This is a genomic window from Actinoplanes sichuanensis, assembly GCF_033097365.1.
GTDB classification, from domain to species: Bacteria; Actinomycetota; Actinomycetes; order Mycobacteriales; family Micromonosporaceae; genus Actinoplanes; species Actinoplanes sichuanensis.
In genome coordinates this window covers 5,068,491-5,181,958 of sequence record NZ_AP028461.1, presented here as the reverse complement: position 1 = coordinate 5,181,958, position 113,468 = coordinate 5,068,491, and the positions used below count along the sequence as shown (strand labels likewise).

General features: G+C 70.4%; 106 protein-coding genes and 1 pseudogene (2 of these 107 cut by a window edge). 57 read left to right on the top strand and 50 right to left on the bottom strand.

Annotation, left to right across the window (positions count from 1 at the left end):
• The 3 genes in view from Q0Z83_RS23855 to Q0Z83_RS23845 are tightly spaced (each overlapping or abutting the next) and all read right to left on the bottom strand, a layout consistent with a single transcriptional unit that may run on beyond the window.
• Positions 1-214, bottom strand: the 5' end (the start) of a protein-coding gene (locus Q0Z83_RS23855; RefSeq protein WP_317796199.1) for a hypothetical protein. It extends 854 nt beyond the left edge of the window; only the first 214 of its 1,068 coding nucleotides appear in the window; the start codon lies at positions 212-214; its stop codon lies beyond the left edge, outside the window.
• Positions 211-918 (bottom strand): TIGR03943 family putative permease subunit, encoded by a 708-nt coding sequence (locus Q0Z83_RS23850; protein WP_317796198.1) that lies wholly within the window; start codon positions 916-918, stop codon positions 211-213. The genes Q0Z83_RS23855 and Q0Z83_RS23850 overlap by 4 nt, the downstream gene beginning before the upstream one ends.
• On the bottom strand, positions 915-1,895 hold the full coding sequence (locus tag Q0Z83_RS23845; RefSeq protein WP_317796197.1) for a permease: 981 nt from the start codon (positions 1,893-1,895) through the stop codon (positions 915-917). The genes Q0Z83_RS23850 and Q0Z83_RS23845 overlap by 4 nt, the downstream gene beginning before the upstream one ends.
• 298 nt (positions 1,896-2,193) lie before the next feature.
• Here Q0Z83_RS23845 and Q0Z83_RS23840 point away from each other — a divergent pair, with 298 nt between their 5' ends.
• The 9 genes from Q0Z83_RS23840 (at position 2,194) to Q0Z83_RS23800 (ending at position 10,692) form a co-directional block, all read left to right on the top strand.
• Positions 2,194-3,648: a type III PLP-dependent enzyme domain-containing protein gene (locus Q0Z83_RS23840; protein ID WP_317796196.1), complete on the top strand. Its 1,455-nt coding sequence runs from the start codon at positions 2,194-2,196 to the stop codon at positions 3,646-3,648.
• The gene (locus tag Q0Z83_RS23835; RefSeq protein WP_317796195.1) at positions 3,645-4,964 is read left to right on the top strand and encodes a pyridoxal-phosphate dependent enzyme; all 1,320 of its coding nucleotides are present in this window, start codon (positions 3,645-3,647) and stop codon (positions 4,962-4,964) included. Before Q0Z83_RS23840 ends, Q0Z83_RS23835 begins: the two co-directional genes overlap by 4 nt.
• Before the next feature lie 2 nt (positions 4,965-4,966).
• The gene (locus Q0Z83_RS23830; protein WP_317796194.1) at positions 4,967-6,151 is read left to right on the top strand and encodes an aminotransferase class V-fold PLP-dependent enzyme; all 1,185 of its coding nucleotides are present in this window, start codon (positions 4,967-4,969) and stop codon (positions 6,149-6,151) included.
• 43 nt (positions 6,152-6,194) lie between these two features.
• Positions 6,195-6,926 carry a class I SAM-dependent methyltransferase gene (locus Q0Z83_RS23825; RefSeq protein ID WP_317796193.1) on the top strand — a complete coding sequence of 244 codons (732 nt, stop codon included), beginning with the start codon at positions 6,195-6,197 and terminating at the stop codon, positions 6,924-6,926.
• Positions 6,927-6,992: 66 nt separating this feature from the next.
• On the top strand, positions 6,993-7,958 hold the full coding sequence (locus Q0Z83_RS23820) for a metal ABC transporter substrate-binding protein (protein WP_317796192.1): 966 nt from the start codon (positions 6,993-6,995) through the stop codon (positions 7,956-7,958).
• Position 7,959: 1 nt separating this feature from the next.
• Positions 7,960-8,715, top strand: a complete 756-nt coding sequence (locus Q0Z83_RS23815) for a metal ABC transporter ATP-binding protein (RefSeq protein ID WP_317796191.1) — start codon at positions 7,960-7,962, stop codon at positions 8,713-8,715.
• The gene (locus tag Q0Z83_RS23810) at positions 8,712-9,563 is read left to right on the top strand and encodes a metal ABC transporter permease (protein WP_317796190.1); all 852 of its coding nucleotides are present in this window, start codon (positions 8,712-8,714) and stop codon (positions 9,561-9,563) included. Before Q0Z83_RS23815 ends, Q0Z83_RS23810 begins: the two co-directional genes overlap by 4 nt.
• Positions 9,560-10,378: a metal ABC transporter permease gene (locus Q0Z83_RS23805; RefSeq protein WP_317796189.1), complete on the top strand. Its 819-nt coding sequence runs from the start codon at positions 9,560-9,562 to the stop codon at positions 10,376-10,378. The genes Q0Z83_RS23810 and Q0Z83_RS23805 overlap by 4 nt, the downstream gene beginning before the upstream one ends.
• Positions 10,375-10,692 (top strand): ArsR/SmtB family transcription factor, encoded by a 318-nt coding sequence (locus tag Q0Z83_RS23800; RefSeq protein WP_317796188.1) that lies wholly within the window; start codon positions 10,375-10,377, stop codon positions 10,690-10,692. The genes Q0Z83_RS23805 and Q0Z83_RS23800 overlap by 4 nt, the downstream gene beginning before the upstream one ends.
• 74 nt (positions 10,693-10,766) lie before the next feature.
• On the opposite strand, the gene Q0Z83_RS23795 is transcribed toward Q0Z83_RS23800, so the two are convergent.
• Positions 10,767-11,327: a DM13 domain-containing protein gene (locus tag Q0Z83_RS23795; protein WP_317796187.1), complete on the bottom strand. Its 561-nt coding sequence runs from the start codon at positions 11,325-11,327 to the stop codon at positions 10,767-10,769.
• Positions 11,328-11,439: 112 nt separating this feature from the next.
• Here Q0Z83_RS23795 and Q0Z83_RS23790 point away from each other — a divergent pair, with 112 nt between their 5' ends.
• The 5 genes from Q0Z83_RS23790 to Q0Z83_RS23770 all read left to right on the top strand — a co-directional run bounded on the left by Q0Z83_RS23790 (position 11,440) and on the right by Q0Z83_RS23770 (position 19,147).
• Positions 11,440-12,930 carry a DUF3375 domain-containing protein gene (locus tag Q0Z83_RS23790; protein WP_317796186.1) on the top strand — a complete coding sequence of 497 codons (1,491 nt, stop codon included), beginning with the start codon at positions 11,440-11,442 and terminating at the stop codon, positions 12,928-12,930.
• The gene (locus Q0Z83_RS23785) at positions 12,923-13,582 is read left to right on the top strand and encodes a DUF4194 domain-containing protein (protein WP_317796185.1); all 660 of its coding nucleotides are present in this window, start codon (positions 12,923-12,925) and stop codon (positions 13,580-13,582) included. The genes Q0Z83_RS23790 and Q0Z83_RS23785 overlap by 8 nt, the downstream gene beginning before the upstream one ends.
• A gap of 2 nt (positions 13,583-13,584) precedes the next feature.
• Positions 13,585-16,923, top strand: a complete 3,339-nt coding sequence (locus Q0Z83_RS23780; protein WP_317797123.1) for an ATP-binding protein — start codon at positions 13,585-13,587, stop codon at positions 16,921-16,923.
• Positions 16,920-18,119 (top strand): Wadjet anti-phage system protein JetD domain-containing protein, encoded by a 1,200-nt coding sequence (locus Q0Z83_RS23775; protein WP_317796184.1) that lies wholly within the window; start codon positions 16,920-16,922, stop codon positions 18,117-18,119. Before Q0Z83_RS23780 ends, Q0Z83_RS23775 begins: the two co-directional genes overlap by 4 nt.
• A 62-nt stretch (positions 18,120-18,181) precedes the next feature.
• Positions 18,182-19,147 carry an NAD(P)-dependent alcohol dehydrogenase gene (locus Q0Z83_RS23770; RefSeq protein ID WP_317796183.1) on the top strand — a complete coding sequence of 322 codons (966 nt, stop codon included), beginning with the start codon at positions 18,182-18,184 and terminating at the stop codon, positions 19,145-19,147.
• On the opposite strand, the gene Q0Z83_RS23765 is transcribed toward Q0Z83_RS23770, so the two are convergent.
• Positions 19,128-20,003 (bottom strand): SDR family oxidoreductase, encoded by an 876-nt coding sequence (locus Q0Z83_RS23765; RefSeq protein WP_317796182.1) that lies wholly within the window; start codon positions 20,001-20,003, stop codon positions 19,128-19,130. The two genes, Q0Z83_RS23770 and Q0Z83_RS23765, sit on opposite strands and share 20 nt — an antisense overlap.
• Before the next feature lie 86 nt (positions 20,004-20,089).
• Between Q0Z83_RS23765 and Q0Z83_RS23760 the strand changes: the two genes are divergently transcribed.
• Complete coding sequence (locus tag Q0Z83_RS23760) at positions 20,090-20,788, top strand: TetR/AcrR family transcriptional regulator (RefSeq protein ID WP_317796181.1); 699 nt, start codon at positions 20,090-20,092, stop codon at positions 20,786-20,788.
• A gap of 60 nt (positions 20,789-20,848) precedes the next feature.
• Here Q0Z83_RS23760 and Q0Z83_RS23755 read toward each other — a convergent pair whose 3' ends face one another.
• Positions 20,849-23,557 (bottom strand): exo-rhamnogalacturonan lyase family protein, encoded by a 2,709-nt coding sequence (locus Q0Z83_RS23755; protein WP_317796180.1) that lies wholly within the window; start codon positions 23,555-23,557, stop codon positions 20,849-20,851.
• 96 nt (positions 23,558-23,653) lie between these two features.
• On the opposite strand from Q0Z83_RS23755, the gene Q0Z83_RS23750 reads away from it, so the two are divergent.
• From Q0Z83_RS23750 to Q0Z83_RS23735, 4 genes are all read left to right on the top strand, one after another.
• Positions 23,654-25,342, top strand: a complete 1,689-nt coding sequence (locus tag Q0Z83_RS23750) for a DUF2264 domain-containing protein (protein ID WP_317796179.1) — start codon at positions 23,654-23,656, stop codon at positions 25,340-25,342.
• 35 nt (positions 25,343-25,377) lie between these two features.
• Entirely contained in the window at positions 25,378-26,442 is a 1,065-nt protein-coding gene (locus tag Q0Z83_RS23745) for a LacI family DNA-binding transcriptional regulator (protein ID WP_317796178.1), read from the top strand.
• 401 nt (positions 26,443-26,843) lie between these two features.
• Entirely contained in the window at positions 26,844-29,915 is a 3,072-nt protein-coding gene (locus Q0Z83_RS23740; RefSeq protein ID WP_317796177.1) for a CHAT domain-containing protein, read from the top strand.
• A 1-nt stretch (position 29,916) separates the two neighbouring features.
• On the top strand, positions 29,917-30,651 hold the full coding sequence (locus Q0Z83_RS23735) for a hypothetical protein (RefSeq protein WP_317796176.1): 735 nt from the start codon (positions 29,917-29,919) through the stop codon (positions 30,649-30,651).
• Between the two features lie 16 nt (positions 30,652-30,667).
• Here Q0Z83_RS23735 and Q0Z83_RS23730 read toward each other — a convergent pair whose 3' ends face one another.
• The 4 genes from Q0Z83_RS23730 to Q0Z83_RS23715 are packed head-to-tail and all read right to left on the bottom strand — an operon-like array spanning position 30,668 to position 34,772.
• Positions 30,668-31,225 carry a hypothetical protein gene (locus tag Q0Z83_RS23730; RefSeq protein ID WP_317796175.1) on the bottom strand — a complete coding sequence of 186 codons (558 nt, stop codon included), beginning with the start codon at positions 31,223-31,225 and terminating at the stop codon, positions 30,668-30,670.
• Positions 31,226-31,280: 55 nt separating this feature from the next.
• Positions 31,281-32,903 (bottom strand): extracellular solute-binding protein, encoded by a 1,623-nt coding sequence (locus Q0Z83_RS23725; RefSeq protein ID WP_317796174.1) that lies wholly within the window; start codon positions 32,901-32,903, stop codon positions 31,281-31,283.
• Between the two features lie 10 nt (positions 32,904-32,913).
• A complete protein-coding gene (locus Q0Z83_RS23720) occupies positions 32,914-33,798 on the bottom strand; it encodes a carbohydrate ABC transporter permease (protein ID WP_317796173.1) in 885 nt (294 codons plus the stop codon).
• Positions 33,795-34,772: an ABC transporter permease gene (locus tag Q0Z83_RS23715; RefSeq protein ID WP_317796172.1), complete on the bottom strand. Its 978-nt coding sequence runs from the start codon at positions 34,770-34,772 to the stop codon at positions 33,795-33,797. The genes Q0Z83_RS23720 and Q0Z83_RS23715 overlap by 4 nt, the downstream gene beginning before the upstream one ends.
• 195 nt (positions 34,773-34,967) lie before the next feature.
• Here Q0Z83_RS23715 and Q0Z83_RS23710 point away from each other — a divergent pair, with 195 nt between their 5' ends.
• The 5 genes from Q0Z83_RS23710 to Q0Z83_RS23690 all read left to right on the top strand — a co-directional run bounded on the left by Q0Z83_RS23710 (position 34,968) and on the right by Q0Z83_RS23690 (position 39,893).
• Positions 34,968-35,975 (top strand): hydroxyacid dehydrogenase, encoded by a 1,008-nt coding sequence (locus Q0Z83_RS23710; protein WP_317796171.1) that lies wholly within the window; start codon positions 34,968-34,970, stop codon positions 35,973-35,975.
• A 267-nt stretch (positions 35,976-36,242) separates the two neighbouring features.
• Positions 36,243-36,881, top strand: a complete 639-nt coding sequence (locus Q0Z83_RS23705) for an alpha/beta hydrolase (RefSeq protein ID WP_317796170.1) — start codon at positions 36,243-36,245, stop codon at positions 36,879-36,881.
• A 176-nt stretch (positions 36,882-37,057) separates the two neighbouring features.
• Positions 37,058-38,854, top strand: a complete 1,797-nt coding sequence (locus Q0Z83_RS23700; protein WP_317796169.1) for a rhamnogalacturonan lyase family protein — start codon at positions 37,058-37,060, stop codon at positions 38,852-38,854.
• Positions 38,851-39,375, top strand: a complete 525-nt coding sequence (locus Q0Z83_RS23695; RefSeq protein ID WP_317796168.1) for a TIM-barrel domain-containing protein — start codon at positions 38,851-38,853, stop codon at positions 39,373-39,375. The genes Q0Z83_RS23700 and Q0Z83_RS23695 overlap by 4 nt, the downstream gene beginning before the upstream one ends.
• 8 nt (positions 39,376-39,383) lie before the next feature.
• Positions 39,384-39,893 carry an alpha-amylase family protein gene (locus tag Q0Z83_RS23690; RefSeq protein WP_317797122.1) on the top strand — a complete coding sequence of 170 codons (510 nt, stop codon included), beginning with the start codon at positions 39,384-39,386 and terminating at the stop codon, positions 39,891-39,893.
• On the opposite strand, the gene Q0Z83_RS23685 is transcribed toward Q0Z83_RS23690, so the two are convergent.
• Genes Q0Z83_RS23685 through Q0Z83_RS23670 form a run of 4 tightly spaced genes read right to left on the bottom strand, consistent with a single transcriptional unit; the run spans position 39,890 to position 45,970 of the window.
• Complete coding sequence (locus Q0Z83_RS23685; RefSeq protein WP_317796167.1) at positions 39,890-41,404, bottom strand: FAD-dependent oxidoreductase; 1,515 nt, start codon at positions 41,402-41,404, stop codon at positions 39,890-39,892. The two genes, Q0Z83_RS23690 and Q0Z83_RS23685, sit on opposite strands and share 4 nt — an antisense overlap.
• The gene (locus Q0Z83_RS23680; RefSeq protein WP_317796166.1) at positions 41,401-42,639 is read right to left on the bottom strand and encodes an MFS transporter; all 1,239 of its coding nucleotides are present in this window, start codon (positions 42,637-42,639) and stop codon (positions 41,401-41,403) included. The genes Q0Z83_RS23685 and Q0Z83_RS23680 overlap by 4 nt, the downstream gene beginning before the upstream one ends.
• A 5-nt stretch (positions 42,640-42,644) precedes the next feature.
• Positions 42,645-43,409: an alpha/beta fold hydrolase gene (locus Q0Z83_RS23675; RefSeq protein WP_317796165.1), complete on the bottom strand. Its 765-nt coding sequence runs from the start codon at positions 43,407-43,409 to the stop codon at positions 42,645-42,647.
• 11 nt (positions 43,410-43,420) lie between these two features.
• The gene (locus Q0Z83_RS23670; RefSeq protein ID WP_317796164.1) at positions 43,421-45,970 is read right to left on the bottom strand and encodes a 2Fe-2S iron-sulfur cluster-binding protein; all 2,550 of its coding nucleotides are present in this window, start codon (positions 45,968-45,970) and stop codon (positions 43,421-43,423) included.
• Positions 45,971-46,105: 135 nt separating this feature from the next.
• Here Q0Z83_RS23670 and Q0Z83_RS23665 point away from each other — a divergent pair, with 135 nt between their 5' ends.
• Together Q0Z83_RS23665 and Q0Z83_RS23660 are read left to right on the top strand one after the other, a co-directional pair.
• A complete protein-coding gene (locus Q0Z83_RS23665) occupies positions 46,106-46,813 on the top strand; it encodes an alpha/beta fold hydrolase (protein WP_317796163.1) in 708 nt (235 codons plus the stop codon).
• A complete protein-coding gene (locus tag Q0Z83_RS23660; RefSeq protein ID WP_317796162.1) occupies positions 46,800-47,009 on the top strand; it encodes a 2TM domain-containing protein in 210 nt (69 codons plus the stop codon). The genes Q0Z83_RS23665 and Q0Z83_RS23660 overlap by 14 nt, the downstream gene beginning before the upstream one ends.
• On the opposite strand, the gene Q0Z83_RS23655 is transcribed toward Q0Z83_RS23660, so the two are convergent.
• Both Q0Z83_RS23655 and Q0Z83_RS23650 read right to left on the bottom strand, forming a co-directional pair.
• Positions 46,996-48,180 carry an aminotransferase-like domain-containing protein gene (locus tag Q0Z83_RS23655; RefSeq protein WP_317796161.1) on the bottom strand — a complete coding sequence of 395 codons (1,185 nt, stop codon included), beginning with the start codon at positions 48,178-48,180 and terminating at the stop codon, positions 46,996-46,998. The two genes, Q0Z83_RS23660 and Q0Z83_RS23655, sit on opposite strands and share 14 nt — an antisense overlap.
• Positions 48,177-51,245, bottom strand: coding sequence for an ATP-binding protein (locus Q0Z83_RS23650; protein WP_317796160.1), 3,069 nt, complete (start codon positions 51,243-51,245; stop codon positions 48,177-48,179). The genes Q0Z83_RS23655 and Q0Z83_RS23650 overlap by 4 nt, the downstream gene beginning before the upstream one ends.
• 92 nt (positions 51,246-51,337) lie before the next feature.
• Here Q0Z83_RS23650 and Q0Z83_RS23645 point away from each other — a divergent pair, with 92 nt between their 5' ends.
• Entirely contained in the window at positions 51,338-52,684 is a 1,347-nt protein-coding gene (locus Q0Z83_RS23645) for an MFS transporter (RefSeq protein WP_317796159.1), read from the top strand.
• Here the strand turns inward: Q0Z83_RS23645 and Q0Z83_RS23640 are convergent.
• From Q0Z83_RS23640 to Q0Z83_RS23630, 3 genes are all read right to left on the bottom strand, one after another.
• Positions 52,662-52,913, bottom strand: coding sequence for a hypothetical protein (locus Q0Z83_RS23640; RefSeq protein WP_317796158.1), 252 nt, complete (start codon positions 52,911-52,913; stop codon positions 52,662-52,664). The two genes, Q0Z83_RS23645 and Q0Z83_RS23640, sit on opposite strands and share 23 nt — an antisense overlap.
• 120 nt (positions 52,914-53,033) lie before the next feature.
• Entirely contained in the window at positions 53,034-53,426 is a 393-nt protein-coding gene (locus Q0Z83_RS23635) for an ATP-binding protein (protein WP_317796157.1), read from the bottom strand.
• A 96-nt stretch (positions 53,427-53,522) separates the two neighbouring features.
• Positions 53,523-54,764 carry an MBL fold metallo-hydrolase gene (locus Q0Z83_RS23630; protein ID WP_317796156.1) on the bottom strand — a complete coding sequence of 414 codons (1,242 nt, stop codon included), beginning with the start codon at positions 54,762-54,764 and terminating at the stop codon, positions 53,523-53,525.
• Between the two features lie 70 nt (positions 54,765-54,834).
• On the opposite strand from Q0Z83_RS23630, the gene Q0Z83_RS23625 reads away from it, so the two are divergent.
• Positions 54,835-55,359, top strand: a complete 525-nt coding sequence (locus Q0Z83_RS23625) for a TetR/AcrR family transcriptional regulator (RefSeq protein ID WP_317796155.1) — start codon at positions 54,835-54,837, stop codon at positions 55,357-55,359.
• Between the two features lie 9 nt (positions 55,360-55,368).
• Here the strand turns inward: Q0Z83_RS23625 and Q0Z83_RS23620 are convergent, their stop codons facing one another.
• Positions 55,369-56,211, bottom strand: coding sequence for a helix-turn-helix transcriptional regulator (locus tag Q0Z83_RS23620; RefSeq protein WP_317796154.1), 843 nt, complete (start codon positions 56,209-56,211; stop codon positions 55,369-55,371).
• A gap of 101 nt (positions 56,212-56,312) precedes the next feature.
• Here Q0Z83_RS23620 and Q0Z83_RS23615 point away from each other — a divergent pair, with 101 nt between their 5' ends.
• Together Q0Z83_RS23615 and Q0Z83_RS23610 are read left to right on the top strand one after the other, a co-directional pair.
• Entirely contained in the window at positions 56,313-57,065 is a 753-nt protein-coding gene (locus tag Q0Z83_RS23615; RefSeq protein ID WP_317796153.1) for an SDR family oxidoreductase, read from the top strand.
• Between the two features lie 138 nt (positions 57,066-57,203).
• Positions 57,204-57,911: an SDR family NAD(P)-dependent oxidoreductase gene (locus Q0Z83_RS23610; RefSeq protein WP_317796152.1), complete on the top strand. Its 708-nt coding sequence runs from the start codon at positions 57,204-57,206 to the stop codon at positions 57,909-57,911.
• Positions 57,912-57,954: 43 nt separating this feature from the next.
• Here Q0Z83_RS23610 and Q0Z83_RS23605 read toward each other — a convergent pair whose 3' ends face one another.
• Positions 57,955-58,323: a YybH family protein gene (locus Q0Z83_RS23605; protein ID WP_317796151.1), complete on the bottom strand. Its 369-nt coding sequence runs from the start codon at positions 58,321-58,323 to the stop codon at positions 57,955-57,957.
• A gap of 147 nt (positions 58,324-58,470) precedes the next feature.
• On the opposite strand from Q0Z83_RS23605, the gene Q0Z83_RS23600 reads away from it, so the two are divergent.
• The gene (locus Q0Z83_RS23600) at positions 58,471-59,010 is read left to right on the top strand and encodes a TetR/AcrR family transcriptional regulator (protein WP_317796150.1); all 540 of its coding nucleotides are present in this window, start codon (positions 58,471-58,473) and stop codon (positions 59,008-59,010) included.
• Here the strand turns inward: Q0Z83_RS23600 and Q0Z83_RS23595 are convergent.
• Together Q0Z83_RS23595 and Q0Z83_RS23590 are read right to left on the bottom strand one after the other, a co-directional pair.
• Positions 58,996-59,928, bottom strand: coding sequence for a LysR family transcriptional regulator (locus Q0Z83_RS23595; protein ID WP_317796149.1), 933 nt, complete (start codon positions 59,926-59,928; stop codon positions 58,996-58,998). The genes Q0Z83_RS23600 and Q0Z83_RS23595 overlap by 15 nt on opposite strands.
• An 82-nt stretch (positions 59,929-60,010) precedes the next feature.
• On the bottom strand, positions 60,011-60,442 hold the full coding sequence (locus Q0Z83_RS23590) for a peptidase inhibitor family I36 protein (RefSeq protein ID WP_317796148.1): 432 nt from the start codon (positions 60,440-60,442) through the stop codon (positions 60,011-60,013).
• A gap of 178 nt (positions 60,443-60,620) precedes the next feature.
• On the opposite strand from Q0Z83_RS23590, the gene Q0Z83_RS23585 reads away from it, so the two are divergent.
• Entirely contained in the window at positions 60,621-61,478 is an 858-nt protein-coding gene (locus tag Q0Z83_RS23585; RefSeq protein WP_317796147.1) for an alpha/beta hydrolase, read from the top strand.
• On the opposite strand, the gene Q0Z83_RS23580 is transcribed toward Q0Z83_RS23585, so the two are convergent.
• Positions 61,426-64,341, bottom strand: a complete 2,916-nt coding sequence (locus Q0Z83_RS23580; protein ID WP_317796146.1) for a BTAD domain-containing putative transcriptional regulator — start codon at positions 64,339-64,341, stop codon at positions 61,426-61,428. The genes Q0Z83_RS23585 and Q0Z83_RS23580 overlap by 53 nt on opposite strands.
• Before the next feature lie 101 nt (positions 64,342-64,442).
• On the opposite strand from Q0Z83_RS23580, the gene Q0Z83_RS23575 reads away from it, so the two are divergent.
• The 4 genes from Q0Z83_RS23575 to Q0Z83_RS23560 are packed head-to-tail and all read left to right on the top strand — an operon-like array spanning position 64,443 to position 67,256.
• Entirely contained in the window at positions 64,443-65,090 is a 648-nt protein-coding gene (locus tag Q0Z83_RS23575) for a hypothetical protein (RefSeq protein ID WP_317796145.1), read from the top strand.
• Positions 65,091-65,122: 32 nt separating this feature from the next.
• Entirely contained in the window at positions 65,123-65,806 is a 684-nt protein-coding gene (locus tag Q0Z83_RS23570) for a hypothetical protein (protein ID WP_317796144.1), read from the top strand.
• Positions 65,803-66,138 carry a transcriptional regulator gene (locus Q0Z83_RS23565; RefSeq protein WP_317796143.1) on the top strand — a complete coding sequence of 112 codons (336 nt, stop codon included), beginning with the start codon at positions 65,803-65,805 and terminating at the stop codon, positions 66,136-66,138. Before Q0Z83_RS23570 ends, Q0Z83_RS23565 begins: the two co-directional genes overlap by 4 nt.
• Positions 66,135-67,256 carry an alpha/beta hydrolase family protein gene (locus Q0Z83_RS23560; protein WP_317796142.1) on the top strand — a complete coding sequence of 374 codons (1,122 nt, stop codon included), beginning with the start codon at positions 66,135-66,137 and terminating at the stop codon, positions 67,254-67,256. The genes Q0Z83_RS23565 and Q0Z83_RS23560 overlap by 4 nt, the downstream gene beginning before the upstream one ends.
• Positions 67,257-67,261: 5 nt before the next feature.
• Here the strand turns inward: Q0Z83_RS23560 and Q0Z83_RS23555 are convergent, their stop codons facing one another.
• Positions 67,262-67,609 (bottom strand): hypothetical protein, encoded by a 348-nt coding sequence (locus Q0Z83_RS23555; protein WP_317796141.1) that lies wholly within the window; start codon positions 67,607-67,609, stop codon positions 67,262-67,264.
• Between the two features lie 152 nt (positions 67,610-67,761).
• Between Q0Z83_RS23555 and msrA the strand changes: the two genes are divergently transcribed.
• From msrA to Q0Z83_RS23540, 3 genes are all read left to right on the top strand, one after another.
• Complete coding sequence (msrA, locus tag Q0Z83_RS23550; protein ID WP_317796140.1) at positions 67,762-68,265, top strand: peptide-methionine (S)-S-oxide reductase MsrA; 504 nt, start codon at positions 67,762-67,764, stop codon at positions 68,263-68,265.
• Between the two features lie 55 nt (positions 68,266-68,320).
• A complete protein-coding gene (locus Q0Z83_RS23545; protein WP_317796139.1) occupies positions 68,321-69,172 on the top strand; it encodes a helix-turn-helix domain-containing protein in 852 nt (283 codons plus the stop codon).
• Between the two features lie 142 nt (positions 69,173-69,314).
• A complete protein-coding gene (locus Q0Z83_RS23540) occupies positions 69,315-70,262 on the top strand; it encodes an SMP-30/gluconolactonase/LRE family protein (protein ID WP_317796138.1) in 948 nt (315 codons plus the stop codon).
• Here the strand turns inward: Q0Z83_RS23540 and Q0Z83_RS23535 are convergent.
• Together Q0Z83_RS23535 and Q0Z83_RS23530 are read right to left on the bottom strand one after the other, a co-directional pair.
• A complete protein-coding gene (locus Q0Z83_RS23535) occupies positions 70,259-71,113 on the bottom strand; it encodes a dioxygenase family protein (RefSeq protein ID WP_317796137.1) in 855 nt (284 codons plus the stop codon). The genes Q0Z83_RS23540 and Q0Z83_RS23535 overlap by 4 nt on opposite strands.
• Before the next feature lie 309 nt (positions 71,114-71,422).
• A complete protein-coding gene (locus tag Q0Z83_RS23530; RefSeq protein ID WP_317796136.1) occupies positions 71,423-73,057 on the bottom strand; it encodes a cellulose binding domain-containing protein in 1,635 nt (544 codons plus the stop codon).
• 142 nt (positions 73,058-73,199) lie between these two features.
• Between Q0Z83_RS23530 and Q0Z83_RS23525 the strand changes: the two genes are divergently transcribed.
• Positions 73,200-73,766 carry a hypothetical protein gene (locus Q0Z83_RS23525; RefSeq protein WP_317796135.1) on the top strand — a complete coding sequence of 189 codons (567 nt, stop codon included), beginning with the start codon at positions 73,200-73,202 and terminating at the stop codon, positions 73,764-73,766.
• 7 nt (positions 73,767-73,773) lie between these two features.
• Here the strand turns inward: Q0Z83_RS23525 and Q0Z83_RS23520 are convergent, their stop codons facing one another.
• From Q0Z83_RS23520 to Q0Z83_RS23495, 6 genes are all read right to left on the bottom strand, one after another.
• Positions 73,774-73,950, bottom strand: coding sequence for a hypothetical protein (locus Q0Z83_RS23520; RefSeq protein WP_317796134.1), 177 nt, complete (start codon positions 73,948-73,950; stop codon positions 73,774-73,776).
• A 218-nt stretch (positions 73,951-74,168) separates the two neighbouring features.
• Positions 74,169-75,071: a homocysteine S-methyltransferase gene (gene mmuM, locus Q0Z83_RS23515; RefSeq protein ID WP_317796133.1), complete on the bottom strand. Its 903-nt coding sequence runs from the start codon at positions 75,069-75,071 to the stop codon at positions 74,169-74,171.
• A 2-nt stretch (positions 75,072-75,073) separates the two neighbouring features.
• Positions 75,074-75,823 (bottom strand): maleylpyruvate isomerase family mycothiol-dependent enzyme, encoded by a 750-nt coding sequence (locus Q0Z83_RS23510; RefSeq protein ID WP_317796132.1) that lies wholly within the window; start codon positions 75,821-75,823, stop codon positions 75,074-75,076.
• Between the two features lie 36 nt (positions 75,824-75,859).
• Complete coding sequence (locus Q0Z83_RS23505; RefSeq protein ID WP_317796131.1) at positions 75,860-76,906, bottom strand: magnesium and cobalt transport protein CorA; 1,047 nt, start codon at positions 76,904-76,906, stop codon at positions 75,860-75,862.
• A 156-nt stretch (positions 76,907-77,062) separates the two neighbouring features.
• Positions 77,063-77,275, bottom strand: coding sequence for a DUF397 domain-containing protein (locus tag Q0Z83_RS23500; RefSeq protein ID WP_317796130.1), 213 nt, complete (start codon positions 77,273-77,275; stop codon positions 77,063-77,065).
• A complete protein-coding gene (locus Q0Z83_RS23495) occupies positions 77,265-78,155 on the bottom strand; it encodes a helix-turn-helix domain-containing protein (protein ID WP_317796129.1) in 891 nt (296 codons plus the stop codon). Before Q0Z83_RS23495 ends, Q0Z83_RS23500 begins: the two co-directional genes overlap by 11 nt.
• Before the next feature lie 344 nt (positions 78,156-78,499).
• Here Q0Z83_RS23495 and Q0Z83_RS23490 point away from each other — a divergent pair, with 344 nt between their 5' ends.
• The 7 genes from Q0Z83_RS23490 to Q0Z83_RS23460 all read left to right on the top strand — a co-directional run bounded on the left by Q0Z83_RS23490 (position 78,500) and on the right by Q0Z83_RS23460 (position 84,339).
• A complete protein-coding gene (locus Q0Z83_RS23490; protein ID WP_317796128.1) occupies positions 78,500-78,739 on the top strand; it encodes a hypothetical protein in 240 nt (79 codons plus the stop codon).
• 191 nt (positions 78,740-78,930) lie between these two features.
• A complete protein-coding gene (locus Q0Z83_RS23485; protein WP_317796127.1) occupies positions 78,931-79,152 on the top strand; it encodes a hypothetical protein in 222 nt (73 codons plus the stop codon).
• A 94-nt stretch (positions 79,153-79,246) separates the two neighbouring features.
• Positions 79,247-80,125 (top strand): ABC transporter ATP-binding protein, encoded by an 879-nt coding sequence (locus Q0Z83_RS23480; protein WP_317796126.1) that lies wholly within the window; start codon positions 79,247-79,249, stop codon positions 80,123-80,125.
• Positions 80,122-80,892 carry an ABC-2 transporter permease gene (locus tag Q0Z83_RS23475; protein WP_317796125.1) on the top strand — a complete coding sequence of 257 codons (771 nt, stop codon included), beginning with the start codon at positions 80,122-80,124 and terminating at the stop codon, positions 80,890-80,892. Before Q0Z83_RS23480 ends, Q0Z83_RS23475 begins: the two co-directional genes overlap by 4 nt.
• A 44-nt stretch (positions 80,893-80,936) precedes the next feature.
• Entirely contained in the window at positions 80,937-82,106 is a 1,170-nt protein-coding gene (locus tag Q0Z83_RS23470) for a sensor histidine kinase (RefSeq protein ID WP_317796124.1), read from the top strand.
• Positions 82,103-82,768 (top strand): response regulator, encoded by a 666-nt coding sequence (locus tag Q0Z83_RS23465; RefSeq protein ID WP_317796123.1) that lies wholly within the window; start codon positions 82,103-82,105, stop codon positions 82,766-82,768. Before Q0Z83_RS23470 ends, Q0Z83_RS23465 begins: the two co-directional genes overlap by 4 nt.
• Before the next feature lie 59 nt (positions 82,769-82,827).
• Positions 82,828-84,339, top strand: coding sequence for an FG-GAP repeat domain-containing protein (locus tag Q0Z83_RS23460; protein ID WP_317796122.1), 1,512 nt, complete (start codon positions 82,828-82,830; stop codon positions 84,337-84,339).
• A 10-nt stretch (positions 84,340-84,349) separates the two neighbouring features.
• Here Q0Z83_RS23460 and Q0Z83_RS23455 read toward each other — a convergent pair whose 3' ends face one another.
• The 6 genes and pseudogenes from Q0Z83_RS23455 to Q0Z83_RS23430 all read right to left on the bottom strand — a co-directional run bounded on the left by Q0Z83_RS23455 (position 84,350) and on the right by Q0Z83_RS23430 (position 90,076).
• On the bottom strand, positions 84,350-85,612 hold the full coding sequence (locus tag Q0Z83_RS23455) for a M20 metallopeptidase family protein (RefSeq protein ID WP_317796121.1): 1,263 nt from the start codon (positions 85,610-85,612) through the stop codon (positions 84,350-84,352).
• Positions 85,613-85,726: 114 nt separating this feature from the next.
• A complete protein-coding gene (locus Q0Z83_RS23450; protein ID WP_317796120.1) occupies positions 85,727-87,151 on the bottom strand; it encodes a WGR domain-containing protein in 1,425 nt (474 codons plus the stop codon).
• Between the two features lie 65 nt (positions 87,152-87,216).
• A complete protein-coding gene (locus Q0Z83_RS23445; protein ID WP_317796119.1) occupies positions 87,217-88,404 on the bottom strand; it encodes a hypothetical protein in 1,188 nt (395 codons plus the stop codon).
• 242 nt (positions 88,405-88,646) lie between these two features.
• A pseudogene (locus Q0Z83_RS23440) lies at positions 88,647-89,054 on the bottom strand (BTAD domain-containing putative transcriptional regulator); the annotation flags it as partial.
• A gap of 1 nt (position 89,055) precedes the next feature.
• A complete protein-coding gene (locus Q0Z83_RS23435) occupies positions 89,056-89,355 on the bottom strand; it encodes a hypothetical protein (protein WP_317796118.1) in 300 nt (99 codons plus the stop codon).
• 19 nt (positions 89,356-89,374) lie between these two features.
• Complete coding sequence (locus tag Q0Z83_RS23430) at positions 89,375-90,076, bottom strand: GntR family transcriptional regulator (RefSeq protein WP_317796117.1); 702 nt, start codon at positions 90,074-90,076, stop codon at positions 89,375-89,377.
• 141 nt (positions 90,077-90,217) lie between these two features.
• Here Q0Z83_RS23430 and Q0Z83_RS23425 point away from each other — a divergent pair, with 141 nt between their 5' ends.
• Positions 90,218-91,561 (top strand): RICIN domain-containing protein, encoded by a 1,344-nt coding sequence (locus Q0Z83_RS23425; RefSeq protein WP_317796116.1) that lies wholly within the window; start codon positions 90,218-90,220, stop codon positions 91,559-91,561.
• 69 nt (positions 91,562-91,630) lie between these two features.
• Here Q0Z83_RS23425 and Q0Z83_RS23420 read toward each other — a convergent pair whose 3' ends face one another.
• Positions 91,631-92,113 (bottom strand): hypothetical protein, encoded by a 483-nt coding sequence (locus Q0Z83_RS23420; RefSeq protein ID WP_317796115.1) that lies wholly within the window; start codon positions 92,111-92,113, stop codon positions 91,631-91,633.
• 195 nt (positions 92,114-92,308) lie between these two features.
• Between Q0Z83_RS23420 and Q0Z83_RS23415 the strand changes: the two genes are divergently transcribed.
• The 3 genes from Q0Z83_RS23415 (at position 92,309) to Q0Z83_RS23405 (ending at position 97,565) form a co-directional block, all read left to right on the top strand.
• On the top strand, positions 92,309-95,824 hold the full coding sequence (locus Q0Z83_RS23415) for an ALF repeat-containing protein (RefSeq protein ID WP_317796114.1): 3,516 nt from the start codon (positions 92,309-92,311) through the stop codon (positions 95,822-95,824).
• A gap of 85 nt (positions 95,825-95,909) precedes the next feature.
• On the top strand, positions 95,910-96,665 hold the full coding sequence (locus Q0Z83_RS23410) for a hypothetical protein (RefSeq protein WP_317797121.1): 756 nt from the start codon (positions 95,910-95,912) through the stop codon (positions 96,663-96,665).
• Positions 96,666-96,719: 54 nt separating this feature from the next.
• Positions 96,720-97,565 (top strand): hypothetical protein, encoded by an 846-nt coding sequence (locus Q0Z83_RS23405; protein WP_317796113.1) that lies wholly within the window; start codon positions 96,720-96,722, stop codon positions 97,563-97,565.
• Here the strand turns inward: Q0Z83_RS23405 and Q0Z83_RS23400 are convergent.
• The 3 genes from Q0Z83_RS23400 to Q0Z83_RS23390 all read right to left on the bottom strand — a co-directional run bounded on the left by Q0Z83_RS23400 (position 97,506) and on the right by Q0Z83_RS23390 (position 99,726).
• A complete protein-coding gene (locus tag Q0Z83_RS23400) occupies positions 97,506-97,844 on the bottom strand; it encodes a DUF6223 family protein (RefSeq protein ID WP_317796112.1) in 339 nt (112 codons plus the stop codon). The genes Q0Z83_RS23405 and Q0Z83_RS23400 overlap by 60 nt on opposite strands.
• 138 nt (positions 97,845-97,982) lie before the next feature.
• Entirely contained in the window at positions 97,983-98,522 is a 540-nt protein-coding gene (locus tag Q0Z83_RS23395; protein WP_317796111.1) for a hypothetical protein, read from the bottom strand.
• Between the two features lie 100 nt (positions 98,523-98,622).
• On the bottom strand, positions 98,623-99,726 hold the full coding sequence (locus Q0Z83_RS23390; RefSeq protein ID WP_317796110.1) for a DNA alkylation repair protein: 1,104 nt from the start codon (positions 99,724-99,726) through the stop codon (positions 98,623-98,625).
• Between the two features lie 177 nt (positions 99,727-99,903).
• Here Q0Z83_RS23390 and Q0Z83_RS23385 point away from each other — a divergent pair, with 177 nt between their 5' ends.
• Positions 99,904-102,576, top strand: coding sequence for a carbohydrate-binding protein (locus tag Q0Z83_RS23385; RefSeq protein WP_317796109.1), 2,673 nt, complete (start codon positions 99,904-99,906; stop codon positions 102,574-102,576).
• Here the strand turns inward: Q0Z83_RS23385 and Q0Z83_RS23380 are convergent.
• The 3 genes from Q0Z83_RS23380 to Q0Z83_RS23370 are packed head-to-tail and all read right to left on the bottom strand — an operon-like array spanning position 102,542 to position 104,917.
• Complete coding sequence (locus Q0Z83_RS23380; RefSeq protein WP_317796108.1) at positions 102,542-103,384, bottom strand: MerR family transcriptional regulator; 843 nt, start codon at positions 103,382-103,384, stop codon at positions 102,542-102,544. The genes Q0Z83_RS23385 and Q0Z83_RS23380 overlap by 35 nt on opposite strands.
• Positions 103,385-103,403: 19 nt before the next feature.
• Complete coding sequence (locus Q0Z83_RS23375) at positions 103,404-104,153, bottom strand: ABC transporter permease (protein WP_317796107.1); 750 nt, start codon at positions 104,151-104,153, stop codon at positions 103,404-103,406.
• On the bottom strand, positions 104,150-104,917 hold the full coding sequence (locus Q0Z83_RS23370) for an ABC transporter ATP-binding protein (RefSeq protein WP_317796106.1): 768 nt from the start codon (positions 104,915-104,917) through the stop codon (positions 104,150-104,152). The genes Q0Z83_RS23375 and Q0Z83_RS23370 overlap by 4 nt, the downstream gene beginning before the upstream one ends.
• A 360-nt stretch (positions 104,918-105,277) precedes the next feature.
• Here Q0Z83_RS23370 and Q0Z83_RS55900 point away from each other — a divergent pair, with 360 nt between their 5' ends.
• Complete coding sequence (locus Q0Z83_RS55900; protein ID WP_378078675.1) at positions 105,278-105,484, top strand: DUF397 domain-containing protein; 207 nt, start codon at positions 105,278-105,280, stop codon at positions 105,482-105,484.
• On the opposite strand, the gene Q0Z83_RS23365 is transcribed toward Q0Z83_RS55900, so the two are convergent.
• Positions 105,464-106,174, bottom strand: coding sequence for a DUF6082 family protein (locus tag Q0Z83_RS23365; protein WP_317796105.1), 711 nt, complete (start codon positions 106,172-106,174; stop codon positions 105,464-105,466). The two genes, Q0Z83_RS55900 and Q0Z83_RS23365, sit on opposite strands and share 21 nt — an antisense overlap.
• A gap of 472 nt (positions 106,175-106,646) precedes the next feature.
• Here Q0Z83_RS23365 and Q0Z83_RS23360 point away from each other — a divergent pair, with 472 nt between their 5' ends.
• Together Q0Z83_RS23360 and Q0Z83_RS23355 are read left to right on the top strand one after the other, a co-directional pair.
• Positions 106,647-107,180 carry a hypothetical protein gene (locus tag Q0Z83_RS23360; protein ID WP_317796104.1) on the top strand — a complete coding sequence of 178 codons (534 nt, stop codon included), beginning with the start codon at positions 106,647-106,649 and terminating at the stop codon, positions 107,178-107,180.
• Positions 107,181-107,183: 3 nt separating this feature from the next.
• The gene (locus Q0Z83_RS23355) at positions 107,184-108,407 is read left to right on the top strand and encodes a hypothetical protein (RefSeq protein ID WP_317796103.1); all 1,224 of its coding nucleotides are present in this window, start codon (positions 107,184-107,186) and stop codon (positions 108,405-108,407) included.
• A 136-nt stretch (positions 108,408-108,543) separates the two neighbouring features.
• Here the strand turns inward: Q0Z83_RS23355 and Q0Z83_RS23350 are convergent, their stop codons facing one another.
• From Q0Z83_RS23350 to Q0Z83_RS23340, 3 genes are all read right to left on the bottom strand, one after another.
• The gene (locus Q0Z83_RS23350) at positions 108,544-110,154 is read right to left on the bottom strand and encodes an alpha/beta-hydrolase family protein (protein ID WP_317796102.1); all 1,611 of its coding nucleotides are present in this window, start codon (positions 110,152-110,154) and stop codon (positions 108,544-108,546) included.
• Positions 110,155-110,157: 3 nt separating this feature from the next.
• Entirely contained in the window at positions 110,158-110,880 is a 723-nt protein-coding gene (locus tag Q0Z83_RS23345; RefSeq protein WP_317796101.1) for a class I SAM-dependent methyltransferase, read from the bottom strand.
• Positions 110,881-111,024: 144 nt separating this feature from the next.
• Positions 111,025-111,678 (bottom strand): response regulator transcription factor, encoded by a 654-nt coding sequence (locus Q0Z83_RS23340; RefSeq protein ID WP_317797120.1) that lies wholly within the window; start codon positions 111,676-111,678, stop codon positions 111,025-111,027.
• Positions 111,679-111,741: 63 nt separating this feature from the next.
• Between Q0Z83_RS23340 and Q0Z83_RS23335 the strand changes: the two genes are divergently transcribed.
• Positions 111,742-112,965, top strand: coding sequence for a sensor histidine kinase (locus Q0Z83_RS23335; RefSeq protein WP_317796100.1), 1,224 nt, complete (start codon positions 111,742-111,744; stop codon positions 112,963-112,965).
• A gap of 67 nt (positions 112,966-113,032) precedes the next feature.
• A protein-coding gene (locus tag Q0Z83_RS23330) for a phosphotransferase family protein (protein WP_317796099.1) crosses the window boundary here: on the top strand, positions 113,033-113,468 show its 5' portion. The gene runs 398 nt beyond the window's last position; only the first 436 of its 834 coding nucleotides appear in the window; it begins with the start codon at positions 113,033-113,035; its stop codon lies off the right edge, out of view.

Here is a 113,468-nt window from a genome sequence, read left to right as displayed (position 1 = left end):
TCGCGGTGTCGAGGAACAGCAGGGGCCGCAGCGGTAGGTCGGCGAAGGTGGCCGACTCCGCGGCGGGCCAGGCCGTCGCGGCGGTGATCCGCACGGTGCCGGTCGACGGCGCGGGTGCCGGCGCGGGTTCGGGCGGGCTGCCGCGGAAGACGAGGGCGCCGACCGCGCCGAGCGCGACGACGACGGCGACGGTGCTCTTGATCGAGGTCCTCATTCGTACGGCCGCCGGGGTGCCGTGGTCTGCTGCCAGCTCGTCACCCTCAGGTAGGGCACCTCGGCCTGGTTGACCGGATCCTTCTCGACCCGGCTGCTGTAGACGCCGACGGCGTGGATCCAGGTGTCCACCGGCGCGTCGACCGGGACGTCACCGTCGAGTCCGATTTTGATCGGGCGGCCGTCGGCGGCGCAACAGGCCACGGTCATCCGGGTCAGCATCGGCCGCCCGTCCGGGCCGGGGCTGATGAACCCGGTGAGCCGCAGTTCCCGGCCGTCGAGGGTGCGGCCCTGGTCGAAGACGGCCCGGGTGGCGTACTCCATCAGGCTCAGCGGCACCGGGTCACCCGGGGGCAGCGGTGCGAACTCCGACTCGACCTGCGCGGCGGCCAGCGCGGTGCCGGACTGGCCGGCGGCGTACGAGCCGAGCGCCGGCGGCGCGATCAGCAGAACGCCGAGCGCCGGGACGATCAGCAGCCAGCCGACCTGCGGCTCGTGGTGGACGTGCCGGTCCGTTGCGGAGTCGCCGGGCCGCATCTCGTAGTAGAGGGTCATCGCGGCCGCGGCCAGCAGCAACACACCCGCCGCGATGAGGAACGGCTGCAGGCTCTCCTTGACGTACCGCAGGTACACATCGGTGAGACTGGCCTTGAGGATCGCCCCGCCGAACAGCACCATCACGATCGCCTGGGCCCGCCGGTTCACCAGATCACCGTCCCCACGCCGACGCCGACCAGCACCGCGGTGACGAACGTGGCGGGCGCGAACCGGGCCGCGAACCGCCGGCCGAACACGCCGGTCTGCATCGCGATCAGTTTCAGGTCGACCATCGGGCCCACCACCAGGAACACCAGCCGGGAGGTCAACGAGAACTGGGACAGTGAGGCGGCCACGAACGCGTCGGCCTCGCTGCAGATCGACAGCAGCACGGCCAGCGTGGCCAGCGCCGCCACCGACAGGACCGGGTGGGCGGCCAGGGTCTGCAGCCACGACTCGGGCACCACCACGTTGATGGTCGCGGCGGCGGCCGCACCGATGACGAGGAAGCCACCGGCGTGCATGACGTCGTGCCGGCACGACGCCCAGAACGCCCGGGCCCGGGAGGCGTCGTCCAGGCCGGACCGGTGCGGCAGGCGGATCCATTCGCTGCGGCCCAGGCGCAGCCACAGCCAGCCCATCGCGATCGCCACGATCAGGCTGGCGACGGCCCGGGCGGCGACCATCTCCGGGTTGCCGGGGAAGGCCACCGCGGTCGCGGTCAGCACGATCGGGTTGACCGCCGGGGCGGCCAGCAGGAAGGCCAGGGCCGCGGCCGGGGTCACGCCGCGGCGGATCAGCGAACCCGCGATCGGCACGCTGCCGCACTCGCAGCCGGGCAGGACCACTCCGGCCAGGCCGGCGGCGGGCACCGCCAGTGCGGGGTGACGGGGCAGGGCCTTCGCCCAGAACGAGCGCGGCACGAACACCGCGATGACCGCCGACAGCACGACTCCGAATATCAGGAACGGCACGGCCTGGACCATCACCGAGACGAAAACCGTGGTCCACGTCTGAAGTCGGGGATCGGAAACGAGAGTGGCCAGTGGATTGCGTAGTGCGACGAGCGCCACGAGAAGGAGCGCCAACACTTCCACGGACCCGAAACGCCAGGTAGAGCGTTCCTGGGAAATCGTCGGCACCATTCGCTCCTCGTTATCCGCCGGACGAGTGAGCAGTCACGGCCGTCAATAACTTACCGAATATCGGCCGGGGTGCAAGATCCGCCTGTGAATATCAATTGATGCTCAATTTCTAATATGTTCGGCCTTTCGTTTCGAGGGCGTGCCGATGGTCACCGCGTCCGCGCCGCGGAGGGATAGATGTCTGGCCATATGCGCAAGGTTGCATAGCGTAGTTGGATGATCACGTTCAGGTGATGATCCTCTTGGCCCGGTGCCTTTCATGGATTACGTTCGGGCTGTGCCGTCTACGACACGGGGAGTGGGATTGGTCCGATATCTGCAGCCGCGTGTGGAGGGTGACCTGCGGTCCCTGTTGGACGATCACGCGTGGCTCCACCAGGTCGCCGACGCCCTCGGATCGCCGCTCAACCTGGTGCTGCCGGAGCAGGTGATCGGTAACGTGCAACGGTTCGAGCGGGTGCTCGCGGCCCACCACCTCAGCGGCGGTGTCTACTTCGCACACAAGGCCAACCGGTCGCACGCGCTGGTCCGGGCACTGGCCGGAGCCGGCTGTGGGATCGACGTGGCGTCGCTCGGTGAACTCCAGCACGCGCTCGGTGCCGGCTTCACCCCGGAGCGGATCATGGCGACCGGGCCGAAGAGCCGGGAGTATCTGTGGCTGGCCGCCCGGGCCGGGGTGACGGTCAACGCCGACTCGGTCGCGGAACTGTCCGACCTGGCGGCGATCGTGGTGGCCCACCGGCTGCCCAGGGTGCGGGTGATGGCCCGGCTGTCCGGATTCGCCAACACCGCGGTGCTGTCCCGGGCCAGCCGCTTCGGTATTCCGGCCACCGCCACCGGCCCGCTCTGGGACGTCCTCGGCGAGCATCGTGACCGGCTCGACTTCCTCGGTGTGGCGTACCACCTGGACACCGTCGGCCTGCCGGAGAAGGCGGCTGCGCTGGAGGGCTGCCTGGCCGCCATGGACGAGGCCGGGCGGCGTGGGCTCGACCCGAGGGCGATCGACATCGGCGGCGGCTTCGGGCTGAACTACCTGGCCGACGCGGCCGAGTGGGAGTCCTGGACCACCGAGCACACCGCCGCGGTCCTCGGCCGGCGGCCGTCGCTGACCTGGAACGGGCACGGCTACGGTCTCCGCAACGAGGGCGGCACGGTCCGCGGCGCGCTCAGCGTCTACCCAGCGCATCGCAGCGTCACCGGACCGGACTATCTGGACACCCTGCTGCGCACCGAGTCCACGGTGTACCGGCGGCCGCTGGGCGCGTCGGTGCTCGACCACCTCTACGACCTTCATGTCGAGCCGGGCCGGGCCCTGCTCGACCAGTGCGGTGCCGTGCTGCTGCGGGTGGAGCAGGTGGACGACGACGGGCGGGGCGAGACGCTGGTCCGGGTGGCCGGCAACGGCACCGACGTCGGGTTGGAGCAGCACGGCGTACTGATGGATCCGATTCTCGTGCCCCGGGCGGGGAAGACCCGCGCAGACCCGCAGCCGGCCGGGGTTCATCTGACCGGGAACCTGTGCCTGGAGGCCGACCTGATCACCCGCCGCAAGGTGTTCCTGCCGAGCCTCCCGCAGCGGGGTGACCTGCTGGTGTTCGCGAACACGGCGGGCTACCTGATGGACTTCAGCGCCGGTGGCGCGCTGATGCAGCCCACCGCCCGCACGATCGCCGCCTACCGGGCCGGCGACGCCTGGCGGTGGTGCCTGGACGACGGGTACTGGCCCGTGACGGGTCGTGAGGAGATCGGGTGAGGTACGACAGCGTCACCGACATCATCGGCGGCACGCCCCTGGTGCGCATCGACCCGGCGGTGCACGGGCTCCGCAACATCGACCTGTTCGCGAAGATGGAACTGTTCAACCCGTTCGGCTCGGTCAAGGACCGGGCCGCGTGGAACATGGTGCGCGACCGGCTGCCCGGCGCGGCCGACCGCGGCGAGACCGTGGTCGAGCTGTCCAGCGGCAACACGGCCAAGGCGCTCGCGGTGATCGCCGGCATGCACGGCCTGCCGTTCCGCAGTGTCACCAACCGGATGCGGGTGCCCGAGATCAAGGATCTCCTGCTCCTGCTCGGCGCCCAGATCGACGAGCTGCCCGGCCGGTCGGAGTGCCTGGACCCGACCGACACCGACGATCCGCTGACCCGGATGTACCACGCGGTGTCCGCCGACGGCGCCGGCTACCTGCACACCGACCAGTACTTCAACGACCGCAACGTGCAGGCGCACGTCCAGGGCACCGGGCCGGAGATCATCGCCGACCTGGGTGGGCGGGCGCCCGACTACTTCATCGCCTGCGTCGGCACGGCCGGCTCGTCCAGCGGGGTGGCCCGGGTGCTGCGGGCACACGACCCGACGGTCACCGTGGTCGGGCTGGTGGCCGAGAAATCCGACTTCATCCCCGGCATCCGCGACATCGACGAGGTGCACGAGGTCGGGCTCTTCGATCCGGAGACCTACGACACCATCGAGGCGGTCAGCTCCGACGACGCGATCGACGGGCTTCTCACCCTGGTACGCCGGTGCGGCACCCTGGCCGGTCCGACCGGTGGTGGTGCCTACCAGGGTGCGGTGCGTCACCTGCGTGGTGTCGACGAGGAACTGACCGAGCGGCGGACCGCGGTGTTCATCGTCTGCGACCGGGTCGAGAGCTACATGAGCTACCTGCGCGAGCGCCGTCCCGAGTTGTTCCGGCAGCCGGCCCGGGCCAACTCGGTGCACAGTCTCACCGGCGCCGAACTGGCGGCCGCGCACACCGTCGACGTGGCCGGGGCGCAGGCCTGGATCGACACGGAACGACCGCTGGTGGTGGATCTGCGCAGCCCGTTCGCCTACCGGGCGCTGCACATCGACCGGTCGATCAACATCGTCGACGAGCAGTTCGGCGAGATGCTGCACAGTGGACTGCCGTTCAGTCGGCGGCAGCCGGTGCTGCTGGTCTGCCCGGTGGGGGAGAAGTCCGCCCGGTACGCCGCACTGCTGACCCGGATGGGGCATCCCGACGTGCGGTCCCTGGACGGTGGGGTGATCGCCTGGCGCGACGCCGGCGCGACCCTGGTGCGGGACTGAGTATGGAGGAACTGCGCACCTGGCAGGCGGGGCTGCGGGAGCAGTTTCCGATCATCGTCGGCAACCCGGGCACGGCCTATCTGGACAGTGCCGCCACCGCGCAGAAGCCGCAGGCCGTGCTGGACGCCGTGATCAGTTACCTGACCAGCGAGAACGCCAACGCCGGCCGGGGCACCTACCCGTGGGCGAACCGGACCACCGCGCTCGTCGAGGAGGCCGGGCAGCGGGTCCGCGGCTTTCTCGGCGACCCGGACCCGGACCGCTCCGGGGTGCACTTCGTCAGTGGCACCACCGAGGGGCTGCGGCTGATCGCCCGGGACTGGCTGACGCGCCACCTCCGCGCCGGCGACGAGATCATCGTGCCCGCCGCCGATCACCAGGCGAACGCGCTGCCCTGGCGGGAGGCGGCCGACCAGTCGGCCCGCGAGGGTGTGCCCGTCCGGATCGTGGAGCTGCCCTACGACGCGGCCCACGACTACGACCACCGGGCGCTGCCGTCGCTGGTCACCGACCGGACCCGGTTCATCGCCGTCACGCACGTGCATCACGTCTACGGCGGCGACATGAACATCCACCGGATCCGGGCGGCCGCCGGTCCGGACGTGGTGATCTGCCTGGACGCCGCGCAGGGGGTCGGGCACCTGCCGCTGTCGGTGGCCGATCTCGACGTCGACTTCGTCGTCTTCTCCGGTCATAAGGCGATGGCGTTGCCGGGCACCGGCGCGATCTGGGCCGCCAACCGGCGCGGTGCCCGGTTCGCGCCCGGTGGCTGGGCGGGCACTCCGAACACCAGCGGTATCGTCAGCCTCGCCGCCGCCCTCGACTGGCTGGACAAGGCCGGTGTGGAGCGGATCGCCAGGTGGACCGTCGCGCTGGGCGCCCGCCTCACCGACGCTCTGGCGCGCCTGCCCGCGTACGAGGTGCTCGGTTGTCAGCGCAGTCTCGCGGTGGATTCGCCGGTGCAGCAGCGGCACGGCATCGTCACCTTCCGGCATCGCCGGATCGGTTCCAACGATCTCGGTTTCATCCTGGCCGCAGAGGGCTTCCTGGTCCGGGCCGACGGTCACTGCCAGGCCGAGAAAGGCGAGAAGACGGCATCGGTACGGGTGAGCGTGCACGCCTACAACACGATCGAGGAGATCGACCGCCTGGTCGAGCTGCTGACCCGGCTGGACGCCGAAGGTTGACCGGTTCCGCCTTATTGAAAACGACTTCCGTTAGAGTGGCTCCGTGTCTTCTCCCGCTTTGCCCGTTATCGATCGGGCGACAGTCGACCGCTGGCGAAGCGCCTGGGACGAGGTGATGGCCGGTTTCCTGCCCGGCACGGCGAGCTTCGAGGAGATGCTGCCGACCGTCGCCGAGGCCGTGTGCGGCGGGTGTCCGCGCCGGATCCTCGACCTGGGTGGCGGCCCCGGCGTCTTCGCCGAGCGGATGGCCGCCCGCTGGCCGGGCGCCGACGTGGCGATGATCGACCTGGACCCGGTCCTGCTCGCGCTGGCCCACGTGGCGGCGGGTGACCGGATCCGGGTCCACCGGGGTGACCTGGCCGCCGCGCGGGCCTTGCCGGACGGGCCGTACGACCTGCTCACCATCGTGATGACGATCCATTACCTGGCCCCCGAGCAGGCGCTGGCCCTCTATCGGGCGGCCCGCTCGGTGCTGCGGCCCGGCGGTCTGCTGATCGTCGCCGACCTGATGCCCGAGCCCGGCCTGGACCGGGTGACGGAGTGCCTTCAGCCCGCCGCCGGACCGGCCTGGGTCGGTTGGTGGGACGGGCTGCACGCCGAGGAGTCGTTGCGGCCGCTGCTGGACGAGCGGCGGTCGGTCTTCGCCGACCGGGTGCCCGCCGAGTTCGCGCCGCCCGCCGACTGGCACCGCTCGGCCGCCCTGAGTGCGGGTTTCGGGCAGGCCGGCGTCGTCTGGCGGTGGGGTGCCCACGCCGCTCTCGCCGCCGTGGCCTGACCGCTGCTGAACATATCGTCAGTTTGCGATTAGACGATAAATTTTGACAATGATTATCGTTCCGCCATGAAACAGATCCACCTTCTGGTCTGGACCGCGACTCTCGCCGTACTGGCCGGCTGCGGCTCCGCGGCCGCCGAGCCCGGCGCCTCCGCTCCGGCCGCCACCAAGCTCGCCGTCGTGGCCACCACCCCCGAGGTCGCCGACTTCGTCCGCAACATCGGCGGCGCCGACGTCGACGTCACCCAGATCATCAAACCCAACGTCGACCCCCACGAGTACGAGCCGACGCCCGCCGACCTGCAGGCCATCGCGAGCGCCGAACTGGTCGTGAAGAACGGCGTGGGCCTGGAGGAATGGCTCGACCGCACGATCGAGTCGGCCGGATTCAAGGGCACCGTCGTCGACTCCAGCCAGGGCGTCACCCTGCGCGAGGGCGGCCACCACGAGGAGGAGGCGGAGGGGGAGCACGCCGAGGAGGAGGGCGAGGAGCACGACCCGCACATCTGGCACGACCCGCGCAACGCCGAGATCATGGTGACGAACATCCAGAAGGGACTCGCCGCCGCCGACCCGGCCAAGGCCGACGCGTTCGCCAAGAACCTCACCGCCTACACCGCCGAGCTCGACAAGCTCGACAGCGACAACGCCGCCGCCTGGGCCGAGATCCCGGCCGCCGACCGCAAGCTGGTCACCAACCACGACGCCTTCGGCTACTACATCGCCCGCTACGAACTCGAGTTCGTCGGCTCGGTCATCCCCAGCCTCGACACCTCGGCCGAACTGTCCGCCAAGCAGCTCACCGATCTGGTCGCGAAGATCAAGGCGACCGGAACCAAGGCGATCTTCGCGGAGAGTTCCCTGCCGCCGAAGACCACCGAGGCGATCGCCCAGCAGGCCGGCGTCAAGGTGATCGCGGGCGAGGACGCCCTCTTCGGCGACAGCCTCGGCGCACCGGGTACGCCGGAGGGCACCTACCTCGGCGCCGAGCGCCACAACACGCAGGTCATCGTCGACGCTCTGGCCGGCTGACATGGCGACCGCCGCCCTGCGCCTGACCGGCGTGAACGTGGGCTACCAGGGCCGGCCCGTGGTCACCGGCGTCGACCTCGAACTCAGGTCTGGGCAGCGGCTCGCCCTGGTCGGCCCGAACGGTGCCGGCAAGTCCACCCTGATCAAAGCGGTGCTCGGCCTGGCCGAGATCCTCGCCGGCACCGCCACCGTCCTGGACCGGACACCGGACCGGGCCCGCTCGCACACCGGATACGTGCCGCAGACCGGAAACCTCGACCCGGACTTCCCGATCAGTGTCCGCCAGGTGGTGATGATGGGCCGCTACCGGCGACTCGGCTGGTGGCGGCCGGCCCGCAGCGCCGACCGGCAGGCCGTCGCCGAGGCCCTCGACCGGGTCGGTCTGGCCGACCGGGCCCGGGACCGGTTCGGGCTGCTCTCCGGCGGCCAGCGGCAGCGGGTCCTGCTCGCCCGCGCGATCGTCGCGCGACCCCGGCTGCTGCTGCTCGACGAACCGTTCAACGGCGTCGACGCGGTCAGTCAGGACGCCATCCTCCGGGTGCTGCGCGAACTGTCCGCCGACGGCACCGCCCTGGTGCTCAGCACCCACGACCTCGCCGTCGCCCGGGACCTCGCCGACCTGGTCTGCCTGGTCAACGGCCGGCAGTGGGCGGTGGGCACGCCGGATGAGACCCTCACCGCCGGTCCACTGCGCGAGACGTACGCCCACGCCGCCCTCGACCTGGCCGACGGCCGGATGGTGCTGGTCGAGCCGTGATCGAGCCGTTCGCCGTACCGTTCATGGGTCGTGCCCTCACCGAGATCGCCCTGCTCGCGCTGATCTGCGGGCCGGTCAGCGTGTTCGTCTTCGTCAGGCGACTGTCGTTCGTCTCCGACGCGCTCACCCACACCGTGTTCCCCGGAGTCGTGATCGGGTTCGTCGCCGGCGGCATGGAGGGCCTGTTCGCCGGGGCGCTCGTCGCCGGGCTGCTCACCGCGGTGGTGCTGACCGTGCTGACCCGGTCGGCCCGGCTCACCGACGACGCCGCGACCGCGGTCGTGCTCACCGCGATGTTCTCGATCGGGGTGGTTCTGGTGTCACGGCGTACGTCGTACACCTCCGATCTGACCGCCTTTCTCTTCGGCCGCCTGCTCACCGTGACGCCGCGGCAGATAACCGAGACCGCCGTGCTCGCCGCGGTGATCCTGGTGGCGCTGGCGGTCGGCTCCCGGGCCTGGCTGTTCCGCGCCTTCGACCCGGCCGGGGCCGCCGCGGCCGGACTGCGGATCGGCTGGCTCGACCTGTGGCTCAACGTCCTGATCGCCCTGGTGGTGGTCGCCGCGGTCCGCGCGGTCGGCACGATCCTGGTGGTGGCGCTGCTGGTGGTCCCGGCCGCGGCGGCCCGGATGGTGACCGGCCGCCCCGCGGTGATGGCCGTGGTCGGCGGCGGGCTCGTCCTCGTCGCCGGATACGCCGGGCTGCTGCTGAGCTGGACCGCGTCGCTGCGCTACGGGGTGGCGCTGACCTCCGCCTCCGCCGTCGTCCTGATGCTGGTCCTGGCCTACCTGCTGCTTCTGCCGGTACGCCGCCGGCGTGACCGATCCCTCACCGGAGGTCTGACGTGATCGCTCGTGCCGTGATCGAGGTGGTCCTCGTCGGTGTGCTGACCGGGCTGATCGGCGTGCAGGTGGTGGTGCGGCGGCTGTCGTTCTTCACCATGGCGCTGACCCACGCGACCTTTCCGGGTGTGGTGGCCGCGTCGATCATCGGGGTCAACCTGCTGCTCGGCGGGGTCCTGACCGGTGCGGTCGTGGCTCTGGGGGTGGCCGCGCTGACCCGGCGGCGCGGCCAGGACGCGGCGGCGGCCACCGGGGTGCTGGTGTCCGGCGGGTTCGCGCTGGGCGCCGCTCTGGTGGCCACGCAGAGCGGGTTCAGCCGGGACCTGTCGTCGTTCCTGGTCGGCTCGATCCTGACGGTGACCTCCGCCGACCTGATCGTCACCGCGGGCGTGTTGGTCGTGGTCGCGCTGGTGCTCGGGTTCTGCGCCCGGCCGTTGCTGTATGCGGGCTTCGACCCGGTCGGCGCCCGCGCGGCCGGCCTCCGAGTCGACGGCTGGGACGTGGCGCTCCTGCTGACGATCGTGCTCGTCGTGGTGACCGTGGTGCCCGCGGTGGGCACCATCCTCGCGCTGTCGCTGATCGTCGCCCCGGCGGCGGCCGCCCGCCTGTGGACCGACCGGCTACCGGCGATGACCGGGCTGGCCGTCGTGTTCGGCATCGTCAGTGGGCTGACCGGGCTGTACGTCTCCGCGCGGTGGAACGTGGCGGCGGGCGCGAGCATCTCCCTGGCCGCGACCCTCGTGCTCGTCGGCTCGTGGGGCCTGCGCCGGCTGATCGCTCCCACCTCGGCACAGCTGACCGGATCGGCGGTGCCGGCATGACCATCGACCCGGTGATCCACCCGTCCGACCTCGACCGCGCGGTCCTGGTCCTGCGCGGCATGGCGTACCAGCACCGCCTGCACATCCTGCTGGTCCTGCGCGGGGGCGAGGCGACCCCGGCCGACCTCAACGGGATCGTTCCGGCCCACCCCACCGCGATCGCCCACCACCTGCGCCACCTCACCGACGCCGGCCTGGTCCTGCGCCGCCGCCGGGGTCAGCGCGTCTACTACTCCCTGCCGGACGAGTCGACGGGCCGCCTGATCGACGGCGTCCTCGGCTTCGTCACCGGCGGCGACCGAGACCCACGCTGACCGGCCCGGGTGTCCGGTGCCGTCCGGTCGGCGAGCTCCGGCCGGGCGGCGGTGACCCCGGTCCACCGGTCCGGTCAGACGGCGGTCAGCTCGGCTGCGCCGAACGAGACGGCGAACCGCTTGCACCAGATGCTGACGCTGCGGAACGCGGCCGGGTCGACGCCGGCGTCCAGCCGGTACACCTGGTCGCCGTGGTTGCCCTTGAGTCTGCCCAGCTCCGCGTACTCGCCGTCGTCGAAGACCCGCCACCCGGCGGTGCCGGAACGCACCTGCTGGTCGGACAGCCACACCCGCAGGTCCGGGCCGTCACTGGTGTCCAGTCCGGCGATCTCCAGCTGGTGGCTGCCGTCCGGATTGCGGACCAGTCGGGCCGTACCGCTGGTGTCGTGCTCGTGGGTGATGAACGCCCCTTGCGCGATCACCACCGGGCCGACCTTCGGCGGCGCCTCGGTGGTGCCGGACGGCTGCGGTACGGCGGACGGCGTCGCGGTCGGCACGACGGTCAGAGTGTCGGTCACGACCGTGTCGGTGAACAACCGCCACGGCGCGAACCAGTAGAGCGCCCCCGCGCCGCCGATCCCGAGCACCGCGACGACGATCCAGGTGACAGGTCTGCTGAGAAGTCGGCGAATCACACCTCCGAGTCAACCGGCCCGCGATCGTGATCACTAGGCCGGACCGCTTACGAAACGCTTACGTCAGTGCGGACCCGGACCGTGTCGTACCTGCGCCGTAGGCTGTCCGGTGATGGCTACACGAGGTGTTGAAGGCGCTTACCAGGGAGCGCTCCGGGCGTTTCAGAATCCGATGCTCGCCTTGCTTCACCAGACGCACGCGCCCTTCGTGGTGACGGTGCTGGCGATGGTCTTCACCGCGGAGCGCCCGACCGTCGCGGTGGCCGACGCGCATGCGGAGATCAACGACGCCCTCGACCAGTTGCGGGCGGCCGGCTACGGCGACGAGGACAGCCAGCCGCTGCCGGTGGGCACCGCGCGTGATCTCTGCCGGCAGTGGGTGCAGGCGGGCTGGCTGGTGCGGCAGGTGTCCGACGACGACGCGGAGGTGTATCGGCTTTCGGCGTACGGCGTCGGTGCCCTCGAAGTCGCCGGGCGGGTCGGCGGAGCCCGTACCCGGGTGTCGGAATCGCGGGTCAGAACCCTGCTGGAGGCGATCGAGCGACTGGCGCAGGACGCCGATCCGGACCTGATGTCCAGGATGGTGCGTCTGCACGAGGAGATCCAGCAGCGGCAGAGGGAGCTGACCCGGCTGGAGAAGGGCGGCGCCGTCGAGACGGTCGACGACGAGCAGCTGCTCGAGGCGGCCGAGAACGTGCTGCACCTGGCGCGGGAGCTGCCGGCGGATTTCGCCCGTGTGGCCGAGTCGATCAAAGCCATTCAGCGTGACGTCGTCGCCGAGTTGCGGCACGATGTGCGGCCCACCGGTGAGGTGCTGCGTGAGTACCTCGCGCGTGGCGAGCGGATCCTGGACGCGACACCGGAGGGTCGCGCGTTCGCCGGGGCGCTGCGCCTGATCGGTGACCCGGCGCAGATCGACGGCCTGTGGGGCCAATTGCGTACCGTGCTGCGGCATCGGTTCACCGAGTTGTTGCCGCAGCAGCAGCGGCGCGAGCTGACCGAGATCTCGCGGCGGATCGAGCAGGGGGTCAAGGAGGTGCTGGCCGCCCAGCGGCAGGCGTCGCACGTCATCACCACCCAGGTCCGCAACCACGATCCGATGCGTGACCGTCAGGTCGACGAGCTGCTGCGGGATGTGATGTCGGGCCTGCACCGGTGGGTCCCCGGTTCTCGCCGTGGTGAGGCCGTCGACCCGTTTCGTCGCCTGCCGGTCGCCGACGTCGGGCACCTGCGCCAGCGGATGAGTGACCCGCGGCCGCCGCAGCCACCCGCGCCGCTGCGGGACTGGGACGAGCCGGAGGACGTACCGGCCGCGGACACCCGGGCGTGGGGCGGCCCTCGCTACGCCGACTTGCGGGCCCACCTGGAGAGGTTCGCGGGCGGGGCGGCGAGCGTCGACGTGGTGGCCGCGTTCCGCGCCGCGGACGAGGAGATCCGACGTCCGGTCGATCTGCTCGGTCTGCTGGAGGTCGCCCACGACGCCGGGATGACCGAGACGGCGGAGATCGAAGTGGTCGAGACGGTGCGCCCGGACCGGACCAGGCGACGATTCGCGCTGGGCGGTGTGGTGACGGGGAATCCGAGGAGTGGTGACGATGAGTGAGCCGGACGGGATCGATGTGGGCGAGGCGGCCGGGTTCATCGACCCGGTCTCGATGGAGGAGGATCCCGCCGAGCTGTTCGCCGGCGACGCCGGCACGCTGGACGCGGAGGTACGTCGCGTGCTGGTCCAGCTGCTGCGACGCAAGTTCCTGCTCGCCGAGAAGAATCCGGCGCACTGGCGCACCCTGCTGGAGAACCAGCAGATCATCGAATCGCGGATGCACGACCTGTTCGTCCGCCTCGTGGTCGACCACGACCGGGGTGTCGCCTACAAACAGCAGGTGCGGTCGGTGGAGATGGACGTGCCGATCCTGCTCAAGGACGACCCGTACAACCGGGCCGAGACCCTGGTCCTGGTCCATCTCCGCACGGTCTTCCAACGCGAACGCGGTACCGGTGAGACATCGGCGCGGGTGGACATCGAGGAACTGGAGCAGACCGTGCTGACCTACTTCGACCCGCACGACCACAACCTGGCCCGGCGCCAGCAGGAGGTCCGCAACGCGGTGCCGAGACTGGTCACCGAAGGACTGCTGGCCGAGGAGTCGGCGGGCCGATATCGGATCACCCCGCTGGTGGAGGTCGTACTGAGTACGGAGAAGCTCGCCGAGCTGGACCAGTGGCTGCGCGACCAGAACGAGGTCACCGCGTGAGCATGATCGACACGCTGTTCGGGCTGGTGCCCGCGGCGTCACGGGGCCAGCAGTGGGTGGCGCGTGACCTGCAACTGGTCAACTGGGGTGGCTACGACGGGTACCACCACCTGCGGCTGGCACCGGGCGCGACACTGCTGAGCGGCGGTTCCGGCTCCGGTAAGTCGACGCTGATGGACTCGTACATCGCGTTGCTCATGCCGCACACGACTCCCTTCAACGGGGCGTCCAACGGCGGAGTGGTCGGTCGGCCGAGAGGCAAGGACCAGCGGAACATCCTCTCGTACGCCCGTGGCAAGCTCGACGAGTCGCGTACCGACGGTGAGACGAAGCTGCGGGTGCTGCGTGGCGACGGCCGCGACACCTGGTCGGCCATCGCGATGACCTGGGTGGACCACACCGGCGCCGAGTTCACCGCGCTGCGGGCCTGGTATGTGCCGTCGTCGGCCCGCAACCTGGACGACGTCGTGGCGGTCCGCGCCACCTGTGACCACGCATATCAACTGCGGACGCTGGAAGGCCCGGCGGGCGACAAGTTCGCCCGTACCGACGTCGTGGCAACCGGTTTGACCTGGAGCGACACCGACCGGGAGTTCACCGCACGGCTGCACACCACGCTCGGCATCGGCGCCGCGGGCGACGGACACAAGGCGATCGCGTTGCTCGGCCGGATCCAGGCCGGTCAGCAGATCACCACGGTCGACGCCCTGTACAAGACGATGGTCCTGGAGGAGCCGGCCACGCTGGCCACCGCGGACGCGGTGGTGCAGCAGTTCGACGAGCTGTCCGGCACCCGGACCCGGATGATCACCGCCCGCCGGCAGGTGAAGGCGTTGGCCCCGATCCGCGAACACCGACGCACCATCGACGAGGCGGTGGACCGGCTGCGTGCGATCGACGAGATCGGGTCGTTCACCGATGCGGCGTCGCCGGCCGCGTTGTGGCGCCATCAACGCCGGCTCGACCTGTTGCGCTCGGCCGAGGAGGACCTGGACCAGCGGCACCGTCGGGCCAAGGACGAGTTGGCCGAGACCAGCGCCCTGGTCAAAGCCACCGAGGCGCGACACGACGGGATCGCCGACACCATTCGCGCGTCCGGTGGCGACCGGATGGAGACCGCCCAGCGGGAGATCCGCGTCGTGGAGCAGCGCCTGAGCGACGTCGAACGCACCCGTGAGCGACTGGACCGGGTGCTAGACACGATCGGGGCCTCCGTCTCGACCGGTGACGACTTCGCCGCCCTGGTCGACACCGCCCACCGCTCGCTATCCGATGTGGACGCCCGGCGGACCGCCCAGCAGGTCTACGCCGACGCGATGCTGGAGAAGAAGGAGGCCGATCGAGAGCTGGACGGGCTGCGCGCCGAACACACCGCGGTCAAGACCCGGCGGGGCAACATCCCGACCGATCTGCACGCGGCCCGCGCGGCGTTGGCCGAGGCCGCCGGCCTCAGCCCGGAGGACCTGCCGTTCGTCGGCGAGCTGATCGAGGTACGGACCGAGTTCGAGCCGTGGCGTGAGGCGTTCAACCTGGCGCTCGGCGGTTTCGCCACCCGGATGCTGATCGACATCGGCCGGTTGAACGCGTTCCGCGAGGCGATCAACGCGGTGCCGACCGCGCGGCGCATCCAGTTCGAGGGCGTCCGGACCGGGCAGCGTGACGAGGCTGGACTCGACGGCAAGACGCTGCCCGGCCGGCTCGACTACCGGCCGTCGCCGTTCACCGCCTGGCTCAAAGGCGAGCTCGCCCGACGGTTCGCGTACGTCTGTGTCGACACGCCGAGGCTGCTGCCGCAGTACGCCAAGGCACTCACGATCACCGGTCAGACGTCGGAGGGCGGCCGGGGTGCGCACGGCGGCCACGGGCGGGCCAACGTGCTCGGCTTCAGCAACAGCAGGACGCTCGCCGACATCGAGACCCGGATCGGCCGTGCCCGCGAACGCGTCGAGGCGGCCGCCGCCGGGGTGTCGAGGCAGGAGACGAGCCTCAATTCGATGGAGGCCCGGCGTACGGCGTACCAGACCCTGATCGATCTGTCGTGGAAGCAGGTGGACGTCGACGCGGTCCGGGCCGAACAGCAACGCTGGAACCGGGTCATCGAGGAGATCCGAGCCGGCAATCCGGAGATCGATCAGCTGCAGCACGAACTGGACACCCTCAAGCAGCAGGTCAGAGAACTGACCGAACGTGTCGGCCGGCAGAAGGAGATCGTGAAGGCGGTCGGTGAGTCCTGGGCGTCGACCGTCGACGAGGTGGACAGCGCCCAACTGGCGCTCGACAAGGCCGAGGAGTCGGGAGTCGAGCTCAGCCCGGAACACCGCGACTACCTGGAAACCCTCTTCGACAGCGACACCGACCGCACCGGCCCGGCGGACATGCTCGCCCGGTTCGACGCGGGAGTGAAACGCGCCGCCGAACGGGTCGACACCGACCGGCGATCCGCGACGGAGTCGATCGGCCGGTCGAGGAAGGCGCTGCTCGACACCTTCTCGACCTTCCTCGAACGCTGGCCGAACCCCAACCTCGGCGTCGACCCGGACGCCTCCTACCGCGACTTCGACCATCTGCTCACCGACCTGGAGACCAGCGGCCTGCACGAGCTGGAGACCGAGTGGCGCGACAGCCTGCTCAATCTGTCCGGCAACGACCTGACCGGCCTGGACAGCGAGCTGGCGGCCGCCGTCCGGGAGATCCGCGACCGCATCGACCCGGTCAACCGGATCCTCGCCGACCTACCGTTCGCCGACGACGGACACCGGCTGCGCATCGACCCGCAGGAGAGCCACTCCGCGTCCCGCGCCCGCTTCCGCAAGGAGCTGCGCGACGTCCGCGCCTTCATCGACAAGGCCGAGACCGAGGACGACCGGGAACGTGCCTATCACCGGATGACCAAGGTGATCGACCGGATCCGCCGGACCGCACCCGACTTCGCCGACCTCGTCGACGTGCGTAACCACGTGCGGATCAGTGCGGAGAAGATCGACCTCGACGGTACGCACGTCGCCGTCTACGACCACATCGGTGAGAAGTCCGGCGGTGAGTCGCAGGAGCTCGTCGCGTTCATCGTCGGTGCCGCACTGCGGTACCAGCTGGGCGATGCGGGCGCCACCCGGCCCCGCTATGCCCCGGTCTTCCTGGACGAGGCGTTGATCAAGGCGGATGCGCATTTCACCGGCCGTGCCATCGGCGCGTGGCGCGGACTGGGCTTCCAGTTGGTCATCGGCGCCCCGAACGACAAGCACAGCGCTATCGAACCGCACGTGGACGCCGAGTACGTGATCCTCAAGAACACCCAGGGCCGCTCGTGGGCGAAGCTCCTGGTCGGAGTTCCGGACGCATGAGCGGACTCGTCACCCCGGAAGACGCCGTCGCGGCTGTCCGCGGCAAGCTCAAGGACAACTGGTCGGAGGCCGTGTGCGGGGAGCACTCGGTCTTCTCCGTTCGGCTGCGTCCCGGGGTGCGGACGGGCAGGGCGGTCGAGCAGCTCGGGTACGCCGCCTGGCACGACTGGCACATGCGGTGGCGCGACTTCACCGGTCGGCTTCCCGACGGCGTAGAGGTCGTTCGGGCCGCGGTGACGATCCGGGGAGTCACCGGCGACTACCCGGTGATGCTCACCGCAGACCTGGACGGTGTCGCCGCGCTCCTCGACGGCGCTGAACCACCGATCGTCGACATCGGCCGGGCCCGCACGCGGGCAGCGGCCCTGCACTCCGCCGGCGCCATTCTCACCCCGGCCACACTGCGGGCCGTCTACGACCTCGACGCCAACGACGTGGACGTGCTCGTCAACGCGGTGACCTGGCTACGCGGGCATCCCGACGCCGGGGAGTGGACACTGCGGCAACTTCCGGTGCCCGGGATGCACACCAAATGGCTCGACACACACGGCGGGCTGCTGCGCGACGTCGCCGGACGTGATGTCCGGGACGAGGTCCGCCCCCGGCTGACCGTCGTGCACCTGACCTATGTCGACCCGGGCCATGCTGCGTCGGGTCGGCGCAGGCACGACGCCTGGACCACCGGGGACGTGCACGACCTCGCCTACCGGCCGCGCATCGTCCTCGTCGTCGAGAACCGCGACTCCCGTCTCTGGTTTCCGCCGGTCGACGACACGATCGTGGTCGAGGGAGGTGGCAAGGCCGCCGCCGCCCTCCTCGCGAACGTGCCCTGGATCCGCTCCGCCGAGCATGTCCTCTACTGGGGCGACATCGACGCGGACGGCTACGCGATCCTCGACCGATTCCGTGCCGCCCTCGCCGTGCCCACACCGGACGGGGCACCGGCCAAACCTGTCACCTCCATCCTCATGGAGGCCACCGACCTGCATCGTTACGCCGCGCACGGCGTGAACCACGACAGGGCGGGCCGGCCCATCAAGGCGTCACGGGAGCTCCTACCGAATCTGACCGAGGCCGAGAGCATCGCGTACGCCACCATCGCGACCGCGGGCCCCACCCCGTTCCGCCGCATCGAGCAGGAGGTCATCCCCCTCACCGACGCGGTGACTCGACTACTGCGGATCGTGAAGGGGTAGGGATCAGATCCGGCTCGCCGTGCATTCTTGACGGCGAGCCGGTGAGCGGATGCGATGGTGCGGTGAAGGCCGTCGTTTACACCCGCTATGGCGGGCCGGATGTTCTTCGTCTCGCCGAGATTCCCGCGCCGGTTCCCGATGGCCGGGAGATCCTGATCCGGGTGCACGCGGCGGAGGCGACCAAGTCCGACTGCGAGCTTCGGAGTCTGCGTTTCCCGGTGATGTGGACCCGGCCGATGATGCGGCTCGTGATCGGTGTGCGGCGGCCGCGGCGGCACGTCCTGGGCGGCTATTTCGCCGGTGAGGTGGTGTCGGTGGGGGAGCGGGTCACCCGTTTCGCGGCGGGGGATCAGGTTTACGGTTCGGCCGGCCTGCGGTTGGGGGCCTACGGCGAATATGTGGTCCTTCCCGGGGATGCGGCTCTCGCCGCGAAACCGCGGAACATGACGTACGTCGAAGCCGCCGCGGTTCCGCTCGGCGGGCTCAACGCGTTGCATTTCATGCGGCGGGCACGGATTCAGCCGGGGGAGCAGGTGCTGATCAACGGCGCCGGTGGCAGCATCGGTTCCCACGCCGTTCAGATCGCGCGGGCGATGGGCGGGCACGTCACCGCTGTCGATCACCACATCAAAGAGGATTTGGTACGTCGTCTCGGCGCCACCGATTTCCTTGATTACACCGCCGGCGATGTGACGGACACCGGCCGCCGATTCGACGTCATCTTCGACATGGTCGCCGACAGCCCGTACCGCCGCCTGCTCGGCATGCTGCAACCCGGCGGCCGATATCTGAACGGCAACCCGCGGCTGTCCGTGATGGTTCGCTCCGTGTCGACGAGGAACGTCACGGTGGCCTTCGCGCCGGAGACGCCCGAGGCGTTGACGGCGCTCGCCGAGATGATCGAGGCCGGTCAGATCCACTCGATCGTCGACCGGGTCTATCCGATGGCCGAGGTGGCCGTCGCACACCGCCGGGTCGAGTCCGAGCAACGACTGGGCGCGGTCGTGATCAGCCTCTCCGAGCAGTAGTGTCGGCCGCGGGACGGCTGAGGAAGTCGTGGGCGGTGACCGGGTCGCGGCCGAGGAGTTCACCGAGTAGCGGGTCGACGCCGGCGAAGTCGCCGCGCTGCGCCGCCTGGTGGAAACCGAGCAGGAAACGGGCCATGAACTCCTGCGTCCCACCGGCGATCTGTGCCGCGAGCCACTCGTCCTCGTCGAGGATCCGATATCCGATGGTCCGGCCGGCGACCTCGGACGCGACGACAGCGAGGTCGGCGAGGGTCGGCGCCGAGCCCGCGGTGATCGTGGTCGGGCCGTCATACGCGCCGTTCGAGGCGAGGATGACCGCGGCGGCCTCGGCGGAGTCGTCGCGGGCCGTCCACGACACCGGCCCGTCGCCCGGCACCGCGATGACGCCGGTCTCCCGCCACGGCCCCATCAGCCAGGTGAGACTGTGCAGGTAGAAGCCGTTGCGCAGGGATGTCCAGGCGAGTCCCGACTGGGCGAGCAGCCCTTCGGTGGCGGCGTGATCACGGCCGGGTTTGAAGGGTGTGTCGAGCTTCGCGTTCTGATGGCTGGTGTAGAGGACACGACCGACTCCGGTGGTGACGGCCGCGTCGATCGCGGTGCGATGCAGGGCGACCGCGTCGGCGCCCGGATCGTTCGACGACACCAGCAGCAGCTGGTCGGCGCCCTCGAAGGCGGCGGTAAGCGAATCCGGATCGGCGTAGTCGCCGTATCGCACGGTCACCCCGCGCTCGACGAACCGCTGGGCTCTGGTGACGTCGCGGGCGACGACGGTGATCTCGGTGGCGGGCACCCGGTCGAGGAGGTGGTCGACGGTGGCGCCGTTGAGGCCACCCGTGGCCCCGGTGATGACGATCATGCGAATCTCTCCCTGCTATCGCCGATAACAAACAAACGTTAACACCGGAATCTCAGCGATAGCAATCCGCCGCTAACATCGGAAACGTGAAGGAGCCCACCCGCGACGCCGTCCGTTCCCGCCTGGTCGAGGTGGCCGCCCACCTGCTCGCCACCGAGGGGCCGGACGCGGTGACCACCCGTTCCGTCGCGCTGGCCGCGGGCGTTCAGGCGCCGACCATCTACCGCCTCTTCGGTGACAAGAACGGCCTGCTCGACGCGGTCGCCGAGCACGGGTTCGCGACCTACACGGCCCAGAAACCACCTGTCGACGCCGACACCGACCCGGTCGAGGGACTGCGTTCCGGCTGGCACCTGCACGTCGGTTTCGGCCTGGCCAACCCGGCCCTGTTCCGCCTCATGCACACGGCGAAACGCACCCCGGAGGGCCAGGCCACCGTCGACTCCGGCACCGAGGTCCTCCGGCAGCGGGTGCGGCGAGTCGCCCGCGCCGGCCGCCTGCGTGTGCCCGAGCGCCGCGCCGTCGACCTCATCCACGCGGCTGGTGTCGGGGTCGTGTTCGCCCTCATCGACCAGCCCGACGACGAACGCGACGGCACCCTGGCCGACCTCGCCTGGGACTCGGTCTGCGCAGCCGTCCTCACCGATGAGCAAGCCTCCGGCATTGGCGGCCCGGCCGCGGCGGCGGTGACCCTGCGTGCCGCCCTACCCGACGTCACAACCCTCACGACCAGCGAGATCGCCCTGCTCGCCGACTGGCTGGACCGCATCGCGGAAGCCACCTGACGTCGCGGAAGCCACCTGACGGACCGCAGCCGTGCGCGGAAGGCCGCGGTCCGTCCGTCGTTACGGGAGCTTGTCGCCGATCAGGGCCAGGCACTGGATGGCGGCCAGGCCGTACTGGGCTGACGCGTTGGTCGAGAAGCCCGCCTCGTCGATCGGCTTCAGCACCGCCGGACCGGCGACGCGGGTGACGGCCCAGTTCTGGTTGCGGGGATATCCGGCGTGGCCGGTGTAGAACTCCTGCCACGCGCGGGCGGCCAGGGTCGGGTCGCCGAGTTTCGCGGCGGCGTACGCGGTGAGCCGGGCGTGCGCCTGCCGGAGGTTCTGGCTGCCGAACGCCACCCCGGTCTCGGCCTGCTGCTCGGCGGCGGTGCCGTTGTAGAGGCGGCAGTACTGCAGCCAGGCGTCGGTGAAGTCGGCGTCGCCGGTCAGGGCGATGATCTCGCTGCACACCTCGACCAGCCCGAAGACCGCCTGCAACGAGCCGACACCGACCTTCGGCACGTCCGGGTTGAACGTCACGGTGTCCAGGTCGATGAACCCGCCACCCTGGATGAACCCGTTCGGCAGCGCGGCCAGACTGCGGGCACTGTCGAGCAGTTTGCGGCGGGCGTCGGGGCTGCCGGTGCGCTCCCACTCGGTGAGCCAGGCCAGCGCCAGCGCACCCCAGTCGGTGCCGGTCGAGATGCCCAGAGCGTGCGGATCCGGCGTGTACGGCTCGGTGCGGATCTTGCGACTGGGGTCGAGGACCAGGAAGGTGCGTTCCGAGTCGTACAGGTCGTGCAGCAGGTCGCCGACCCGCTCGTCGGCGGTCAGGAAGTAGTGGAACCGCTTGTAGCCGGCGTTGCTGATCCGGGTCTGTTTGGCGCTGTCGGCCCAGTGCTGGACGCCGTGGCGCGTACCCAGATCGCGGTATCTTCCGAGGTGGTAGGCGTCGACTTCGGACGTGTGGCGGGTCATCGCCTCGGCGAAGCGGAACGCGTCGGGGCGGCCGGTGCGCAGGTAGTGGTACCAGAGCCACAGGTCGGTGGAGAGTTCGGAATTGTCCCAGGCGTAGCCGCCGACGTCGTAGCGCCACACGTGCCGGTCGCCGTCGTAGCTGTGCATGATGTCGCCGTAGTCCCAGAAGCCGTACCAGGAACGCTGGTCGACCTGCCCGTGGTGGTAGGCGAACAGGGCGTCGAGTCGGTCCTCGATCTCGGCGCGGGCCGGGGTGGACCGGTCGACCGGGCTCCAGTCGCCGAAGACCCCGGCCGCGTGCAGGTGCGCGGGCGGTGCGGTCAACAGCGGCGGCGTCCGCACGGCGTCGGTCAGCGAGGCCAGTCGCGAGGCCGGCGGGGTGCCGTCCAAAACCCAGATCATCAACTCGGTGGTACGGGCGACGCCGTACGGTGATCCGAAGCCGGGTTCGTAGTCCTCGTAGGTGATCTCCAAGCCTTCCAGCTGTTCGGGGTAGGTGTCCTGGCCCATGCCGTCGTGGTAGAAGCGCAGGTCCATCGGTTTCGCCCGTGGCGACCACCACCACACGGTCACCTCCGCCTCCGGCCCGGCCGCGCCCCGGATGTCGAGTTGGGTGGGGTGCAGTTGCCAGAAGTCGCGCATCCCGAAGGCGCAGCCCCGATCGGGTCCGCCGACATAGCCGAGGCCACCGGCGCGGGTGCCGCCGTCGACCGGGATCCAGCCGTGTCCGGTACCGGTGCGTTTGCTGATCTGGAAGCCGTCGGCGCTGAGTTGGCTGAGCGTGTAGTCACCGAACGTCGGGATGTACTGCAGGCGGGAGGTGACCCGACTGTCCCAGGTGGCGGTCGGTGGGGTGGTCTGGCCGGCGATCTGTGCCGCGCGGACGGCGGTGCCCGGGTCGCGCCGGAGGCCGGTGATGCCGCGTACCGCCTCGCCCATGATCCCGTCGTCGGCACCCGCGAAGCGGATGTGCCGATCGTGTGGTTCGCCGCTCATCGCCACTCGGAACCGCAGGCCGAGCCCGGCGATGAAATCCCGGTTCGGGTCGCCGTCGAAGGTGAACGAGTGGACCGCCCGGATACCGTCGGATCCGGCGTAGAAGTAGAACCGGATGCTGTACGGCAGCCAGCGGCGGCGCTGGTCCCGGTGGTTCCCGTCGACCCGGACGACGGCGCGGACCGATCCGGTCTGCTCGACGGTGACCTTCTCGACGGCGCTCTCGAACCGGGTGGTGCGGATCGTGCCGGTGTCGTCGTCGCCGGGGGAGTCGCGGCGCAGGCAGACCAGTTCGGCTGCGCGGACCACGGTGCTGCCGGCTCGGGTGATGGCGGAGATCAGTTCGGTGCCGTGACGGGGGAGTACACAGCGGACGGCGCCGGTGTCGACCTCGACGCGGTCTCGGCGGTCGGTGACCCGGACGGCGATGGCGGGAGCGGTCGGAGTGCCGGGAGTGAGCCGGTATCCGGCGGCGGCCGGGATCTCGGGGCCGGTGGCGTGGGCGGTCCATTTGAGGGTGCCGTCGGGCCAGTAGCCGGTGGCCCAGGTCTGTACCGGCACGCCGGTGCCGTCGGCGGTGGTCAGGGCGAAGGTCTGGTCCCTGGTGAACCGGCCGCGCGGCCAGGGGACGCCGAACGTGGTGCCGGCCGCCAGGGCGGCGGGGATGGTGCCGTCCACCCAGGTCAGCGTGGTGCCGTCGGATCCGGTGACCGCCGCGGCCGCGGCTGGGGTGGGGTCGAGGAGGTAGGCGGCGGCGCCGGTGGCGGCGGTACCGCGCAGCAGGGTACGGCGGGACAGGGGCATGACGGTTCCCATCAGGACGCTGTGGATTCCATCGGTAAAACGTTTTAAGATCTGCGATCGGAACACGGGATATCGACACCTGTCAAGGTGGGGGGATACGTTTTAACAATGCGCCTGCCTTCCGAGGATCGTGACCTGTCGCCGCTGACCGGCTGGACCCGCGCGCACTGGGAGGCGGTCGCCGATCACCTGCTCACCTCGGTCGAGCCGTACGCCACCGACGGCTTCGCCCAGTACCGGCTGCCCGGACCGGCGTCCCGGGCCGGAGTGGTCAGCGACGGGTTGGAGGGCTTCGCCCGTACGTTCCTGCTCGCCGCCTTCCGGATCGCCGGAGCGAACGGGTCGGCGCCCGGCGCGCTGCTCGACCGCTACGCCGAAGGGCTGATCGCCGGGACCGACTCCGGCCACCGGTACGCCTGGCCGGCACTGACCGACATGTCGCAGCCCATCGTCGAGGCGGCGAGCATCGCCATCGCCCTGCACGAGACCCGGCCCTGGCTGTACGACCGGCTCGCCCCCGACCGTCAGGAACGCATCGTCGACTGGCTGGCCGGCATCATCGGTAAACGCACACCGGACAGTAACTGGGTGCTGTTCCGGGTGATCGTCGAACAGTTCCTCGCCTCGGTCGGCGGCCCGCACGAGCCCGCCGAGATCCACGGCGGCCTGCAGCGGATCGAAGACTGGTACACCGGCGACGGCTGGTACTCCGATGGGCCGGGACAGAACTTCGACTACTACACCGGGTGGGCGCTGCACCTGTATCCGGTGCTGTGGGCGCGGATGGCCGACCGCACCGGCCCGTACGCCGCCCGGCTGTCCGAGTTCCTCGACGATTACCAGCACTTCTTCGCCGCCGACGGAAGCCCGGTCTTCCAGGGCCGGTCGCTGACCTACCGGTTCGCCACCGTCGCCCCGCTGTGGCTGGGTGCGCTGGTCGACGCCACCCCACTGCCGCCCGGGCGGACCCGTCGGATCGCCTCCGGGGCCCTCCGGCATTTCCTGGAGCGCGGCGCGATCGACGGCCGTGGCCTGCTGACTCTGGGTTGGCACGGGCCGTTCCGGCCGATGGTCCAGTCGTATTCGGGGCCGGCTTCGCCGTACTGGGCGTCGAAGGCCTTTCTCGGTCTTCTGCTGCCGCCGGAACACCCGGTCTGGACCGCACCCGAGGAACCCGCCGCGATCGACACCGGCGATGTCACGGTAGCGCTGCCCGGGCCCGGCTGGCTGCTGTCCGGCACCCGCGCCGACGGGGTGGTCCGGCTGATCAACCACGGCAGCGACCGGGCCGCGAAGACACCGCCGGACGGGCCGCCCGACCCGCTGTACACCCGGTTCGCGTACAGCACACACACCGCCCCGCAGTTCGGCGAGACTCCGCCGGACATCGTCGAGCGGCGACACGTCGAGCGGATCGCCAGGGGCACCTCACGCCACGGTGACGCGCTGGTCCAGGTGGTCACCACCTCGGTCGTCGACGGCACCACCGAGGTCCGGATCCACGAGGTCACCGCCCCGGCCGGGCACCTCGTGCGGGTCAGCGGCCACGCCCTCGCCGACACCCGGCCACCCACCCGCGAAGTCACCGCGACCTCGGCCAAGGTCACCCGTGCCGACGGACTCGGCAGCAGCGTGACCGGGCTGATCGGGTTCACCGGGGCCGGTGTCGACGACCGGACCGGTGCCGACCCGTTCGGCCCCTGCTCGGCCACCCCGTTCCTGACCGCCCGGCATCCCGGCGGCACCCGCGACTACGTCTTCCTGGTCGTCCTCGGGGCCGACCATGTAACCGGTTAAACTTCCCGCACCCCGACCTCCTGAACGGAGATCCCATGCCACGGGCCAGCGCCCCCGAACCCGCGTCGCGCCGGGTCACCATCCGCGACGTCGCGGCCCGCGCCGGCGTCTCGATCGCCACCGTCTCCCGGATCCTCGGCGGCACCTACCCGCCCGCCCCGGCCACCCGTAACAAGGTGATGCGCGCGGTCCGCGAGCTGGACTACGTGGCCAACCCGCACGCCCGCGCGCTGACCGGGGCGACCAGCAAGACGATCGCGATAGTGCTCAACTCGGTGGTGTCGCCGTATTACGCGCACGTCGCCCAGGGTGTGCAGGCCGAGGCGGCCAAGCACGACCGGCTCTGCCTGATCGGCACCACCGGCGGCGACGCAGACCGCGAGCTGGCCACCGTGCGGCTGATGCGCGAGGAGGGCGCCGACGCGGTCATCCTGGTCGGCAACGTCGTCGACGACGAGGACTACAAGACCCGGATGAGCGAGTACGCCCACGCGCTCGCCGCCGCCGGCTCCCTGCTGGTGCTCTGTGGCCGCCCCCCGCTGGGCGCCGATGTCCCGTCCGTCGGTGTCGAGTTCGACAATGTGGGCGGCGCCCGCGCGGCGACCAGCCACCTGCTGTCGGCGGGCCACGAGCGGATCCTGTATCTGGCCCACCGGGCCGGGTACACCACCTCGGAGGGCCGGATCGCCGGTTACCGCGAGGCGCTGGCCGCGTTCGGTGTCCCGCACGACCCGTCGCTGGAGGTCGAGGGCACTCTCGAACGCACCGAGGGCTACCGCCTGATGAAACGCCGCCTGGCCGCCGGCCCACCCGACTTCACCGCCGTCTTCGCCGCCAACGACCTGGTCGCGGCGGGCGCGTTGCGGGCGCTGAAAGAGCACGGGCTGCGGGTCCCCGACGACATCTCCCTGATGGGGTACGACGACCTGCCCCCGGCCGAGGACATCGACCTGACCACGGTCCACGTACCCCACGACGAGCTGGGCCGGACCGCCGCCCGCCTGGCCTTCGAACGAGGCGAGAACACCACCGGCCACGTCATGCTCGGCACCCACATCGTCGTCCGCGACTCGGTCCGCCCCGCCGTCCGCCGCCGCTGAACGCGGCCGCCGGCATGGAACACCCGTGGTGAGCGCCGGTACCGCCCCCGCGTGAACCGTCGGGTCGTCGCGGGCCCGGACCCGTTGAGTCGAATGTGTGCCGTCGGCGTAGCGCGGATGACGGATCGTTGGAAAGCTGGATCCCTGATCGTGCGACTCTGGGGATGGCTGGCTTGATCGGGCTCAGCGGCCAGGATGGGCGTGTTCGACTGTCGTTGTCCGAGCTCCGGATTCTGGAGCCGGTGCGGCCGGGGGCCGGATTCCGGCTGTCCGATTCGGCACGTCAGACGCGTCTGGTTCGCGATGTCCTGGACGGCATGGAGTTCCGGTGGCGTGCCGACGGCTCGTGTCAGCCGTTTCCGCCCTCCACCTTCGTGGGTCGGTGGTCACGTGGCGATGGGGTGTTCCGGTTCTGGGCGGCCGCCGGTCACCCCGGCGGAGTGTGGGACACCTTCGACGGCCTCGTCGTCGACGGGGAGAGCACCGTCCACATCGTGCACGTGCTCGGCGCCCGAGCGGTGGTCGCCTACGCCCGGGCGACCCTCTCCGCGGTCGATGACGAGAGCCGGGAGGAAGCCGACACCGAGCCGCTGCCCGACGGGTCGCTGCCGAACGCCGCGCCGGTGTCCGCGCTGGACGTCGATTTCCCGTTCTACCACCTCACCGGCCTGTCCAGTGGGGATCTCGCGGTGTCCGGCCGCCTGATCCTGAGGACCGACGAGGCCGGGCGGATCGCGGTCACCTTCGCTGTGAAGGACGCCGCCGCGTCGACTTTGATCATCTGGAACCCGCAGGGTCTGAACCGTGCCGAGACCGTCGTGGGCTCCCGGATCGTCATCACCGGCCGCGGCGACGACGTGCCGGACCACCGGGTGGACGGCCGGCGAATCCGCATCGACGAGGCGATGCTCGACGTCGATTTCGAGCCGGGTGAACACCGGGTGAGCGGCGTGCTCGAACTCGGGGCCGACCTGCGGGTCACCTTCGTCGGCACGCTGCGTGGGCGTACGGTGCAGCGTCTCCGCGAGCAGATCGCGCGCCCGGACGCCGTCGGTCGGTGGGCGCCGGTCATCGGGTCGGGTGGTGCGGTGACGGTGCCGTCGGCCGCCGGCTGTTCGTCTTCGTGTGCGGGCCCGCGGCTGGTCGTGCTGGACTCGGGCGCCGCTGTCCGGCTGGTGCCCGGGCTCGACCTGCTGGCCGGTGTCGACCGGGTGGACGGCGAGGTGGCGTTCCGGGCTTGGCGGCGCGAGTCCGAGCCGTACCGCCTGCCGTCGATGACCGTCGATGACCGCGAGTCGCTGCGTTTTCTCGCCCAGGATCTCGCGATCGCCGGTCGGCAGGCGGAGGCCGCCCCGCTGATGGCGCGAGCGGCCGAACTGATCAACGAGGCCGTCGAGGCGGGGACGGCCACCGGCCCGACTGGAACCGAACCGGACCTGATCAGTCTCACCCTGCTCCTGAACCATCAGGTCCGGGTCGCTTTCGAGATGCGCGACTACCCGGCCCTGCTCACGCATCTGCGATCCGCCGTGGTGCTCCGTCGACGGCTGTCCTCGGACGTGATGGTGCGTAACCTGATCCGGCCGATCGCCGACACTCTCGGTCAGGTGTCCGGCGTTCTCGAAGGGTTCACGTCCTACATCGCAGCGGCCGAGGAACACGCCCCGGACACGCTCACCGCCGCGTTCCGGACGCTCCGGGTCGCGCTGCATGAATCGCTCGGCGTGCTGGCCGAGTTGATCCGGCTTTCGAACATCCTGGTCGCCGGACCGACCGGTGCGGACGCGGCCGCCGTGACCGCACTCGCCGAGGGCCTGGAACAGGCGACCGGGACGTTGCACGCGCTGGTCGCCGCGGCAACGGTCGGCGGCGCCGAGGCGGTGGCGGTGGTTCCGCACCTGGTGGTGGCCCGGGACGGTATGATCGCGACATTCGCGGGCGGTGTCCACCCGCAGTCGCCGGTCGATGAGATCGAGGCCGCCGAGGCTCGCTTCCTGGACGCCGTCCATCGGGACGCGGGTGCGGTGCCGGGCCTCGCCCAGCTGCTGCGGTCGCAGATGGAGACCGGCGTGGCGATCAATTCGGCCGCCGCCCAGATCGCCGAGTCGAAACGGTACCTCGACAAGGCCGATCCACTCGCCGCGCTGACGAGTCGGCGGGGCAGCAACCGTGACGGCGCCGCCCGGCTGTCCGGCTATGTCGAGCAATGGCGCGGGCGACTGGACCAGGACCGGGACCGGATCCTCGCGGTCGAGCACGCGCTCGATTTCTACGACGCGCTGGTCGGCCTGTTGCTCGACCTGGATGCGGTGGACGAGGCGCTCGTCGCCGCCGAACTGGCCCGGGCGCGGGCCACCGCGGACCTGCTCGGCCCGCTCGACGCGCCGACGCCGGTGCCGAGCGTGGAGGAGATCCGCGCGGTCGTGGCGAGGCTCGGCCACAGCGTGGTGGAGTATTTCGTCCGGCCCGACGAACTGGTCGCCTGGGTGATCCGGCCGGACGGTGACATCCGGTGCATGCGGCACCCGGTCGCGACGAGCACCCTGAACGACGCGGTCGCCGACCTGGACCGGCTCATCGAGGAGCGCTCGTCCGGTACGGCGGATCAGCTGACCGGCATCGAGACGGCCATCACCGGTCGGCTGGCCTGGATCGCGGAGCACGTCTGGTGGCCGCTCCTGCCGTTGTCGGCCGGGGACGCTCCGATCACGGTCGTACCGCACCTCTTCCTGCTCCGCGTGCCGTTCGCCGCTCTGCCCGACCGGTCCGGGGTACCGCTGATCAGGCAGCGCGCGCTGACCTTCCTGCCGGCGTTGTCGCCGGCGGATCGGCTGCTCGACCGGCAGCGGCCGGACCTGCGCGCGGGCGGTCTGCTCGCCCTGGTCGATCCCGAGCCCATGCCGCTGCCCGGGTTGAATCCGCTGACCCGGACACGGAACCACGTCGGCGATGTGGCCGCCCTCTTCGCGGGATCCGACCGCGACATCCGGATCGGAGCCGAGGCGACCTTCGAGGCCCTGCGCCGGGCCGGGCCGGCCGCGGGTGTGGTCCTGCTCGCCACCCATGCCGAGGCCGCGGACAGCCTCAGCCCGGCGGTCGAGTCGTACATCGCGCTGGCCCCGACGGCGACCCACGACGGGCTGCTGCGTCTGGACGACGTCACCGGCCTCGGGCTCGACGCGCCCCTGCTGGTGCTGTCCGCGTGCCACAGCGGGGCCGGCCGGGTGACCGGCGACGGTGTGCTCGGCATGAGCCGCGCGTTCCTGGTCGAGGGGGCGAGCGCGTTGTTCCTCACCATGTACCGGGCGGAGGAGGAGGCGGCGCTGACCATGGTCTACCGATTCCTCGAACTCTGGCGTCACGGGGAACGGACCGACGAGGCGTTCCGCACCGCACTGTGTGACCTGATGACGGATTTCGCCGGCGACAGCGCGATGTCGCTGCCTTTCATGCTTTACGGGACCGGAGACTGACATGATCACCATTGCCGCGGGTCCGCTGCCGGCCGACGCCGTCGCCGGTCACGAGAAGCTCTACTCGGAGAGCCAGACCCTGGGCCCCGGCGACCGGCCACGGCTGATCGACGAGGGCGGGGTCGGTTTCGGTCACCTGACGGTCTACCCGCTCGCACTCGACGATCTGCCGGCCCTCACCAGACGGCGACCCGACATCAACGGGCTCGCCTTCGACATCGTCGAGTTCCCCTTCGATCTCGATCCGTTGCCGGGCAGTCGCCGGTACGTGCAGGCCGACTACGTCGTCACCCTGGACACGCCGGGGGTGATCGCTCGCAGCCTGTGGCCGGACACCGTCAGCACGCCGATCGACGTCGAACGGTCGCGTACCTTCTCGGTGGACGTCGATCTCACCTTCGTCGGCGTGCCCGGGGCGCCCGGCGTCGAGACCGGGCGGGTGTTCCGCTATCAGGAACTCCAGCCGGTCATCACCACCCGTGGTCGTGGGACGGGTTGCTTCGGCTGGACCTTCCTCGCCGCGACCGGTCAGCCCCTGCTCTCCACCAGCCGTACCGTGTTCGCCGTCATCGAGCGGCCGAAGACCACCGCGACTCTGACCGGCTCGTTGTTCGTCACCGCGCACGTGCGCGGCCGCACACTGCCGAGTGTCGGCCCGAGACTGGCTCGAACCAGGATCCGCCCGTTCCGCCTGAACACCACGGACGGCTCCTTCGTGCTGGACGCCGCCGCCTGACGCGGACCTTTCTCGGTCAGTCGGGGAGGGTGATCGAGCCCTTCTCCGCCAGCTCGATGTACCACTGCGCGTCGGCGATCGGCACCCAGGCGGTCTTCGCCCAGAACTGCCGGATCTCGGCCGGGACGGGTGACGTGGCGCCGGTGATCCAGACGGCCGCGTGCTGCAGACTCGGCGCGTCCTCGGTGCGGACGGTGAAGTCGGCGTCCCGGATGCAGGGCTGATCGCCGCACGGATGCGCACCCGGGACGGCCGTGAAGTTCACGACGACCTTGAGACCGTCGTATGTGTAGATGTCGGTGACCCCGCCATCGACCAGTGACTCGGACGGATCCATCCGGACCAGGGCCGGCGGCCTGTTCTGCGGCACCAGGGCGAAGTGCGTCGCCCGCCCGTGGCGCCGCTCCCAGTCGATCGCCGCCGCGGTCGTCTCCAGCGGGTGGGTGGCGACGAACCGATCGATGGTCGCCTGCCGAGCGGCTTCCCGGTTCATCCGGCGGACCTGCCCGTACACCCCGATGGCCGCGATCCCCAGAACCGCCACCACAACCAGAGTGATCAATACCCGCTTCATGGTCCGTGACTGTAGCGAGCGCTCGCGAGACGACGCCGCGCAGCGAGTGGGGTGGTCAGGAGGCGGCCTGGTACTCCTTGGCGAACTCCTCGGCCAGCTGGTCGCCGCCGGCCGCCTTCCACTGGGTGAGCGTCTCCTTCCACGACGACACCGGCTTGCGGCCGAAGGTGATCGCGGCGATCCCGTCGCCGAGGATCTGGTCGAGCTGGGCGCCCTTGCTGGACTGGGTGGCCGACTGCAGTCCGGCCGCGGGCTGGGCGATGCTGCGGGGCATCACCGCCTTCTCCCACTCGTGGGCGGCCTGCGCCACCTCCGGATAGCCGGGCAGGTGCAGGACGGTCGGCGCGGTGCCGATGTAGCGGATCGGCAGGGTCGAGCTGTTCTCCGACTTGTACAGCTCGGTGGTGGTGATGACCCCGTTCTCCTTGGTGAAGTGCCTACCCTCCACCCCGTAGTTGATCAGCTCGTACTCCTTGGTGCCGAACGGGGAGCTGAGATGGTCGACGATCCGCAGCAGCACCTTGAGACGTTCCGGGGCGGCCTTCTTGAACGTGGCGAACCCGAAGTTGCCGAGGCTGCGCCACGGGGTGGCCTGTGCCGAGTACGGCCGGGCCAGTCCGAGTGTGTATCGGTTGCCGATCTTCTGCAGGTTGGGCAGGGCGAGGGCACCGAACCCGTTCGGGAGGCTGGCGACCGTACCGTTGTAGAAATTGTTCTGCATGTCCGTCGAACTCGCCGTCAGGCTGTCCGGATAGTGGGTGGCCGCGCTGGTCAGTTCCCGCATCACGCCGAGCGCCTGCTCGAACTGCGGGGTCGCCGCGGTGTGGGTGAACGCGCCGCCCTGCACCGCCCAGATGTTCGGTGCACCCCACGTCCCGGCGTGGTAGGTGATGCCGCCCAGCCCGGTGAAGAGGGTCTTGTACCAGCCGGTGCCCCAGCGGCGGCCGGAGCTGAGGTCGCGCATCGCCGACAGGTACTGGTCGTGGTTCCAGTCGACCGGGGCCTTCACCTCGTCCAGGCGGGTGCGGTTGACGAACATGCTGTTCGCGGGCATCGGGCGTTCCAGCGGTACGCCGTAGATGCGCCCGCCGATGCGGCCCATGCCCTTCCACGCGTAGGTCGGGATGTTCGCGATGCCCGGGAACTGTTTGACCGCGTCCCCGGCGACCAGGTCGGAGATGTCGGCGCAGCCGCGCTGGATGAACTCGGCCCGGCGCGGCAGGTTGAGGTTGGTGAACATCACGATGTCCGGCAGATCGCCGCCGGCGGCCATCAGCGTGGTCATCTTCTGCGCGTACTCCGGGTCGGGCACCACGACCACGTTCAGCTTGACGTTGAGTGCCTTACCGATCTCCTGCCAGAAGCTGTTCTGCTCGAGCGGTTTCGGCGGCGCCTCATAGGTGACGACCATTGCGGTCACCTCACTGCCGTCACCCGGCGCCTCGGTGTACGCGCTGGTGAGCTGGGCCGGATAGGTGAGGTAGAGCGGCTGGACGCCGACACTGTCGTCACCCGGTGCGTCCGGCTGCGGACCGGCGAACGGCACGTAGGTGGGCCACGGGGCCAGGTCTTTGCCGGCGTTGCCCACGTTGCCGGTATCGGAGCCGCCGCCACTGCACGCCGCGAGGCCGCCCAGCGCGCCGGCACCGGTCAACTGGAGCAGGGAACGTCGCTTCATCGCGAACCTTTCAGGATTTGAGGGCCCCCGTCAGGACGCCCTTGACGAAGTAGCGCTGCAGGAACGGGTAGACGCAGACGATCGGCAGCGTGGCCAGCACGACGACGGCCATCTGAATGGACTGCGGGGAGGAGACGGTGCCCTCGCCGCCCTCGGCCAGGGCGGCGCCGCCGGTGACGTACTGGCGCAGGACGGTGCCGATCGGCCACTTCGTCTGGTCGTTGAAGTAGATGATCGCCTCGAAGAACCGGTTCCAGTAGGCGACCGCGTAGAACAGGCCGACCACCGCGATCACCGCCTTGGACAGCGGCAGCACGATCCGGCGCAGCATCGCGAACTCGCCGGCGCCGTCGAGCCGGGCCGCTTCCAGCAGCTCCTCCGGGATGGACTGGAAGAAGCCGCGCATCACGACCAGGTTGAACACGTTGATCAGGAACGGCAGGACCAGGGCCGCGTACTGGTCGAACAGGCCGACCCCGTTGACCACCAGGAACAACGGCACCATGCCGGGCGGGAAGAGGAACGTGAAGAGCACCAGTAGCAGGAGGGGCTTCCCGCCGTACAACCTCGGTCGGGAAAGTGCGTAAGCCAGACCGATCGTGCAGGTCAGGCTCAGGGTCGTGCCGACCGCGGTGATGCCGGCGCTGACCAGCAGGGCACGGGTGACGATGCCGCCGTCGAGGATCTCCCGGTAGGCGCCGGCGTCCCACTGCGACGGCCAGATCACCCAGCCGCCGTTGTCGATGACCTGCTGCGGGTCGGCCAGGCTGGTCGACACGACCGCCCACAACGGGAAGATCACCAGAGCGACGATCACGGCAAGAGCAATGATCTTGGCGGTACGGACGACCAGGCTCGGCCGGCCCTGCCAGGCGGGATACGCGTACCTGCTCACGATTTGTAGATCCCCTGTTCGCCGAATCGGTGGGCGACCCGGTTGGCCGCGTAGATCAGGGCCACGCCGATGACACCCTTGAACAGGCCCACCGCGGCCGCGTAGCCGAAGTCGCCGGCGGCGAAGCCGGTGTAGTAGACGAACGTGTCGAGCACCTCGCCCGCCTCCGCACCGACCGACTGGCGTTGCAGGAAGAACTGCTCGAAGCCGATCGACAGGAACTCGCCGAGCCGCAGCACCAGCAGCAGGATGATCACCGGGCGGATGGCCGGCAGCGTGACGTGCCACAGCCGGCGCCACCACGACGCACCGTCGATCGCGGCCGCCTCGTACATCTGCTCGTCGACGTTGGCCAGTGCGGCCAGGAAGATGATCGTCGCCCAGCCGCACTCCTTCCAGATCACCTGCGCGACCACGAGCGGCTTGTAGAGGTCCGGATCGCCGATCACCTGGATGCCGCCGACACCGAGGTCGGCGAGCCAGCCGTTGACCACCCCGGCGCCGCCGAGCATGTGCTGGAACAGCGCGACCACGATCACCCAGGACAGGAAGTGCGGCAGGTAGACCACGCTCTGCACGAACCGGCGGATGGTGTCGCCGACGATGCTGTGCAGCAGCAGCGCGAGCGCCAGCGGGGCCGGAAAGAAGAAGATCAATTGCAACAGCGCGATGAGTACGGTGTTCCCGACCGCGCTCCAGAAGAGTGGATCGCCGAACATCCGCTCGAAGTGGGTGAACCCCACCCAGGCGCTGTCACGCAGCCCCAGGAACGGCACGTAGTCCTGGAACGCGAGCACGTTGCCGAACAGCGCTCCGTAGTGGAACACCAGGAAGTACAGCACCCCGGGCAGGAGCAGCAGGTAGAGCGCCCGGCCGGCCCGGATGCGCTGGCGCCGCCCGGGGCGAGCGGGCGCGGCAGCCGGTTCGTCGGGTTTCCGGTCAGCGCTGGCCGGGGCCGGGGTAACCGTCACCATCCGGGCCTCACCTCTCGTGATCTCTGACCGCGCGGTCGTGATCTTTAACCTCGCGGAAACAAGGTGCCAGAAAGATAAAACGCTTTCAATCGACGGTCAAGAGTTTCCCGCGCTCGCTTGCTGGACTTAGTCCGCGGGCTGGGCGGAGTGTGCCGCCTGTGCTAGAAAACGTTTAAACATCTGGAGGTGCCCGACGTGCCCCATCGACCCACCGCGGTCTTCGCGCTCTCCGAGCGAGCCCGACAGGAAGCGTTCCCCGTACCCGTCCTCGACCGCCTCCGCCGGCTGGTCCGCCTCGACCCCGCGGTCACGTTCACCACGTTCGACTCGCCGGCCGCCCGAGCCGCTCTCGCCGACGCGGAGATCCTGATCAGCGGCTGGGGAGCGCCCCGCATCGACAGTGGCGTGCTGGCCGCCGCGCCCCGCCTGCGGGCCGTCGTGCATGCTGCCGGGACCGTCAAACGGCATGTCGACGAAGCGGTCTTCGAACATGGCATCGTCGTCACCTCGGCCGCTCAGGCCAACGCCCTGCCGGTCGCCGAATTCACCATGGCCGCCCTGACCCTGGGCGCCAAGGCGGCGTTCACCCGCGCCCGCCGCTACGCCGCACCCCGCCCGGCCGGTGGCTGGCCCGCCGACCGCGGTCCCGGCCTGCTCGGCTCCACGATCGGCATCGTCGGCGCCTCCCGCATCGGCCGCCTCGTCCTGGAACGACTCCGCGACATCGACGCCACCGTGCTGCTGGCCGACCCGCACGTCACCGCGAGTCAGGCCCGGTCGCTCGGCGCCGAACTACGCGACCTCGACACCCTCTGCGCCCACAGCGACCTGCTCAGCCTGCACGCCCCAGCCCTGCCGGAGACCCGCCACCTGCTCGACGCCCGCCGCCTGGCCCTGCTCCCGGACGGCGCCGTCGTCATCAACACCGCCCGGGGCGCCCTGATCGACACGGCCGCACTGGTCGCCGAATGCGTCACGGGCCGGATCTCCGCCCTGCTCGACGTCACCGACCCCGAACCCCTGCCGACCGACCATCCACTGTTCGCCCTGGACAACGTCTTCATCACCCCGCACTTGGCCGGAGCCGAGGGCCCGGAGGTGCGCCGCCTCGGCGAGTTCGCCACCGCGGAGATCGCCCGATTCCTGCGAGGCGACCCCCTGCGCGGCCGGATCCACCTCGACCACCTCGCCTGGATCGCCTGATGCCGCCCGGGACGCGCGGCGCCCGTTTCGCTCGCGCCTTCGTCCGGCTCGTGCGCCCGTTTCGCCCGCGCCTTCGTCTGGCTCGTGCGTCCGCTCGCTCGCGCGTTCACCCCGCTTGCCGGGAGTGGCGGTGAGCGGGGAGGTGCGGCGGCTGCTCGATCCGGAACTGGCTCTGGCCATGGATCCGGGGCCGAGACTCGCGCTCGACGATTCGGACTGGCCCGCGTCCGGGCCGGGGCGGAGCGGGACCGGCCCGCGGTTCCGGGTGTGGTCACCGGGCTGCCGGTCGCGGTCGGTGAGGAGTGGCTCGGCCGGCGGGTGCCGGCGGTTCGGCCGGTCGGGCAGGAGCGACCCGGTTGTCGGGTGTTGACGGTTCGGCCGGTCGGGGCGGTGGGGGAGCGGCTTCCGGCGGTGCTCTGGCTGCATGGCGGCGGGTATCTGACCGGGCTGCCGGAGCACGGGCAGGACCTGCTCGAACGGATGGCGCACGAGCTACGGGCGGTGATCGTGTCGCCCGACTATCGGCTCGCGCCCGAGTACCCGTACCCCCATGGGTTGAATGACGGCCGGGACGTGCTCGCCTGGCTGCACCACGACGCGCCGGGGGCGGACGCCGGGCGCATCGCGATCGGCGGCAGCAGCGCCGGTGCCGGGCTCGCCGCGGCCCTGGCCCTGCACAACCGGGACGTCGACGGGCTGCCGCCGGCCTTTCTGGCCGTCGGGACTCTCGACCTGTTCCTGGCGGAGGACGTCGACTACGCGCGGCGGCTGATGCGGGCCGGCGTCCCCACCGAGCTGCATGTCGAGCCGGGAGCGGTCCACGGCTACCTCGGCATGCCCGGTACCAGGCTCGGCGGCAGACTCCGGGCCGCCCTGATCGACGCACTGGGAGCCGCCCTGAATTGATTTCTCCGCACTGTTCAGCCGCTTGTCGACAATGGAGACGAGTGGCTATCAGTCGTTTCCGGGAGCCATTTTCGAGGGGCTTGACTATTAATCGACGGAGCTGATTTCATGACGGGCCTGTAAACGTTTTAATGCGTGGCTCTTCATCCCCGATCTCGAACCTCCAGGAGGTTTCGATGCGCCACATCCCCCGCATTCTGATGACAGCGCTCCTCGTCCTCACCGTCGGTGCCGCCCCCACGGCCGCCGTCGCCGCCGCGCCACGGCCGATGGAGAACCTCGGCCGTGGAGTCGTCGCCGTCCGCCGGGCCGACGGCATTCTCGTCACCTGGCGGCTGCTCGGCCTCGACCCGGCCGGAATCGGCTTCAACGTCTACCGATCAGTGGACGCCGGTGTCACGTACGCCAAGGTCAATGCCGCTGTTCTCACCGGTGGGACCAACTATCTGGACACCACCGCCGACCCGACCGTCGCCAATCGTTATCGGGTCCGGCCGGTCGTCGGTGGAGCCGAGACCGCCGCGAGCGGCTCGTTCACGCTGACCGCGAACCACGCGATCGAACCCGTCGTCCGGGTGCCGCTGCGGGCCGGCGGCAAGGTCAAGTTCGTCTGGGTCGGTGACCTGACCGGTGACGGACAGTATGACTACGTCGTCGACAGGCAGACGTCGCCGCAGACCGTGGAGGCCTACCGCAACGACGGCCGGTTCCTGTGGTCGATCAACCTGGGGGCCAACAGCGTCAACCAGGACAACATCGAGCCGGGCAGCTCAGCGATCGACGTCGGGCACTGGGACGGCGTCACCGTCTACGACCTGGACAGCGACGGGTACGCCGAGGTGGCCGTCCGGATCGCCGACGGAGTGACGTTCGGCGACGGCACGACGTTCACCAACAGTGACGACAATCGACAGTTCCTGGCCATCCTCGACGGGCGCACCGGGGCGCCGCGTGCCACCGCGGCGGTGCCGACCGACTACCTCGCCGACGGGCCGATGGGTGCCCGGCTCGGGGTCGGGTACCTCGACGGCACCACGCCGACGCTTGTCGCGTACATGAAGAATCGCAAAGCCGATGGCGCCTTCAACCTGATGGAATCCGCCTGGGTCTTCACCGGAAGCGCCCTTCAGCTGAAGTGGAAATGGCTGCGCGGCAGCCTGAACGCCGCCGACGGCCACAACACCCGGATCATCGACGTCGACGGTGACGGAATCGACGAGGTCGCCGAGATCGGGTTCCTGCTCAACGGGAACGGCACGCTGCGATACAGCCTCGGCGGCGCCGGAATCGTGCACGGCGACCGGTATCACCTGGCCAAGATGGACCCGAGCCGAGCCGGCCTACAGGGGTACGGCGTACAGCAGGACAATCCGAGCGGCCTGCGCGAGTACTACTACGACGCGCGAACCGGGGCGATGCTGTGGCGGCACGTCGAATCCGGCGTCGCCGACGTGGCCCGTGGAATGGCCGGAGACATCGACTCCCGACACCCCGGAATGGAGGTGTGGTCGTTCTCCGGCGTCTACAACGCGCCCACCAACCGGCTCACCCAGTCGAGCACCGCGGGCCCGTGGCCGCAGCAGGGCCTGTGGTGGGACGGCGACCTCGGGATGGAACTACTGAACGACGGGAAGATCGAGAAGTGGGATCCGGCCGCAGCGGGAGTGAACCGGCTGGTCACCACGTGGAAGTTCGGGGCGGTGAACGCGAGCACGACCTATCCGGCGATGGTCGGCGACATCCTGGGGGACTGGCGGGAGGAGGTCGTCTTCACCAACGCCGACTCCAGTGAGCTGGTCATCTTCACCACCGACCAGCCGACCTCGACGCGCCTGTACACGCCGGCCCACAACCCGGCGTACCGCAACGCGATGACCCTCAAGGGCTACCTCCAGTCCCATCACGTCGACTACTTCCTCGGTACCGGGATGAGCACCCCGGCCCAGCCGAACATCAGATACGTGGGCGGATGACGTTGCGGATACCCCTGCTGCCGGGGGAACTCTGGTGGGGTGGCGCGGTCCTCGACGGGACGGCCATGCCGTTCGGACGGACCGCGTTCGCCCGGGACCTGGCCGTTTCGGCTGACGCCTACCTCTCCCAGATCCGGCCCGCCGGGCGGGCACCGGCACGGCGGATGTTCCGGGCGCCGCAGTACAACACGTGGATCGACATGCCGTACACGCCGACCCAGGAGTCGGTCCTCGGGTACGCCCGGCGCATCCTCGACCTGGGGATGCCGCCGGGCGTGCTGATGATCGACGACTCGTGGTCGCCGGCGTACGGGACATGGGTCTTCGACCGGGCCCGGTTCCCCGACCCGCCGGGCATGATCGCGACGCTGCGGGAAGCCGGGTTCGCGGTGATGCTTCGGTGGGGCTCGGGTATCCGTACAACGAGGTGCGGGCCTGCTGGGGGCTCGGCGGCGAGCCGCTCGCCCAGCGGCTCCGGGACAAACCCCCGACCTGGGGCAACGACGGGTTGCGGTCGCTGATTCCGGAGATGGCCGCACAATCACTTCTGGGGTACGCCTACACGTGCCCGGACATGGTCGGCGGCGGGGAGATCAGCGCGGTCAGTGTGGCCGGTGGCCGGGACCAGGAGCTCTACGTCAGATACGCGCAACTGGCGGCGTGTACGCCGATGATGCAGTTCTCCGTCCTCCCGGACCGTCTCGACCCACCTCACCAGGCAGCGGTCCGGGAGGCGTTACGGGTTCGGGAGGCGCTGTGGCCCCTACTGGACACGCTGATCGATTCGGCCGCCACCACGGGAGAGCCGATCCTGCGTCCGATGGCCTACCACTACAGTGAACTGGCCGAGGTCGTCGACCAGTTCCTCCTGGGTCCCGACCTGCTGGTGGCCCCGGTGCTGTCGCCGTCCGCGACCACCCGCCGCATCGCCGTCCCACCGGGCACCTGGTTCACCGACGACGGCACGACCGTCGAGGGTCCGGCCATTGTCGACCTCCCGGTGACGCTGCACAGCATCCCGCGCCTCCACCGTTTCTAGGTGGCGGGTGTGGGGAGTCGGGCGGCCAAGGCGGTGTGTACCGAGGAGACGGCTCCGGCTCCGTCGCCCACGGCGGTGGCCACCCGCTTGGTGGAGCCGGCGCGCAGGTCGCCGACGGCGAAGACCCGTGGGGTGCTCGTCTGGAACGGGAGCGGGCCCGGAGTGCGGAGGAAACCGTTGTCGTCGGTGGCCACGCCGGTCAACCACGAGGTCTCCGGGGTGGCTCCGATGAAACAGAACAGCGCTCGGCTGTCCAGGGTCTCGGCTCGGGACATGACCACGCCGCTGAGGGTGTCGCCGCCGATCAGCGCGTCGACGGTGCTGCCGAGGTGGAGCCGGATGAGTGGGTGGGCCCGGATCCGGTCGACCAGGTAGGTGGACATCCTGGCTCCCACACGGGTGCCTCGGACGATCAGGTCGACCGTGGCGTTGTGGGCGGCCAGCGACAGGGCCGCCTGACCGGCCGAGTTGGCGCCGCCGAGGACCGTCACCGGCTGGTTCGCGTAGTCGCGGACGTCCGGTTCGGTGGCCGCGTAGCGGATGCAGCCCGCCCTCTCGAACGCGGCCCAGCCGGGGATGTCGAGGCGGCGGTAGTTCGCTCCGGTCGCGGCGATCACCGCGCGGCACCTGATCCGAGCACCGCCGTCGAGCTGGACCGTCGGCCGGTGCGGATCGGTGAGATCGAGGGCGGTGGCCGTACACGGGGAATGGATTCTGACGTTGAATTTGAGGGCCCGCAGCATCGCCAGGCGGGTCAGTTCGTCGCCGCTGATGCCGTGTGAAAAGCCCAGATGGTTTTCGATTCGGGCGGTTTTGGCGGCCTGGCCGCCGATGCCGCCGCGGTCGAGCAACACCGTGCTGAGGCCCTCGGACGCGGCGTAGACGGCGGCGGCCAGTCCCGCCGGGCCGGCGCCCACGACGACCAGGTCGACCTCGCGGTCGTCGGGGCGGTAGGTCAGGCCGAGAGCTTCCGCGACGGCGCCGGGAGTCGCGCGGCGCAGCACCGTCCGGTCGATGACGGCGGCCGGCAGGTCGTCGGGGGTGAGGCCGGGGTAGGTCTCCTGCCAGGCGTGCGGGAGCAGGAGCTGGGCCAGGTAGGTGCGCAGCGCGAGCGCGGTGTCCGGACGACCGACGAGCCGCAGGGCGGTGCCCGCGGTCGTCCGGATCACCTCGCGTCGCTGCCGGAACGCCTCGATCAGGAGGTCGGCGAGGTCGGCGTGTTCGGCCAGGGCACGGCGCAGGTTCGCGGCGCCGAGCCGGATCACGGTGCCCGCCGAGATGACCCGGCCGGTCAGGTAGACGTGTTGGCCGGTGAGCAGGCCGAGTTCGCCGAGGAAGTCACCGGGCCCGGCTCGGAAGATCACCCGTTGATCGCGGACGATCTCGACGGCTGCCGTTTCGAGCAGGAAGAGGTCGTAGGACCGGTCGCCGGTGGTGAACAGATCCCGGCCGGGCACGGCGTGTTCGGCCTGACCGTAGGCGGCGAGGCGGCGGAACTGTTCGTCGTTCACGGCCGCGGCACCGAAGAGAAAGGCAGTCGGGTCGGAGAGAGAGGCTGCTGGGCCGAAGACGACGGGCACTGGGCCGAGGACGACGGCTGCCGGGCCGAAGAGGACGGGCGCCGTCGCACCAGGTAGAGCAGCAACCCGGCGGTGGTCAGGAGGAATCCGGCCCACACCGTGGAGAGGGTGCCGCCGCCGGCGTCGAGGGCGACGGCCCCACCGACCGCGCCGAGCGAGTTGGCCAGGTTGAGGGCGGCCAGGTTGAGGGCACCCATCAGGGTCGGTGCGCCCGGCGCGAGCGTGGTGAGACGCACCTGAATGGTGGGGATCGCGAACATCATCGCCGCGCCCACCCCGAACAGGCACGGCAACAGGACCGCGATGTCGCCGCCGCCGAGACCGATCGGCACGAGCAGGAGCAGCGTCACCCCGTACCCTCGGATCAGGCCGTTGCTCTCGGATCGGTCGGCGATCCGCCCGCCGAGACTGTTGCCGACGGCCATCCCGACCCCGAACACGGCCAGTGCGATGGGCACGAGCGACGCGTCCCGCCCGGCCGCGTCGGTGACGAACGGCCCGATGAACGTGTAGACGGCGAAGATGCTGGAGATGCCGAGCGAGGCGACCGCGACCATCCGCCAGACGGCGGCCGCGCGCAGTGCCCCGAGTTCGCCGGTGATCGAGCCGCCGTGCAGGTCGCGGGTGCGCGGCAGCCAGATGAACAGGGCGCCTGCGGCGACCAGCCCGATCGCGACGACGGCCCAGTACATCGCCCGCCATCCGGCCTGCTGGCCGATGAGGGTGCCGAGCGGCGACCCGACGATGGTGGCGATGGTGAGCCCGCCCATCACGGTGGCGAACGCCTTGCCTCCGCGGCCGGGCCCGTAAAGGTAGGCGGCGACGGCGGCGCCCGCTCCGAAGAACGCGCCCTGGACACATCCGGCCACGAACCGGAAGACCACGAGCAGGGTGATGTTCGGTGCGACCGCCGAGAGGGCGTTGCCGATCAGGAACAACACCATCAGACCGAGCAGGAGGGTACGGCGGTTGACGCGCGCCGCCAGCAGGGTGATGGCCGGCGAACCGATCACCACCCCGACGGCGTACGCGGTGATCGCGTGGGTGGCGACCGGAATGGACACGCCCAGGTCGGTGGCGAACAACTGGATGATCCCGTTGCTGCCGAACTCACCGGTGCCGATCGCGAACGTGCCGAGCGCAAGCGCGAGGAGAGCTGGTTGCATGCCGGTCAGCTCGCCGCGCGCTTGACGACCTCGGCGGTCACCGCGGGCTGCGAGATCATGGCGACGTGCGAGGCGCCGACCTCCCGCAGCCGTGACCCGGCCCGCTGCGCCATGAACCGTTGCGCGGCGACCGGCAGCACCCGGTCGTCGCGGGCCGCGAGATACCACGAGGGGATGCTCCGCCAGGCCGGTGCGCCTGACGGCTCACCCAGGGTGCGGGTGTCGGCGGGGCGCTGACCGGCCCACATCAGCGACGTGGTGGTCGACGGCAGGTCGCCGGCGAACACCGGCCGGAACGCGTCACGCTTGAGGTATCCGTCGACGAGCCCGTCACCGTACGGTCGGAAGTCGAGTGCCGCCTCGTCGAGCCGGCTGCCGGGGAACCGGGTCTGCAGCCCGATCAGCGTGTCGCCCTGGTCGGGCGCGAACGCCGCCACGTAGACCAGCGCTTTCACGTTCGGGTTGCCGGTGGCCGCGTTGGTGACGACGATGCCGCCGTAGGAGTGGGCCACGAGCACGAGCGGTCCGCCGAGGGTGGCCAGGATGTTCGCCAGATAGGCGGAGTCGCTGGACACCCCGCGTAGCGGATTGGCCGGCGCGATGACCGGATGACCGTCACACAGGAGCCGTTCGGCGACCTGATTCCAGCCGCTCGCGTCCGCGAACGCGCCGTGTACCAGGACGATCGTCGGTTTCGGCTTCGACGGTGTCCGGATGCCGGCCGCGACAGCGGCGGAACCGGCGAGGAAGGTGCGTCGGGTGGTCGTCATGAATCGATCCCTCATTTGTCGAGTGCGATGGTGAGGTCGCCGGTGGGCAGGGTCTGGCAGGCCAGCCGCCAGCCTTCGGCCAGTTCGGCGGTGGAGAACATGCCGCGGCTGTCGGTCTCGTGTTCGCCGGCGCGGACCAGCACCCGGCAGGTACCGCAGGAGCCCTCGCCGCAGGACTGCGGCAGCTTGACGTCGGCCAGGTTGGCCGCGTCGAGGACGGTCTGCCCGGGCCGACACGGGAAGCCGGGCCCGGAGTCCTGGACGTCGATGCGGAACGCGGCGATTCCGGCTTCTTCGGCGGTACGGGCGATGGCCTGCGCTTTCTCCCTGCGGGTCTGCCGGCTGCGCCCGGATGTGAAGGCCTCGGTGTGGATTCGGTCCCGCGGCATCCCGAGGTCGATCAGGTGTCCGATCAGGTCCTGCATCATCGGCGCCGGTCCACAGAGGTGGGCCCGGGTCGTGGTGGTGACGAACGGCCGCAGGGTGCCCGCGCTGATCCGCCCGTTGCGTCCGCTGACGAAGGTGAGCCTCCGCAGCCCGGGCAGCCGTTCCTGGAGGGCGGCGAGCTCGGTGCCGAAGAGTCGCTCCGTTTCGGACCGGTGGGCGGCGAGCAGCACGATCCGCCCGTCGTATCCGGCGTCGGCGGCCGCCGCGAGTACGCTCATCAGCGGTGTCATCCCGACCCCGCCGCCGATCAGCAGCAGCGTCCCGGTGTCGTCGCCCGGCTGCCAGGTGAAGTCGCCGTGGGGGCCGCTGACCCGGAGCGCCTGGCCGGTCTCCGGTTCGGTGTGCAGGAAACCCGATCCGAGTCCGCCCGGCTCGTGTTTGACGGCGATCTCCACGAACCCGGTCTGGCCGGGGCCGCTGCAGATCGAGTAGGAGCGCTCGATCGGTTCGACCGCGACCGGCAGTTCGATCTTGAGGTACTGCCCGGCGACGAAGGTGAACGGCATCGTCGCGCCGTCCAGGGGAGCCAGCCGGATCCGCCGGACGGTCGGCGTCAGCTCCTCGATCGCGGCCACCCGCAGGTATCCCGACCAGGGCGTCTGCGGATTCCGGACCGGGATGGCGGACTGCACGGTCCGCCACATCCGCCCGGTCTGGCGCGGGCTGAGTACCGCGTTCGCGGCCATCAATCCGCCGGCCAGCGCCCCGACGACGCCGGAGCCCCAGGCGTCCTGACCGGCGACGATCAAATTCTTCACGGGGGTACGGCAACCCGCGCGCGACGATCGGAGCCGCTGCGGTGTGGCCGCCAGGCCGTAGAACGAGCCGCGCACGCTGTGCTGGTAGTTCTCGAAGGTGAGCGGGGTGGCGAGCTCGGTGAACTCGATCGCCGCCCGGAACCCGGGCCACTGCCGTTCCAGTCGGTCGAGCAGCCGTTCGGTGGTCTCCTCCTTGAACCGTCGGTAGTCGTCCGGCCGCTGGTCGGCGGGCATCGTCCGCCATCTGTCGACGATCGCCGGGTCGACGAGTTCCAGCACCTCGACGGTGTGGGTCCGGGCGGCCGGATTGTTGAGCGACGGGAACGACACGTAGAGGGTGCCGTCGCCGCCGTCGAGGTCGGGCATGAACCAGTGGTTCTCGCCGTGCAGCCCGAATTCGGCGGGGGACCGTTTCATGCCGAGGAACAGCATGGCGGCCGACGGCTCCGGGGGCAGTTCGGCCAGTTCGTTCTCCCGGCCGATCAGGGCGTACGTGTTGCGTACCCCGGTCGCGGAGACGACGGTGCCGGCTTCGACGTGGTAGCGGCGCCCGCTCGCGGTGTCCACCACGTCCACGCCGGTGGCCCGGCCACCGTCCACGGTGACCCGTTGCACGCGTTGCCTCGGGCGCACTTCCACGCCGTACCGCTGCAGGGTCTCCAGAATGATCCGGCCGATCTCGCCGGGACCGCCGACCGGATGGGCCGTGCCGTTCATGAAGAACGTCAACGGGACCGCGGCGTGGTAGCCGAAGGCGCTGGATCGCGGTGGGATTCCGTAGAGGCCCCAGCGGGCGGCGAGGACGGCCCGCAGTTCGGGGTCGCGGAAGCTGAGGCGTATCTGTTCGGCCAGCGACCGGTACGTCGACGGGTAGAGCCGTTCGACGACGGGCGTGCCGAGGCGGCGGATCCCGGCCGGCATGGCGGCGAGGACGTTGCGGGCGGCCAGGCCGGTCATGCCCCGCCGGATCGTGGTGAAGAATCTGTCGATCTCGCCCGTCGAGTCCGGGAAGCACTGCGTCAGACGGTCGCGCAGCCGGTCGCGCCCGGCCGGGACGGTGAAGTCGAAATCCGGGAAGTGCAGTACGTCGTAGTCGTCCGGCAGTGGGTTGAGTTGCACCCGGCCGTCGGTCATGAAGTCGAGGAACGGGCCGGCGTCGGCGCTCATGTAGTGCAGTCCGGTGCCGAACCGGTAGCGGCCGTCGCGGGTGAACTCGTGGGTCATCCCGCCCGGCGTGTAGTGCTGCTCCAGGACGAGAACGCGTCGCCGGCCGAATTGTGCGATCGTGCGGGCGGCCGCGAGACCACCCATTCCTGATCCGATGACGACCACATCGGATTCTTCGAGCGCGTCCATCCGTACCCCTCAGATCAATGTCTTTTCGGGGTCAGCCTGGTGACGGCGACTTTATTTCGACTGAATGATCCGGTCCATTTCCCGTCAAGTGGCCGCCGTTAGCTTTCCGCTGACACCTGACAGAGAGGTTCAGACATGACAAAGCCGACGATCGTGCTGGTGCACGGGGCCTTCGCCGACGGCAGCGGTTTCCAGCCGGTCATCGAACAGCTGGTGGCCGGCGGATATCCGGTGGTGGTGGCACCGAACCCACTGCGCGGGCTGTCGTCCGACGCGGCCCAGGTCCGGGCGCTGTTGGCGTCGATTGCCGGACCGATCGTTCTGGTCGGGCACTCGTACGGCGGTGCGGTGATCTCGGCTGCCGCCACCGACGACGTCCAGGCGCTGGTCTATCTGGCGGCGTTCGTCCCGGAGACCGGGGAGAGCGTGCAGCAGCTGGTCGAGCGGTTTCCGGGCAGCACGGTGGGTCAGTCGCTCAGGCCGGTTCCGCTGGCTGAGGGGCAGGTCGACCTGTACATCGATGCGGGTGTGTTCCACCGGAACTTCGCCGGTGACCTGCCCGCCGAGCAGGCCGCGCTGCTGGCGCTCACCCAGCGACCGGCGACCGGTGCGGCCCTCGGCGAACCGGCCTCCGGGCCGCAGGCGTGGCACTCGATTCCCACCTACAACCTGATCAGCGGGGCTGACCGGATCATTCCGCCGGCCGCGCAGGAGTTCATGGCCGAGCGTTCCGGCGCCACGGCCACGGTCGTCGACGGCGCCTCTCATCTGGTGTTCGTCTCCCACCCGGCCGCCGCGGTGGCCCTCATCGAGAAGGCGGTCGCCGAGAATGTCCAAGAGTGACGAGGGGATGCGGCGGGGCGTACAGATCCATGCCCTGTGCTATTTCACCGCCAACCTGATCCAGGTCCTGGTGTGGTGGCTGTTCACCCCGGATCTGCATTTCTGGCCGATCTGGTCGATCATCGGTTGGGGTGCCGGGCTGATCGCGCACGTCTGGGGCGTCCGGGCCGCGGCCCGCCGGGTCATCCGGACCTGAAGGCCGACGCCAGCCGCCGGACCGCCTCCCGCAACTCGTCCGGCGACCGGTCACTGTAGGCGAACCGCAGGAACCGGTCCGACGAGCTGTTGTCCGGGTCCGCGGCGAAGAACTGTCCCGGCTGGTAGAGCACACCGCGGGCGGCCGCCCGCCGGAACAGGTCCGCCGGGTCGAGGCGGTCGTCGGTGAGCCGCGCCCACAGGAACAGTCCACCCTCCGGCGCCCTGATCTCGAAGGCGCCGGGAAGATGCTCGTGGAGCGCGTCGACCAGCACCCCGGCGCGCTCCCGGTAGATCGCGGCGGCATCGCGCACCAGCCCGTCGAACCACGTGTCGTCGCTGGTGACGACCCGTTCGACGAGGGCCTGGGTGACCGAGCCGGTGTGCACGTCGAGCCGGTTGCGCAGGCGGATGACCGGGTCGACGAGGTGTCCGGGCAGCACCATCCAGCCGACCCGCCAGCCCGGGCCCAGGGTCTTGGTGAACGTGTTGATGTGGACCGCCCGGTCCGAATCGTGGAACGCGCGCACGCCCTGGTCGCGGCCGGCGAACCGCAGCTCCCGGTACGGGTCGTCGACGATCACGTGGAAGCCGTACCGGTCGGCCAACTCGACCAGGGCTCGTCGCCGGTCGGCGGACAGGCAGACCTGGGCCGGATTGTGGAAGTCGGGCACCGTGTACACGGCGGCGATCCGTTCCCCGGCGGCCAGGCGCCGGGCCAGGTGCTCGACGTCGAGCCCGTCGGCGTCCAGCGGCACCGGCAGGACCCGTTTGGTGGCGACCTCCAGTGCCCACAGAAAGCCCGGGAACACCGGGTCGTCGACCGCGACCGTCGCGTCCCGTTCCACGAGCGTCAGCACCGCGAGGGTGAGGCCGTGCATGCCACCGTTGGTGATCACGATCCGGTCCGGGTCGACACCCTCCCGGTTCGCGATCCACGCCCGCAGGCCGGGGAATCCGTGCGGCGCCGAATACTGCAGGCTCGCGATAGCGGCCGCCGGGTCCTGCCACAGCTCGGCCGACGCCCGGGCGAACTCCCGCACCGGCAGCGCCTCGGCCGCCGGGACACCACCGACCAGCCGGATCGCGTCGGGCGTGGCGACGGCCTGACTGGCGACGACGAACCCCTGCGGCGCCGACAGGCCGCGGGCGATTTCGGACAGCCCGCTCATCCGGCGAGGAACTCATCGGCGCGGCGGGCGAACAGCAGTGCCCCGCCCGACCGGGAGCGACTCGACGCCTGTTCGGCGGCTGCCCGGACCACTGTCGACGGTTCCCCTCTCGCCTGTAGGAGGCGTGCTTTGAGCAGCAGGGACAGGCCTTCGGCGTATCGCTGGCCGTACTCCCGGGCGGCTCTGTCGGCCCGGTCCAGAGCGGCGGTGGCCCGGTCGCAGCGGCCAGCCGCCAGCCACATCTCGGCGACCAGCGCGTGATGGAACGCGACACCCCACTGCGGCGGATCGGCCAGGTTCGCGGCCAGGTGCTCCTCGGCCTCGGCGGCGGCGCCCGCCGGATCGTCGCCGGTCAGCGCCCGCGCCCAGCAGCGGCTCTGTCGGACGTAGTGGCCGATCTGGGCGTTCAGCCGTTCGAGATCCTCGGTCGCCCAGCGTTCTCCGGCACGGCGGGCCAGGTCGGCGTCCCCGGCCATCGACGCGATCATGGTGGTGTAGTAGACCCAGACCGACGCGGCGTAGGGGTCGTTCGGCGCGTCCCAGCTGTCCACCAGGGCCAGCGCGGTCGGCACGTCGTCGTGCAGGGCGGTCGTCACGGCCCACCAGCCGGGGCCCTCGCCGGGGATGGCGCCGTCGCGGCGCAGTGGGGTCTGCGGAGCGGCCAGGACACCGGTGTCGTGATCCTTCTCGGACAGGAGACGAACCGCTTCGCCGATGTTGCCGACATCCCACTGATGCAGGCCCCACGACTGCCGGCCGTAGCGCCGCACGGCCGGATCGGTGGAACCCTGCCCCATCTCGTGCATCCGGCGGGCCAGCCGGTCCCGGTCCTTCTCGAGAGCGGTGTAGGCGCCCATGGTGCGGATGAACAGGAAGTCGGCGGCCTCCGCGGCCCGGCCCAGCGTGCCGGCCAGATACTCGGCACGGTCCAGCAGGTCCACCGTCGAGGCGTCGAAGCCGGCCTGCCGCCGGACCACGATCGCCAGCAGCGTCAGCGCCGCCAATTCGAGATCCATCAAACCCGACGATCTGGTCACCTGTACGGCGTACCGCAGCTGCCGGTTGGCGGAGTCGAACGCCAGCTTGCCGGCCGCACAACGACCGGCCCGGATCAGCGCCTCCGCGGTCCGTACCGGCTCGACCAGCGGACCGGCCGCCCACAGGTGGTAGGCGAGTCGTTCGGCGACCACCTCGTCGTCGGCGTGGGTCTGTTCCAGCGCGTCCGCGACCCGCAGATGCAGCCGGATGATCTGCTGTTTCGCCGTCGTCTCGGACACCGACTCGCGGACCAGGTCGTGGGCGAAGCGCATCGACGACGGATCCTCGGGCCCGGGTTCGAGCAGGCCGAGCGCCTGCACCGGTTCCAGCCGGTCCATGCAGTCGGCGACACCGACACCGGTGGCCCGCGACAGCAGCCGCAGGTCGACGTCCCGGCCGATCAGCGCGGCCACCTGCAACAGGTCACGGGCGTGGTCGTCCAGCCCGGCCATCCGGCTGCGGACCACGTCCCGGATCGTGTTCGGCACACCCAGCGAACCCTTCTCGCTGAGCAGCCGGGACAGTTCCAGAACGAAGAACGGGTTTCCGGCTGTCCGGTCGTGGATGGCCCGCGCGAGCTCACCGTCCGGATCCCGGCCGACCTCGGTACGGACCAGCGCCGCCACCTCACCGAGCCCGAGCGGGCCGAGCCGCAGCCGCCGGTGACCGGGCACCCGACTCGCGGTGGCCAGCACCCGGGACAGGGCCGGGCTCAGCGTCGGCGCCCGGTCGCGCAGTGCGGCGATCATCGCGGTGCCACCCGGCAGCCGGCCCGCCAGGTGATGGAACAGCTGCAGCGACGCGACGTCGGCCCACTGCAGGTCGTCGAGGATCAGCAGGATCGGCCGCTGCGCCGCCGACTCACCGACGAGCGCGACCGCCTGCTCGAAGAGTCGAAACTGGGCGTTGCCGTCGGGCAGCGTCCGATCGGCGCCGTCGCGGGGCTCCAGAATGCTGCCCAGTTCGCCGGCCAGCCACTTCTCCCGGGCCGGGGCGGGCAGGCCGGCCACGATCCGGCCGAGCGCCTGCTCCCACGGCCACATCGACGGGGTGCCCGCACCCTCCAGGCACCGGCCCCACACCACGAGGGCGTCACCCCGGGTCGCCACCGCGGCGGCCTCCTGCAACAACCGGGTCTTCCCGACACCCGGCTCACCCTCGACGACACCGATCGCGGAGCCCCCGGTCAGAGCACCCTCGACGGTACGCCGGAGCAGCGCGAACTCCTCGACCCGGCCGACCAGGTCGCTCTCCGGTCGGGCCGGCTCGACGGTGGTGACCGGCAGCGGCGGCTGGGCCAGGACGTGGTGGTGCGCCTGCTGCAGCGCCGGGCCCGGATCGATGCCGAGTTCGTCGGCGAGCCGCTCCCGGACCGTGCGGAACACGGCGAGGGCCTCCGCCTGCCGCCCGGCCGCGCCCAGGGCGGTGACCAGGGCGGCCTGCACCGGCTCGTGGAACGGCGCCATCGACGTGGCCAAGTGCAGGGCGGGCAGCACCCGGTCCGGGCGGCCGACCGACACGGCGAGGTCGGCGGCGGCCGTGCAGGCGCGGTAGAACTCGTCGTCGAGGGCGGTGGCCGTACCGCCGCCGGCCGGGCCACGCCACAGATCCAGCGCCCGCAGGTAGTGGTCGAGCGCCGCCTCCCGGACCTCCGCGGCGGCCGCCGAGCGGACGTGTCCGCGGAAGGCGACCAGGTCCAGCCGGTCCGCGTCCGCGGTGAACAGGTAGCTGTTGCCGCGTCGATGCAGGTAGCCGCCGGACTCCCGGGCCGGCAGCCGCGGCTCGAGGACACGACGCAGCGCCCCCACGTACTTGTGGATGACGTTGAGGGCGCTCGCGGGCGCCTCGTCACCCCAGATCAGGTCGATCAGCTCGGCCGTGCTGACCGGTCGCCCGACCCGGGTCAGCAACAGGGTGAGCAGCAGCGCCTGCTGACGGGGACCACTGTCCACTTCGGCCCCGTCGCGCCAGACCCGCAACGGGCCGAGCACCTGAAACCGCAGCTCATCAACGGCATCGACCGGCACGTTTCTCGACCTCCGGGCGGATCGTACCGCGCCGCCGTTACACATCGACGTCTCTATCATCAGCTCCGTCGGCTCCCCGGAAGGGACAACCTGTGAACGATCGCCGCCTGCCTCTGCGTGCCGTCCTCCCGTTCGCCACCGGCTCGATCGGCATGGGGATCTGGGTGACCGTGCCGGGCATCCTGCTGCTCTACTTCCTGACCGACGTGCTGGCCGTGCCACCGGCTGTGGCCGGCCTGGCTCTGCTGGTCCCGAACATCGCCGACATCGTGCTGCATCCGTGGATCGGCCGGGTCACCGACGACGACCGGGCCGCCGTCGGTCACCGCCGGCGGGTGATGCTGGTCGGCTGCGCGGTGGTCGTCACGTTCGTCGCGCTGTTCGCGGTACCGGCCGGACTGCGCGGGACACCGGCCGCGATCTGGGTGGCGGTGGCGCTGGTCGTCGGGAACCTGCTGTACTCCGCCTACCAGGTGCCGTACCTGGCCACCCCGGCCGACCTCGGCATCGGCTACCACGAGCGGACCCGGCTGATGGGGTTCCGCAACACCGTCATCACCATCGGTGTGCTGCTCAGCGGGGTGGTCGCGCCGCTGCTCACCGGGACCGTGCCGGACGTCGGCGACTACGGGCGGATGGCGGCGATCCTGGGCGTGGTCATGCTGGCCGCCATGCTGACCGGCATCCTGGGGGTGGGCCGGCTCAACCGGGCCGCGCCGTCGGCTCCGGCGGTCGCCTCCGCGCACCGTGGTGGACTGCTGGCGGCCCTGCGCGACCGGCAGTTCCGGGTGCTGGCCGCCTCGTACCTGACCATGGCGGTCACGATGAATCTGGTGCTGGCCGCCCTGCCGTACTTCGCCAAGTACGAGCTGGGCCGACCGGAACTCACCCCGGCCCTGGTCGCCCTGTTCATGGGCCCGGCGGTGCTGACCACGCCACTGTGGGTGGTGGCGGCCCGCCGCCTGGGCAAACAGCGCTGCCTGCTGGCCGCCCAGTCCGGTTTCGTGGCGGGTTCGCTGGTGCTGGCCCTGGGGGCCGGGCCGGGCCTGCCGGTCCTGGTCGCGGCGATGGCCTTGCTGGGTGTGTCGTTCGCCGCGATGCAGCTGATGCCGTTGTCGATGGTGCCCGACGTGATCGCCGCGTCCGGACCGGGCGGCCCGGCCCGGGCCGGCGCCTACACCGGCCTGTGGACGGCGGCCGAGGCCACCGGCGGCGCGGTCGGCCCCTACGTGTTCTCCGCGGTTCTGCTGGCCGGGGGTTTCGTGGCGAGCGCGGCGGGCGACCAGATCACCCAGTCACCGGGCGCCCTGGCCGCGGTCCGCTACGGCTTCACGCTGGTCCCGGCCGCCCTGATGACGGTCGCCGTCCTCCTGCAGCGCCGGTACACCCTGGACCGGACCGCCCTCGACCCGATCGTCACAGCGCCGGGCGGCCGGTGACCGGTGCGGCGGGGACCGGCTCGTCGGCGGCGATCGCGTGCAGCCGGGTGGTGGCCTTCTCGGTGCCGGTGTTGATCAGCGCCTTGGCCTTCTCCTGCGCCTGCACGACGGTGGGATGGGTGTTCACCTTGCGGGCGGTCGCCGCGATCTGCTCGTACCGGCCGCGACCGGCGCGTGAGCCGAGGACGTAACCGACCGCGAGCCCGGCCACCAGTTTCATCATCGCCATCGTTTCGTTCTCCTGTCCGCGTTCGGAAATGCCGGTCGGCGGAACGAGTCCCCGCCACGGGTCTGCTGTGCCCGTCGCCTGGACGCGCGAAACCGTGGTGCGCGAAGAGCACCGACCCGGTCAGGCCGGATAGGGGGCCAGCCGGACCCAGACCTGCTTGCCGTCGCCGTGCGGGTGGGCGCCCCAGGTCTCGGCGAAGGCGTCGACGAAGACCAGGCCACGGCCGCCGGCGCTGCGTTCGTCGGCGGTGCGGCGGTGTGGCATCTCGGCGGAGCCGTCGGTCACGGCCAGGCTGACGTCGCCGTCGTCGGCGTGCACGTGCAGGGCCAGGCAGCCGCCGCCGTGCCGGACCGCGTTGGTGACCAGCTCGCTGACGATCAGCGTCGCGTCGTACAGCCAGGCCTCGTCGGTGAGTCTCCATCCGGCCAGCAGTGCCCGCAGCGCAGCCCGGGCGGTCGACGCCGCGCCGTTGCCGTCCGGTAGTTCGATCTCGGCATTCAATTCACTGACCACATCGGCTTCCCTGTCCCCCGTGACAGCGATCACCTATACCCCGGTTCGGGCCGCATCAACCGGACCACCTCATCGGTCGGGTACTGACGTTCGCCTTCACCCTCCTGGGCGTTGCTCCCGGCTCGGCACGCAAGGGGTGAAGTCGATCCGCCGGTCCGGGTCGCCGGCCACGGTCGGGTGCAGCGGCGTGTCGGCCGCGGTACGCCAGGACAGGTGCGGCCACCACTGCTGCTGAGCGGCCACGGCGTCCGGGGTGGGCTCGGTCGGTACGCCCGGGACCAGCACCAGTTGCGGTTGGTTGCGGCAGCGGGCCTCGGCGCGGGCCCGTTCGACCGGTTCGGTCCAGTTGTGCGGGGCGAGGTTGAACAGGCCCCAGTGCACCGGGATCATCAGCTTCCCGCCGACCAGCGCGTTCGCGTTCACGGCGAGCTCCGGGCCGAGGTGGTTGTCGGGCCATCCCGGGTCGTACTGTCCGGACTCGATCAGCGTGACGTCGAACGGGCCCAGTCGGCTACCGATCTGTTCGAGATCGGCGAAGTATCCGGAGTCGCCGGAATACCAGGTCCGGTGCTGCGGGCCGCGAAGTGCCCAGCCCGACCACAGGGTCTCGTTGCTGTGCAGCGGGTTGCGGCCGGAGCTGTGCCGGGACGGGGTGGCGGTCAGCTCGACCGGGCCGACCGTGGTGGTCTGCCACCAGTCGAGTTCCCGGATCCGGTCCGGGGCGATGCCCCAGCGTTCCAGGTGGGCGCCGATGCCGAGCGGTACGACGAAGGTGGTGGTCCAGTCGGCCATCGCGGTGACCGTGGCCTGGTCCAGATGGTCCCAGTGGTCGTGCGAGATCAGGACCGCGTCGATCGGGCCGAGAGCGGTCAGGGCGGCCGGTGGTGGATAGAACGGCTGCACGCCGATCAGGCCGGCCGGGCCGGACTGCTCGCCCCAGAACGGATCGAGCAGCACCCGTGCCCCGTCGATCTCGACCAGCGTGGAGGAGTGGCCGAACCAGGTGATCCGCAGTCCGGTGGTGGGGCGCACGGCGTACACCCCGGTGTCGGTGGGTTTGATCTCGAGGGGTCGATCGGGGCTGCTGGTGTCACCGGAGCCGAGGATCGAGCTGGTGGTGGCCGCCCAGAGGGAGAGCCACTGCGGCTGCGGGTTGACGAACTCACCGTCCTGCCACTGCGGGGACTGCTCGTTGCGGGCCAGCCGGTCGCCGGTGGGGGAGGCGCCGAACGGTTCGGTCCGCACGTAGACGAGGCCGCCGACGACCGCGAGGAGCAGGAGGGCGCCGACGCCGGCTGCGGTGCGGCGTAACCAGCGGCGTCGCTTGATGTCGCGCATGCGGCTCCAGTAAGTTGTGGAGAGGTCTCCACTAAATTAACGGAGAGATCTCCGGATCGCAAGGAGGGGCATGGTCCGCTCAGACGCCCGCCAGAACCGGGCCCGCATCCTGGCCGCCGCACGGCAGGCGTTCGCCGAGGACGACGACACCTCGATGAACCGGATCGCGCAGCTCGCCGGGGTCGGTCCGGGCACCCTGTATCGGAACTATCCGTCACGGGAGGCACTGATCCTGGAGATATATCAGGAGGAGATCGAACGGCTGGTGGGTTCGGTGTCCGAGTTGTCGGCCACGCTTGCGCCGGTGGAGGCACTGCGGCAGTGGACCCTCGAACTGGTCGACGGGATGCGGAGGAAACACGCGTTCGGCTCGGCCCTGAGCCCGGACACGCACCAGTCGATCGCGGCCCGCAGCTACGGACCGGTGATCGGCGCGATCACCAGCCTGCTCGACGCCGGCAAAGACGACGGCAGCATCCGGGCGGACGCCGAGCCGGTCGACTTCCTGCAGTTCACCGGTGCCCTGTGGCGGGCCGCGCCGGACCGTACCGGGCCGATGCTGGCCCTGATCCTGGACGGTCTGCGCGCTCGTTGACCACCCGGATCAGCCCGCGAACTCCTCAGTGCCGAGCACGGTCAGCAACCGTAGCCTGCTCTCCGACTCGCTGCGCGGCGCCGCGGTCAGCACCAGCAGGGCCTGCGACTCGTCCTCGGTGAACAGCACCTGGCAATCCACCTCGACCGGCCCGATCCGTGGATGGATCAGCGTCTTGTGGTCCTCGAATCGGCGGGCCACCTCCTGCGCCTCCCACAGCCGGGCGAACTCGGGACTCCGCGCGATCAGGTCACGCACCATCTCACCGGCCCGCGACGCCGGACCCAGCAGGCCGTACGCCACCCGCAGCGACGCCACCTGGGCGCGGCTCTGCCGATCGTGGTCGGTCGGCGGATAGGAACGTCGCTCCAGCTCCGGACGGGAGAACCACCGGTGGAAACTGCTGCGCTCCAGACCCGAGAAGTGGCTCGCGTCGCCGAGCAGCGCACGTGCCGGCTCGTTCTGGACCAGGGTCTCGCCGAGCGCGTTGAAGATCAGCGCCGGGGTGTCGGTGAGCCGGTCGAAGATCCGCAGCAACCCCGGCGCGACGTAGTCGGTGACCGCCACCCGGTCCGGGGCGCTGTGCCCGGCCACCCGGTACAGGTAGTCCCGCTCGTCGGCGGTCAGCCGCAGCGCCCGGGCCAGCGACGCCAGTATCTGCGGGCTGGGCTGCGGACCACGCCGCTGCTCCAGGCGCGTGTAGTAGTCGGTCGACATGGTCGCGAGCTGGGCGACCTCCTCACGGCGCAACCCGGCCGCGCGTCGCCGGGGCCCCGGGCTGAGGCCGACGTCCGACGGCTGCAACGCCTCCCGACGGCGGACGAGGAATTCGGCCAGGCCATCACGATCCATGCGGGAAGTATCCGGGGATCGGTGGTCGGTAGACAGGGATCGCTGATCCCCCGACATCCGATCTCTGGTACGCGATCCGCGCCCCGCCGACGCTGGGGACCATGAACATCACCGGAAACACCGTCTTCATCCCCGGCGCCACCAGCGGAATCGGCCTGGCCCTCGCCCTCGAACTGCGGTCCCGGGGCAACCGGGTCATCATCGCCGGCCGCCGCACCGAACTGCTGGACCGGATCGTCGCCGAACACCCCGGCCTGCACGCGTACCGCCTCGACGTCACCGACCCGGACGCCATCGCGGCCGTCTCCAAACAGGTCATCGCCGAGCACCCGGAGGTGAACGTGCTGATCCCGATGGCCGGCATCATCCGCTTCGAGGACTGGACGACCCCGGCCGGTTTCCTCGGACCGGCTGAGGAGATCGTCACCACCAACCTGCTCGGCCCGATCCGGTTGATCGCCGCCTTCATCGAGCACCTGCGCACCCGGCCGGACGCCACCATCGTCACCGTGTCGTCGGGGCTGGCCTTCATCCCGTTCGCGCCCAACCCGACCTACAGCGCCACCAAGGCGGCGATCCACCTACTCAGCGAGGCGGTCCGCCTGCAACTGGCCGACACGTCGGTGCGGGTGCTCGAACTCGTCCCGCCGAAGGTGGCCACCGATCTGACGCCCGGGCAGCGGGAGGACCCCACGTCGATGCCGCTCGACGAGTACATCAGCGAGGTCGTCGAGCTGATCAGCACTCAGCCGGAGGCCACCGAGATCCAGGTCGAGAGGGTCCGATTCCTGCGGTACGCCGAGGTCCGCGGCGACTACGACCAGGTGGTCGCCCTCGTCAACCGGCACGGCTGACGCGATCGGCGTCGTCCCCTCGTCCTGAGCCTGAGAGGCCGCGCTTCCCAGCAGGGAGGAGATCGGTCGTGGACGAGGCTCGGGCAGCGGCGCTAGAAGTGGGTAGACAACCGGTCTACTACTAAGGAGCGCAAGGTCATGAACTCGCAGAAGGTCGCCATCGTGACGGGTGCGTCGCAGGGATTCGGGGCCGGGATCGTGGCGGGTTACCGCAAAGCGGGCTACGCGGTGGTCGGCACGTCCCGGTCGGTCGGCGAGTCGGCGGACCCGGCGCTGGTCACCGTGGCCGGCGACATCGCCGACCCGGCGACCGCCGACCGGGTGGTCCGCACCGCGATCGAGCGGTTCGGCCGGATCGACACGCTGGTCAACAACGCCGGGGTGTTCGCCGCGAAGCCGTTCACCGAGTACACCGAGCAGGACTTCCAGTGGCTGGTCGGGGTCAATCTGGCCGGGTTCGTGCACATGACGCAGCGGGTCGTCCCGCACCTGCTCGCGCAGGGCGGCGGCCACATCGTGCAGATCACCACCAGTCTCGTCGACCAGGCCGACCGCAACCTGCCGGTGGCGGTGGCGATGCTGACCAAGGGTGGCCTCCAATCGGCCACCAAGGCCCTCGCCATCGAGTACGCGACCCGCGGCATCCGGGTCAACGCGGTGGCGCCCGGCATCCACAAGACACCGATGAACCCGCCGGAGACGTACGCCGAGCGTGGCGCCCTGCACCCGATGGGCCGCATGGGTGAGGTCAGCGACATCGTCGACGCCGTGCTCTACCTGGAGAACGCCCCGTTCGTGACGGGCGAGATCCTGCACGTCGACGGGGGACAGAACGCCGGTCACTGACCGGTGGAACGGCCGCGGACACCGCGTCCGCGGCCGTTCGGCGTCAGGCGATCGGCGACACCTGGTAGTGGCTGATCAGCCAGTGCTCGTCGATCCGCTTCAGGATGACGGTCAGGTGGTAACGAAGCACGCTGCCGTCCGGGCGGCTGAACGTCGGATCGACGTAGGCGGACACCACGCCGTCGGCGAGCGGGCGGATCTCCCGGATCACGTAGTCGACGCGCAGCCCGGCGGCGTGCGGGCGGGCGTAGTACTCCTCGACCCCCTTGCGCCCGATCGAATAGTCCGGAAGCGCGCCCTGGAACAGGGCGTCCTCGGTGAATTGGGTGGCGACGTCGGCGGGCCGCCCCCGGTCGATGCCGTTCTTCCAACCGTCGAGGGTCTCGGTGACGATGCGGCTGAGGTCGGTCATGGTCGGGCTCCTGAGGAGGTGAGTAGTAGACCGGTTGTCTACCTCATCGTGACCGGGTCGGCCGCGGTCTTCCAGGACGGCTTTCCTCCCTGCTGAGAAGGCGTGGCTCCTAGCCGACCAGTCGTCTAGCGGGGATAGGATTCCGGGATGGGACGCCGGAGTGACTCGAAGACGCGCATCCTCGCCGCCGCGCAGGAGCTGATCGAGCTTCGGGGATATTCGCAGATCGGCGTCGCGGAGATCTGCACGACGGCGGGCGTACCGAAGGGGAGTTTCTATTATTTCTTCGCATCGAAGGATGCCCTGGCACTCGCCGTGATCGACACCCAGTGGGAGTCGCAGCGGGCCGATTGGGAGCGGATCCTGGGCAGTGACGACCCGCCGATCGATCGCCTGCGTCGGCTCACCGAGGTGATCGTGAGTAGCCTGACCGCCGAACCGATCGCCGGATGTCTCTACGGCAACCTCGCCCTAGAGCTCAGCAACGAGCGGACCGAGACGATCCGCGGCCGCCTCCGGGAGGTCTTCGACGCCCAGGTCGACATGATCGCGCAGCTCACCGGCCCGGATACGGCCCGGGCCGTGGTCGCGCAGATCGAGGGCCAGATCATGTTCGCCAAGCTGTACAACGACATCCGGCGCCTCGACGCGCTGTGGCCGAACATCCGGGTCCTACTGGGCGAGTGACAGCCGGTGGGGGTCGTCGACCGGGACCCACCAGCTCTCGCCGGGCGGTGACGTCCAGCCGTGCCCCCGCCCGACCGCCACCAGCGACTCGACCGCCGCCTGGACCGCCGGGCGATCGTCGTCGGCCCGGTGCAGCAGCGACCATGTCCACAGCGGGACCGGGCCGGCGACCGTACGCCTGACGAAACCGGGCGGCGCCGCACCGGCCAGCCGCTTCGGTGAGGCGAGCACCGGCCGCCCGAGCCGGCTCACGTGGGCGTAGAACGCCGGCCCGGCCACCCCGCCGTCGCTGATCCGGGCCACGGTCGCGCCGACCGCCGCCGCGAACTCCTCGGCGAACACGTTCCACGACGACCAGGCCGCCTCGTCCGCGTCGACCAGCACGGTCAACTCCGCCGCGGGCAACGGCTCGTGCGCCGTCACGCCCGGCGCGACCGCGTGCAACTCCTCCGCGCACAGCAGATGCGCGGACAGTTTCCGCTCGGCCGCACCGGACGTCGTCACCCACGCCATGGCCAGGTCGAGGCTGCCGTCACTGACCCGATCGGCCTGCGCGTGCGACGGCAGCACCCAGCTGTCCACCTGCAGCGACACACCCAGGGCCTCGATGTTGTCGGGTAGCCAACTGACATACCCGATCCGCAGCCGGGTGGTCTCCCCGTTCGCCTGGCGGGCCCGCTCGGCGGCGGCCTCGGCGAGCGCCAGCAACTCCCGCGCGTCCTCCTGCAGCGACCGGCCGGCCGCGGTCAGCTCCACCGACCGTCGATCCCGCGTGAACAGCGCCACCCCGAGCTCCCGCTCCAGCGAGATGACCTGCTGCGACAGCGCCGGCCCGGAGATGTGCAACCGTTTAGCCGCCCGCCCGAAGTGCAACTCCTGCGCGACCGCGGCGAAGTAGCGAAGCTGCCGTAGTTCCACAGCCCTACCCTAGGCCGAGGCGGCGCGTCATCACTGCGCGCGGGACGGGACCACGATGCCGTCTCGGGTCAGCGGCGCGTGCTCAGACGCACCACGGCTCGTTCGGCCGGCAGGGTTCCTCGAAGCGTGCCGAGGACGCCTTGTCGTTGCGGACGTCGCCGCCGAAATTCGCCTTTCCGTACGGCGAGATCAGCTGCGAACGGCCGCCGTAACCGTTGTTCTCATAGACCCGCAGCCACAGGCCGGTGTTGTTGTGAACCGACGACGCCTGGTCATTGAGGTTCACGCCGTTGTGGAACTTGTGGTCGCCGAAAACACTCACCCCGCCGGCTCCCTCGACCAGCCCGGACAGGGTGGCCGGGCTGCCCTGCTGCTGATAGTCCTGGAAGAAGCACACCTGCCTCGCCGGGCAGGCATAGGCGGCCGAAGCGGGCGGGGAGATCGCCAGAAGCGATCCGGTCACGGCGGCGATCGCCATTCCGGTGGTGGCGAATCGCCTGCTTGAGAAATTCACTGATCCTCCTTGTCGAAACCTTTCGGCGGGGAGCCTAGGAGGACGCTGTTCAAGGACTGTGGAGCGTCGGTTACCGGCAGATCCGGCGCGTTCACTATTACTCCAGTGGGCCTGTCCGAGGCGTTCGGCGACAATGCGCGGTCAGGATGGACCCGGACCGCGGAGAGAGAGTTCGAGCATGACGGATGTCAAGGTGACCTGGCGTTCCCGGACGGTGGCCGGGCGGCACGGGCCGGTGCGTACCCGTGAGTACCTGCCGGCGGTGCCACGCCCGGACGCCGAGGTGGTCGTGTGGGCGCACGGTGGCGCCTACGTCGGCGGGAGTCTTCGGATGGCCGAGTCGCACGCGGTCGCGCTGGAACTGGCCCGCACCGGTCGGCCGGTCGTCGCGGTGGATTATCGCAAGGTGTCGATGCTGCCGCTGCTGCTGCCGAAACGCCCGATCCGGCCGCACCGCAACAACTTCCCGGTGCCGGTGGAGGATGTGCTGGACGCCTACCTCGACACGGTCGGGCGCTATCCGGAGCATCGGCATGTGCTGGGCGGGGCCAGTGCGGGTGCGAACCTGGCCGCCTCGGCGACGCTGCGGGCGGGGGAGCATCGGCCGGCCGGGTTGATCCTCGCCTACGGGGCGTTCCACGTCGAGCTGCCGGAGATCCCGGCCGAGTTGCGGGCCGGCATCGACGCCTCGGGGGTGAAACGGCAGTTCACCGCAGAGGTCTATCGGCGGATCACGCTGAACTTCGTGGGTGACGCGTCGGTGCTGGCGGACACTGCCGCCTGCCCGGCGACGGCCGCGGTCGAACCGATCCCGCCGACGTTGTTCGTCGACGCGGACGGGGACACGCTACGGGCGTCCAGCGAGCTTTACGCCAGGCGTTTGGAAACTGAGGGGATCCCGGTCAGTTCGACGTTCATCAGGGGCAGCTCGCACGGATTCCTCAACAAACCGAAGGCGAGTCACTTCCGCGAGGGTACGGCCGTCATCCGGGCGTGGCTCGACGAGCTGCCCGATCGATGCGGTCAGCGTCGGTGATCAGGTGGCGGGCCGTCGGGAACAGGGTGTCGGCCTCGGCGGCGAGCGCCGGGTCGGACCGCAGCAGGGCCAACCGGTCCAGTGTGAGCAGGGTGATCTCCACATCGCCGTCGGCCCGGGCGGCGGCCAGGACCCGGTCCAGTTCGGCGCCCGCCTCCGCGGCGTCACGGTCGGCGGCCAGGGCGGCGGACAGGTATTCGGCCAGGCGTTCGCCGTCACCGCCGCCCGCTGTCGCGTACCAGTGCAGGGCCGTGTGGATCTCGGATTCCGCCTGGTCCAGGTGGCCTTCGGCACGCAGGATGCGGGCCAGGCGAACCCGGGCCAGGGCCACGATCCGCAGGTCACCGGCGGTGTAGGCGTCGTCGGCGGCGCGCTTCAGCGTGGTCTTGGCGGCGGTCAGGTCGCCTAGTTGGTGCTGAGCGCGTCCGAGGTTGGCCCGGTGCAGGGCAGCCGCCGCGCCGAAATCGAGAGCGCCCGCCGCCTTGACCGCCCGGGAGAGGTGGGTGACCGCGTCGGCGAAGCGGTGCTCGGCCTGGGCCAGGCCGCCGAGTAGTGCTTCGGCGTGGCTCAGGGCCCAGGCGTCGCCCGTCGGTCCGAGCCGCCGGACCGCTTCGTCGCAGGCCTGCCTTGCGGCCGCGACGTCGCCGGAAGCGAGCGAGGCCCAGGCGGTCAGCAGCCAGGCCGCGCCGCTCTCCCAGTCCGCTTCGGGAGCACCTGCGAGGGCGGAGGAAGTCGCGGGGTGGTCGGCCGTCGGCGCGGTCGGGGTGCGGTACTCGGCGAGTGCGGTCAGGGCGTCGGCCGGGCGGCCCTGCTGACTGTGCACGAACGCCAGGAACAGGTGGGCGCGGGCCCGCGACTGCGGGGTGTCGGCCAGGGCGATCGCCTCGCGCATTCCGGCTTCGGCGCGGGCCAGGTCGCCGCCGGACGCCTCGAACCAGCCGGTGAACAGCAGCCCGTCGACCCGGTCCGGCTTCGGCGCGTCCACCGCGGCGTCCAGGGCGGCCCGGTGCCGTGCGGCCGCGTCGCGTCCGCCGCCGAGGAACACCCACGCCCAGCCGAACCCGTTCGCGATGCGCAGGCCCAGCGCCGGGTCGTGGTCGGCGGTCCAGGTGAGAGCGGCTTCGATGTCGGCGCGCTCGGTCCGTACCCTCGCGAGGTGTTGCCCTTGATCTTGACCGCGCAGTCCGATGGCGGCTCGGGTGGCGGCCGCGCCGAACCATTCGGCGTGGGCCCGGCGGGCGACCTCGGGTGCCGGTGACTGTTGCCGGGCGAACGCTCGCACGCTGTCCAGCAGTCGATAGCGGACCCGGCCGTCCGGGGACTCGTCGACGATCACCAGCGACCGGTCGACCAGCCTGGTGATCACGTCCAGGGTCGGTGCGGCGGGCACGTCCAGGGCGGTCAGGACGTGCTCGACGGCGTCCAGGTGGGCGCCGTCGGCGAACCACGCGAGCGCCCACAGCCCGCGCCGATCGTCCGGGAGCAGCAGGTCATGACTCCAGGCCAGAGCCGCGTGCAGGGTGCGCTGCCGGACCGGTCGGCGACTCGTCGGGTCGTTGAGCAGGGTGAATCTGTCGTCCAGTCGGTGGGCGATCTCCGCCGCGGACAGTGCCTTGGCTCGGGCCGCGGCCAGTTCGATGGCCAGCGGCAGCCCGTCCAGGGCCCGGCACAGCGCTTCGACGACGGCGTCGTCGGCCTGGAACGTCCGCCGCTGCCGGGACGCCCGCCGCCGGAACAGGATCATCGAATCGGGTAACGGCAGTGGTCGCAGCACGTGGACGGTCTCGGCCGCGGTGCCGAGCGGCACCTGACTGGTGGCGAGGATCCGCAGGCCGGGCACTGATTCCAGAATCCGGTCGACGATCGGTGCGAGGGCGTCGGCCAGGTGTTCGCAGTTGTCCAGCACCAATAGCGGGCCGAGGCCGGGCAGCCTGGCCAGGACCGTCTCGGCGGTCGCCTCGCTGAGCCCGAGCGCCTCACCGATGGTCGGCCAGATGGTCGTCGGGCGGGCGTTCTCCAGACGCACCAGCCAGGCGCCGCCGGCCCGCCGGGCCGCCTCGACGGCGAGTCGGGTCTTGCCGACACCGGCCGGCCCGGTCACCGTGACCAGGCGTTCGTCGGCGAGCAGCGCGGCCAGTTCGGTCAGGTCGTCGGTCCGCCCGATCAGGTCACCGCCGGTGACCGGCAGATTTCCGGTCGGTGGGCGCAGTGTGGTGTCGTGCCGCAGGATCCGGCTCTCCAGTTCCCGCAGCGCCGGTCCCGGAGCCAGGCCGAGGTCGTCGGCGAGCAGGGCACGGACCTGCCGGTAGGCGGCGAGAGCGTCGGCCTGCCGGCCGCTCCGATAGAGGGCGGTGATCAAAAGCTCCCAAAACCTTTCGCGGTACGGGTGAGCCGCCACCAGTTCGCGCAGTTCGGCAACGGTGTCCGGGGCGTTCTCCTCGGTCAGCCGCAGTCGGGCTTCGGTGAGGCGCACCCGCCACGGCTCGGCCCACGCCCCGGCCGCGGGTAGCGGTTCGCCCTGGAACATCGCCAGCGCGGCCACCGGATCGGCCGGTTCGCCCAGGACCGCCAGGGCGTCCACGTCGGCCGGATCGACGTGCAGGGTGTAGGCCCCTCCGTCGGAGACGACCAGTCCCGGATCGCCCAGCACCCGGCGCAGTTTGGAGATCTTCGCCTGTAGCGAGTTCGGGGCGACGCCGACCTCGCCCGGCCACAGATCCTCGAGCAGGGTGGCCGCCCGCACCGGCTGTCCCGCCTCGATCGCCAGCCGGACCAGCACCTCGGTGGTCCGGCCGGTGGGGACGGCGAGCAGTTCGCCGTCGCGGCGCACCTCGACCGGCCCGAGGATCGCCACGGTCAGCACGAGGCGAGCATAGGGCCGGGCGCAGCCGTGCGTCAGTGCCGCGTCAGCCCCTTTCGCCAGGCTGTTCGTGGCTTCACCCGTACCTCCGGAAAGGTTTTCGCATGAACCGCAAGCTGACCGCCTGCCTGTTGATCCTCGCCGCGGTGCTGACCAATGTGGCGTTCACCGTGCTCGGATCGGTGTTCGACTATCCCGATGTGCTGAAGAGGCCGGTCGACGAGATCCTCACCGCGTTCCGGGCCGATCAGGCGGTGATCGTCGGGTGGTTCAGCGTGCTGGCGTTCTCGGCCGCCCTGTTCGCGCCGGTCGCGATCGGTGTCGGGCGGTTGTCGCGGTCGGCGGCGATGCGTGCGGCGGTGCCGGTCGGGATCGCGGCCGCCGTGGTCCAGGTGATCGGGTTGGCCCGCTGGCCGCTGCTGGTGCCCGGTTTCGCGGCGGACGGGGCGACCGACGATTTCGCCACGGCCCATCACGTTCTGGGCACGCTGATCGGTGAGACGCTCGGGTATGCGCTGACCGCCGCCTGGACCGTCCTCGTGCTCGTGGCCGTCGGCGCGACCATCGCCGGCCGCTGGTTCACGCTGCTCGGCGGGCTGTCCGCGGTGTTGATCGCGGCCGGGGTGGTGTCGCCGCTGCAGGTGCCGGGCGTCGATTTCGCCAATTTCATCGGTTATGTGCTGTGGAGTGGATGGCTGGTGGCGTTCGCCGTCGTGCTGCTGCGGGTTCGGGTTCCGGAGCCCGTGCACTAGCGCCAATAGGTTTGTTGTGGAAACCTATTGGCATGACAACTGAAGCGGTGCCCGGCGAGGATCCTCGTCGGCTGCTGTCCGACACGCGCGCGCTCGCCCACCGGGTGCGCCGCGACCAACGCGTCACCTGGGTCGCCCTGCTGGTGCTCGCCGTGGTCACGTTCCTGGCGATCCCGGCCGACTACTTCGGTATGGACGTGCAGTGCCAGGGCGTGAACGACACCGAGTGCCGGCTGTCCCGCGACGGGGTGGTGTGGTTCTGGCCGCCCGCGCTGCTGCTGGCCTACGCGGCGATCGCGTACTGGTATGTGCGGATCGCCCGGACCCGCGGGGTGGGCGCCCGGGTGCTGCCGTATGCGTACACGGGTGCCGCCCTGGCCCTGCTCTACGTCGTGATCTGGGTCGGCTTCCGGCTCTGGGTCGACATCCAGGCGCAGCCCACCCCGCAGCCCGAGTGGACGCTGGTGCTGGACCGCCTGGTCGCACCGACCGGCACCATCGGGATCGCGCTGCTGGTGCTGGCCTGGCTGGAGCGCAACCCGGGCCTGCTCGCCTTCACCGTCGTCTACCTCGCGGCGGTGCTGGCCCCGCTCCGCGTCGACTGGCTGATGGGTTCCGGCGGCCGGGGTGCCTTCGTGCCGGAGCAGGTGTTCAACGGCGTGGTGCTGCTGCTCGGCGCGGCCGTGTTCGCCCTGACCCGGCGTCGCCGCCGATGACCGCCGAGGCGTCCGACGCGCATCCGGTCACCGGCCTCGACGACGTGGTGCACCAGCGGGTCCGGCTCGGGATCCTGACCATCGCGCACGAGGCCCGCAAGGTCGAGTTCGGCTACCTGCGGACCCAGCTCCAGCTGACCGCCGGCAACCTCTCCCAGCACCTCGGTGTGCTGGAGACGGCCGGTCTCGTCGAGATCGAGAAGGGATACGAGGGTAAGCGCGGCCGTACCTGGATCACCCTCACCGCGGCCGGAGACGCCGCACTGGCCGCCGAGATCGACAGGTTGAAGCAGCTCATCGCACGTGTCGAAACCACCCGGGAGGAAAAGTGAAGCCCACTCTGTCCCGTCGCGGCCTGCTCGTCGCGGCCGCCACCCTGGCCGTGCTGCCGGTCGACGCGGCCACGGCCACCGCACCGCGGCTCGTGCTGCCCCGACCTACCGGGCCGCACCGCATCGGCACCGTGTCCCTGCACCTGGTCGGCCCGGGCCGTGAGCTGATGGCCGGTGTCTGGTACCCGGCGGGGGCGAGCGTGAACCCCCGGGTGCCGTGGCTGCCCGCCGCCCCGTGGCGGGCCCTGCTCGATTCGGCCGACTTCGGCGCCGACACCGCGACCGCCCCGCTCACCGCCGCCCGCCTCGCCGCACCCGTGCTGCGGACCCGGGAGAGGCTGCCGGTGATCATGTATTCGCACGGCAACGACAGCACCCGCGCCGAGGCGACGATCATCGTGCAGGAACTCGCCAGTCACGGGTTCGTCGTGGTCACCGTGGACACCACGTACGACGGGTACGGCGAGTTCCCGGACGGCCGGCTCACCGTGCCGTCTGAGGAGATCGGCTACACGCCGTGGGACCACAGCGACGACGTCCGTTTCGTACTCGACCGGATCGAGGACATCGCGGCCGGCCGCAACCCCGACGCCGGGCACCGGCCCCTGCCGGCCGGTCTCGGGGCGGCCCTCGACCTGCGCCGGGTCGGCATGGCGGGCTGGTCCAAGGGCGCCACCGCGACCGCCGTCACGATGAACGTCGACCGGCGCGTCCGGGCCGGGCTCGCCCTGGACGGCCCGATGCAGGCGCAGCCACCGGTCGACGTGATCGACAGGCCGTTCATGTTGATGACCGCCGAGAACACCCGGGACGCCGAACCGAGTGTCGCCGAGGTGTGGAATCACTACCTGCGGGGTTGGAAATGCGACGTGCGTGCCGAGGGTGCGGTGCATTCGTCATACATCGATCACCAATGGCTGATTCCGCAACTGGCCCGTATTCTCCACATGAGCGACGAAGAACTCGCCGGATGGATCGGCACTCTCGCCCCGGACCGGGCGGTCCGGATCCAGCAGGCTTATCCTCTCGCTTTCTTCGACCGGCATCTGTGCGGCCGTCGGCAACCTCTCCTCGACGGCCCGCACAAGGCGTTTCCAGAGGTACGGGTCGACCGCTGAACCGGTCAGAGCAGAAAGTCGAAGCTGTGCCCGCCCGGATGGCCCTCCGGCAGTAGGCAGTCGTCCTGTCCGGGCCCGGACACCGCCGGACATATTTCCATGGCGGTAACCTCGTGCGACAACGGATTCCATCGCACCCACCACCAGTGCTCACCGTTTTCCGCCGCCATCACGAATGCGACATGGCATTGTGGATGGTCGGACGCGAGTTCGCATTCAACGTCGCGCAGTGGAGTGCCCAGCCGGTATCGCTGCGCCAAGAGAATGGTGAACTCATCGTCGGTCACCGTGGTGGCCGCCCCACACCTTCGCAGCACGCTGAGATACTCCGTGCCGCGGTCGAACACTGACATGACAGTAATCTAGTCGCCATACACAAATCGAGCGTCAGTCAATCCGCTCGACGTTTCGCGGGAACACTGTTTCCAACGGCATGGGAGCGCGCACGCGGCCTCGGAGGGTGATCGGGCATGCTGGACGGGCACGACGACGAGAGGGGTGCACGATGGCAGCCGAGAAGGCGGTTCTGGCCGGTGGCTGTTTCTGGGGGATGCAGGACCTGATCCGCAAGCGTCCCGGAGTGCTGACCACGCGGGTCGGCTACACCGGTGGCCACGTGGAGAACGCGACCTACCGCAACCACGCCGGCCACGCCGAGGCCATCGAGATCATCTTCGATCCGGCGGTCACGTCGTACCGGGATGTGCTCGAGTTCTTCTTCCAGATCCACGACCCGACCACCCTGAACCGGCAGGGCAACGACATCGGCGACAGCTACCGGTCGGCGATCTTCTACGACGGTGACGAGCAGAAGCGCATCGCCGAGGACACCATCGCCGACGTCGACGCGTCCGGGCTGTGGCCGGGCAAGGTGGTCACCGAGGTGACCGCGGCCGGTCCGTTCTGGGAGGCCGAGCCGGAGCACCAGGACTACCTGGAGCGCATCCCGAACGGCTACACCTGCCACTTCCCGCGGCCGGACTGGAAGCTGCCGCGCCGCAGCCGGTGAGGGTGTCCCTCACAGGGTGTGGCTGGCGGCCGCGGACGGCCGAATACTTCGTGATGTGAACGCGAAACGACAGCTCGGCGAGTTCCTGCAGACCCGCCGCTCGCAGCTCAAGCCGGAGGACGTCGGCCTGGCGACCTACGGTGACCGGCGGCGGGTGAGCGGGCTGCGCCGGGAGGAGTTGGCACTGCTGGCCGGGGTCAGCTCGTCCTACTACTCCCGGCTCGAACAGGGGCAGTCGTCGAACGCGTCGGCCGAAGTGCTGGACGCGCTCGCCGGTGCGCTGCGCCTCGACGAGACCGAACGCCGGCACCTGCACGACCTGGCCGACGGCACCCGGCGGCGGCCCACCGGCCGGCGAGTCGCGCCGGAGCGGGTCACCCCGGCGGTGCGGCAGCTGATCGCCGCCATGGGCGAGGTGCCCACCCTCGTGCTGGGGCGGCACAGTGACGTGCTGCTCTGGAACCGGGCCGGGCACGCCCTGTTCGCCGGACACCTCGACCTCGACGCCCCGCAGCGGGCGCAGACCCGGCCCAACATGGCCCACCTGGTGTTCCTCGACCCGCACACCCGCGATCTGTACGTCGACTGGGCGGCCAAGGCCCGGGCCGTGGTCGGCACCTTGCGGATGGCGTCCGGGCAGCATCCCGACGATCCGGCGCTGGCCGCGCTGATCGGCGAGTTGTCGGTCAAGAGCCCGGACTTCAGCCGGATGTGGGTCGCGCACCGGGTGAAATCCGGCGGTGAACCGGTGTACGAGATGCGGCACCCCCTCGTCGGTCTGATGAGTGTCACCCAGCAGAGCCTGCGGACCGAGTTGGGCCAGAACGTGGTGATCGCCACCACCGAGGCGGGTTCCCCGTCCCACGCGGCGATGACGTTGCTGATGCACGCCTCCGCCGCTCACTGATCGTCGTCTCCTTCTGACCGCGCCCGTCTCCGGGTGCGGTGAATCAGCGCGCCCGAAAACGGGCCGCGCACTCCCGGAAACCCGCCGATCGGGCCGCCCACAGTCGGGACGCGCCCGCACGCCCCCGAAGAAAGAGGAAAAAGTGCGTAAGAGCATGATCGCCGCCGGCCTCGCGGTGACGACGGTATTGAGCGCCGGCCCCGCCTGGGCCGGACCCGCCCGTACCCGCATCGCTGTGCATTTCGATCTTGCCGGTGGCCAGATGCCGGAGAACATCGTGCTGTCCCCGGACGGCACCGCCTACGTCACCTTCGCCGGTGCCCGCCAGGTCGCCGCGATCGGCCGGGACGGAACGGTCCGCATCCTGGCGACCCTGCCCGCCCCGGCCGACGGGGTCGGCGCGCCGGTTCTCGGCTTCGCCCTGACCACCGGCATCGTCCGGCGGCCGGACGGCACCCTGTACTTCCTGTACGCCAGCGGCGACGTCGGGACGACGGGCCTGTACCGGCTCCGGCCCGGTGGATCGCCGCAGCGTGTCGCCGCGCTACCGGCCGACGGTCTGCCCAACGGGCTGGCCTTCGACGAGGACGGCCGAACCTTCTACATCACCGACTCGGTACACGGCACCATCTCGGCGGTACGGCAGTCCGGCGGACCGGCGACGGTGTGGTCGTCGGCGCCGGAACTCGCCTCGACCGGGTTCCTCGGAGTCAACGGGATCAAGGTCCGCGACGGTGCGGTCTGGGCCACCAACCTGGACCAGGGCACGCTGCTGCGGATCCCGGTGCGCCACGGCGGGCCGGCGAAGGTCGAGGTCCGGGCGACCGGCCTGACCGGCATCGACGACTTCACGATCACCCCGGACGGCACGGTGATCGCCGCGCTCGTCGGCCAGAACACGGTGGCCGCCATCGACCGGGCCGGCCGGGCGACCACCCTGCTGACCGCCGCCGACGGCCTCCAGAACCCGACGTCGGTCGCGGTCCGCGGCGCCACCGCGTACGTGACCAGCGCCGGTTACCTCACCGGTCAGGATCCCAACCTGATCCTGACCACTCTCCGGTTCGCCGCCCCGTCCGGCCGGGATTAGGCGTTCACCGGGACGGCGAGGGTGGCGCGGTATCCGGTGGTGACGTCGCCGCTGACGGTGACGGTCTGCCGGGCGGCGTGGTCGTCGCGGAACACCATGTCGGTGTCGAGGCTGATGTCGGCGAGGTGGGTGGCCGATCGTCCGTACTCGGAAAGGCGGTAGACCTTCTCGCAGACCTCTTGTGGGAAGGCCAGCTGTGAGGTGACCAGTACCGTCCGGTGGTCGGTGATGCTCGCCTGGTCGGGGTAGACCTCGAAGTGGATGTGCGGCCAGCGGCCCGGGTAGCAGCCGGGGAAGACGGTGGTGAAGCCGACCCGGCCGGTGTCGTCGGTGATCTGTACACCGCGCAGGAAGGTCTCCTGCGTGACGCCGTCGCCGTACATCGAATAGCGACCGTTGCTGTCGCACTGCCAGATGTAGACCGCGGCGCCGGACACGCCGGTGAGGGTCAGTTCGAGGTCGAGGGGGACACCCGGCGACAGGGTCGACCCGCCCAGACTGGATCGGATGTCCTTGCGGACGACACCGCTGCGTTCGAGGATGTCCGGCCCGTTGGAGCCGTCGCCGGGGAAAGGCCCCTGGGTCTCCTCGGGAATCTCGGCCGGTGGTGCCGAACCGGCGACCGTCGGCCCGCCGGTGGACCGGTTCGGCGCGGGAGTGCCGGGCCGGGCCGGCGACGGTTCGCTGCATGCGGCGATGCCGAGTGTCGCGGCGCCGGCCCCGAACGCGCGGAGGAGCTGCCGCCGGCCGAGCAGGGTGCCGAGGTCGAAGCCGAGGCCCTGATCGGTCAGCTCCTCGTCGGGTCGGGGGAGTGGGCGTCCCTGGTAGGTGGGTTTCGGCTGTCGGTGCATCGGCGCCTCCGCTTCCCGAGGGGTATTTGATCCAACAGTAACTGCTGGCTCAGATAATCGGGAATCGGGCGACCCCAGTGACGGTGCCGGCGGGAGGAACTCCCGGGCCGGCACCGTCACCGTCGCGCCTCGGCGGAACTCGAGGCAGCGGTGGTCACGGCAGAAGCGCTATCGAGCGCCCCTTACCGCTAGCGGATCAAGCAACCAACCGGAACCGCAGCGCCGCGACGTGTGATAGCTGATCACGCCGACCGGCGAACACCGTGCATATCCGCGGAAGTCGGGACTTTAGTCCTCACTCTTCCGGAGTCACGGGTACTGGTTGTCGAGCAGGCCGTTCACGTACTTCTCGACGTTGGTCCACCCGGTCCGGTCGAAGTCGCCGTTGGCGTCGTTGATCTGCGGATCCAGGCCGTATCGGGTCTCCCAGGCGTCGGGCATGCCGTCCCGGTCGGTGTCGGTGGCCGGGGTGCCGCCGGCGAGCGTGCCGTAGCCGTTGTTGCCCAGGCCCGTCGCGGTCTGCGAGCTCCACAGCGCGCCTTTGGCGCCCAGCGACGTCACGTCGGCCACCACCAGCTTGTCGACGTCGTCGCGGGGGATCGCGCCGGCCTTGGCGACCACGTCGGTGTAGGCGGCCGCGGCAGACAGCGTGGGGATCGCCGCGGTGTCCGCCGAGTATGGCGCGGACAACTCGGTCGCGCCGCCACGCACGACCGCCGCCGAACCGTTCAGCTGGCCGTCCTTGTTGCTGTCGACCCAGTTGTCCCGGTTGAAGATCTGCTGGTTACCGGTCTGGTAGTAGTAGTTCGACGCGCTCGTGGTCCGCGGGCCGGTGATGAAGTAGTTGCCCACCACGTCGTGCAGGAAGTGGCCGCTGGAGTTACCTGCGGTGTACCCGGCCTGGTAGTTGTAGACCACGTTGTTCACGAACTGGGTGTTCGCCTTGGCCAGCGGGTTGCGGTTGTGCGAGTTCGCCCACAGGTTGCGCCACCAGGTGTACGGGCCGGTCTCGGTGTGGGCGCCGAACTGTTGACCGATCGGGTTCGCGTCGATCGAGTACTGCACGGTGATGTTCGATGCCCGTACCGCGTCGATGTTGTTCCAGGCCCCGAATTCGATCGAGACGTGATCGAAGATCAGATTGCTGGCGTCCAGCCAGTTCAGACCGTTGTTCTTCTGGTCGGCGTCCTCGGTGCCCATCCGGAACCGGAAGTTGCGGACGATCACGTTGGTGCCGCTGTTGAACGACACCTCACCGCCCTGCACACCGATGCCGGCACCGGGCGCGGTCTGGCCGGCGATCGTGATGTTGCTCTTCACCAGCACCGTCGACGACAGCTTGATGTAACCGCCGACGTCGAACACCACGATCCGGTTGTTCGCGCTGACCGCGTCCCGGAACGACCCGGCGCCGGAGTCGTTGAGGTTCGTCACGTGATAGACCGTGCCGCCGCGCCCGCCGGTGGCCGCCGCGCCGTAACCGACGGCGGTCGGGAACGCCTTGACCGGCCCGGCCGGCGGAGCCGAACTCGGCGGAGCGCTCGTCGGCGCGGTGCCGCCGGTGCAGGCCACTCCATTGAGGCTGAACGCGCCCGGGGTGGCGGCGTCGCCGGTGGCGTTGAACCCGAAGCCGGTGGTCGCGTTGGTGGCCAGGGCGGCGTTGTAGCCGGCGTCCTTGACCGACACGGCCGTGCCGGACTGGGTGACGGTGCCGTTCCAGAGCTGAGAGATCGTCCCGCCACCGGGAAGGGCGAAGGTGAGCGTCCAGCCGTTGATCGCTTCACCGAGGTTGGTGACGTCGACGGTGGCCCCGAAGCCACCCGGCCACGAGTTGGAGACGGTGTACTTGACCGAGCATCCGGCGGCGGCGTCGGCCCGCGCGGCGACGAGCAGCCCGGCCCCGGCCGTGACGACGGCCAGGGCGAATGCCGTGGTTCGTTTCATGGTGCTCTCCTGGGGGACGGGGAGTTGCCTTCGAGTTGCAGATGCGGGAGGCGCGCCCGGATAACAGGAAATGACAAACTTCGATGCATGGTGGCATCGGCTGTCTACGCTGGCCGCGACGTCGCCGCCCTCGGGAGTGCCTGTGCCAGAAACCGTTCCGCCCCGCGTCCACAACGCCGCCGAGACCGCCGACCTCGGACCGCTGGTGCAACGGTTCCGGCACCCCAACGCCCGGGTCTTCGCGATCATCACCTGGGCCTACTTCGCCATGGTCGCCGGCCTGCTGCTGGTCATGCTGGCGTCGATCGGCATGTATCTGGCCGGCTCCGGCCGCGAACCGGAGTGGCTGGTCGTCCTGATCTACACGGTCGTCGGCGGTGGGCTCGCCTACCTGCTCGCGCAACTCGCGATCGGCAACGTCACCCGCCGCGCCATCTACCTCTACCCGGGCGGTTACGTCGCCACCGGCCCGTCCGGCCGGGTCATCCGCACCATCCCGTGGCACCGGCTCGACCGCATCGACGGCATGGGCGTACCACTCCAGATGCAGGTCAAGGTCGTCGGCGCCAAGGCACGCACCGTCTTCGCCTTCCGGCACAACGGAGGCTGGCCGCGGCCGATCAAATTCACCGAGGTCGCCGGGCAGGAGCAGCTGGCGCCCCTCGCCTACCGGCTGTACATCGAGGCGATCAGCAAACCGGCCACCTGAGAACCACTCACGCCGACCGGGCGATCCATCCCGGGGCGACAACCTGGCGATCCTCGTCGACATGGACGAGGACCTTCTCGTCGTCGAGCTTGCGGACCAGTTGCGACAGCAGATCCTGCAGGGCCTTCAAACGCGGATTCCGGTGTACGTCCGGAGCGTGCAGATCTGCGACGAGGTCACCCATCCACGACCGCGATCCTCGTCCCGGATCCGGCGGGCATGATCGTCTTTCAGTTGTTCGAGTGCAGTCTGCTGGCGGCCCAGATCCCGCTGGTTCTGTCTGGACCAGATGGCTGACCCGACGGCGACGAACAGACTCGAAATCGAGGTGACGAATGCGACAACGATCGTTGAGTCCATGTCCACCCGTCTGCAGCCGTCGATCCATTGTGGATCGGCAGCCTATCGTCTCCGCAGGTGGGTGGATAGGTCCGTGATCTGCGCCGGGGTCACCCGGCAGCAGCCGCCGACCAGGCGGGCGCCGGCGTCGATCCACGTGCGCACCGGCTCCGGGCCCCAACCCGGCTCACCGGTCCAGGTGCGGGCGGTGGCGTCCCAGATCTCGCCGCTGTTCGGGTAGGCCACCACCGGCTTGCCGGTCACCTCGGCGGCCACCGCGGTCGCGTGCGCCACATCGCCCGGATCGCTGCAGTTCACGCCGACCGCGATCACCTCGGGCACATCGGCGGCCAGCCGGAACGCCTCCTCGAGGGGCTGGCCGGCCCGGGTCCGGTCGCCGTCGATCGTGTACGACAGCCACGCCGGTGTCCCCGACTCCTGGACCACCCGCAGCATCGCCTCGGCCTCGACCACGTCCGGAACCGTCTCCAGCGCCAGCACGTCCGCACCCGCCTCGGCCAGCACCGCCATCCGCCGCCGGTGGAACCGGACCAGCTCGTCGACACTCAGGCCGTAGCGTCCGCGATACTCCGAACCATCGGCCAGCATCGCGCCATACGGCCCGACCGACGCCGCCACCCAGAGCGGCCCCGCGGTCTCGACCCGCTGCCGAGCCTCCCGGGCCAGCGTGACACTCCGGGTGAGCAGCGTGGTCGCCGCCCGGTCGTCGAACCCGGCCCGCGCCAGCCCCTCGAAGGTGGCCTGATAGCTCGCGGTGATCACGACCTGTGCCCCGGCCCGCAGGAACGCCAGGTGGGCGGCGATGATCGCCTCCGGCTGGTCGTGCAGCAGCCGGGCCGACCACAGATGGTCGGACAGGTCGTGACCGGCGGCGGCGAGTTCGGTGGCCAGGCCGCCGTCCAGCACGACGGGACCGGCGGACAGCGCGGTGGCCAGCGATTCCACGGTCAGCTCCAGGTGATGGTGGCTCGGTTGCGCCAGGACTCCCAGACCTCCGGGTCACCGTCGACGGTCAGGTCCTCGGTGCCGGTGCGGTTCCACAGCAGCAGGTAGAGCAGCGACACGGGGCCGCTGAGATCGAGGTCGGCGGACCGGTGACCCGCGTCGACGTACAGCCGGTCCCGCTCCATCCGGATCGTCCAGGACTGTTCGATGTCGGTGGCGCGCAGGGACACGCTCCGCGGCGGGTCGGCGGCGAGCCGCTCCGGCCGGCGCTGGAAGAAGCAGTTCAGGATCTCGTCGACACCGTTGGCGGCGAACTCGGGACGCCACTGCGGTCGGGCGCCGATGGCGGACTCGGCGTCCGCGCGGTGGATGGCGGTCTCGTGGGCCTGTCGTCGGGCCCAGAACTCCAGTGGCGACCCGGCCGGCAGGAAAGTCCAGCAGTCGAGCCGCGGGTCGGCGGCGCCGAGGGCGACGGTCAGGGCGCGGTGCCCGTCCCGGAACCAGTCGAGCAGCCCGTCGTCGTCGGGTGCGGTGAAGAAGCCGCGTTCGTCATCCGGCCCGAACGGGTTTCGGCGCTGCTCGACGACGTGGGCGGTCGCCCATCGGTGCACACCGCCGATGTGCCGCACCAGGTCCGTCACCCGCCAGCCGGGGCAGGTCGGCACGGTGGCATCGAGACCGGCCCGCTCGGCCGCCCCGGCCAGTCTCTCCCCATCGATTCGGAGGGTCTCGACGAGCTGATCGACAAGCATGCGCCCATCCTGGCATGCCGGACCACGACACGGGCTCTACAACCAGCCGGCCCGGCGCAGGGCCCGGTAGAGGACGGACACGCTGATCAGCATGAAGAGGGCCACGCTCGGATAGCCGTACCGCCAGCTCAGCTCGGGCATGTAGGCGAAGTTCATGCCGTAGACGCCGGCGATGGTGGTGACCAGCGCGGCGATCGCGGCCCAGGAGGCGATACGGCGCATGTCGTTGTTCTGGTTCACGCTCAGCTGGGTCAGGCGGGCCTGGAGCAGCGCGTTGAGCACCTCGTCGAGGGCGACCACCTCCTCGACCGCCGACGTGTGGTGATCGGCGACGTCACGCAGATAGCGGCGGGTCTCCTTGGGCAGGTCGGCGAACTGGCTCCCGACCAGCGCGGCGAGCGGCCGGTGCAGCGGGAGCACCGCCGCCTTGAACCGCAACAGCTGCCGTTTGAGCTGGTAGATCTGCTCGATCGCGACCTCGCGCCCGGGGGTGAAGACGGCCGCCTCGATCAGGTCGACGTCGGTCTGCAGTGCCGCCGCGACATCGCCGTACACGTCGACGAGCCGGTCCAGGATCTCGTGCACCACCGACCAGGGGCCGCCGGCGAGCCGCTTCTCGCCGGCGCTCAACTCGAACCGCAGCGAGCTGAGCTCCATGACGGTGCCCTGCCGGACCGCGATCACGAAATGTGGACCGACGAACAGTCTGACGAACCCGGTACTGACGATCTCGCTGGTGGCGGTGAACTGCTCGTGCTCGGCATAGTGCGCGGCCCGGATCACCAGGAACACCACGTCGTCGTAGCGCTCGATCTTCACCCGCTGCTCACGGTGCAGAACATCCTCGACGGCGAGCGGATGCAGCCCGAACACCCCGGCGACCCTGGTCAGCGCCGCCTCGGTCGGCTCGTGCAGGTCGAGCCAGACGAAGCCGTCATCGTGCTCCCGCGCCCTCTCGTGCAGCTGCTCGAGGTCGGCGGTCGAACCGGGACTCTCGACGGACACCCCGTCGACGAACAGGTCGCAACCCACGATCGCGGTGTGGTCGGCCCGACGAGGGGGCTGCCAGGAACCACGCGCCACCAAGATCACCCACCCCCCCGGTGAGAGCCTACTGCGGGGCGGATTGGTCACGGTCCGCGTCGGGTCGACGTTACGGCGTTTTCCGGGGTACGCAAGAAGTCGCTCGATGTCAGGCCGGTCCGGTGGCGGGCGCCCACCACCGGACCGGCCCGGTGACTACTTGTCGAACTCGCCGTCGCGCACGCCGTCGACGAACGCGGCCCACTCCGAGTCGGTGTAGACGATCACCTCGGCCCCTGGCCGCTGGCTGTGCCGGACCGCGACGCTGCCGGGTGCGTTCGGCAGGTCGAGAGCGACCTCGACACAGTTACCGCTGCCGCCGGATCGGGCCGACTTGCGCCATTCTGCACCGGTGAGATCAGCATTCATGATCGTTCAGCTCCTTCAACCTTCGTGACATTGACTCTACCGATTGGGATTCGGTGAGTGCGGCGTTTTCCACAGCCGCCCATACGTCCATATATACAGCTATCTCGGCGGGTTTGTCTAGATAAATTGCGCCGGTCTGGCTCTCGCTGTAAACGGTGCTGGGTGGCGTATTCCCGTGCTCGGCTGCGAAGTCCAGTAAACCGAATGCTCCGGTGACCGACGCCCGATGTAGACCCGCGGAGAGTGGAATCACCCGTAGGGAGACATGGGGCAGTTCGGTCGCCTGCAATAGGTGCCAGATCTGGGCCCGCATCACGCCGGCCGGTAACTCGGCGAGCAGAACCGACTCGGCGATGATCGCCTCGAATCGGGGTGGTGCCGGGAACGCCCGGGTCAGCTGTCGCTGGCGGGACCGGCGCACCTTGACGAGGGCGGCGATCTGCTCGGGGCGCAGGTCCGGCTCGACGGCCCGGATCGCCGCCTCCATGTACCCGACGTCCTGGAGGAGGCCGGGCATCAGCCACGGTTCGAAGGTCCGGATCCGGTCAGCGGTCTGCTCCAGGGCGACGTAGAGCTCGAACCACGCTGGGACGACGTCGCCGTACGAGTGCCACCAGCCCTTGGCGCGGGTCTCGCCGGCGAGTTGTTCCAGGACGGTGCGCGTGGTCTCCGGGACGCCGTAGTAGCGGCACAGCAGGGTGACCTTTCCCTTGGGTGTGGAGACGGCGCCGTGCTCGATGCGGCGCAGACTCTGCACGGTCTGGCCGATCACCTCGGCCGCGTCGGTCATGGTGACCCGAGCATCCTCACGCGCTCGGCGTAAAGCGATCCCGAGAGTTCGGCGGGGAATGGTGGAACCGACGGTGGTGGACGTTGACACATGTTCCCCTGTTCTTTCTGAGAGGTGTCGGGGTTACAGATTGGAAGGTGTCGAGCGTCATTCTGATAGGTCGTTTGTCTATCGGGGTGAATTGCCTTGATCAAATCGAAAAAGTTGGTCTGAGGCGTTGCCATCGGAAATCCGAAACGTCGAATATCGGAACCCGCAAGACGTAGCCGACCACTCGGGAGGGACGATGTTCGCCATCGCTGCGATTGTGGGACTCTGCACCGGCTTGATCGCCGGCCTGATGTGCGGACGAAATCGGGGCCGATGGTGCCCGGAATGCGGCCGAACCCTCGACTGCATGGTCTGCCGGCCCGAGCCCGTGGCGCGTGGTCGTCGTGACCGTTGAGGAGATGGGCCTGGCCCACCAGGCGGACCGTACGTCGTACCAGTGCCTGTGTTGCCTGAAGCCGTGGCCGTGCGACCCGGCCCGCGAATATCTGATCGTCACCATGGGTCACGACCACCCGCAGCTGGCCATCCGGATGTGGAACGAGCTGGAGCACGCCGTGATGGGGCCGCTGCGCCACGAGCCGGTGGGCGAGCTGGTGGAGCGCTTCGTCAGATGGGCGGCATGACGCACCCCGGACAGCCGACATCAGTGCAGGTGAGCGAGCTTTCTGCCATGCACAAGACTATAGGCCAACGACAAGGGGTTTGGGAACCGGCGGTCGTGAATCCGTCCCCCGGGTGAACACCCGCTCACGATTGCGCCGGGTTTGACGAGGGCTGGAGCCCGGCTTGAGGTGGCGGGTGGATCGTTCTCGGCATGAACGCATCTCGCATCCCGCTCCCGCCCTTCCAGTCCGCTCCGATCGTGTACCCGACGCTCGGGCGGACGATCATCGACAGTTCGCTCACCGTCGGGCGGACCGTACTGATCGGTGGGGCGGGGCTCGGGCTGCTGATCGGGTTCGCCATGGTCATCGCGATCGCGATCACGTCGGTGGCGTACCTGCTCGGGTTCGACGTCACCTCGATCGTCTTCTGACCCGCCGGATGCTACCCAGGTCGTAGCCGGCGGGCTCCGGAACGCGACCTCGGGCGCTCCCCACGCGGGGGAGTCCGCTCATAGCGTCGACCGCATGATTGAAGTGCGGGGATTGACGAAACGCTTCGGTGCGACGACCGCTGTCGACGGGCTGTCGTTCACGGTTCGGCCGGGGCGGGTCACCGGGTTCCTCGGGCCCAACGGGTCCGGCAAGTCGACCACGATGCGGATGATCGTCGGCCTGGACCGGCCCGACGCCGGCTCGGCCACCGTCGGCGGCCGGCCCTATCGGACACAGCCGGCACCCCTCTGCGCCGTGGGCGCGCTGCTGGAGGGACGGGCCGTGCACCGCGGGCGTACCGCCCGGCAGCATCTGGCCGGCCTTGCCCGTACCCACGGGATCGGCGCCCGGAGGGTGTCCGAGGTTCTTGCGATGGCCGGTCTCGGCGCGGTGGCCGATCGGCGTGCCGGTGGGTTCTCGCTCGGCATGAGCCAGCGGCTCGGGGTGGCGTCGGCGCTGCTCGGCGACCCGGCGGTGGTGATCCTCGACGAACCGGTCAACGGCCTCGACCCGGACGGCGTGCTCTGGATCCGCACGCTGCTCAAAGACCTGGCGGCACAGGGCCGGACGATCCTGGTGTCCAGCCATCTGATGAGCGAGACCGCGGTGACCGCCGACCACCTGCTGATCATCGGCGGCGGGCGGCTGCTCGCCGACGTCGGCATCGACGAGCTGATCACGCGGGCCGGGACGAACCGGTGCCTGGTCCGCTCGCCGGATCCGGACGTCCTGCGGGACGCGCTGACCGCGGCCGGTGCGACGATCACCAGCCGCGAGGCGGATTCGCTGGTCGTGGAGGGGCTGGCCGCGGAGCGGATCGGCGAGGTCGCGGCGTCGCACGGGGCGATCCTGTACGAGCTGACCCCGCACCGGGCCTCGCTGGAACAGGCCTACATGGAGCTGACCCGATGAGCGCCCACCGGATCTCGTTCGCCCGGGTGACCCGTGCCGAATGGGGCAAGCTGATCGTTCTCCGCTCGACCTGGGCGGTGCTCGCGGCCGCCGCGGTTATCACCGTCGGCCTGGCGATCGCGATCAACATCAACGTCTATCGTACGGCCGGAGCCGAGGTCTCACCCCGTGCCCTGACCGCGCAGACGTTCCTGGGCGTGGACGTGATCTCGCTGATCCTGGGCGTGTTCGGCGTTCTGATGATCACCGGTGAGTTCGGCTCCGGGCTGATCCGGGCGACGTTCGCGGCCGTGCCCCGCCGGGTGCCGGTGCTGCTCGCGAAGGCGGTCGCGCTGATCCTGGTGGCGTTCCCGGTGACGTTGTCGGCCTGCATGGTCGCGCTGCTCGCCGGCCAGGCGCTGGTGCCCGCCGGACAGCACGCCGACATCCCGATCCGTGCTCTGCTCGGAGCGGCCGCCGCCCCGGTCGTGCTGGCTTTGATCGGGCTCGGGATCGGTGCGCTGATCCGGCACACCGCGGCCGCGATCACCGTCTACGTGCTGAGCATGCTGGTGCTGCCGGCGATCCTGCAGCCGACGCTGCCCGAACACCTCGCCGACGACGTGGTGCGCTACGTGCCGGTCGCGGCCGCCCAGGCCCTGTACGCCGTGGACTCCGGCAACCCGTTCCAGATGCTCGCGCCGGGCCCGGCCGCCCTGACCGTCCTCACGTGGATCGTGCTGATCCTGGCCGCCGGTGGCGCGATGCTGTGGCGCCGCGATCCGTGATCACCGAGCGGACAGGCGACGGGGAGAAGGGCCACAATGGAACGGTGAGCCCGAGTGCCCTCCGGTCCGCCGCCCGCCGCCACCCGCGGCAGGCCGACGCCGGGATCGCCGTGCTCGTGGCGCTCGCGTGCGGACTGGTGCTCTCCGGCCGTACCGGCGCGACCCTAGAACCGACCGACACGCTGGACTGGATCTCGGTCGTCCTGCTGCCGGTGCCGTTGATCTGGCGCCGCCGGGCGCCGGTCCTGGTCTTCGCGGCGGCGACCGGGCTGTTCATCGTCTCCCAGGCGATGGGCGCCCAGTCGCCGGCCGCGCTGGCCGTCACGCTCACCGCCCTGCACGCGGTCGCCCGCTACCGGCCCGCCCGGTTCGCGTGGCTGGCCGCCGTGATCACGGTGTTGCCGGGGTTCGGCAACCGGATCGAGGACGGGCCGGCCTGGGGCGCGTTCGCGGCGGTGTCCGCGGTCACGGTCACGGCCGTGCTGGTCGGCGTCAACCAGCGGACGCGTGCGGCGTACCTGCTGGCTTTGGAAGATCGCGCCCAGCGACTGGAACAGGACCGTGATCAGCGGGCCCGGCTCGCCGTCGCCGATGAGCGGGCGCGCGTCGCGCGCGAGATGCACGACGTCGTCGCACACCATCTCGCGGTGATGGTCGCCCTCTCCGATGGGGCCGCGGTCACCGCGACCGACGCGCCACAGCGCGCCGCCGACGTGATGGGCCAGGTCTCGGCGACCGGCCGGCAGGCGTTGGGGGAGATGCGGCGGCTGGTCGGTGTGCTGCGCGGCACGGCCCGGTCGGAGCCGGGCAGCCGGGTGCCGCAACCCGGGCTCGGCGACATCGATGCGCTGGTCGAGAGAGTCGAAGCCGCGGGGGTACGGGTGAGCCTGCACCGCGAGGGGACACCCGGCGAGTGGGGGCCGGGCACCGGACTGGCCGTCTACCGGATCGTGCAGGAGGCGCTCACCAACACCCTCAAACACGCCGGGCCACACGCCGAAGCCGAGGTCTGGCTGCGCTACCGCCCGGACACGGTGGAGGTGACCGTCGTCGACGACGGGGCCGGCCGGACCGCGCGGCCGGCCCGGGTGGGGGACCGGCACGGGCTGGCCGGGATGGCGGAGCGCGCCACCGCGTACGGCGGCCGGGTCGAAGCCGGTCCACGCGACGGGCCGGGGTGGCGGGTGCACACGAGTCTGGAGGTTCCGTCGTGACCGTATCGGTGCTGCTCGCCGACGATCAGCCGCTGCTGTCGCTCGGGTTCCGGCTGGTGCTGGAGGCGCAGCCGGACATCATCGTCGTCGGTGAGGCGGGCAACGGCGCCCAGGCGGTCACCATGACCCGGGCGTTGCGGCCCGACGTGGTGTTGATGGACGTCCGGATGCCGGTCCTCGACGGGATCGAGGCGACCCGCGAGATCGTCGGTTCCGGCAGCCCGGCCCGCATCCTGATCCTCACCACGTTCGACCTGGACGAATACGTGTATGCGGCGCTGCGTGCCGGGGCCGGTGGTTTCCTGCTCAAGGACGTGCCGCCGGCCGAGCTGATCAGTGCCATCCACGCGGTCGTCGGTGGGCACGCGGTGGTCGCCCCGGCCGTGACCAGGCGACTGCTCGACATCGCCCTGCCGCACCTGCCCCGGCCGGTCACCGACGAACGCCTGGACCGGCTGACCGACCGGGAACGCGAGGTCCTCACCCTTGTCGCCGGAGGGCTGTCGAACAGCGAGATCGCCGCCGGCCTGCACCTGTCCGAGGCGACCGTGAAGGCACACGTCGGGCGGTTGCTGGCCAAACTTGAACTCCGGGACCGCGTGCAGATCGTGGTCTACGCCTACGAGAACGGACTCGCGCCCCGCACTACGTCTTTCGGGTGAACGGGGATCTGTGGCACATTGGTGCGGCACGTAGGTCGACGACGGGGGTCGGGTACCACATGGCATCGAAACGGGCACGGCGAGCGGGCTTCTCCGCGGCGACGATCGCGGCTGCGGTTCTCTATCCGCCCACCGCCGCGCAGGCGGGTGGGCCGGTCGTCACCGTCCGGCCGCCGTCGCAGGACGCGCTGGCGCCGTGCCGGCCGAGCGTGGTGACCGCCGACGACGGCGCCGTCGCCGATCAGGTCCGGCCGTCGATGAACGGGCGGCGCCTCGGCTCGTCGGTCAACGCGCGCAGCATCGCCTGCGCCCGGGCCATCATCGGCACCGTTCAGGCGCGCGGGCTGGGTCCCCGTGCGGCGGTCATCGCGGTGACCACGGCGATCGCCGAGAGCACACTGCACAACCATGCCGTCGCCTACGACCATGACAGTCTCGGGCTGTTCCAACAGCGGCCCTCGCAGGGCTGGGGACGGCCCGACCAGCTGCTCGACCCGGTGTATGCGACGAACGCCTTCCTCGACTCGATGCTGCGCAAGCATCCGGGTGACAGCTGGATGAGCGGCGACATCGGCGCGATCTGCCAGCGTGTCCAGGGTTCGGCGTTCCCGTTGGCGTATGCGCCGGAGGCCCACGACGCGTCCCTGATCGTGTCGGCGCTGTGGGCCCGGCCCGCGTCCGCGCCGGTCGTTCCGGCGCCGCAGGCGGTGCCGTCCGGTCCGTATCAGAAGGCGCTGGTCGCGGCGGGCACCGAGCTGGGGGCTCTCGACGGCCGTCACGAGCTGGCTCTGGCCGACTGGAACGGGGACAAGAAACCCGACCTGATCCTGGTCAAGGGTTCGTCGGCGGCCACCGGCAAGACCGAGGTCCGCATCATGGACGGTGCCACCGACTTCGCCACCCTGCTGCTGACCAGGAGCACCGCGCTCGGCGCGACCGACGACCGGCACGTGTACGCGGTGACCGACTACAACGGTGACGGCCGGCCCGACCTCGTCGTGGTCCAGCGGTCCGGCACCGCGAGCGGGCGCACCGAGGTGAGTGTCCTCGACGGAGCCACGGCCTTCCGACGGTTGCTGGTCGACCGTCTGGCCACGGGGCTGCCCGCCACCGACGACAGGTTCCGGTTCTCCACCGCCGACTGGAACGCCGACGGGCGGGTCGATCTGGTGGTCACGCAGGCGTCGGGCACCGCCGGTGGGAAGATGGAGGTGCAGGTCCTCGACGGCGCCTCGGACTTCCAGCGGCACCTGCTGCCGGTGACCGCGACCGCCGAGCCGGCGAACGCCGACCGCCGGATCGCGGTGACCGACTACAACAACGATCGCCACCCCGACGTGGTGGTGATGCGGGCGTCGGTGACCGCCGACGGCAAGACGCAACTGCGGGTCCTCGACGGGGCGGCCAAGCTGGGCCGCCCGCTGGCCGAGGTGGACACCGCGCCGGGCGTCTCGGCCCACCTCGACCTGCTGGTCACCGACTGGAATGCCGACACCCGCCCGGACCTGATGATGGTCCAGAAGACCGGCGCCGCGAGCGGCCGGACCGAACTGGTCATCCTCGGCGGTTGAGCGACTCCGGTCAGGAGCGGGTGCGGGTCAGCAGCCAGCCGGACATCACCCGGACGCCGTGGCCGATGGCGCTCTCGTCCGGCTGGAACGTGGCGAGGTGCGGATAGCTGGTCTCGATCCCGGTGTTCGGGGCCCGCACACCGAGGAACGTGTAGGTGCCGGGGATCCGGTCCAGGAAGAGGGCGTAGTCCTCCCCACTGAACGGGATCGTGGCGTGCAGCGCCAGTACCCGCTCGGTGCCCAGCGTGCGTCGGAGATGACGGTCCAGGGCCTGGCCCGCTCGCTGCGGCGTGTGCATCGCCGGGAACGGGTCGGTCGGGAAGTCCACGGTGGCCGGACCGGCCGCCCGGGCGCGGCGTCTGATCTCGGCCCGCACCTCCGTGTAGCGGTGCTCCGGCCAGCACCGCGACGCGACCCGCACGGTCGCGCCGACGGCCTGGGCCTGCATGAAGACGAACCGGGCCAGCGGTCCACCGGGAGTCTGCAGGTCGGCCAGCAACTGCTCCAGGTCGGCGGGACCGGCCGGGCGCCGGACCGTGCCGATGCCGTTGATGCTCTCGGCCAGCCGCTGAGCGCGCGCCGGGGCGTCGGCGCCGGTGAGGACGATCCGGCCCCGGTCCTGGCCGGGCATGCCGGTGCCGGCGGTCGTCGCGAACCGGCCGACCGGGAACGGGCCGCAGTGCAGTGCGTGGATCTCGCTCGGTCGGGTGGCCGTGAGAACGCCGTCGGCGATCATCGCGGCGGCCCCGGTCAGGTTCTCCTCAGCCGGCTGGAACAGGAACACCACCCGGCCGGACAGCCGCTCGCGCAGCCGGGCCAGCACCTCGGCGATCCCCACCCCGATCGTGGTGTGCAGGTCGTGCCCGCACAGGTGGGCCGGGCCGGTGGCGCCGCCGCCCCCGTCGTCCGGACCGACCGCGTCCATGTCCGCCCGGTACGCCACCGTGCGGCCCGGACGGGTCCCGGTCAGAACACCGACGACCCCGTGCCCGCCGACGCCTGTCGTGACGTCGAGCCCGGCCGCCCGCAGGCGCGCCGCCACCACCCCGGCGGTCCGCTGCTCCTGACCGGAGAGCTCCGGATGGGCGTGCAGGTCACGTCGCAGTGCGACGAGCGAACCGTCCAGCCGGGCGGCCTCGCGCTCCACCGCCAGGGCACCCTGGTCGCTCGCCGAGGCCGCCTCGGTCGAGGTGAGCCATATCCCCGCGGCGGCCGCGGCCGCTCCACCGAGAACGGCCCGTCGGCTGATCACCTGTGCCTCTGAGCTTCGCATCGTTCCTCCCCCGTCTTGTTTCGACGGGTTCAGCCTTTCGCGATCCGCACCCGGGCACGATGGAACAGACTCCCGGCCGGTGGTGGTGCTAGCCCCACCACCGGCTCGCCGGGATCAGCTCAGACGGCGGATGTCGCCGTAGGCGCGGTAGAAGCCGCCCCGGGAGGCCTCTCGGATGCCGGTCACGACGTAGCGGCTGCCGCTCTCCCGGATGCCCTTCGGGAACTGGACCTGCCAGTCGTTGCGGTAGCCGGCGGTGACCACCCGGATGCGCAGGCGACCGGACTCCTCGACGCACTCGACGACGATGCCGTCGGCCGGGTCGTGGACGATCTCGACAGTCGTGGACGGGGCCACCTCGGCCATCCGCGGCGGCGCCTTCACATCCACCACCTGGGGAACCGTGCCGTCGACTGCCGAGCGGATCGCCTGCTCGCCGGCGTCGATGCAGGCCAGCGAACCGTCGGTGGTGACGATGTAGAGGCGCTCGTCGTGATACTGCATCGAGTAGGCGGAGCCGCAGCCGGTCGCCAGTTTCCACAGACGGTTCCCGGCGGCGTCGAAGCAGTAGATCGAAGAGGAGCTGTCGCCGGCGAAGATGTAACGGCCGTCCTCGGCGGCGGCGCACGAGAAGACGGCGGCGTCGCACCGGTAGCTCTGGCGGTGCGAGCCGTCCTTGCCGAGCTCGACCACCTGCCGGTCGGACGTGCCCGCGTAGACGGTGTCGCGCTCCTGCCAGCCGAACAGCACCGCGCCGCGGGTGCCGGTGTGCCACAACTCCTGACCGGTCCGCCAGTCGTAGCTGGTCACGCCGGCACTGTGCCCGTGGTGGACGGCGTTGTCGTCACACCGGACCATCCACGCCGACGAACCGCGGCCGGGCCGCTGCCAGAGGAACTCGTCCTCGTGGTCGATCGCGGAGATGCCCCCGTTGGCATCCGACACCCCGAGGACGCCGTCGTGGATGTCCAGCCAGTAGATGTCGATCTCGGGCGCGATCCGATAGGCCAGACGGGGCACCTTGCCGGAGAGGTCATAGACGTTGCCGTCGTCGCAGCCCGCGTAGATCCAGCGGTCGTCGGCGACGATGCACTTCACCCCGTCGGGTAGCCGGAACTGCTGCTGCACCTCGGCCTTGTGGTTGAGCGTGGTGATCAGCCCGGCCTCGTTGCCGACCATGCAGACGTCGTCGTCGACGAACACCCCGAACGCGGGACTGCCGGACCGGTAGCGCCACAGGACCGGGGCGCTCTTGGCGGTGGACCGGGTGCTGACGATCTGCCGTCGGGTGACCGAACGGGGCTGCCGCCGGCCGATGACCGCCGGTGCGTAGCCCTTTCGGACCTTCTCCCCGATCTTCTTCGCGGCCTCGGACCGTGCCTTGTCCTCGGTGGTGAACGACGACTGCTTGACCTGCCCCCGGTCGCCGATGCGGCCATAACGGACGGTCAGGTCGGTGCCGTCGACGGTCACCTCGTAGAACTTGTGGGCACTCCCGCTGTCTTCGGAGAGTTCGAGGTACGTCGTTTCGGCCGGCATCCGGGCCACCTTTCGGCAGGAGGGGGAACGCGGATGAACTTAGCCGTGGGGTACGACAAAACCGATCAGCCGAGCAGTTCGATCATCTGCTGCTCGCCGAGATTCCGGGCGGCTTCGGCCGCGGCGGCCCAGTCGGCGTCGCGCAGCATCGCCTCGATGGCCGCCGTCAACTGAGGACCGACCAGCGTCGGGTCGATGCCCCGCCGGACCGCGTAGCCGCGCACCGCGGTCAGCAGCACCGCGGCGGTGTCCGGGCGGCCGGCCAGGGCGAGCGCCTGCGCGCCCATGCACAGGCAGGTGAGCAGGTTGCCGAGGTCGTCCTCGACGCGGAACAGGCGGATCGAGCGGCGGATCGCGGCCAGCGCGTCATCCGGGTAGACGGGTGATCCGGCGCCGCCCAGGGTGGCGCCGATCAGGCCGAGCCGGCCGAGTCCCATCTCGCCGAGCGCCGCCGCCCAGCCCTGCCGTTGCCGGCCGGCGGCGGCGTAGTCCTCGGCGCCGTGGTGGACGACCGAGTCGTAGTAGTGGATCTGGACGTACACGATCCGTTCGGCCCGGTCGGTGGGCTCGGGCAGGATCGTGTGCGCCTGCTCCAGCCACTGCCCGGCGCCGACCAGATCACCGCTGATGAACCGTACCGTCGCTCCGGCGCCGAAGGCTCTCGCCCGGTCGGCGACCGGGGCGTCCGGGGCGGCGGTCAGCGCGGCGTCGAGCAGCCGCAGGCCGGTGGCGGTGTGACCGGCGCGGAACCAGAACCAGGGCATCAGCGACGCGGTACGCAGCGCGGCCTCGGGTGACGCGGTCAGGTCGTGTTCGATGCCGGCGTGCACGTTCGCGAGATCCCGGTGCAGTACCCGCATCGCGTGCGGAGAGTGCTCGCCGATCAGTTCCGGGACCCAGCGGGCGACCAGTTCCCGTACCCAGGCGGCATGGGTCTCCCGGCTGGCGGCCGGTTGTGGATCATGAGCTCGGCAGTACGCCCGGATGATCTCCAGCAGCCGGTAGCGGGTCGGTGTCACGTCGAGGTCGGCGGCCACCACCGACCGGGCGACCAGGGCGGACAGCCGGTCGAGGTCGTCGTCGACGGCGGCCGGTGGGAACCCGTCCTCGAACGGCCACAGCCGCGACAGCAGTGCCCGGTCGTCGGGCGGGAGCAGATCCACACTCCACGCGACGGCCGCCTCCAGGGTCTGGTGCGGGGTGATCGCGCCGCGCGGGACGGTCCCGAGCGCGGGGAACCGATCGTCGAGCATCGCGCTGAGATCACCGAGGCCGATCATCCGGGACCGGGCGGCGGCGAGTTCCAGGGCGAGCGGGATGCCGTCGAGGGCGGCCGCGATGTGGGCCAGGTGGCCGAGGTCGGTGTCGTCCGGTCGCCAACCGGGGCGTTGGGCCGCGATCCGGTCGGTGAGCAGCGCGATCGCCGCTTCGGCGGGTAGCGGGTCGACCGGGAGCAGCTGCTCGCCGTTGACCCTGAGCGGTTCCCGGCTGGTGGTCAGGATCCGCAGGCCGGGGCAGTGCGCGAGAAGGTGCAGGACCAGGTCGGCGACCGGTTCGACGAGATGTTCGCAGTTGTCGAGCAGCAGCGTGGCGGGCCGGTCGGCGAGGGCGGCGGTGATCCGCGCCCGAGGAACGCGGACAGCGGCCGTGGTGTCCGTGGCGGGCGGGTGTCCAGCAGTAGGCGGGGGTCCTGCAGCAGTAGGCGGCGTTCCAGGTCCTGCAGGGCCGGGCCGGGGTCCAGGCCGAGCTCCTCGGCGAGCAGGTCACGCACACGGCGCAGCGAGGACAGCGCGTCGGCCTGCCGGCCACTGCGGTACTGGGCGAGGATCAGCAGTTCCCAGCGGCGCTCACGGTACGGCTCGGCCCGTACCGCCGCCTCGAGATCGCCGACCACGACGACGGCGTCACCGGCCGCGAGTCGCCGGCCGACCGCTCCTCCTCGGCGACGATGCGCAGCTCGGCGAGCCGGGCCCGGTACGGGGCGGCGTGTTCCGGACCAGCGCCTCCCGGTCGGCGCCGAAGCCGGCCCGCAGCCGGGACACGTAGAAGAACAGGGAGCTCTTCGGGTTGGCCGGCGGCTGACGGGGCGCCCCTGAGCGGCGGCCGGCGCGGTGACCAGGCGCCGGGGGAGCCGGGCCCCGTACGGGTACGGGGCGGCCGTCCACCTCGATCTCGACCGGCCCCAGGACCCTGCACGTCAGCACGCGGCAGATCATATGGGGCTCAGCCCGAGTCGGGTCCGAGGCGCAGCCGGCTGGTGATCCGATAGCGGTCGCCGCGGTAGATCGACTGTGTGAACTCGATGAGCCGCCCGGTGTCGTCCTGGGTGGTGCGTTCGAAGAGCAGGGCCGGTGAGTGCAGCGGCACCTCGAGGAGGCGGGACTCGTCGGCGTCGGTGACCGTCGGTTCGACGGTCTGCACCGCCTCGGTCGGGTGTACCCCGTACTGCTCACGCAGCCGGCGGTAGAGCGACCCGGAGACGAAGTCGGCGGCCGCGATGTCGGGCACGACCGCGGCCGGCAGCCGGATCTGCTCGATGGCCATCGGTTCGCCGTCAACGATCCGCCGACGTCTGACGTAGAGCAGTTCGGCGGCGGGGGACACCTGCAACCGGCGGCCGAGTCGGGCGCCCGCCGGTTCGGTCCGGAACTCCAGCACCTCGCTGGTCCAGTCGCCGTCGGCGGGTGGGACGGGCTGCCCGGACGCGGGGACCTCCTGGGAGATCTTGTGCGGGCTGGTGAACGTGCCCCGTCCGTGCTGGCGCACCAGCAGCCCACCGCGGACCAACTCGTCGATGGCCGCCCGCACGGTCGGCCGGGACGCGCGCAGCGACTCGGAGAGGGAACGTTCCGACGGTAGGGGATCACCCGGCGCCCGCGCGTCGATCAGCTCCCGCAACCGGTCGGTCACCTCAGCGCGGCGCATCGTGTCCCCCCGAATCTCACTGTAAAGAAACTTTTCCGCAGTCTATTGACGCATACCACTGGTTCGGATCACAGTAACCGGGCGGCCGATTCCCTTACCAGTGGTCAGTTCTGGCCTCATCCCCGAAGGAGCCCACCCCCAATGGGATCAACCCCCAACCGCAAGATCGTCATGGGTACGGTCACGGCCGTCGCCGTGGCCACCCTGACCGGCATCGGGATCGCCGCCGCTCCCAGCGGCAACGCCGCCGCCGGCTGTGGTGTGCTCTTCGACGATTTCAACTACTCGTCACGCACCGACGCGGCCCTCGGCCAGCGCGGCTGGAGCGTCCGCAGCAACGCCGGCGGCCCCGGTGTCGGCGGCGCCCGGTGGCTACCCGACAACGTGTCCTTCCCGATCGTCGACGGCCAGAAGGCCCTCCAGCTCAAAGCCGTCACCGACGGCACCGCCGCGGGCACGTCGCACGCCGAGTTCTCGCAGCCGAATCGCCGGTTCTTCGAGGGGACCTACCTCGCCCGGATCAAGTTCTCGGACACCCCGGCCGGCGGCGCCGACGGTGACCACGTGAACCAGACCTTCTACACGATCTCCCCGCTCGCCGCCCCACGTGACCCGCTCTACTCCGAGATGGACTTCTCCGAGTACCTGCCCAACGGCGGCTGGGGCGAGGCGGGCCCGATCAACTATCAGACCACCTGGTACACCTATGTCGCCGACCCCTGGTACGCCGACAACGTGCACAGCCAACAGTCGCGCAGCATCAACGGCTGGCACGACGTGATGGCCACCGTCTCCGGCGGCCACGTGAAGTACTACATCGACGGCGCGCTCGTCGGCGACCATTCCGGCAAGGTCTACCCCCGCCAGAACATGTCGATCGACTTCAACCAGTGGTTCATCGACCTGGCCGGGCACACCGGCGGCGCCAGCACCTGGCTACAGTCGGTCGACTACGTCTACCACGCCAAGAAGCAGGTGCTCACGCCCGCTCAGGCGACCGCCGCGGTCAACACGTATCGTGCCGGCGGCACCACCCACACCGACAACGTGGTCGCCGCCAACGACTGCGACCCCGGTGGCACGCCGACACCGCCGACCACCGGCGCGACCATGCTGCAGTCCAACTTCAGTGGCCGCTGCATCGACATCCCCGGCGGTGTGCCCGACTCCGGCACCGTCCTGCAGACCTGGGACTGCAACGGCACCGCCGCCCAGAAATGGACGTTCGAGGCCGACGGCACGGTACGGGCGATGGGCAAGTGCATGGACCCGGCCGGGGGAGTCCTCACCAACAACACCCCGATCCAGCTGGCCGACTGCAATGCCAACCCGGTGCAGCGGTTCACCCTCACCTCGGCGCGCACCCTGCAGAACGTCTCCTCCGGCCGGTGCGTCGACATCAAGGACTGGAACGGTGCCAACGGCGCCAAGCTGCAACTCTGGGACTGCGCCGGCACCACCAACCAGATCTGGGGCAGGCTCTGACGGTCGACTGGTAGTCGTCGTCGATGCGGGCCGGTGCATCCCGGTCCGCATCGACGAGCGTGGCTGGTGTCAGACCCGGAGCTCGAGCAGGACCGCGTGGTTCTTCGGGTCCTCGGCGCCGACCGGCTCACCGTCGTTCGCGTCGACCACCACCGGGTCCTTCTCGACACCGCCGACCGTCACGGTGGCGGTGACCTTCTCGTCGCCGGCCCAGATGAAGAAGACGTTCGGGATCTCCAGCGTCAGGAATCCGGTCGAGCCGAGCACCTTGAAGCAGTACACCGGCTCGGACAGATTGTTGTACGACTCGACCTGGATGAGGTCGGTGGCCGACCCGCACTCGGCGAGCATGATCTTTCCGTCGCCCTTGATCAGTTTGATCTTCTTGTCGGCCTCGATCTGGGCCGCGCCCGGGTAGCTGAAGTCCTCGACCAGACTGGCCGGCTGATCGGCGGCCTCCTCGGCCTGAGCGGAGACTCCGTAGGCCAGGGAACCGGCCACGGCTGCGCCTGCAACGGCTGTGATCAGGACTTTTCTACGGGTGGTGAGCATGATTTGTTTCCTCCCCGTGGGTGTGCACGCTAAGCACCTTAGTGAGGGCCATCAATGGGCATGACCCTTGGCGCTGTGATCTGCGCCATAGTGCCAGGGTTGCGGAAAACATTGATTCGCGTCAACTTCCTGCGATTGACTCGGCTGCGCCGATTCGTCCTCTCTGGTCGGATCGGCCAGACCACGGGGGAGATAATGCGAATAAGATCAACGCTGGTCGCCGCCCTGGCGACCGCGGTCACCGTCAGCGTGGCACCGGTCCCGGCCCATGCGGCCGAAGACCCCATCGACGTCGTTCGCGCGCGGGCCGTCGCCCTACTCCGGGACGGCGGGCCGGTCCTCTCCCGGGCCGCCGCGACCGCTCTGACCGGCACCGACACCGAGGTGCGCACCTTCGTCGCCGAGGGCCAGCACGCCGCTCGCGCCCTGGACCAACGGGCCCGCCTGGACTCGCTCGTCGCCTCCAGCGGCCCCGCCATGGCCGGCGCCGCCCTGCCGGTCCAGGCCGGCACCGACGCCCAGGTGGGCGCCTTCCTGGACGGTGGCTTCCAGCAGGCACTCGAACAGGACCTGCGGCTCCAGGTCTCCGACACGATCGCCGCGGGCGGCGCCGCCACCGGCGCCGCGGGCCGTCAGGCTCTGGCCGACGGCCCGGAGGCGGTCCGCGCGTTCCTGCTCGGCACCTCCTTCGAGGCCGCTGTGCAGGACGACCGGGTCCGGATCTCCGAGATCGTCGCCACCGGTGGCCCGCAGGTCCAGGCCGACGGCAAGGCCGCGCTCGCCGGCACCACCGAGGACATCCGTTACTTCCTGCTGCGTGGCCAGGACGTCGCCCGGGCCCGCGACCAGGAGATCATGACGCTCACCGACCTCGCCGAGGTCGCCCGCGCGGCACGCGAGACGGCCGCCAAGGAGACCCTGGCCGCCCGCCAGGCCTCCGACAAGGCGGTCGCGGCCGCGGCCGCCGCCAAGAAGGCGGCCGAGAAGGCCGCCGCCGAGACCGCCGCGGCCAAGGAGGACGCGAAGAAGGCCACCGCGGCCGCCGGACGGGCCGCCGACGCCGCCGGACGGGCCGCCGACGCCGCACAGGACGCGGTCGACGCCGCCTCCGCCGCCCGCCAGGCCGCCCGGATCGCCTCCCAGGCCGCCGCCCGGGCCGCCAACGCCGCGACCCTCGCCGGTCAGGCCGCGACCCGCGCCTACAACGCGGCCGCCGCCGCGCTCGGTGACAAGAAGAAGGCCGACGCCGCCAAGACCGCCGCCCAGGAGGCCCGGGCCGCGGCCAACCAGGTCAAGGGCATCCTGGACTTCATCAACGTGGCCGTGGCGGCCGCCGACGCCGCCGCGAACGCCGCCCTCGCCGCGGTCAGCGCGGTCGGTAACGCCGGTGCCGCCGCCACCGCCGCCGACGAGGCCGCCGGGCACGCCGCGGTCGCCGACTCGGAAGCGGCCCGCGCCCGCGAACAGGCCGCCCGCGCACGGCGGCTGGCCGCCTCGGCCACCCGCTCGGCCAACGAGGCGCAGTCGCTGGCCCGTACCGCGGCCACCGCGGCACGGCAGGCCAAGACGTACGCCGAACGCTCGGCCGCACATGCCGACGCCGCCGCCGACGCGGCCGAAGCCGCGGCGGTCTTCGCCGGTACCGCCCAGGAGGCCGCGGCCAAGGCCACCCAGCACGCGACCGCGGCCCTGAACGCGGCCAAGGACGCCGCCGACGCGGCCACCCAGGCCGAAGCGGTCCAGGCGGCGGCCCGCGCCGCCGAGACGCAGAGCCTCGCCACCGACACCACCAACGCCCTCTCCGACGCGTCCGCCCTGCGGGCCGTCGAGCTGGCCAAACCGGCCGACGTGATGGCCGACGTGCCCGAAGCGCAGCGGGTCTCCGCCGAGACGACCGGCCTGCTGGCCGCCGCGACCGCGAGCGGTGCCTCCACCGACACCATGCTCACCAACGGCCGTAAGGCCGCGGTGCTGCTGCGCGAGCAGGGCGGACCCTGGACCGCGCAGGCCGCCGAGGAGGTGCTGTCCGGCGACGCCGAGAGCATGCGCACCTTCCTGACCGCCGGCCGTGAGGAGGCCGCCACTCAGGACGACCGGTCCCGGGTGCTCGAGATGATCTCGCAGAACCCGGAGAACACGGCTCTGGCCGACGCGGCCAAGGCGGTTCTCGACAAGAGCCACGCCGAGATCGTCGCGTTCCTCGCCTTCCCGAACTACCCCGGCCGGGACCTTCAGGACCGGGTCGCCATCTCCAACATCATCGCCACCGGCGGGCCGGCCACCGTGACCGCGGGCAAGGCGGCGCTCAAGGGCACGGCGCTGGACCGATACCGCTTCCTGCGGTCCGGTAAGGACACCGCGGCCGCCGCCGACGAGCGGATCGCGATCGCCGACATCTCCGACGCCGGCGGACCCGAGGTGCAGGCCGCCGCCAAGGTGGCGCTGGCCGGTCCGACCTTCATGGGATCGAAGTTCCTGTCCGTCGAGCGGTTCCGGGCCAAGCTGCGCGACGAGCAGACGGCGGCGCACGTGTCGGCCGTCCAGGCCCTGGTCGCCTCGGCCGCGCAGTCGGCGAACCTCGCCGCCCAGGACGCGGCCCTCGCCGCGGAGCTGGCGGCCCGCGCCAACGGCGCCTCCGCCGAGGCGGACAAGTACAAGACGCAGGCCGCCAACTCGGCCAAGGCCGCCGAGGGTTACGCCGCTCAGGCGGCCACCGCGGCGGCCTCGGCGAAGCGGTCCGCGGACGCGGCGGCGGCCTCGGCCAAGACCGCCAACACCGCGGCCGCCGACGCGCGGGCCTCGGCGGCCGCCGCCCAGCGGTCCGCGGACCAGGCCACCTCCTCGGCCGCGTCGGCGCGGGCCTCGGCCGACGCCGCGTACGAGTCGGCGGCCCAGGCCCACGCGTCGGCCATCGCGGCCGGCAAGAGCGCAGCCGAGGCGGCCACCATCGCGCTGGAGGCGATGCGTGTCGCCACCGGCAAGCTGCTCGAGTCGTGGGCGACCTCGAACCCGAACCCGAACCCGCCGGCGCCCACGGGGGGTGACACCGAGACCTCCGGTACTCCGGTCGAGACCCGCCAGATGCCCGAGGCGGTCGGGATGAGCGATTCCGACATCGCCCAGCTCCTGCTCGACCTGATCGGCATCTTCGACCCGACCGGTGTCGCCGATGGGACGTCCGGGGCGATCTCGCTGTGGAAGGGTGACTGGCTCGGCGCCGGTCTCTCGGCCGCCTCGATGATCCCGTACCTCGGTGACGCGTTCGCCAAGAGCGCCAAGGTCGCGAAGGACCTCAAGGGTTTCGCCGCGCTCGCCAAGCGGGCGCACAACCTGGAGTTCCTGAAGAACCTGGCGCACAACGTGGAGTACGCCGGGCTGGCGCGCGCCAACCGGGCCCTCGGTGTGATGGACACGCTGCTGAAGGAGGCCGCGGAGTTCTACGCGACGAACCCCGGTGCCCGTAAGGCGGCGCAGCAACTGCGGCTGCCGACCCAGGGGCCGATCGTCTTCGTACCGCCGAAGGGCTGGGACGCGGCCAAGCCGCGCAAGGTCAACGGCGGATACGTCGACGCGTACGGCTACCAGTGGCGCTGGGACCCCAGCAAGCAGGAGTGGGACGTCCAGCTCGAGCCCGGCAAGGGTGGCCTGGATCTCTTCGGCAAGGATTCCAAGCACGCCAACATCTCGCCGACCGGCCGAGTGACCCACTGACGGTTCAGTGATGATGGGGCCTGGTCCGCCAGGCCCCATCACCGTGAGGAGAGTTCCTGTGGCGAAGGACGACGTGGAGTTCGCGATGACGGCGATGCTCCGGCTGACCCGCGGCACCGCGAGCGCCGCCGAGACGCTGCGCCGTTACGCCCCGCTCGCCGACGAGTTCGGTGCCGACGGGATCGACGTCGACGTCGAACGCGCCGACCTGCTGCTGTCCGGCACCCGGGCCGCGGTGGACGAGGCAGCCGCCATGCACGCCATGGCCCGGCCGCTGCTGCACCGCTTCGGCTGGCGCGAGGAGGACTTCGTGTACTCCCGCAACGTCCGCTATGCCGAGACCACCGTACCCACCCTCGACCTGCCGGCCACCCGCCTGGTGATCGATCGGGCCGGTCAGGAGATGGGCTGGGAGGGTGCGACCCACGGCCACGGCCTCACCCCCGACCGCACCTTGGACGTCGAGCCGGTCGACACCGATGTCGTCGCCCGGCTCTTCGTCACCGTCCCGGCGACCACCCTCACCGCGACGGCGGAGGCCCTGCGGCCGTGGCTGGCCCGCGTCGGCCCGACCGCCGTCAGCGTCGACCGGGGAGGCCGTGCCGCCCTGGTCTACCGCACCCACGGCGACCCGCTGACCGAGTCCGGCCGGTTGGGCCTGGGCCCGGTCGAGACCGGCCGGATCGAGGGCGACGCCGACCATGTGATCGAGACCGCGGTGGCGGCCGACGGCACCACCCTCTGGCTGCGCCGCGGCACCGACCCGGTCTCGCGCCACTGGCCCGGCCTGATCGAGGTCCGCGAGATGGTCCTCGACGACTCGTACCCGGCGGACATTTGAGGTCTTCGACTACGGTGTGGCCTCGACACGGGGCCGTCCACGTAGAGGAGACGCATGTCGCGCCGCGCTTCCGGGATCCTGCTGTTCGTGCTCGGCATCCCGCTGCTGCTGTTGGGCATCACGTCCTGGCAGGACGCCGATCGCGAAGCCGGGGTCCGCGCCTGGCAGCTGGAGCAGGCCCGCACGGTGGCCGACCAGCAGGAGCGCGAGCGGTTCGGCGAATACGCCGAGAGCACCCTGCGGCGTCAGGAGGACGCCGAGTACAACCGGAACATGCTGCTCGCGGCCGGGGTGGCCGGTCTGGTCGGCGGCATAGTGGTCCTGGTCACCGGGCGGCGCAGGCCGGGCGAGCCGGCTGACGGAGCGGTCGACGCCGCGCCGGTGTTCACCGCCTGTGCGGCGTGTAGCCGGCAGATCTCGGTCGCGGCGACTGCCTGCCCGCAGTGCGGCCACCCGCACCGACCGGTCCGGACGGCGACGGCCACGGCGGTGCAGGCGACCCCGGCGAGCAGGGTGCTGCGGGTTTTCTACGCGAGCCTCATCGTGCTGGGTCTCGGGTCGGCGGCGGTGATCTACACGGTCGCGTTCGGCAGCCTGTCCGAGACCATCCTCGTACGCATCACGCCGTTCTGGCTCTTCCCGACGGTGTTCGGCTATTACGGCCTGGTGGCGCAGCGTATGGAGGCCGGGCTCCAGGTCAGCCATCTGGACACGGTCTCCGACCAGCTACTGAAGGTGATCCGGGAGACCGGCGTCCTCGGACAGATCTTCGCGTTCCTGATCCACGCGCCGTTCCTGCTGGTCAAGAGCCGCCAGCCGTGGGTGACGGCGCTCGTCGGCTCACTGATCTGGGCGATCGCCCTGACGCTGTTCTTCAGCGTGGTGTTCCCTACGCTCTGACCTGGAGCGGGTGCGCGCCAGGCCGCCCAGGATGACGGCGGTCAGGCCGAACGCCACGCTCGCATAACCGCCCACCACGCCGTTTCCGGTGCCCGGGCCGCCGTCGGCGGTGGCCAGCACCCAGACACCGACTGGCAGGGTGAGGGCACCGGCGATCAGCGCGACTCGCGGATCCCGGCCGCGGATCAGGGCCAGGACGCCGGCGATCAGGGCGATCAGGGCCGCGATCGCGGCCACGGTCGCGACGGCACGGTCGAAAGTCAGGGTGTACGCGGCCACGGTGCCCTCCAAGGCGGTGCGGACTGGATGCCTCCATCCTGTCCGGCCGTGATCGTGCCGACATCGTGCAGCCGTGGTCACCCGCTGCCGCGGTCGTCGCAGCCCCGGACTACCGCGGGTGCGGTAGTCCGGCCGGCCTCAGCCGCAGTCGACACCGTGCAGGGCGGGCCAGACCGGGTCGCCGTCGCTGCCCTCGACGACCAGGGAGCCGCCACCGAACCCCCACGACAGTTCGTAGTCGCCGGCGGCGATGGGGCGGTGACCGTCGTCCGCGGTCCACGAGGTGCCGCGCCACGCGATCCCCATCGGACCGATGACGTGACCGGTGTACACCTGGCCACTGCCGGCGAAGAGGAACGCGGTCTCTCTCGCGACGGCCCGGCAGCCACCCGGCCCGTACGGCTCCAGCAGGTGATACCTCGCGAAGGCATCGGCCAGTCCGCCGGCCAGACAGCCGATCAGGGTCAGCAGGGCCAGCGCCCACCGCCAGCGGTTCGGGCCGGGCCGGGCGGGCGCCGACCGCCGGCTCAGTCCGACGATCAGTGCCACCCCGAGCAGGGCGCCGCCCGGCGCCCACCCGGGAACCGGATGCGTCCCCACGATGAGCAGCAGACCGCTCCAGTGAGCGGCGACGGCGACGGCGGCTGACAGGACGACCCCGTCGATGAGCCTGGACATGCCCGGAGGTTATGCCGCATTCGCGTGGTGGCCGGTGCTGCCCACACGGTCTCCCCGATGCCTTCACAGGTCCTCCTCGACCCGCGGCGGGGGTGGCCGGTCAGGTGTCGCCCAGATCGAAGGCGGCGCGGGGCGACTCGACTCCATTCACCTGCAGCGCGATCGCGTGCGGACCAGGGTGGTAGCGGCGGGTCGTGATCGGGCGGAACGAGTGCTCCCGTACCACCTCGATCTTCTCGTCGGGGGCCAGGACGCGGGTGGTGAGCTTGAACGTCTTGCCGGTCTGCGTGCCGTTGGCCTTGCGGTGGTGGACGATGTAGTCGATCGCCAGTTTCGCCGGCTCGGGACCGGTGTTGTGGACCGTGGCCCGGAAGCGGACGCTGCCGCCGAACGGAACCGTCGCCCGGTCCAGGTGGGGGCCGTCGACCCGGACGGTCGCCGGGGTGAAGCCGAGAAGTCCCAGGGCCGCCGGGTGACCGCGTTTGATCAGCGTGCGCAGGCTGTGCCGGACCAGCCGTGCGGTCTCCGGTCCGGGATCGGCCAGCCAGCGCCCGGCGGTGTCGACGACCAGGTCGGGGTGGTCGCGGCTGAGGTCGTTCAGGTGGTTGGCGACCGAACGGCGTACGTATTCGCTCTCGTCCCGGTAGAGGGCGTCCAGGATCGGCATGGTCGCGCCCGGCCGGGCCAGGATGCCCGGGACCCGCGCCGCCCATGGCAGGTAGGGCCGGGTGCCTTCGGAGGCCAGGCGGCGCACATCGGTGTCGGCTGAGGTGGTCCAGCCGCCGGCGATGTCGAGCGCCCGGTCGAGGTCGTGCCGCAGCAGTGTCCGGATGGCGAACTCGGCGGTGAGGCGACCGGTCAGGTCGGCGAGCAGGGCCATCGCCCGGTCGAAGGCGTCGGTGCCGCCGTCCTGGACCGCGCGGGTGGCCACGGCGCCGGTGACCGGCCAGATCAGCCAGCCGGTGAACTGAGGCGCATGCTCCCGCGCGTGGCGAATCGTCCGTTCAAGGGTGTCGTAGTCGCCGGGCAGGTCGGTGAGCAGGGCGTCCCGGAGCAGGTCGGCGCGCTCGCGCAGGGCCAGCGGTCCGATCCGCTCACCGGCGGCACGCAGGGCGGTCAGGTCGGCTTCGGGGGCGGCGGCCTGGATCGCGGTGAGCAGGTTCGCCACGACGTGCTGGCCGATGAGTTCGTCGGCGGATGGCATGCGGTCTCTTTCGACGAGGTGTCCGGGCCGTCCCACAGTAGAGGTCGATCTGACATGCCGGTAACAACTCCGTAACGCGCACTTCCTCCCATCGATGTGACCGGTCACACTGCGAGTGCGTTCGAGTGACCGGTCACATGGGTCGAGGAGTGGAGAGAATCTGTGAATGGGCTTGCCATGCTGGTTGCGGGGGTCACGCTCGCGGCCGGGGTCCTGTCGGCGCCCGGGACGGCCGCGGCGGCGACCGACGTGCTGAGCGTCGACTTCGCGAAGAGCACAGGTGAGTTCCGGGGCGGGGCCACCGGGACGCTGTACGGCTTCGGTGACGACGGCGCGCCCACCCAGGCGCTGATCGACGGCGCGCACATCACCAACACCTCGCAGAAGGCGCCCTACGGCACCCAGCACCCGAGCGGCGACGCGATCAAGGTGGAGGACGGCTTCTTCCACAAGCACGGTCGGGACATGTACATCTACGTCCAGGACTACTACCCGGACTGGTCGTACCACGGCGGCGTCCGTCCCGGCGACACCCGCACCTACCGCCAGGCCGACGGGACGTACACGAACACACCCAACGGTGTCTGGGACTACCTCGAGGTGGTCGAGTTCGTGACCGAGGCGGTCGCCACCACCTCGAAGCGCCCGCAGGACTACGTGTTCATCCCGTTCAACGAACCCGACGGCGGCAACTGGTACGCGAACTGGGGCACCCTCAAGGACACCTTCCTGGCCGACTGGAAGGCCACCTACGACAAGATCCAGCAGGTGTACGCCCGGCACGGCCTCGGCCACGCCCGGATCGGCGGCCCGGGTGACACCCGATGGCAGCCCGAGCGGTCGGCCGACTTCCTCACCTACGCGAAGGCCAACGCCGTCCTGCCGGACGTGTTCATCTGGCACGAGCTCGGCATCGACAACCTACGCACGTTCCGCTCGCACTACACCGACTACCGGGCCCTGGAGAAGCGGCTCGGGCTGACGCCGATGCACGTCAACATCACCGAGTGGGGCATGCTGCGCGACATGGGCACGCCGGGCCAGCTGGTCCAGTGGCTGTCCATCATGGAAGACCTCAAGATCGACGGCCAGACCGCCTACTGGGCGTACGCCGGGAACCTCAGCGACAACAGCGCACGGACGAACTCGGCGAACGCCGGTTGGTGGATGTTCAAGTGGTACGGCGACCTGGCGGGCAGTCGTACCGTCGCGGTGACGCCGCCCGCGCTGAACACGGTCGACACGTTGCAGGGCATCGCCGCCGTCGACAAGCGCAACAAGCGGGCCACCGTCCTGTATGGCGGCGGCAACGATCCGGTCACGCTGAGCCTGTCCGGCCTCGACCGGAACATCTTCGGCAAGCGGGTCGACATCGAGGTCCGCGAGATCACCCTGGCCGGAGCCGAAGGCGTCGCCGGCACGCCGCGGGTGGTCAAGGTCCTCGACGGGGTACGCCTCGATCGCGGCACCATCGAGCTGAACGTGCCCACCTACGACAGGTACGCCGCCTACCAGGTCCTGATCACCCCGGAGCAGGACCGCACCCCGGTCGCCGCCGCCGTCTGGAGCACCTCGATCGAGGCCGAGAACACCACTCTCACCGCGGCGACCGTCTACGACCAGGACCCGCTCGCCGGTGGCGGCTGGAAGTTCCTCGCCTCCGGCGGCCGCGACGTCGGCTCGTTCAACCGCCCCACCTCGAAAGCCGAGTGGACGGTCACCGTGCCCCGCACCGGCCGCTACCGGTTCCAGGTGATCGGCGGCGCACCCGGCGTACCCGGCCGGCACGCGCTCTTCGTCGACGGCGCGAACCCGCAGATCGTCCAGTACACCGCCGACCTGGCCCTCACCGACGTCCAGCGCTGGCAGTACCGCGGCAGCTCCGAGGTCACCGTCGCGCTGACGGCCGGCACACACACCCTGTCACTGCGGGCCGGCCTCGACGGCATCAGCAGGCTGCCCAACTCGGACATCACCCTGGACAAGTTCCTGCTCACCGACATCACCGACGGCGAGCCGACCGCCTACCCGGCCTCGACGCTGCGCTACTTCGGCGGCGCCCGCGTCACCTACGACAGGGCGAAGGCTCGCGGCCACGCCGAGATCCGCGGCGACCGGCAGCGCGCCGACGCGTACATCCAGGCCTGGGAGACCGGCTACTACGACGTCGGGCTCGACTACCGCAGCACCGGCCGCACCGACGTCGACGTCACCGTGAACGGCCGCTCGGTCGCCACGGTGTCGGCGCCCAGGGCCGGTGCCTGGCGGTCGACCGCACGTCTACACCTGAGCCAGGGCATCAACGAGATCGAGATCCGCTCGAAGCGCGGCCTCCTGCTGCAGCAGCTCACCACCACCCGGGTCGCCGCCGCCGACACGGCCGCCGTCACCATCGAGGCCGAGGACACCATCCGGCACGGTGCGGTCAGCATCACCACACACGCCGACTCCTCGGGCAGCAACGCCTCCGGCGGCAGATCGATCGGCTACGTCGGGCTCGGCGCCGCCAACACGTTCGAGATCACCCGTGGTCCCGGTTTCGACAAGCCGGGGTTGTACGACGTAGCCGTCTCCTATGCCAACGCGGAGCTCGGCGGGCACCACGACTACAACCCGCAGGTCATCGACCGACGACTGGAGATCACCGAGACCGGCGGCGGCACCGCGCACGGCTACTTCCGGTACACGTACGCCTGGAACAGCTTCCTGGAGAAGACCGTCCCGATCACGCTGACCACCGCCGACGGCCCGCTGACCTTCGGCAACCCGCAGGCGTACGCCCCGGACATCGACAAGATCACCATCGCCCCGGCCGTCATCGGCCGACCGACGACGGTGCCGCGCCGGTAGCCTCTCGCCCCGGACCAGGCGGGACCTTCTCCTGCCTGGTCCAGCTGGACCAGCCGCGCCGGCGCATCAGATCGCGCATGATCCGGGCCCCCGGATGATGCTCGTCGGCCAGCGCGTCGAGCAACTCGAACGGCAGATCGTCGGCCGGATCACTCCGGCCGACGGTCTCGCCCGCCGCATAGGATTCCTCGGCCAGCTCGGCCATGATGTCGGCGGCCTCCTCCATCAGCCGGAAGGCGGCCTCGTCGCGCAGCGTCCCACCGGCCTGCCCCTCGTCGACCAGCTCGGACAACACCAGGTAGAGCCGGACCATCCGCGGATCCTCCAACTGCGCGACCTTGACCGGCACCCACTCGCGGACCTGGTCCGGCCAGCGGGCCGCGATCAGGATCCACCCGTCGTGCTCGGCCGCCACCAGCTGCTCGGACACCCCGATCGTCCGGAGCCGGTCCAGATAGGCCAGCACCTCGGCCGGCAGGGCACCGCTGTTCCCGGCCGCGAGCCGGGCGATCTGCCGGCGGCTGGTCTCCAGCCGGGTGATCTCGTCGGCCAGCCGATGATCGATGCGGTCCACCGCCGCCGCGAAATCCGCCTCGCCGGCCCGCAACAGCGAGTCGATCTCGGAGAGCGGCACCCCTGCCTCGGCCAGCGTGCGGATCTTCAGCAGGGCGACGACCGCACTCGCACCGTACCGCCGGTAACCCGACGCGTCCCGGTCCGGCTCGGGCAGCAGGCCGACCTGGTGATAGTGCCGGACCGCGCGCACGGTGACCCCGGCGTACGACGCGAGTTGCCCGATCGTCAGCATGCCTCTGATCCTGCCCCGCTCAGGAGATCTTGCGCCGGTAGGTCATCGCGGCCAGACCCCACGCCACCACCAGGATGCCCGCACACCAGGCCAGTGCCGTCCAGATGCCCGAGCCGACCGGCCGGTCGGTGAACAGCGCCCGGATCGTGTCCACGATCGACGTGACCGGCTGGTTCTCGGCGAACGCCCGCACCGGCCCGGGCATCGACTCGGTCGGCACGAACGCCGAACTGACGAACGGCAGGAAGACCAGCGGGTACGCGAACGCGCTCGCGCCGTCGACCGACCTCGCGGTCAGCCCGGGGATCACCGCGATCCAGGTCAGCGCCAGGGTGAACAGGGTCAGGATCCCGGCGACGGCCAGCCAGGCGGAGATGTCGGCGCCGGTCCGGAAGCCCATCACCAGCGCCACCAGCACCACCACGACGACCGAGACCAGGTTGGCGACGACCGAGGTCAGCACATGCGCCCACAGCAGCGACGACCTGGCGATCGGCATCGACTGGAACCTGTCGAAGATGCCGCCCTGCAGATCCTGGAACAGCCGGTACGCGGTGTACGAGATCCCCGACGCGATCGTCATGATCAGGATGCCGGGCAGCAGGTAGTCGACGTACGACCCGGCGCCGGTCTGGATCGCGCCGCCCAGCACGTAGACGAACAGCAGCATGAACGCGATCGGCATGAGCACGGTCGTGATGATGGTGTCCGGGCTGCGGATGATGTGCCGCAGCGACCGGCCGAGCAGGACCAGGGTGTCGCCGATCATGACTTACCTCCGACCAGCTTCAGGAAGACGTCCTCCAGGGTGGGCTGCTTCTCGACGTACTCGACCCGGGCCGGTGGCAGCAGCCGTTTCAGCTCGTCGAGGGTGCCGTCGACGATGATCCGGCCGTCGTGCAGGATCGCGATCCGGTCGGCCAGGTGCTCCGCCTCCTCCAGATGCTGGGTGGTCAGCAGCACGGTGGTGCCGCCCGCGGCGAGTTCCTTGACCGCCTGCCACACCTCGAGGCGGGCCTCCGGGTCGAGCCCGGTGGTCGGTTCGTCCAGGAAGATCACCGGCGGCTCACCGATCAGGCTCATCGCGATGTCGAGCCGTCGCCGCATGCCACCGGAGTAGGTCACGGCCCGCCGCCCGCCCGCCTCGACCAGCGAGAACCGGCGCAGCAACTCGTCAGCGACCGCCCCGGGCCGGTCGAGGTGCCGGAGCCGGGCGACCATGACAAGGTTCTCCCGCCCGGTGAGCACCTCGTCGACCGCCGCGAACTGCCCCGTCAGACTGATCGACCGCCGCACGTCGGCCCCGTCGGCGGCCACCTCGAACCCGTTGACGTACGCGGTCCCGCCATCAGCCTTGAGCAGCGTGGCCAGAATCCGCACCAGAGTGGTCTTACCGGCCCCGTTGGACCCGAGCAGCGCGACGATGCTGCCCCGAGCGACCGCGAGATCCACCCCGCGCAACACGTGGAGTTCCTTGAACGACTTCTGCAGGCCCCGCACTTCGATAGCGCCGCCCGCTGATGACTCACCCATGCCGGCAGCATGCAAGGTTGACGCTGCGTCAGGGTCAAGCGTCCGTCAGATCTTGTCGGTGGCCCGCGTGTTGCGGGGTTCTCATGCCGGCCGACTCGGTAGAATCAGAGGTGCGGCATGGAGATAGCTCCAGCTAGTCGTGCGGTCTGGCAGCCTCACAATGGCCCAGCGTGGCAGAGTCAATCGCCATCCCACAGCACGAGGAAACATCATGTGATGCGCCGATCGGCGCGGGTGTTCGATCTTCATCACCACCCGCCGAGGCGCAGGCAGATCCCACTCCGGCCGTCATCGACGACGCCAACCCAGAGGTTCGCTTAGCCGGCGGCCGGGTGGAGTTACTGATGGGAGAGCATCTACATGGGTGACGGCCTCGGTCCGTGTGACGGTCTGGACTGGCAACGCTCACGCTTCTGTGTCGGCGAATTTCACTGCGTGGAATGGGCATACGGTGACAGCTGTGTATATCTGCGAAATTCGCAGAAACCGGATCTCTACTTGTGTCTCACCCCGGCAGCGTGGCGCTGCCTGATCTTGCGAATTCGGTCAGCGTGGGCGGTGTCGTAGCCTGCTGACCGTCGGCTGACTCAGGAGGCGTCTCGCCTGGTGCGAGGTACGACCGGGCTGCGGAGTCCGATGTGGCCGTTCCCGTCGACGAGCGGGCGGACCGCTCGCCTCCGCGGCCCGGAACGCCTCGTCGATCATGAGAAGGAATTTCCGGCGGCGGCCTCGGGAGCCCGAGAGCCGCCATCGGCCGTGCATCCGCCAGTAGTCGCGGGGAACCTCACTGTCGAACATTCCTCCTGCGTAGCTGCGCACCTGCGCCTCGCTGAGGTCTCCGATCTCGAACGAGTACCACCACAGAAGATGAATCATGTTCGTGTAGTAGAACAGGCGCTCGTCATCCTCGGTTACGCGTACACCCCAGCATTGGCAGTACTCGGGGTTGTCGAGAGCCATGCCCACCACGTTCAGATGCATGTCTCGAACAACGCTGATGCGTTCGTGCCGCAGTTGATGGCGCTGCAACAGGATCACCAGGCAGAGCGTGACGGCTGAGAGCAGGGCGGAGACAAGACCATAAGCCTGCCCGATGTCACTGAGCCGGTTCCAATCGAGGTTTGTCGAATCGACTGCACTGAAAGCCATCGGTGAGATCGCGATACCCGTCACGAATAGGACCAGCAGCATCCCTATTCCGACCTTGGCGGCGATATCGACGAACGGGCGTGCCGGGCTGATGGTGGGCAAGGGCATGGCTCCTCCTCCGCGCGCGCTGCCTTCGATTGTGCGTACTGGTGGCAACTCGCGTCGCGCCGGCTCAACCACGTGTTGTGATCGAACGGGCGTGTCCTCGGCGGCGCCCCGACCAGTTCTGATATTCTTCATCTGCGGCAGAGGACGTGTCATCGTCCCAGCTAGTCGTGCGAAGCGTGGCGGCACGAAAAGGCCCGGAGGGCCACGAAACAGCGCTCCCGCTTCCAAAGCACGAACAATTTCTTCACGTTTTCGTTCGGTGGAGCCTTTCGGTGCACGCCACGAAACTCTGGCATGTCGACACATTCCAGACTTCGACTCGGCCGCGTTTGGAGAATTCACTAGATTGACAAGAATAAGGTTTCCTAAACGGCCCGCCGCTGAGGTCGGGCACTATTTAGTCGCGAAAATTCCTTCATCGGTTGGAAAGTGCAGGAAAAATAAGAGTCCCTTGGATGAAGTTTGTAGGTTGATGAGGCTGAGGGTAAAGCTCTACAAGATCAATCTGGAAGACGATGATCGGATCATGGAGATGCTTGCCGGTATGGCGGTCCGGTATGTCCGGGATGAATATAATCTGTGGCGCGACACGGCTTCTGTGGAAACGGCCGCCACCTTCATGGCTTCCAAATTTTTGGCGGGGCTGCCCGCGGACACGCGCAAAGATGCTGAGATTGCGATCAAACGGGCCTTCCAGATCATGGGAGCGGAACGCGCCGAGATTCTCCTTCTTCGCCACGACATGGGGTTCGGCGCTGGTTGCCGCGAAAGCCGTGACGATGATCCGGAGATGAGCCGGCACACCTACGGGGGAATTGTGTGGACCCACCCCTCCACCATGTTTATTCCATGTCCCGACTGCATAGGCTTGAATGGCTTCACCGACGATGAGATCGCCCAAACGGTCAGCAAAGGCCGGGCGGCCCCCATCGGTTCGGGCGAGGTTGCGATCCTTCTGGAAGAAGCGCGTACCGTCTGGGTCGAACAACTGAATGGAGAGCTGTGACTCATGGCCGAAGTAAACACTAAAGACGCAGCCATCGAGATCGAGCACATTCTGGGCGGCTACGATGCGCACCGGCGTGCCCATTTCTGGTTCTCGCACGGAGATCGGTCAATGGCCCGGGACTACCTCCGGCTCGGGTCCCGACACGGCGTGGCCGCAGCCGACGAGGATCTTGCGGTTCTTGACAAATCCGGCGATACCCGGATCGCCGCATGCACACGCATATCGGGGCTGGCGCCGGGCGACGACAGCCGGAGTGGATGGCGGGTGCGCCTGCGCCCACTCCTGAGGTGGTTGACGGCATCTGCTGTGCTTCTCATCCTCGTGTCCAGCCTGTTCGCCGGAATCCGGGCGCGGCAAACGGCGACGCATCTCGACGCGTTGCCGGACACCTATGTGCCCACCGGATTGAGTAACGCGCCCATCGGCCCGAGACAGGAGGTGGCGCTGCCGACCACGGAACGGCCGCAACCTGCGCCGACCGCCGGTGAGCACCCTCGCACGACCTCGTCGGCCCAGCCCTACACCACTGTCGCGTCACGGCCATCCACGACGGCGGTGACTCTCCCCCCGAGTTCCGAGGCGTCCGTCGACCGCCCCGCTTCCGTCTCCGACCCCCACCTTTCGGTGAGCCAGGGCGACGGATCCGAAGAATCGTTCTCCGCCCTGGTCGCCCTCTCCGGCAAGGACGGGTGGCGGCAGCTTCGCTTCCAGCCGGAAGCCGAATCACGGTTCGTCGCGACGCTGTGGTCAACCGATCGGACGCCCTGCTTCTGGCGTTTCGCAGGTGCGGACGGGATGGAGGCGGATGCGGCCGAGACGAATTCGAGCGACGTCGTTGTCCCCGCTGGTGAACGCCGCGACACGATCGTGCTCACCGAGGGATGGCCGGTCCTGTCGGTCAAGGTCCGTGGGGGCGATCGGGTCGCCGGATGTCTGCTGGTCAACCAGCGATTCGTCGAGATCGAGAAGGCCGCCGCCAAGCCTGTTTCCGGCGGATGGGCCGCAGAGACCGCGTCGAGCGGCGGGCCGGTCGGGGAAGCTCCGACGACCGGCGAGCCCGATCCCGTCGCAGAGCCCGTAGCTACGCCCACTCCTTCTCCCGTGCCCGTACCCGGAGTCTCGGCTGCCGACGAATCGGCGATCGGTGGGGAGCCGGTCGAGTCAGCGGCGCCGGCGAGCCCTTCGACAGAGTCCCCGCTCGGCGCGCCGAATCATGTCGACTGATGACGAAGCGACCAAAGGGGAGCGGCCCAACCTGCCCCGAATCCTCCCGGACTGCCGTCCACGCGGCGGTCGGGTCGGGCACCGGCCCTCGCCCACGGTACTCGGCTAGGGAAAGGCAGGCCCGCCCGGAGACAGGTCAGATGCGTTGAGAAGCCGGGGCGTTCCCGATGAGGAGTTTCCAGGCCGCGCCGGCCTCGGCGCCGTAACGGTGGCCGTGGCCGGCGGGGACGTTCTGGGCGGTGAGCAGGTCGCCGGTCACCTGCCAGAAGGTGACGATCGGCCACCAGCGGGTCTGCGGCGACACACCGTCGCCGCGCCGCTTGCGCAGCCAGTCCGGGCGGTGCAGCAGCAGGTCCGGCGACCACCAGACGACCGGATCGGTGGCATGTTGGAGAAAGACCACGCGGGGGTACGCCGTACCGGCCGCCGTGGACAGGTCGGTCCGGCCGGTGGCGAACCGGATGTCCGGGCGGCCGGGCAGGATCGGCGCTACCTCGGTGCCGGCCGGGCCGCGGTCGGCGAGCAACCGGTCGCGTAGTGGGCTCCCGCTGGGCGGCCCGCTGATCAGTGCCCCGTCCACCTGGTCGAGGAGCCCGTCGGCGTCGCCGAACGGGGCCTGGACCGCGCGGGCACCGAGACTGTGCCCGTAGACGAGCAGTCTCGGCCGGTCGGTGGGGGACATGGCCGACCAGACGCGCCGAACCTCGGTGATCAGGTCGGCGGCGGCGGTCTCGGCGCGTTCGGGTTCGGCGGCCAGGGACAGCCAGCTGGGCAGCGCCGAATACTGGATCGCGGCGACGGCCGTGTCACCGTCGAGGGTGTCCTCCAGTGCGGCCACCGTCGGCTCGTCGATCCACCCGCTCCCGGTCGGCACCACCAGGCAGAGCACCCTACGGTCGAACGCGCCGGTCCGCTGGAGTTCGGCGACCGCCAGGCGGGCCCGGTCCTCGCTGGTCGACGCGGTGCGCAGGCCGACGTAGACCCGGATCGGCGGGCGGGTGTGCCGCACCGCCGACGCGCCGGTGACGAAGGCCCGGCCCTCCCGGCCCAGCGTGCCCCACGAGACGAGCGAGGCCGCGCTGCCCGACCGGGTCGCCTCGGTCGGAGCCGCAAGGTCGGTGACCCGGCCGTCCAGCACGGTCGAGAGGGCGGCGAGTGGTGATGCGCCGACCAGCAACGCGAGAATGACCAGCGTGGCCGCCGCCGGATACCGGCGCTCCCAGAAGACGAGGGCCGCGGCGCGATGACGGTCATCCCGAGAGTTGACGAGCGCGGCGCGATGAGGGTGATTCCGGGCGGCGACGAGCGCGGCGTGATGACGGTGATGCCGACGGGTGCGGGTCGCGGTCCCGCCGCGGCGTAGCAGGCGGGCCGCCGCGAGCAGGGCCGCGAACACGGCCACCGCCAGCGGCAGCGCGAGAAACCATGTCGCGGGCGGCGGCCCGTCCACCCCGACCATCGCGCTGACCTGCTGCTGCCAGTGCCGGCCCTGGTAGGCCGCCAGGAGCGTCGACGGCACGGCCACGGCGGTGAACACCGACCACGCCCGGACCCCCGCCCGCCACCGAGGCAGCACGAGACGCGGCAGGCAGCCTAGGGCGTACCCGGTCGCCGTGCACAGGCCACCGACGACACCCTGCACGATCCAGCCGCGTGGCAGCAGCGACGGCGTGAACGACAGGCAGAGCAGGACGGTCGCCGCGATGGAACCGGCCAGGTCGAGTCGGGGGAGACGGATCGCGCGCACCGGTCAGGCCCCGCCGAGCCGGAAGAAGATCATCGGGTTGTGGTCGCCGCGGTGCACCGGCTCGGCCAGACCGAGTTCCCGCCGGACGGCGAGCAACGCGGCGTGCTCGGCCGGGGCGGCGGCCCGCGACGCCGTGAAATGGCCGAGCCCGCGGGTGGCCAGCCAGTCCAGCACGACCCGGCCCTCGCTGAACCGGCCGGCCCGCCGCCGGTGATAGACGTCGTGCACGCTGACCGGCACTCCGGGACGCAACTGCGGCAGCAGCCCGGTGGTGTACCAGCGGGCGAACGGCGCGGTGTGCGCGGCGTCGATGAACAGATAGTCGATCAGCCCCGGAGTGAGGCCCGCTTGGCGTACGTCTCCGTGGTGGAACGTCCAACGGCCGTCGGCCAGTTCGGCCGGCACCGATCGCCGGGCATGATCGACGATGTCGTACGAGCGGAGTTCGCCCTCGCCGTTGTCGCGCAGCGCCCGCAGCAGCCAGGTGGTCGACCAGCCGTGGAAGGTGCCGATCTCGGCGACCAGGCGCGGCCGGTGGTGGCGGACCAGCAGGTAGGTCAGCTCGGCCTCGATGTCGTCGAGTTTCGGGTGCAGCCGCGGACCGCCCGGCGCCAGCAGGGCTCGCTGCGCGGCCCGCGCGGCGGCCAGATCGGCGGCGTAGGCGCGGTACAGATCCGCCGCGTCGGCCAGCGCGAACGGGGACAGTACGGGGTGGACGTCGGCCATCGTGGCTCCTCCGGTTGTCGGTCCGGAGAGTTTCGCCGTCGGGAGGGGGCGCGGTCGTCGCCCCGGAGAGCCGGATCGGCCGTAGCTCCACGGAGCTACTCCGGTCCGCCGGTGCTACCGCGAGCGAGGCGAGCCCGTGAAGGCTCAGGAGCGCGGGACGACGAGACCGGCCTCATACGCGGCGATGACGGCCTGGGCGCGGTCCCGCAGCCCGAGTTTGGTGAAGATCCGGCCGACGTGGGTCTTCACCGTCTCCTCGGCGACCACCAGGTGCGACGCGATCTCGGCGTTGGACAGACCACCGGCGATCAGGGTCAGGACCTCGGTCTCGCGTGCGGTGAGGGCGGCCACCGCCGTACCGCTGGAGGTGCGTGGTGCCGGACGTGCCGAGAACTCCTCGATGAGACGGCGGGTGACGGACGGCGAAAGCAGGCTCTCGCCCGCCGCGACCACCCGGACCGCCTGCGCCAGATCGGCCGCCGAGGCGCCCTTGAGTAGGAATCCGCTGGCCCCGGCCCGTAACGCCGCGAAGATGTACTCGTCGAGTTCGAAGGTGGTCAGCATGATCACGCGCGGCCGGTGCCGGCCCGGCGGCACCTCGAGGATCCGGCGGGTCGCCTCCAGCCCGTCGATCCCCGGCAGGCGGATGTCCATCAGGATGACGTCCGGATCGTGCTCGCGGGCGGCGGTGATCGCCTGCTGCCCGTCGGCGACGTCGGCCACCACGACGATGTCGGGTTGCAGCCCGAGGAGTACGGCCACCCCTTCGCGAACCATCGCCTGGTCGTCGACGACCATGACCGTGATGCTCACTGAACGACTCCGACCGTGACCGTGGTCCGGCAGCGTAACATCGGCGACGTGGCAGACGGTGCGGATGATCCGACGCCGCCCCGTAACGGGTTCTGGCGTGTCGCGCGCATCGTCGGCACCGTGGTCCTGTGCATCCTCGCGGTCATCGACACGGCTGTGTGGAACACCGCGGCGGACGGCACGTTCTGGCCGCTGGTGATCCTCGTCCCGAGTGTCGCGGCGGTGATCTGGCCGGTGTCGCGGCGACCGTCCTGGTTGACTCCGGAGCTGCGGGCCGCGGTTCCGGCGGCCGCCTCGCTGGCGTTCACCGTCGGTAACCATCTGTCCGGCGGGCCGCAGCTCGGCGGTCCGGGCGAGGCGCTATCGCTGCTGTGTCTGCTGCTGATCACCATCCGGAGAGCCCATCCGGCGCGGCTGGCGCCGATCGCGGCCCTGGTGGCGCTCGCCGTCGTGGCGCTGCCGTTGCGGGAGCGTGCGGCGGATCCGGGAGTCTTCGACGATCAGTTCGGTGTGGCCGCGGTGCTGGCGCTGCTGGCGGCGGTCTTCTCCGGGCTGGGCGGCTATCTGCGCACGGTGGACGAGCGGTACCGGCGCCGGCGTGTCGCCCTCGTCGACGCCCGTCGCGCCGAGCGGCTGGCGATGGCCGCCGACCTGCACGACTTCGTGGCCCATCACGTGACCGGCATCCTGGTCCAGGCACAGATGGGGCAGGCGGTGCTCACCCTGCATCCGGAGCGCCTCGGTCCGATCCTGGCCGGCATCGAACGGGCCGCGGGGGAGACGCTCGAATCCATGCGGCGTACGGTCGACGTCCTCCGTACCGAGCCGGGCACCACGGCGGACGGTAACCGGACGGCCGGTGACCTGGCGTCGCTGCCCGGTCTCGTCGACGGTTTCAGCCGGGCCGGTCCGGTGGTGACGCTTCTGCCGTACCCCGACATGCCGGAAGATCTGCCGCATGAGGTCCAGGTCGCCGCGTTCCGGGTGGTGCAGGAGGCCCTGACCAACGTGCGTCGGCACGGCGCCGACGCCAGCGAGGTCACCGTCGAGCTGCGCTACGCCAAGCGGCGGCTGACGGTCCTCGTCCGCGACAACGGCACCACTCCGGCGCCACCGGACGTCGCACGCGGCACCGGTTTCGGCCTGACCGGCCTCGACGAGCGGGTCACCGCGCTGGGTGGCCGCCTGACCGCCGGCCCGCGCCCCGGCGGAGGCTGGGAACTGACCGCGACCCTGCCGACCACCCGCCACGAGCGGGGCACGGGGTCATGATCGGCATGCTCACGCTCCAGACGAACGACGCGGCCGCCGACGTCCATAGGAACTCTGGGATCGGCGCATGCGTGTCGACCGGCTGACTGCGGACAGTGCTGTGGCCGCCGCCATCTCGGTCGCCTCGGAAGTCGGGCTGGCCGCCGAGAAGGCGACCGTCCTGCAGGAGTCGAACCGGATCACGATGCGGCTGCTGCCGGGTGATGTGCTCGCCCGGGTGTCGCAGGCACCGGAGTCGTCCCGTTTCGAGGTCGAGGTCGCGCGACGTCTGACCGCCGAGGGGAGTCCGGTGGCGGCTCCCGATCCGCGCGTGCCGCCGATCGTCCACGAGCGGGACGGGCATGCGGTCACACTGTGGACCTACCACGAGCCGCTGACCGGGGAGATCACACCGGTCGACTACGCGGGGGCGCTCCACCGGCTGCATGCCGGGATGCGCGGTCTCGAAGTGAGTACGCCCCACTTCACCGACCGGGTCGAGCAGGCGCAACGTCTCGTGGCGG

Coding starts and splice junctions, on each gene's coding strand:
- Q0Z83_RS23530 (WP_317796136.1), bottom strand. CDS start 73,057: ATGAAACGAACCACGGCATTCGCCCTGGCCGTCGTCACGGCCGGGGCC.
- Q0Z83_RS23775 (WP_317796184.1), top strand. CDS start 16,920: ATGAGCGGACTCGTCACCCCGGAAGACGCCGTCGCGGCTGTCCGCGGC.
- Q0Z83_RS23730 (WP_317796175.1), bottom strand. CDS start 31,225: ATGAAGCGGGTATTGATCACTCTGGTTGTGGTGGCGGTTCTGGGGATC.
- msrA (WP_317796140.1), top strand. CDS start 67,762: ATGGCAGCCGAGAAGGCGGTTCTGGCCGGTGGCTGTTTCTGGGGGATG.
- Q0Z83_RS23615 (WP_317796153.1), top strand. CDS start 56,313: ATGAACATCACCGGAAACACCGTCTTCATCCCCGGCGCCACCAGCGGA.
- Q0Z83_RS23845 (WP_317796197.1), bottom strand. CDS start 1,895: ATGGTGCCGACGATTTCCCAGGAACGCTCTACCTGGCGTTTCGGGTCC.
- Q0Z83_RS23455 (WP_317796121.1), bottom strand. CDS start 85,612: ATGCGAAGCTCAGAGGCACAGGTGATCAGCCGACGGGCCGTTCTCGGT.
- Q0Z83_RS55900 (WP_378078675.1), top strand. CDS start 105,278: ATGGGTGACGGCCTCGGTCCGTGTGACGGTCTGGACTGGCAACGCTCA.
- Q0Z83_RS23555 (WP_317796141.1), bottom strand. CDS start 67,609: ATGTCAGTGTTCGACCGCGGCACGGAGTATCTCAGCGTGCTGCGAAGG.
- Q0Z83_RS23365 (WP_317796105.1), bottom strand. CDS start 106,174: ATGCCCTTGCCCACCATCAGCCCGGCACGCCCGTTCGTCGATATCGCC.
- Q0Z83_RS23405 (WP_317796113.1), top strand. CDS start 96,720: ATGTCGCGCCGCGCTTCCGGGATCCTGCTGTTCGTGCTCGGCATCCCG.
- Q0Z83_RS23820 (WP_317796192.1), top strand. CDS start 6,993: ATGAAACAGATCCACCTTCTGGTCTGGACCGCGACTCTCGCCGTACTG.
- Q0Z83_RS23830 (WP_317796194.1), top strand. CDS start 4,967: ATGGAGGAACTGCGCACCTGGCAGGCGGGGCTGCGGGAGCAGTTTCCG.
- Q0Z83_RS23785 (WP_317796185.1), top strand. CDS start 12,923: ATGAGTGAGCCGGACGGGATCGATGTGGGCGAGGCGGCCGGGTTCATC.
- Q0Z83_RS23510 (WP_317796132.1), bottom strand. CDS start 75,823: ATGCTTGTCGATCAGCTCGTCGAGACCCTCCGAATCGATGGGGAGAGA.
- Q0Z83_RS23390 (WP_317796110.1), bottom strand. CDS start 99,726: ATGCCATCCGCCGACGAACTCATCGGCCAGCACGTCGTGGCGAACCTG.
- Q0Z83_RS23690 (WP_317797122.1), top strand. CDS start 39,384: ATGGCCGCACAATCACTTCTGGGGTACGCCTACACGTGCCCGGACATG.
- Q0Z83_RS23780 (WP_317797123.1), top strand. CDS start 13,585: ATGATCGACACGCTGTTCGGGCTGGTGCCCGCGGCGTCACGGGGCCAG.
- Q0Z83_RS23625 (WP_317796155.1), top strand. CDS start 54,835: ATGGTCCGCTCAGACGCCCGCCAGAACCGGGCCCGCATCCTGGCCGCC.
- Q0Z83_RS23450 (WP_317796120.1), bottom strand. CDS start 87,151: ATGCCGGCCGAAACGACGTACCTCGAACTCTCCGAAGACAGCGGGAGT.
- Q0Z83_RS23415 (WP_317796114.1), top strand. CDS start 92,309: ATGCGAATAAGATCAACGCTGGTCGCCGCCCTGGCGACCGCGGTCACC.
- Q0Z83_RS23425 (WP_317796116.1), top strand. CDS start 90,218: ATGGGATCAACCCCCAACCGCAAGATCGTCATGGGTACGGTCACGGCC.
- Q0Z83_RS23370 (WP_317796106.1), bottom strand. CDS start 104,917: ATGGGTGAGTCATCAGCGGGCGGCGCTATCGAAGTGCGGGGCCTGCAG.
- Q0Z83_RS23815 (WP_317796191.1), top strand. CDS start 7,960: ATGGCGACCGCCGCCCTGCGCCTGACCGGCGTGAACGTGGGCTACCAG.
- Q0Z83_RS23410 (WP_317797121.1), top strand. CDS start 95,910: ATGACGGCGATGCTCCGGCTGACCCGCGGCACCGCGAGCGCCGCCGAG.
- Q0Z83_RS23655 (WP_317796161.1), bottom strand. CDS start 48,180: ATGAGCGGGCTGTCCGAAATCGCCCGCGGCCTGTCGGCGCCGCAGGGG.
- Q0Z83_RS23475 (WP_317796125.1), top strand. CDS start 80,122: ATGAGCGCCCACCGGATCTCGTTCGCCCGGGTGACCCGTGCCGAATGG.
- Q0Z83_RS23430 (WP_317796117.1), bottom strand. CDS start 90,076: ATGCGCCGCGCTGAGGTGACCGACCGGTTGCGGGAGCTGATCGACGCG.
- Q0Z83_RS23385 (WP_317796109.1), top strand. CDS start 99,904: ATGCTGGTTGCGGGGGTCACGCTCGCGGCCGGGGTCCTGTCGGCGCCC.
- Q0Z83_RS23575 (WP_317796145.1), top strand. CDS start 64,443: ATGAACCGCAAGCTGACCGCCTGCCTGTTGATCCTCGCCGCGGTGCTG.
- Q0Z83_RS23535 (WP_317796137.1), bottom strand. CDS start 71,113: ATGCACCGACAGCCGAAACCCACCTACCAGGGACGCCCACTCCCCCGA.
- Q0Z83_RS23345 (WP_317796101.1), bottom strand. CDS start 110,880: ATGGCCGACGTCCACCCCGTACTGTCCCCGTTCGCGCTGGCCGACGCG.
- Q0Z83_RS23340 (WP_317797120.1), bottom strand. CDS start 111,678: ATGGTCGTCGACGACCAGGCGATGGTTCGCGAAGGGGTGGCCGTACTC.
- Q0Z83_RS23485 (WP_317796127.1), top strand. CDS start 78,931: ATGAACGCATCTCGCATCCCGCTCCCGCCCTTCCAGTCCGCTCCGATC.
- Q0Z83_RS23630 (WP_317796156.1), bottom strand. CDS start 54,764: ATGCGCGACATCAAGCGACGCCGCTGGTTACGCCGCACCGCAGCCGGC.
- Q0Z83_RS23520 (WP_317796134.1), bottom strand. CDS start 73,950: ATGGGTGACCTCGTCGCAGATCTGCACGCTCCGGACGTACACCGGAAT.
- Q0Z83_RS23765 (WP_317796182.1), bottom strand. CDS start 20,003: ATGATCGTCATCACCGGGGCCACGGGTGGCCTCAACGGCGCCACCGTC.
- Q0Z83_RS23675 (WP_317796165.1), bottom strand. CDS start 43,409: ATGACGACCACCCGACGCACCTTCCTCGCCGGTTCCGCCGCTGTCGCG.
- Q0Z83_RS23395 (WP_317796111.1), bottom strand. CDS start 98,522: ATGTCCAGGCTCATCGACGGGGTCGTCCTGTCAGCCGCCGTCGCCGTC.
- Q0Z83_RS23360 (WP_317796104.1), top strand. CDS start 106,647: ATGAGGCTGAGGGTAAAGCTCTACAAGATCAATCTGGAAGACGATGAT.
- Q0Z83_RS23755 (WP_317796180.1), bottom strand. CDS start 23,557: ATGGGAACCGTCATGCCCCTGTCCCGCCGTACCCTGCTGCGCGGTACC.
- Q0Z83_RS23735 (WP_317796176.1), top strand. CDS start 29,917: ATGATCACCATTGCCGCGGGTCCGCTGCCGGCCGACGCCGTCGCCGGT.
- Q0Z83_RS23700 (WP_317796169.1), top strand. CDS start 37,058: ATGCGCCACATCCCCCGCATTCTGATGACAGCGCTCCTCGTCCTCACC.
- Q0Z83_RS23375 (WP_317796107.1), bottom strand. CDS start 104,153: ATGATCGGCGACACCCTGGTCCTGCTCGGCCGGTCGCTGCGGCACATC.
- Q0Z83_RS23715 (WP_317796172.1), bottom strand. CDS start 34,772: ATGGTGACGGTTACCCCGGCCCCGGCCAGCGCTGACCGGAAACCCGAC.
- Q0Z83_RS23610 (WP_317796152.1), top strand. CDS start 57,204: ATGAACTCGCAGAAGGTCGCCATCGTGACGGGTGCGTCGCAGGGATTC.
- Q0Z83_RS23585 (WP_317796147.1), top strand. CDS start 60,621: ATGACGGATGTCAAGGTGACCTGGCGTTCCCGGACGGTGGCCGGGCGG.
- Q0Z83_RS23355 (WP_317796103.1), top strand. CDS start 107,184: ATGGCCGAAGTAAACACTAAAGACGCAGCCATCGAGATCGAGCACATT.
- Q0Z83_RS23745 (WP_317796178.1), top strand. CDS start 25,378: ATGCCACGGGCCAGCGCCCCCGAACCCGCGTCGCGCCGGGTCACCATC.
- Q0Z83_RS23680 (WP_317796166.1), bottom strand. CDS start 42,639: ATGCAACCAGCTCTCCTCGCGCTTGCGCTCGGCACGTTCGCGATCGGC.
- Q0Z83_RS23460 (WP_317796122.1), top strand. CDS start 82,828: ATGGCATCGAAACGGGCACGGCGAGCGGGCTTCTCCGCGGCGACGATC.
- Q0Z83_RS23445 (WP_317796119.1), bottom strand. CDS start 88,404: ATGCTCGACGATCGGTTCCCCGCGCTCGGGACCGTCCCGCGCGGCGCG.
- Q0Z83_RS23480 (WP_317796126.1), top strand. CDS start 79,247: ATGATTGAAGTGCGGGGATTGACGAAACGCTTCGGTGCGACGACCGCT.
- Q0Z83_RS23665 (WP_317796163.1), top strand. CDS start 46,106: ATGACAAAGCCGACGATCGTGCTGGTGCACGGGGCCTTCGCCGACGGC.
- Q0Z83_RS23640 (WP_317796158.1), bottom strand. CDS start 52,913: ATGGCGATGATGAAACTGGTGGCCGGGCTCGCGGTCGGTTACGTCCTC.
- Q0Z83_RS23670 (WP_317796164.1), bottom strand. CDS start 45,970: ATGGACGCGCTCGAAGAATCCGATGTGGTCGTCATCGGATCAGGAATG.
- Q0Z83_RS23380 (WP_317796108.1), bottom strand. CDS start 103,384: ATGCTGACGATCGGGCAACTCGCGTCGTACGCCGGGGTCACCGTGCGC.
- Q0Z83_RS23800 (WP_317796188.1), top strand. CDS start 10,375: ATGACCATCGACCCGGTGATCCACCCGTCCGACCTCGACCGCGCGGTC.
- Q0Z83_RS23600 (WP_317796150.1), top strand. CDS start 58,471: ATGGGACGCCGGAGTGACTCGAAGACGCGCATCCTCGCCGCCGCGCAG.
- Q0Z83_RS23790 (WP_317796186.1), top strand. CDS start 11,440: ATGGCTACACGAGGTGTTGAAGGCGCTTACCAGGGAGCGCTCCGGGCG.
- Q0Z83_RS23660 (WP_317796162.1), top strand. CDS start 46,800: ATGTCCAAGAGTGACGAGGGGATGCGGCGGGGCGTACAGATCCATGCC.
- Q0Z83_RS23725 (WP_317796174.1), bottom strand. CDS start 32,903: ATGAAGCGACGTTCCCTGCTCCAGTTGACCGGTGCCGGCGCGCTGGGC.
- Q0Z83_RS23620 (WP_317796154.1), bottom strand. CDS start 56,211: ATGGATCGTGATGGCCTGGCCGAATTCCTCGTCCGCCGTCGGGAGGCG.
- Q0Z83_RS23500 (WP_317796130.1), bottom strand. CDS start 77,275: ATGAATGCTGATCTCACCGGTGCAGAATGGCGCAAGTCGGCCCGATCC.
- Q0Z83_RS23570 (WP_317796144.1), top strand. CDS start 65,123: ATGACAACTGAAGCGGTGCCCGGCGAGGATCCTCGTCGGCTGCTGTCC.
- Q0Z83_RS23565 (WP_317796143.1), top strand. CDS start 65,803: ATGACCGCCGAGGCGTCCGACGCGCATCCGGTCACCGGCCTCGACGAC.
- Q0Z83_RS23695 (WP_317796168.1), top strand. CDS start 38,851: ATGACGTTGCGGATACCCCTGCTGCCGGGGGAACTCTGGTGGGGTGGC.
- Q0Z83_RS23750 (WP_317796179.1), top strand. CDS start 23,654: ATGCGCCTGCCTTCCGAGGATCGTGACCTGTCGCCGCTGACCGGCTGG.
- Q0Z83_RS23420 (WP_317796115.1), bottom strand. CDS start 92,113: ATGCTCACCACCCGTAGAAAAGTCCTGATCACAGCCGTTGCAGGCGCA.
- Q0Z83_RS23605 (WP_317796151.1), bottom strand. CDS start 58,323: ATGACCGACCTCAGCCGCATCGTCACCGAGACCCTCGACGGTTGGAAG.